Raw genomic sequence first — 115343 nt, 5'->3', positions numbered from 1 at the left:
GCTGACGGTTCAAGATGAAAGCTCCATGCTGCCAGCGTTAGCTTTACAAGTAGAACCGGGTATGAAAGTTCTCGATATGTGTGCGGCGCCTGGCGGTAAAACAACGCATATTGCCGAGCGTATGAAAGATGAGGGGGAAGTGCAAGCTCATGATCTTCATCCGCATAAATTACGTTTAATCGAGCAAAATGCTGAGCGGCTTGGCTTGACTTCCATCCACACGAATAGCGGGGACAGCAGAGAATTACTCTCAACCTATGAACCGCAATCATTTGATCGTGTACTGGTTGATGCGCCTTGCAGCGGTTTAGGAGTCATTCGAAGGAAACCAGAAATTAAATACAAAAAAACAGTGCAAGATATTGAAAATCTATCGGTTATTCAAAAAGATCTGCTCCAAGTTGCCAGCCAATTAGTGAAAAAAGGCGGTCGCTTGGTTTACAGCACCTGTACGATTGATAAAACAGAAAACCAGGCAATCGTCGAATGGTTTTTACGGGAGCAGCCGGATTTTGAACTTGTTCCTTTACACATCATCGATCAACCGACTGATAGCAGCTATTTACAGATCTTGCCGCATCAATACGAAAGTGACGGCTTCTTTGTGGCAGCTCTGCAAAGAAAGAACTGATCTGATGGAAAGGGAATGGGGGTTAGCTTATGGAATATGAGATTCGCTCAGATACTGGACGCAAGCGGACAGTAAATGAAGATGAGGCGGCTGTGTTCGTTCATCCTAAAAACAATACAGTGCTAGCCGTCATTGCAGATGGAATGGGGGGGCATAAAGGCGGCGACTTTGCCAGCTCTACTGCCGTACGAATGATTGGCGAGCAATTCATGTCGGCAAGTGACGATGTGGAGACGGAACAGGACTGGTATGATTTATTGTACGATACGGTCGTGGATATCAATCTGTTTTTATATACAAAAGCCCAGCAGGATGAAAGTTTTAAAGGTATGGGAACGACGCTTGACCTTGCGTTGATTTTAGGGGATCAATGCCTTGTTTTCCATGTAGGAGACAGCAGGATTTACCAAGTGACAGGCAAGGCTATACGGCAAATTACGAAGGATCATTCGTTCGTCAATATACTGATCGAAAGCGGAGAGATTACGGAACAGGAAGCAGAAGTGCATCCGCAGAGAAACTGGATTATGAAAGCGGTGGGCTCTGAAAAGTCGATTGTACCAGATTTGTATACCATTCCAGTGCCATCTCAATCGTACTTGTTGCTGTGCACAGATGGGTTAAGCAATAAAGTCGAAAAGGAACTGATGCTTGATATTATATTGCGTGACGTTTCATTGGCTGACAAAGTGGATACGTTCGTGGAGTTGGCAAATGAACGTGGCGGCGAAGATAATATTACGGCGATCTTACTGGAAATACCTGAAACCGAGGTGATTTCCACATGATCGGTAAACGGATTGGTAAACGATATGAAATTATCCGTGTGATCGGTGATGGAGGAATGTCAAGGGTTTATCTGGCACATGATATGATTCTTGATCGGGACGTGGCAATCAAAGTATTGCACTATGATTTTGCGAATGAAGAAGAATTGAAAAAGCGATTTCAAAGAGAAGCACTTTCAGCGACAAGTTTGACCCATCCTCATATCGTCAATATTTTTGATGTCGGCCAAGAAGATGAGCTTCATTACTTGGTAATGGAATACATACCAGGCCGGACGTTAAAAGAGTATATACACACACACGGAGCATTATCAGCTGACCATGCTGTATCCATTATGCAGCAACTGGTGTCAGCGATCTCTCATGCCCATCATAATGGCATCGTCCATCGTGACATTAAACCGCAAAATGTCCTGATGAATGGTGAAGACGACGTCAAGATTACGGACTTTGGTATCGCGATGGCGCTGAACTCCACAGCACATACGAAAACGAATTCAGTTATTGGTACCGTTCATTATTTATCTCCTGAGCAGGCGCGGGGAGGCATGGCTACAAAGCGCTCGGATATTTATTCGTTAGGGATCGTTTTTTATGAATTGTTGACAGGAAAGCTTCCTTTTTCTGCGGAGACGGCTGTTGCTATTGCGCTGAAGCATTTGCAGGAAGAGACGCCTTCTGTACGGGAGCAGCTTCCTGAAATTCCGCAAACTGTGGAGAATGTCATTTTGAAAGCGACCGCGAAGGATGCCAACTATCGATACGCCACAGCCGATGAAATGTACGATGACCTATTAACGGTCTTTTCACCGGAACGTGCGAATGACAAGAAATTTACATTGCCTTTTGATGATGATCGAACAGTAGCGATTCCAATCGTGAAAGACACTTCGAAATTCGATAATGTGGAAAATACCGTAAAACACACACCGCCAGCAGTGGAACCGGTTCCGCCGGATGAGAAGAAAAAGAAAAAGAAGAAATGGCCACTTATTGTGGGAGCAAGCCTTCTGGTCATTGCCTTACTTGCAGTGGTACTGACGATGTGGCTGAAACCTAAAGAAATTATCGTTCCTGAAGTAATAGGTGAGGAAGAACTAGCCGCAACGGAGCTGCTAGAAAAAGAAGGTTTTGTCATAGATGAACGATTGGAAGAAACGTCTGATGAATTCAACGCAGGTCAGGTCATCAAAACGATACCGGAAGCCGGCAAGAAGCGAAAAGAGGGAGACGGCGTTAAACTGTTTGTCAGTATAGGTAAAGATAAAATGAAACTGCTCAACTATGTCGGCCGCAGTTACGAAGCGACCGTGCAATTTCTAGAAAATTATGGGTTCGAGAAGATTACTCCAGTTGAAGAGTATTCTGACGAGCCCATAGGGACCATTATTGGACAGCAGCCAGAAGCCGATCAAGAAGTCGTTCCTGAAGATACGGAAATCATTTTTACGGTCAGTAAAGGAAAAGAGCTGCATTCGTTGAATGATTTAAGCGGTATGACAGAAAAACAATTAGAGAGCTACGCAAAAAGTGCAGTGCTTACTATTCATATTGTCAGCGGGGAATATTCGGAGACGGTTGAAAAAGGTCGTGTGATCTCTCAAAAACCTCCCAAAGGAACGAAGATGGATAAACATGAACGTGTCGATGTCGTCATGTCAAAAGGGGCTCCATCGAAACCCGTCAAACTGTTAGTGAAAACTATTACGATTCCATATGAAAATCCTGAAGATGAGGATGAATGGGAAGAGGGAGACGAACGAGAGCCTCAGAAAATTCAAATTTATATACAAGATCGCAAACATACAATGAACGATCCTGTAGAAGAATTTGAAATTACTGAAGATACTTCCCGTAAGATCACCATCGAGCTTGAGGAAGGTGAACGGGGCGGTTATAAAGTGTTGCGCAACCAGACCGTGATAGAAGAAGATAAATTTGACTATAAAGAGTTGAATTAAAGGAGGAGTTCGATGGCGGAAGGCCAAATTCGAAAAGCGATCAGCGGCTTCTATTATGTTGAACATAATGGTGAATTAATTCAGTGTAAGAGTCGGGGAGTTTTTCGGTTAAAAGGAATTAACCCACTTGTTGGCGATATGGTCACCTATACACCAGATGGTGAGAATGACGCGACCATCACAGATGTTCATCCAAGGAAAAGTGAACTTGTTAGACCACCCATAGCGAATGTGGACCAGGTACTACTAGTATTTTCCGTTGTAGAGCCAGATATGAGTCTTCGTTTGTTGGATCGTTTTCTCTCTGTTATTGAATCGCACCGTCTAGAACCAATTATTTATGTTTCCAAGGAAGATTTAGCGAACCAGCAGACAATAGCGGAAAATGAAGGGAATTTAGCCTATTATCGGCGTATTGGTTATACCGTATTGCGTAATGTGGGCAACGAAGAGCAGTTGATTGAAGTACTGCGCCCCTATTTAAATGGCAAAACAACCGTGCTTGCAGGTCAGTCAGGGGTTGGAAAATCGACGTTGCTCAATACGATTCTCCCCGAGTTGGAGTTGAAGACAGGAGTCATCTCAGACGCACTCGGGCGTGGTAAGCATACGACGCGCCACGTAGAACTGCTCGAAATTGCGGATGGATTAGTTGCGGATACACCTGGCTTTAGTTCATTGGGCTTCGAACATATTAAGAAAGAAGAATTACGAGATTGTTTTGTAGAGATATCGGAAGCCGGTGAAGGATGTAAATTTCGGGGCTGCCTTCATGTCAAGGAGCCTGGTTGCGCTGTGAAAGCACAAGTGGAAGAAGGAACGATCTCTGAAGCGCGTTACAAGAATTACTTACTGTTCTTACAAGAAATTATAGATCGAAAGCCGAGGTATTGATCATGGTAAAAATTGCGCCATCTATTTTAGCAGCTGATTTTTCAAAGCTGGGAGAAGAAGTAAAGGAAGTAGAAAAAGCGGGTGCGGAGCTCATTCATATCGATGTGATGGACGGTCACTTTGTACCAAATATTACAATGGGTCCTATAGTTGTCGAAGCGTTGCGCCCTTTAACAAAATTACCATTGGATGTTCATTTGATGATCGAGAATCCAGATGCGTATATCGAAAGTTTTGCTAAAGCAGGTGCAGATTATATTACGGTTCATGTAGAGGCTTGCCGTCACTTGCACAGAACATTGCAATTGATTAAATCAACAGGCGCTAAACCTGGCGTTGTGTTGAATCCGCATACGCCTGTTGATCAGATCATGCATGTTTTGGAAGATGTGGATATGGTATTGTTCATGACAGTCAATCCAGGGTTTGGCGGACAGTCATTTATTGAATCTGTCGTGCCAAAAGTAAAGCAACTGTCAGAAATTATTTCAGCACGCGGTCTTTCTATTGAAATTGAGATCGATGGCGGTATCAATGAAGAGACTATCAAGCCATGTGTGGAAGCTGGAGCAACCATTTTCGTTGCAGGCTCTGCAATCTACAATCAAAAAGATCGTGCAAAGGCATTGCAAGCAATAAAATCTGCTGGTGAGAGTGTGATGCAAAAATGAAATATGCCATTATTTGTGCGGCAGGTCCCATTGAGGAAGTCGTAGATTTGGCAGAATATGATCAGCAGGACACGGTCTATATTGGTGTGGACCGTGGTGCTCTTTATTTATTGGAAAAAGGAATTCAACCGCATGAAGCAGTGGGAGACTTTGACTCCGTGTCAAAAGAGCAATTCGAAAAAATCACTTCAGCGGTGGAAATCGTGCATCGTGTCAACGAAGAAAAAGATGAGACGGATACGGAATTGGCTGTACAGCGAGCCCTGACGTATGATCCGGATTATATCATATTGACTGGCGTGACGGGCGGCAGATTGGATCACCTGCAATCTGCTTTACATTTATTATATAGGGTGCAATCAGAGCATCGCAGAGTGAAATTTAAAATTCACAACACAACCAATGATATCCGTGTCATGTTGCCGGGTGTACGACGTGTAAAAAAAGATGAGCGTTACCCATACACTTCTTTTTTCTCGTTTGGGCCTGTGGTGACAGGATTGACGTTGACTGGGTTTAAATACGAAACAGTGAATGAACGGTTGGAAATCGGCACGACTCGATTCACCAGTAATGAAACGGTGGCGGATGTTTGTACTATCTCTTTCCGAGACGGCATATGCTTAATGGTAAGGAGTTCAGATTCCTGAAAGGAGTGGGGATTTGCGAGTATATACATTTACGCTACCGAAATTCGTTAGCAATATTGTCAGAAAGTGCGCAGTCGCGTTCCAGAAGGACGGCCGTGCGAAATCAACAGTTGCAACGAATAGTAAAGTCAGCAAGTCAAAGAGACGTAAAAAAGAAAAAACACAAGGCGCCTAATTTAGGTGCCTTGTGTTTTTTCTTTTTGCCGAAAGCAAAAAGCGCCAGGTAATCCCTCCAACGTCTGTCGAGGCTACCCGGCGCTTTCAGCATTTGATTATTATACTCGTTGTACTTTGCCTGATTTTAGAGCTCTTGCAGATACCCAAACACGTTTAGGTTTGCCGTCTACTAAGATTCTAACTTTTTGAAGGTTTGCTCCCCAAGTGCGTTTGCTTGAGTTCAGAGCGTGTGAACGAGAGTTTCCAGAACGTGCTTTACGTCCAGTGATAACACATTGTTTAGCCATTTTAGTACCTCCTCGTGAATTATTTAGCGATTCACGTTACAATTCGCATACCATAGTACTTTATCATAAGCGGGAGATCGATGCAACATTTTTTTAGGAGACCTTCAAGCTTTTTTCCTTTACACTATAATTCAGCGACAACAATGCTTTCTTTCTTGATAAATTACCGTATAATGTACGTATATGCGTGAAAAGAGTTGGGAGGAGAAGAGGATGTCAATCGAACTGAAAAATGAACATGGAACTATCGATATTACGAATGACGTAATTGCCCAAGTCGTCGGTGAGGCTGCGATCGAGTGTTACGGAATTGTGGGAATGGCTTCACAACACCAAATTCGTGACGGACTTACAGAAATTCTCCGAAAAGAAAACTTTGCTCGCGGGGTGATTGTACGTAACGAAGGGAATGCTTTTCATATCGATATGTATGTCATCATGAGCTATGGTACGAAAATTACTGAAGTGGCCTATCAAGTACAATCGAAAGTACAATATACAGTTAAGAAAGTGTTAGGTCTCACAGTAAGTTCAGTAAATATTTTTGTTCAAGGAGTTCGGGTAACGAACCTGTAGAAGGAGGCCTTTGAGTTAATGAGTTCAATAAATGGATTGCAATTTGCGAAGATGGTGGAAATGGGTGCACATCACCTTCACCAGAATGCGGATTATGTGGATTCTTTAAACGTATTCCCTGTACCAGACGGTGATACAGGGACGAATATGAATTTATCCATGACTTCAGGTGCGAAAGAAACAGGCTTGAACGCACAGGAACATATCGGCATGACTGCCCAAGCTTTCTCTAAAGGTCTGTTGATGGGTGCTCGCGGAAACTCAGGTGTGATTTTATCTCAACTATTCCGCGGATTCAGCAAACAGATTGAAAGCGAATCGGAAGTTAATGTAGAGCAATTTGCAGAAGCCCTTCAATACGGTGTTGAAACTGCCTATAAAGCAGTCATGAAGCCGGTAGAAGGAACAATTTTGACAGTAGCAAAAGATGCCGCGAATGCAGCAGTTTCTCATAAAGAACAAGCGGCAGATCTAACCGAATTAATGGAAATCATTGTCGAAGAAGCGAAGGCTTCTTTAAAAAGAACGCCTGATCTATTGCCAGTATTGAAGGAAGTAGGGGTAGTGGACAGTGGTGGACAAGGCCTTGTGTATGTGTATGAAGGCTTTTTGGCTTGTTTAAAAGGTGAAGACTTGCCTGCAAAGACCGTTGTCCATTCCATGGAAGACTTAGTCAAGACAGAACATCATCGCAGTGTGCAAAGTTTCATGAACACCGAAGATATTGAGTTTGGTTATTGTACGGAGTTTATGGTGAAATTGGATGCGGACAAGCTGCATGAGAAACCATTTGATGAAGATACTTTCCGCCAAGATCTGAGTGAGTTGGGTGATTCATTGCTTGTTATATCCGACGATGAAGTGGTGAAAGTACATATTCATACAGAAGAGCCGGGAGATGCTTTGTCTTATGGGCAGAAATACGGTTCATTGACAAAGATGAAAATAGAGAATATGCGCGAACAGCACAGTGATATTATGGAGCGTGACAGCATTCCGACAGCTACTCCTAAACAGCAACACAAGTATGCTATCGTCACAGTTTCGATGGGTTCAGGTATCGCTGAGCTTCTAAAGAGCATCGGTGCATCCGCTGTCATTGAAGGCGGACAGACGATGAATCCTTCTACTGAAGATATTATTAAAGCAATAGAAGAGATTGGTGCAGAAAAGGTATTGATCCTGCCGAATAATAAAAATATTATTATGGCAGCTGAGCAGGCAGCGGACGTTTTGTCTATTGAAGCAGCGGTCGTGCCTACTAAATCTGTACCTGAAGGATTGGCGGCAATTTTAGCATTCAATCCGGAAGCGACAGTTGAAAAGAATGCGCAGACTATGAAGGAAGCTGCTTCTTCTGTTAAGACAGGACAGGTCACATATGCGGTACGGGATACTTCTATTGACGGAGTGACGATTCAAAAAGATGATTTCATAGGAATTGCTCAAGGTAAAATCACAAGTTCAGCTCCTTCATTGGATGACGTGACAAAAAGCCTGGCAGCCTCATTGATTGATGAGGACGATGAAATCGTCACGATTATTTATGGAGAAGACGTTGCATCAGACGAAGCGGAAAAGATTGCTGCATATATCGAAGAGCAATTTGATTTCGTAGATGTGGAATTGTATGCAGGAAAACAACCGCTCTATCCGTATATTTTATCAGTTGAATAAAATGATGCGTTGCCCTTTTTTACAAGGGCAACGTTTTTATTTTCCAGCTTTTTCGTGGTAAACTAAAAAAGAAGAACATCCGTTTTCTAACCTGCGTAGAAAGGAGGAGTTTCGGGTGGAAAATATACTGCAAAATAGTGTCGGCACAGTGAAAGGTATCGGAAAGACCACTACTGAACAATTTCAAAAGCTGGGTATTGTGACGATTGAAGATTTACTGTACACATTTCCTTACAGGCATGAAGATTTCAGAATGACCGACTTGACGGAAACTCCGCATAACGAGCGGGTAACCGTTGAAGGACGAGTGGAGTCAGAACCCACCGTTTTTTATTCTGGAAAGAATCGTTCACGCCTTCAAATCCGTCTATTGGTTGGTCATCATTTAGTGAAGGCCATTTTTTTTAATCAACATTATTTAAAGGAACGTCTTTCGACTGGGATGAAAATCAATGTGACAGGTACTTGGGACAGAGGTCGCCAATCTATCACAGTTAACCGTTTGCATACAGGAGAGCAAATCGACTTTGAGCCGGTTTATAGCTTGAAAGGCGTCATGCATCAAAAAACATTCAGGCGATATATGCGAAATACTCTGGATGTTGCTGCAGGGGACCTTATCGAGACGTTGCCTGCTTCTATCATAGAAGAATACCGTCTTCCTACATTGGCGGAGGCGCTCGAAATGATTCATTTCCCGACAAAGCTGGAAGACGTCAAGCAAGCACGCAGAAGATTTGTTTATGAGGAATTATTGCTTTTTCAGTTGAAAATTGAAGGAATGAAGAAACTGCGAAAAGAGCAGGAACAAGGGCTTATTATCCAATATGACTTAGATTTACTGAAGAAATTCATCAAATCACTACCTTTTGAGTTAACCAACGCACAAAAAAGAGTCGTCAATGAGTTGTGTGCCGAATTAAAGGCACCGCTCCGTATGAATCGTTTGTTGCAAGGGGATGTTGGTTCAGGGAAGACAGCAGTAGCGGCTATCGCTTTATATGCAACGATTACAGCAGGTTTTCAAGGGGCGCTCATGGCCCCGACAGAGATTTTGGCTGAGCAGCATGCGGAGTTGCTGGCGGATTGGTTTGAACCGTTTGGCGTCACCGTGGCGTTTTTGGCCGGTTCTACAAAAGCGAAAGCTCGACGGGAATTGCTTGAGAAGTTAGAAGCAGGAGATATTGATTTGCTGATCGGCACACATGCTCTTATACAGCCTGAGGTTCAATTTTGTCGGCTGGGATTTGTCGTGACGGATGAACAGCACCGTTTTGGTGTAGAGCAACGGCGTGTATTGCGGGATAAAGGATTGAATCCTGATGTCTTGTTCATGACAGCGACTCCGATACCCCGGACACTTGCGATTACAGTCTTTGGTGAAATGGACGTCTCCATAATCGATGAATTGCCGGCAGGACGAAAAGAAATTGAGACACATTGGCTGAAAGAGGAGTCTTTGCTTCCGGTCTTGCAGAAGATGGAGAAGGAACTGCGGGCGGGTCGCCAGGCATATGTTATTTGCCCGCTTATTGAGGAATCCGATAAACTGGATGTCCAAAACGCGGTGGAAGTCCATGCTGAACTAAGCAATTATTTTGCTGGCCGTTACAATGTCGGCTTAATGCATGGCCGCTTACCTTCTGTTGAAAAAGATCAAGTAATGCGCTCTTTTAGTGAAGGAGAACTCAATATTTTAGTCTCTACCACTGTTGTAGAAGTCGGAGTAAATGTACCGAACGCGACGTTTATGCTGATCTATGATGCGACCAGATTTGGATTAGCGCAACTGCATCAGTTAAGAGGACGTGTTGGCCGTGGGTCTGATCAGTCGTATTGTGTCTTGCTTGCCAATCCTACATCGGAAGAAGGAAAAATGCGTATGCAGTCTATGACAGAGACAAATGATGGATTCGTTTTGGCGGAAAAGGATTTAGAACTGCGTGGCGCTGGTGACATTTTTGGGAAAAAGCAAAGCGGTATGCCGGAATTCAAAGTAGCCGATTTGGTCCATGATTTTAAAGCGCTGTCGACTGCTAGGCAAGATGCAGAACGGTTATTGAATTCGCCGGAGTTTTGGTGTGACGATGAGTTTGCAGCATTGCGAAACCAGCTTGAACAGTCCGGGGCGTTAACGGAAAAAAGAATTGATTAAGGGAATGTCAGGCGTGTTGATTGACTGATTTTTAACATTTTCCTGCAAATTGCATTATAAATGCAACAAAAATTAAAAGAATGCAGTCGGCGAGTTCTTTTGGCCAAGTTGTTGTGGCACGGGTGTATCCATGGGGATTTCCGTTCCAGACGGTACGCTTTCCGGGGGGTGTGGCTTTGAGCCTTCAGGAGTCGACCGTCTTACACTTCACTCCCTATTTTGTGTAGACTAGGCAATTCGACTTTCATTTGAAATTAGGAAAAACTAAATAATATCGCTTTTATTTTGGTCTTCTCCTTAAGAGTGAACACACTTTAACTCGCTACTTACAAGACAAAAGCCCTTGCGCTATCCAACAAGAAGTCGGGGATTTGCTCGGAGGACAAATCCCGAGGAATACACCTTTTCCCACACTATTTCGTTCTTTTTCCAAAACAGCAAACAAATTCGTTAACCTCTTGCAATCTGTTAAACCTCTTTATATACTTAGTATTAATACCAAGTGCTAATCTGAAGGGGTGTAGCAATTGAAAGTTCCTAAGAAGGAGAGGCAACACTTATTAAGGAGCTTGCTTGACGAAGATCCTTTTTTAACGGATGAAGATATCGCCGGGCATTTTTCGGTGAGTGTTCAAACAGTTCGGCTGGATCGTCTTGAGTGCGGCATTCCTGAACTAAGAGAACGTCTGAAGTCCGTTGCTTCGCAGCATATGAAGGAAACAGTGAAGTCTTTGCAGACCGAAGAAATATTCGGAGAAATCATAGACGTGGAATTGGATGATAAAGCGCTCTCAATCTTTGATGTCACGGACGACCATGTCTTTAAACGCAACGGGATTGCTAGAGGACATCATTTATTCGCCCAGGCCAATTCGCTCGCCGTAGCTGTTTTGGATGACGATTTGGCTTTGACTGTTCGTTCTTCTTTACATTTTGCGAAACCCGTAAAGGCAGGAGACCGAGTCGTAGCTCGGGCAGTTGTGCGCCAAGAGACATTAAAAAATAAGAGTACGGTTGTTGATGTCATTTCTACAGTGGAAAGTGAACCTGTTTTTTCTGGAGAGTTTTTGATGTACCGTACTACAAAAAAGGCAGGTAAGTGACATGATTATAGCAGTGGACGCAATGGGCGGAGATCATGCTCCTGGAGAGATTATTAAAGGAGTATTACAAAGCCTGCATGCATTTGATGATATTTCAATACATATATTCGGTGATGAAGAGAAAATGGCACCTTTCTTAGAGGAGCATCCCCGCTTACAAGTAGTTCATTGTTCAGAAGTGATTGAACCTGACGATGAACCGGTGCGTGCGATACGGAAGAAGAAGGACGCTTCGATGGTTCGCATGGCTCAAGCGGTGAAAGATGGAGAAGCGCAGGCATGTGTCTCTGCCGGAAACACAGGGGCGCTCATGTCGGCAGGGTTATTCATTGTCGGTCGATTGGAAGGAATCCAAAGGCCGGCACTTGCGCCAACATTGCCGACCCTTGACGGCAAAGGTTTCGTACTGTTGGATGTAGGAGCGAATTCTGATAGTAAACCTGCACATTTGGTTCAATTTGCAGTTATGGGCAGTGTGTATGCCGAAAGAGTACGTGGCATTGAAAAGCCGCGTGTTGGGTTATTAAATATCGGAACAGAACCAGGTAAAGGAAATGACTTGACGAAACATGCATTTGAAGAACTGCAAAATGCACCGATTCATTTTATCGGCAACGTAGAATCTCGGGATTTGCTGAATGGGGCAGCAGATGTTGTCGTGACGGATGGGTTTACGGGGAATATGGTTCTGAAGACGATTGAAGGCACGGCATCTAACGTGTTCTCTATGTTGAAGGAAGTATTCATGTCCTCTTTCAAGACAAAGCTTGCTGCAGGATTAGTAAAAGATGACATGAAAAGTCTTAAACAAAAAATGGATTATTCCGAGTATGGCGGGGCGGGTCTATTCGGCTTGAATCATCCTGTGATCAAAGCACATGGATCTTCAAACGCCAATGCATTATTCAATGCAGTACGCCAAGCACGCACGATGGTACAATATCGTGTATGTGAAACAATTAGAGAAACACTTGGGGAGGAAGAGGAATCTTGAGTAAACTGGCATTTGTTTTCCCGGGACAAGGCTCTCAAGCCGTGGGGATGGGTAAGGAATTTGCGGAGAAGGATGAGGCGTGTAAACAGTTCTTGCAACAGGCTGATGCTGCACTTGGCTTTGAGTTGAGTAAACTGATCCTCGAAGGACCAGCAGATGATCTGACGCTGACCTATAATGCACAACCTGCACTTTTGACAGTCGGTGCGATGATTGCAGCGAAATTAGAGAGAGCTGGCATCATACCTGATTATTCAGCAGGCCATAGCCTTGGAGAATACACGGCACTTGTCGAATCAAAAGTACTTTCATTTGAAGATGCGGTAGTAGCAGTGCATAAACGAGGAAAATTCATGAATGAAGCAGTTCCGGCTGGAGAAGGAACAATGGCGGCGATTCTAGGCATGGACCGGGATGTGTTGGAGTCGATCACTCGTAATATTACAGAATCAGGGGATCCCGTTCAGCCCGCTAATCTTAATTGCCCAGGTCAAATTGTTATATCCGGTGCGAAAAAAGGTGTAGACAAAGCATGTGTCGCACTAAAAGAAGCCGGTGCAAAACGTGCATTACCTTTAAATGTCAGCGGGCCATTCCATTCGGTATTGATGCAGCCGGCTGCGGATGAGTTGCAAAAAACATTAGCTGATATCTTGATGAAAGATGCAGAAATTCCTGTAGTTGCCAATGTTACAGCAGATGTTGTGACCGAGCAGGCAGAAATTAAGCGCTTATTGGTTGAGCAATTGTATTCACCAGTTCGCTGGGAAGAATCAGTAGAAAGACTTCTTGAACTTGGCGTAACTCGTTTCATTGAATGCGGACCAGGAAAAGTACTCAGTGGATTGATCCGAAAGATCGACCGGACAGCAACAGTGTATCCGGTGTATGATGAAGCGTCATTGCAAAAAGTACTAGAAGAAGCGAAAGGGTGGGTGTAATGGGAAGATTCGATGAGAAAACAGCGGTCGTCACAGGTGCTTCCAGAGGGATCGGACGCACTGTTGCGTTACGTTTGGCATCAGAAGGCGCTAAAGTTGTCGTGAATTATAGCGGCAGTCAAGAAAAAGCAGAAGCTGTTGTGGAAGAGATACGTTCAGCAGGAGGAGAAGCATTTGCATTCCAGGCGAATGTCTCCGATGCCGATCAAGTGAAAGAAATGATGGATGAAGCTATCAAGCAATTTGGTTCCATCGATTTCCTCGTCAATAATGCAGGCATTACGCGTGATAATTTATTGATGCGCATGAAAGAGGATGAGTGGGATGATGTACTGGCTATTAATTTGAAAGGTGTCTTCCTTTGTACGAAAGCTGTCACTCGGCAAATGATGCGTCAGCGTGCAGGAAGAATCGTCAATTTAGCTTCAGTCGTTGGTGTCGTTGGAAACGCTGGACAAGCAAACTATGTTGCTGCAAAAGCTGGTGTTATTGGCCTGACGAAAACAACGGCGAAAGAATTGGCAGCCCGCAATATTCTAGTAAATGCGGTAGCACCTGGATTTATTACAACGGATATGACAGACGAACTGGGCGAAGAGATGAAAGAACAGTTACTGTCGACTATTCCTTTAGGTAAGCTGGGCAGTGCTGAGGATGTTGCAGGCACAGTGGCGTTTTTGCTTTCCGATGAAGCGAAGTATATTACGGGCCAAACGATCAATGTCGATGGCGGCATGGTGATGTAAACGAATTAGTTCTTCGGATGCTTCAATCTATGGTTGCACTTTGAGGAGAGAAACCTCTATAATTCAATAGAAGTTATGAGGCGGACACTTGGCCTTTGAGAGGAGGTGACTATGTTGTCAACAGTACTTGAACGAGTAACAAAAGTAGTTGTCGACCGTCTAGGCGTCGATGAAAGCGAAGTAAAACCTGAAGCTTCTTTCCGGGAGGACTTAGGGGCTGATTCACTAGATGTAGTAGAGCTTGTTATGGAATTTGAAGATGAGTTTGAAACAGAAATTTCTGATGACGATGCAGAGAAAATTGCAACTGTCGGAGATGCAGTATCGTACATTAAAGAAAAAGTTGGCGAATGACCTTTTCGGTGAGACACTTTCGACCTTTCATCTGGGAGGTCGAAAGCGTCTCTTTTCTCATGCAAAAGCGTAAGACGCCGTTTAGCCCCGAGAGGCTGGCGTCTGAAACTAGATGATGCAAAAGCGGAGACGGCTGTTTAGCCCCGACAGGCGTTGGAAGACTGGCAATAAAGGCGCCTTTTGCCTTTACTGCCAGTCTGAAACGACCCGAGGGGCTAGCCGTTGCAGCTAGATGATACAAAAGCGGAGACGGCTAGCAGTTGCTGATTTTTATTACAAAAGGAACACAAAAAGTCAACACAGATTACAGATGAGAGGCAGAGTAGCTTATGAAAAATAAAAGACATTATAAAGAAGCATCATCCCATCCTTCATTGCCGCAAGCTGTTCGAGAGAAATTCAAAGCGCTTCAACAGCAATTAGGTGTACAATTCAAGGATGAAAATTTACTGTTTAACGCGTTTACGCACTCTTCTTACGTTAATGAACACCGCCGCAAAAAGTTTTCCGACAACGAGAGATTGGAGTTTTTAGGGGATGCCGTATTGGAACTGGGCGTCTCTAAATTTCTGTTTCGTACAGAACCGACAAAAAGTGAAGGTGAGCTGACGAAGCTGCGAGCCGCTATTGTATGTGAGCCATCACTCGTTAAGTTTTCCAATGAGCTCCATTTTGGTGACTATATTTTGCTTGGCAAAGGTGAAGAGCTGACAGGGGGAAGAATGCGTCCCGCGTTGCTGGCAGACGTATTTGAAGCATATATTGGCGCATTGTACTTGGATCAGGGCATGGAAGTGGTTGAAGAATTTCTAAAACGAATCGTTTTTCCGAAAATCAGTGTCGGAGCTTTTTCGCATGTGACAGATTATAAGAGTCGTTTGCAAGAATTGGTGCAGCAAAAGAATCATGGACCTCTTCAATATGAAGTGGTTGAGGAAAAAGGTCCTGCACATGCGAAAAAGTTTGTTACCGTAGTCAATCTTGATGACCAACAACTCGGTAAAGGAATTGGAAAGTCTAAAAAAGAAGCCGAACAGGAAGCTGCCCGTCGAGCGATCGAACAATTACAGTCGCAGATAGACGAAGGAGAGAACTGATCGTGTTTTTGAAGAAATTAGAGATTACAGGATTCAAGTCTTTTGCAGAGAAGATCCATATTGACTTTGTTCCTGGAGTCACAGCCATTGTCGGCCCAAACGGCAGTGGGAAAAGTAATATTATTGATGCCATTCGATGGGTGCTTGGCGAACAGTCAGTGAAATCTTTGCGTGGCAGTAAAATGGAGGACGTCATTTTTGCAGGAAGCGATTCTAGAAGAGGCGTCAATTTTGCGGAAGTCACGTTAATTTTAGATAATAGCCAAAATCTGTTTCCGCTCGACTATACAGAAATCAGTGTCACCCGCCGTGTTTTTCGTTCAGGAGAAAGTGCTTATTTGATCAACGGACAAGCCTGCCGACTAAAAGATATTACGTCCATGTTCATGGATTCAGGTTTGGGAAAAGAAGCATTTTCTATCATCTCTCAAGGCAGAGTCGATGAAATCCTGAATAGCCGTGCAGATGAACGCAGAAATGTCTTTGATGAAGCGGCAGGCGTATTGAAATATAAGACACGTAAGCTGCAAGCAGAACATAAACTTTTTGAGACCACAGATAACTTAGATCGAATCTTAGATATTCTGAAAGAAATCGATGATCGTCTTGGTCCTTTGGAAAAAGAAGCGACGGCTGCACGTCAAGCAGAGCATTTTCTGGCTGAACTTCGAGAGGCGGATGTTCGTTTATTAAACTATGATGCCTGGACACTTCGGCAACAAATTCTTGAAAAGTCAACAGCGATGAAAGCCGATGCAGATGAACAAATGAAATTGAATGGCCAATTGACTGAACGAGAGAAAGAGCTGGAACACGATAAGAAAAGCTTGCAGAAACTAGAGTCCACGCTTGAAAGTTTGCAAAACGAGTTAATAAATAAAACGTCTGAGGCGGAAAAATGGGAAGGCAGACGGTTGCTTTCCCTTGAAAAGAATCGGAATACAAAACAGCAACTCGATCGAATTCAGTCAGAGTTGCAATCAGCAGAAAAAAACAAACAGCTTACTGAAGAAAAATTACAGGCAATGCAATCAAAACAACAATTATTAAAAAAAGAGTTATCCCACGCGTCTAAGGATATCAATCAAGTGACTGGCATGCTGAATAGTTCGCTCAAGGAAACGGAACAACAGATCGACGATTTGAAGTCCGTTTATATTGAAAAACTGAATGAAGAAGCGACTTTACGCAATGAAGTGAAGCATGTGGAAGAGCGATTGCAAGGAGAAAAATCCTCAACTGAAAAAATCACTGTCCAAACTGCCCTACTCTCAGAACGCATGCAAGTATTAATCAAAGAACAACACGAAAAGAACCGGCAAAAAGAGAGTATTCAACAGCAGATTAATGAGACGGAACAGTCGGTTGAAAAATGTCTATTGCAGTTGAAAGAATCAGAAGAACTTCTAACTACGCAACAGCAGTTTTTGCAGCAAGCCGTGCGTAAACAGTCGGAAATGCAAGGAAGAATGCGGGCTCTTGAAAGTTTGGAAAAAGATCTTTCGGGATTTTATTCAGGTGTGAAAGAAGTGCTGCACGCGAAAAGTCAGCAACGTATTCAAGGAATTGAAGGGGCGGTAGTGGAGTTGATCTCGACTGAACCCGCTTACGCAAAGGCGATTGAAACAGCCCTTGGCGGTGCGATGCAGCATATCATTGCGGCAACGGAGCGCGATGCAAGGAAAGCGATCGGCTATTTGAAATCGAAAAACTTAGGTCGAGCGACATTCCTTCCGTTGGACATTATAAAACCGCGTGAGTTGCCGATGAACAGCAGACAGCTCTTAAGCCGTCAGCCAGGTTTTATCGGTACAGCATTTGAATTGACTCAGACAGCTGCGAAATATGAATCAATTGCCAAAAACCTATTGGGGCAAACGATTGTGGCGAATGACTTAAAAGAAGCAACGGCAATCGCCAAGGCCATTGGCTATCGATTTCGTATTGTCACGCTGGATGGGGATGTCGTCAACGCAGGAGGTTCTCTGACAGGCGGCGGTGCGAAAGGGCAGTCTACCTTGTTCTCACGGAAAGCGGAATTGGAAACAATCTCCGAACAGTTGCAACAAATGGATGAATCGATTCGGCAAGCAAATCATAAAATGTCGCGGACACGAGAGCAAGTTGGCGTGGGCCTACAGCGTCGTGATCAATTGCAGAAAACAATGGAAGAACTGCAACGGCAGAAAGCCATTGCGCATACTTCATTGCAGGAAACGGAGATGGAGATCCGTTCTGTCAAAATGGAGATATCGACCATTGAAATGGGCAGGAATGATACCGTATCTGCCGAAAAAGAATTAACGGGCAAAAAGGAAAGGCTCTCTGCACAGCATTCTGCAATCCAACATGAGCTGAATGAAATTACAGCCAAATTGGAAAGTTTAGAGCGTCTGGTAGAAAATCGCAGAGAAGAGCAAGAGGCATTACGACAGAAATTACATGAGCTGCAGCAAAAGAGCGCAGTCTTGAAAGAACAAAGTACCTATCAATCCAGTACGATTCAAGAAGCGCGTGATATGATGGTTGAGTTGGATCAGACGATCTTACGCCTGCGGGAAGAACAACGATATATCCAAGAGCGTCTAGTCGGTACGGAACTTTCACCTGAAGAAATTGAAGCAAATATGAAACAGTCGAACACCGCAAAATTGCAGTTGGAAGAAACGATTGAAGTGGAGAGAGCGAAGAGGCTTCAGCAAACAGAACTCGTCAATCAACATGAATCTCAGCTTAAGATGCTTCGACAGCAGGTTCATACGATCAATGACCGATTGAATATGGTGAAAATCCAGTTGTCGAGGCTCGAGACAAAGTATGAGACAGTGACGAATCGTTTGGATGAAGAATATGGTTTACTGCCAGATACTGCTTATTTAACAGATGAAACGGATATCCCGCAGCTTAGGACAGCAGTGGATTCCTATAAGCAGCAACTTGCGGATCTCGGTCCAGTCAATCCGAACGCGATTCAAGAGTTTGAAGAAGTTTCAGAACGTCATCAGTTTTTAAGTGCACAGCGTAATGATTTAGTCGAGGCAAGAAATACGTTGCAAGAAGCGATGTCTGAAATGGATCAAGAGATGAAGAGTCGCTTCCAGACAACGTTCGAAGCCATTCGAAGTCATTTCCATCGAGTGTTTCAAGATATGTTCGGCGGCGGTGAAGCGGATTTAATTCTGACGGATCCATCTAATTTGCTGACAACAGGAATCGATATTGTCGCACGTCCGCCAGGTAAGAAACTGCAAAATCTAAGTCTTCTTTCGGGCGGAGAGCGTGCATTAACCGTCATTTCACTGTTATTCTCCATTTTGGAAGTCCGCCCGGTACCATTTTGTATTTTGGATGAAGTGGAAGCCGCGCTGGATGAAGCGAACGTGGTGAGATATAGTAATTACTTGAAGAAGGTTTCAGAACAGACACAGTTTATCGTCATTACACATCGGAAAGGAACGATGGAAGGTGCGGATGTGCTGTATGGCGTCACTATGCAAGAATCTGGTGTATCCAAACTGTTATCTGTCAAACTTTCAGAAGTGGCAGAAGAAATCAGTAGCTAAGGAGTGGGGTTAATTGTCTTTTTTCAAGAAGCTGAAAGAAAAAATTACAGGTACCAATGAAGCCGTTACAGAGAAGTTTAAAGATGGTTTGACCAAAACACGCGATTCATTCACGTCGAAAGTCAATGACCTAGTCTCACGTTTCCGTGTGGTGGATGAGGAGTTCTTTGAAGAATTGGAAGAAGTGCTCTTGCAAGCAGACGTGGGCTTTGAAACAGTTATGGAATTGATTGATTTATTGAAGGATGAAGTGAAACGCAAAAATATAAAAGATACAACCGGCATGCAATCATTGATTTCTGAAAAGCTCGTGGAGATTTATAATGCGGGTGAAGAAATGTCTAATGAATTGAATATCGAAGAAGGCCGTTTAAATGTCATTTTAATGGTCGGTGTTAATGGTGTAGGGAAAACGACCACAATTGGTAAAATGGCAGCCCGTTTGCAAAAGGAAGGGAAAACCGTCATGCTCGCTGCAGGCGATACATTCCGTGCAGGCGCAATCGATCAGCTCGTTGTTTGGGGAGAACGGACAGGAGTTGAAGTCGTACGTCAGGCAGAAGGCTCCGACCCGGCTGCTGTTATATATGATGCAGTTAAATCTGCCAAAAAACGAAATGTTGATGTCTTAATTTGTGATACTGCAGGTCGTTTGCAAAACAAAGTGAACTTGATGAATGAGCTTGAAAAAGTGCATCGTGTCATTGGCCGCGAAATCGAAGGCGCGCCTCATGAAGTGTTGTTGGCACTCGATGCAACGACTGGACAAAATGCTTTAATTCAAGCTCAAACATTCAATGAAGCAACAAAAGTGACTGGCATCGTATTGACGAAACTTGATGGGACAGCGAAAGGCGGTATCGTCCTGGCAATCCGCAGCAAGCTGGATATTCCTGTGAAATTTGTTGGTCTTGGGGAAGGTATTGAAGACTTACAACCGTTCGATCCGGAAAAATATGTGTATGGTTTATTTGCAGATGGTCTGGAAATGGAAGATCGCGATGAAGAAGAGGCGGAAAACGAAGAAGACAAGTAAATATACTTGACAGACATGCGTGTGAACGCTAGTATGAAAAGGTGAGGAAAAGGGGTTGGCGTCATGCTTGAAAAAACGACAAGAGTGAACTTCCTCTTTGATTTTTATCAATCATTATTAACGGATAAACAGCGATCATATATGCAATTATATTATTTGGATGATCTTTCTCTCGGTGAAATCGCTGAACAATATGGCGTGTCGAGACAAGCGGTGTATGATAATGTGAGAAGAACGGAAGCTATGCTGGAAGATTATGAGGAAAAGCTCAATCTATTCGAGAAGCATGAGAGGCGTCTTGAAGTCGTTGAGCAATTACAGCAAATTATCCCGGCAGACGATTCCTCTTCCACCAAAGTTCTTGAGCTATTACATACCTTGAAAGATTTTGATTAGGGGGGATTGTCTATGGCATTTGAAGGTTTAGCCGAACGCCTGCAAGGAACGCTGAATAAGATTACAGGCAAAGGGAAAATCAATGAAGCTGATGTCAAAGAAATGATGCGTGAAGTACGTTTTGCATTGATTGAAGCGGACGTTAACTTGAAAGTCGTAAAAAGTTTTGTCAAAACGGTCAGCGAACGCGCAGTCGGTCAGGATGTCATGAAGAGCTTGACGCCTGGACAGCAAGTTGTAAAGATCGTTAAAGATGAATTGACGAACTTGATGGGTGGAGAACAAAATCCAATTCAGTTTGCCCGGAAATCACCAACGGTCATTATGATGGTCGGATTACAGGGTGCGGGTAAAACAACGACGACAGGGAAATTGGCAACCGTACTACGCAAGAAACACAATAAAAATCCATTGCTGGTTGCAGCGGATATCTATCGTCCAGCGGCGATCCAACAACTTGAAACGTTAGGAAAGCAAATTTCGGTTCCTGTGTTTTCTATGGGGACGGATCAGTCCCCTGTTGAAATTGCTCGCCGGGCGATGGAAGAAGCGGAAAAAGAGCATAATGATGTCGTCATCATCGATACAGCCGGCCGCTTACATGTGGATGAAGCGTTGATGCAAGAACTAAAAGACATTCGTGAATTGACGAAACCGGATGAAGTATTCTTAGTTGTCGATGCAATGACAGGTCAAGATGCGGTCAACGTAGCGAAAAGCTTCGACGAAATGATCGGCATCACGGGTGTCGTCCTAACAAAACTAGATGGCGATACACGAGGCGGGGCGGCTTTATCCATTCGTACCGTTACCGAAAAGCCGATCAAATTTGTCGGTATGGGCGAGAAAATGGATGCGCTCGAATCATTCCACCCAGAGCGTATGGCTTCAAGGATACTCGGCATGGGCGACGTCATGTCGTTAATCGAGAAAGCACAAGAAAATGTGGACGAAGAGAAGGCAAAAGAGCTGGAACAAAAACTTCGCACACAAAGCTTTACGCTGGATGATTTCCTTGATCAGCTACAGCAAGTGAAAAAAATGGGGCCGCTCGATGAAATTTTGAAAATGATGCCTGGTGCCAATAAAATCAAAGGGCTCGACAACGCAAAAGTAGATGAGGGCCAAATGGGGCGTGTGGAAGCCGTCATTTATTCGATGACGCTTGCTGAACGCGAAAGTCCGGATATCATCAATGCGAGCCGAAAGAAACGAATCGCAGTCGGATCCGGTACGTCGATTCAAGAAGTCAATCGCTTACTGAAGCAATTTGAAGAAATGAAGAAAATGGTCAAGCAGATGACCAATATGCAACAAAAGGGTAAAAAGAAGGGCAAAATGCCTGGTTTTGATTCGTTTTTCAAATAATATAACAGGTGTTAAGAAAAAACACTTTACAAACAAACGAAACCTTGATAATATACTATCTTGTGTGAAACTATTCGGAGGTGTAGATAAAATGGCAGTTAAAATTCGTCTAAAACGTATGGGAGCTAAGAAATCTCCTTTTTATCGTATTGTAGTAGCTGATGCACGTGCACCACGTGACGGCCGTCAAATCGAAACAGTGGGTACATACAATCCACTTACTAAGCCAGCAACAGTCAATATCAATGAAGAATTGGCTTTGAAATGGCTTCAAGATGGCGCAAAGCCATCTGATACTGTGCGTAACTTGTTCTCAGAACAAGGCATCATGGAAAAATTCCATAACGCTAAATACAGCAAGTAATTTGGAGGGGTGGACATGAAGCAGCTGATTGAAACAATTGTAAAGCCGTTAGTCGATTACCCGGATGACGTGAAGGTGGTAGCAGATGAACAGTCACAACGTGTTGTTTATCAGTTATCAGTGAATGCGGAGGATATGGGAAAAGTGATCGGAAAGCAAGGTCGTGTGGCAAAAGCGATCCGTACGATTGTTTATTCAGCAGCAGGCAGCCACCACGGCAAAAAAGTGTATTTAGATATTTTGGATTGATCCAAAAGGAAGGAGCCCCGGTTCCTTCCTTTTTTGCACGTATAAATGTGTTTCGTATAAAGAAAATTAGTGAAGAAGACTTTGGCTTGTGGTCTGGGGATTTGCGCTCTGGGTGGACGCTTTCCGTGGGGCGTGCGGTGAGCCTCCTCGTCGCTGCGCTCCTGCGGGGTCTCACCTGTCACGCTAATCCCACAGGAGTCGCCACCCGCCGCTTCAATCCCTACTTTGTGACGGATAGTATAATGGCTAATCCATTGTACTTTTTAAGTGACAGAGTGTTATTTCCTCGCAATAATGATCAACGTTCAAAGACAGATGATAACCAGCTTTGTTCGTGGGCTTTTTGCAGTTGAAATCACCTTAAAGCCTTTAAACTTAGTCAACGAAAGATGCCAGTTTTGCGACCTGAATATGAAATCTCTTCTCAGATTTTAAAACAACTACAGTGGTCTTGCTATTTGCTACCACACTCATAGTCAGGATTGGAGCGGAAGACGGGGGCGACTCCGGGAGGATCAGCGTGAGTCTTGAGACCCTGGACTGAGCGAAGCGAAGGAAGCGGCTCAAGCCACGCCCTCCGGAAAGCGCCTCCGTCTGAAGCGTAAATCCCGGAGTACTCGCTAACTGTCCTTTCAACCTATTCAATCTAGTTTATTTGATTTTATTCTTAAATATATTTTAACGGAGGCGAAATAATGGAATGGTTTAATGTAGGGAAGATTGTTAATACGCACGGTATCAAAGGCGAAGTTCGTGTCATGTCTACAACGGATTTCCCGGACGAGCGTTATGCTGTCGGGAGCGAACTTGCGATCTTCATGCCGAAGAGCAAGACACCGATTTATGTTAAGGTAGCAAGTCATCGCAAACACAAAAACTTCAACCTTCTAACATTTGAAGGCTACCCGACGATCAATGACGTGGAAAAACTGCGTGACGGCATCGTCAAAGTATCGGAGAAAGAACTGACCGAGCTGGAAGAGAATGAATTTTACTACCATGAAATCATCGGCTGCCGTGTCATCACTGAAACAGGGGAAGACATCGGAAAAGTCACTGAAATTATCGAGACGGGTGCCAATGACGTCTGGACAGTTACACCGACAGAAGGAAAACCACATTACATCCCCTATATAGAAGACGTTGTAAAAGACATCGACATTGAAGAACAGGTTATCACCATTGAATTGATGGAAGGTCTGCTCTCATGATGCAAATCGATGTACTGTCGCTGTTCCCTGAAATGTTCGAAGGCGTCCTTCATTCATCGATCATGAAAAAGGCGCAGGATCAACAAGCCGCATCTTTTCGCGTCACAGACTTTCGTGACTACTCAACGAATAAACATAGAAAAGTGGATGACTATCCGTATGGCGGTGGTGCAGGGATGGTATTGAAGCCGGAACCGCTGTTTGCCGCCGTCGAATCATTGACAAGCACCAGTGAAAGTAAGCCGCGTGTAATTTTGATGTGTCCTCAAGGAGAGCGCTTCACACAGAAGAAAGCGGAAGAACTCGCACAGGAGCAGCATTTGATTTTCATCTGCGGCCACTATGAAGGATATGATGAACGGATCCGTGAGCATTTGGTGACCGATGAACTTTCCCTTGGCGACTTCGTCTTGACCGGAGGAGAAGTGGCTTCAATGGCGATGATCGACAGCGTGGTTCGCTTATTACCTGATGTGCTCGGCAATGATCAATCGGCTGTCCACGACTCCTTCTCCACTGGCATGCTGGAACATCCACAGTATACACGCCCTGCCTCTTTCAACGGCCTCGACGTGCCGGCTGTACTGTTATCAGGGAATCATGCCGAAATCGATAAGTGGCGGGAAGAGCAAGCATTTCAGCGTACAGCAGAGCGGCGTCCGGAGTTGTTGGAAGAAGCCCCGCTGACCGAACATCAGCAAAAACTTTATCAGCAATGGAAACGAAAAATAGACTGAAATTGCTTGATTGAACAGAAAGCTTATGATATGATTTGTGAAGCGCTTTTTAAAAAAGTGCCTATTTACTGACGTTCCGCTGCAAATGTAAGGCGTGCAAGAACTTCAGAAAAGAAGGAGAGAAAATCATGCAAAAACTAATTGCAGACATTACAAAAGATCAGTTACGTACTGAACACCCTGATTTCCGTCCTGGAGATACACTACGTTTACACGTAAAGATCATTGAGGGTACTCGTGAGCGTATCCAGTTATTCGAAGGTGTTGTAATCAAACGCCGCGGTGGTGGAATCAGTGAAACATTCACTGTCCGTAAAATTTCAAACGGTGTTGGAGTGGAGCGTACATTCCCTGTACACACACCAAAACTTGCTAAGATCGAAGTAACTCGTCGCGGTAAAGTTCGTCGTGCTAAGTTGTACTACCTACGTAGTCTACGTGGTAAAGCAGCACGTATTAAAGAACTCCGCTAATCAGATAAGCGCAAAACGAAGGAGGCCTTGCATTTGGCCTCCTTTCTTTTTGCGCATAAAGTAATTAGGCGTTACAATAATAGCAGACAAGGGCAGGAGGCTAGATTGATGGAAGAGAAAAAAACGAAAAGTGAAGGGCTGGAATGGATCAAAGCACTCTTGATCGCATTTGGATTGGCTGCAATTATACGAGTCTTTTTATTCACACCGATCGTCGTCGACGGTATTTCCATGATGCCGACACTAGAGCATGGGGATCGAATGATCGTCAATAAAATCGGTTATACCATTGGAGAACCACACCGCTTTGATATCGTCGTATTTCATGCACCTGAACAAAAAGACTATATTAAGCGTGTAATTGGGTTACCAGGAGATACAGTGGAATACAAAGATGACGTTCTTTATATTAATGATAAACCTTATGAAGAACCGTATCTTGATAAATACAAAGCGGAAATTCAAGATGGCACGTTGACTGAAGATTTCACGCTGCAAGACATACCGCAAATCCAGGCGAGTGTTGTGCCGGAAGACCATGTGTTTGTTATGGGAGACAATCGTCGAAAAAGTAAAGATTCCAGACATATCGGTCCGGTTGCGATAGATGAAATCATTGGCAGCACTAGCGTAATATTTTGGCCGATCAAAGATTTCGGTTTTGTGAAATAAAGAAAGGAGACGATTCGAATGACTATTCAATGGTTTCCAGGCCATATGGCAAAAGCAAGACGGGAAGTATCTGAGAAGCTTAAACTCGTCGATATCGTATTTGAATTAATAGATGCAAGACTGCCGCTGTCTTCACGTAATCCGATGATCGACGAAGTGATTCAGCAAAAGCCGCGGCTGCTGATTTTAAATAAAATGGATTTAGCAGATGAAGTGCAGACGAAGCGCTGGATTGCTTATTTTGAAGAGCGTGGCTTTCGAACAGTGGCGATCAATTCATTTGAAGGCAAAGGTCTGCAAACTGTCACGAAGGCAGCAAAAGAAATCCTTCAGCCGAAATTTGACCGAATGAAGCAAAGAGGAATCCGTCCAGGTGCCATACGTGCGATGATTGTCGGTATACCAAACGTAGGGAAGTCGACACTGATCAATCGATTAGCTAAGAAAAACATTGCGAAAACAGGAAATAAACCAGGTGTGACGAAAGCGCAGCAATGGATTAAATATGGCAAAGAGCTGGAGTTATTAGATACTCCAGGTGTGCTTTGGCCAAAATTTGAAGACCCTGAAGTTGGTTTCAAGCTGGCATTGACAGGCGCGATCAAAGATTCTGTTCTGAACATGGAAGAACTGGCTGTCTATGGTCTTCGATTTTTATCGGAACATTATCCGGAACGACTGGAAGCACGTTATCAACTGACTACGATTGGCGAAGATATTTTAGCGATCTTCGATCAAATTGGAGAGCGGCGGAAAGTTTACAGCGCAGGTGCAGAAATTGATTACGATAAAGTGGCAGATTTAATTGTTCAAGATATACGTGATCAGCAAGTGGGTAAGCTAACGTTTGATTTTCCGGAAGAATCATAACAAATTAGAGCAACTGTTTGGGACGTCATTTCCCGGCAGTTGCTTTTTTATTCGAAAAATTGATTATTAAACCGATATAATACATAGATAAGAATTTTGTTATTTATGTTGAATTTAAGTTTTTACATGAGTTTGTTCAAAAATGGACACTGAGTTGATTGGAGTGGAAGGCGGTGAAGGGCAAAGATGTGCTCCCAACGCTTCGCTTATGCTCGCAAAAACCGTTCTACGTTACGGCTTTTCCTGCGGGAGATAGCGCGAATGGCGAGACCCCGCAGGAGCGAAGTGACGAGGAGGCTTGCCCGCGCCCCGCGGAAAGCGTCCGCCTGGAATGGAAATTAACAGGTTCTACGCTTTACTTTGAGTGTAAGTTATTTATTTCAGTTTATATGGATGGACAGGTGAAGAAATTGACAACGATTCAGCAAATAAAAAACCAATTGCAAGACTTAGAAGAACCGAATGAGTGGCTGGATGAACTTCGAACGGATGAACGAAAAGGTGTGCAGCTCGCGATTAAACAATGGAAAAAACGATATGAGAAAAGACAGCAATTGATCAACGACTTCTTACAGAAGAAAGCATTTGATGATGCATATAAAACGACAAGAATTTCACTTATTGCAGGAATTGATGAAGCTGGAAGGGGTCCATTAGCCGGACCGGTCGTCACGGCAGCTGTAATCCTGCCTGAAGAGAGTTCTGTTCTACTAGGTGTAGATGACTCGAAGAAAATTTCGAAAGTCGAGAGGCAGCGATTTGCACAGCTGATCAAAGAACAGGCGGTAGCATACTCAATTCACGTACAGTCGGCAACGGTTATTGATGAACTGAATATTTACCAAGCAACGAAGCAGTCAATGGAAGCAGCAGTCAATCAGCTATCTGTAAAACCGCACACGGTTATTGCGGATGCTATGAACTTGATGCTTGACTGTCCTGCGTATTCCATCGTTAAAGGTGACGAAAAGAGTCTGTCTATCGCAGCGGCTTCCATCTTGGCTAAAACGACGCGGGATGATCTAATGACGGAGTTACATGAACAGTTTCCTTGGTACGGCTTTGATGAGAATGCTGGCTATGGAACGGCAAAACACTTGCAAGGACTGGAAACGCATGGATTTACTGCGCAACATCGAAAATCATTCGAACCAATCAAAACGATGTGGAGGAATCGCCAATGAATATGAATCCATTATCCATTTCGTCCGTCAAAGTTGCTTCCGCAGATTCCCAACCGCTGACTTTAAGAGAAGGCCAGATGATCCATGGAAAAGTGCAACAATTATTTCCGGGGCAGATGGCGCAAGTCCAGGTAGGGAATCAGCAGTTGTACGCAAAATTGGAAGTGCCAATGCAAGCGGGCGATACGTATTATTTCAAAGTTAATGGGACAGAGCCGGAAATACAGTTGCAAGTGATCGCGGGACCTATGCGCGGATCGGAAGGTCTAACAGGGCAATTGGCACAACTGACGGAGTCGCTGAATTTACCGAAGACGGCAGAAATGAAAGAATTACTTGCTGCAGTTATCAAACAAAAGTTCCCGATGACGAAAGAAAATTTATTGGACGCTGCCAATTTACTCAAAAATGTGCCAGACGGGATGAAAGAGCAGGCACTCGCAACCCTTGGAAAAATGGCCAACATGCGTCTTCCTTTCACGCCTGCTGTATTTCAATCGCTGATGCAAGCGCAGACAGGCACGATCACTCAAAGTCTTACTTCACTACAAAGCGCGTTACAGACTGAACAGAATCTTGCACCCGCTATACGTGAACAAATACTTAATGCATTGCAGGCGTTAGCCAATCCTGCAAGCCAATCCGTCGGCAAAGAGTTACTCGGTCAGACGATAACACAATTATTGAATCCTCAAACGAGTAAAGGAGACCGTTTTGCTGCTCTGCAATTATTGAAAACGGCGGGCATCCTTCCTGCTCAGACGTCACTCGCCAATCTGCCGCAAGCAGTAGCCCAATTGATGACACAATCAAGTGACGCAAAGGCTCCAGCTCCGCAGCAACCGCAGATTGCAACAAATCAGGCTGCTGGAAGCCTTGTAGCGTCCGGCAAAGTAAACGGAAGTGTTCGGGTCCAGGTAGATGGTACAGCGCCGTCAACAAGCTCTAGCGCAGCCACACAAACCGACCAAAGAGTCAATATGGACAGCCAAGCGGCTACATTAAAAGCTGTGCAGGCATTACTCAGTAAGTTGAGCCAAACACCAGCGGCTGAGCAACAAACAGCAAAAACAATTATTCAAAATCTAGCTCAGCAAATCAACACAAATCCTATCCTTCCTGAATCAGCAAAAGTTGCTTTACAGACCGTCATCAATCAAATCTCGCAACAGCCGGTAATGAATGACAGTGTCAAAGCGGCTTTCATTGAACAATTCAGCCAAACGTTCTTGCAACAAGTCAGCGGGTTGTCGTCTGTTAATTCGGTTGCACCACGAGATGTACAGCAAGCTTTGATGGCACTCGTATCGATCCCACCTGATCAAGCGGATGAGACATTACGAATGCTTATCCAAAATGCGGAAAGATCCGGCAACACACAACTGAAACAACTGGTCCAAACAGCAGAAATGCAAGTGTCCCAAGCAATGAACGGCCCAGTTATGAAAGAAGCGATACAAAGTGTATTAAGTACGTTAGGTTTCAATTATGAAGCTTTACTGAACGGAAAAGAACCGAATTTAGCGAATCTGGCCAATACATTAAAACCCCAGCTACTGACTCTGCTGCAAGATCCCTCTCTGTCTCCGCCGTTGCGTGAGGCTGCAGAAACGATGGTTTTGCGGATGAATGGAACGATCATCCAGACAGCGGAGACGAGCGTCCAGCAACAGTTGATCATGCAAGTGCCGCTAGAATTATTCGGAAAAAAGATCGATGCCACACTGCAGTGGAATGGCCGCATGAAAGAGAATGGTCAGATTGATCCAGCTTTTGCGAGAATTTTATTTTATTTGGAATTAGAAGCTTTATCAACGACGTTAGTAGATATGCATGTACAGAATAAAGTGGTGAATCTCACTATTTTTAATGAGCAAGAGTCATTGCGTACGACCGGATTGACATTCCAAACCATGTTGAAAGACGGTTTGGAACAAGTGGGCTATAAACTTTCAGGTGTATCATTTAAACCATTTACTGAAACACCACAATCAGTGAAAAAACCAGTTGGCTCCTTGTATACTGATGAAGGAGGAGTGGATTATCGGATATGAAAGAAGAGCGCTATGTAAGGAAAGAAGCGGTTGCACTTTCTTATGACCCCGAAGTATCAGACGCGCCAAAGGTCATTGCAAAAGGAAAAGGGATGATTGCGGAAAATATTCTTGAAAAAGCTAAAGAGCACGATGTTCCGGTTCAGGAAGATCCCAGTTTGCTAGAATTACTCGGACAATTAAATGTCAATGAAACGATTCCGGAAGAACTTTATCAGGCGGTATCGGAAGTGTTTGCCTATATTTATCGTTTAGACCGCGAAAAAGGTAGTAGGAATAGTTGAAAAATAGAGACTTTCACTTCACAATAGTCATTCTTGGACAAAATGTGACGGTTTGTTTACAATAATAAAGTAATTGAACTTCAAGTAATTGCAAATCGAATGGAGGCAGTACTTATGAACATCCATGAATACCAAGGGAAGCAGCTATTGAGAGAGTACGGTGTTGCTGTTTCGAAGGGCCGTGTTGCATTTTCGCCAAAAGAAGCAATGACTGTAGCGAAAGAAATCGGAACTGAGCCTATTGTGGTAAAAGCACAAATCCATGCGGGTGGACGTGGGAAAGCTGGCGGAGTTAAAATCGTCAAAACTCCTGATGAAGTCCGTGCAGTAGCAGCCGAATTAATCGGAAAACAGCTTGTTACACACCAAACAGGTCCTGAAGGACAAGAAGTAAAACGACTTCTTGTCGAAGAAGGAATCGACATCGAAAAAGAATTTTATATCGGTCTAGTCGTGGACCGCGCAACAGATCGCGTTACGTTAATGGGATCTGCTGAAGGCGGCGTGGAAATTGAAGATGTGGCTGAGAAGAATCCTGAAAAAATCTTCTATGAAGTCATTGATCCGGTAGTAGGATTGGCTCCTTTCCAAGCACGTCGAATGGCGTTCAATATGGAAATTCCAAGCGGACTGATCAATAAAGCAGTCAGCCTATTTTTAGGTCTATATAAAGTATTCAGTGAAAAAGACGCATCAATTGTCGAAATTAATCCACTTGTCGTAACAAAAGATCAGCGAGTACTGGCTTTGGATGCTAAATTCAATTTTGACGATAACGCAACATTCCGCCATAAAGATATTGTCGAATTGCGTGACTTTGACGAAGAAGATCCAAAAGAAATCGAAGCATCTAAACTGGACTTAAGCTATATTTCTTTAGATGGGAATATCGGCTGTATGGTTAATGGTGCGGGTCTTGCAATGGCAACAATGGATACGATTCACTATTATGGCGGCGAACCCGCTAACTTCCTTGACGTTGGGGGCGGCGCGAAGAAAGAAAAAGTCGCTGGTGCGTTCAAAATCATTTTATCCGATCCGAACGTAAAAGGCATTTTCGTCAATATTTTCGGTGGAATCATGAAATGTGACGTCATCGCTGAAGGTGTTATTGAAGCAGCGAAAGAAGTAGAACTTCAAGTACCACTTGTTGTACGTCTAGAAGGAACGAATGTTGAACGCGGGAAAGCTTTGCTTGAAGAGTCCGGTATTAATATTGTAGCTGCGGATTCAATGGCTGAAGGCGCGAAAAAAATCGTTGAGTTGATAGGATAAGAAAGGCAGGTACAAAGCATGAGTATTTATGTAGATAAAGACACCAAAGTAATTGTACAAGGAATTACAGGTTCCACTGCCCTGTTCCATACGCAGCAAATGTTGGAATATGGTACAAAAATCGTCGGCGGCGTAACACCTGGAAAAGGCGGCCAAACAGTTGAAGGAGTACCGGTCTTCGATACAGTTGAAGAGGCTGTGAAAGCTACGGGCGCAACTGTTTCCATCATTTACGTACCTGCGCCGTATGCAGCAGACGCGATCATGGAAGCGGTCGATGCAGAAATGGCTATGACGATCTGTATTACAGAGCATATCCCAGTACTCGACATGATCAAAGTGAAGCGTTATATGGAAGGCAAAGAGACTCGTCTTATCGGTCCAAACTGCCCGGGTGTTATCACGGCAGATGAAACGAAGATCGGTATTATGCCAGGCTATATTCATACAAAAGGCCATGTAGGTGTAGTATCACGTTCTGGTACACTGACTTATGAAGCGGTACACCAATTGACACAAGAAGGAATCGGCCAAACAACTGCTGTTGGGATCGGCGGAGACCCTGTTAACGGTACGAATTTCATCGATGTACTGAAGGAATTCAATGAAGACCCTGAAACGTATGCAGTCGTTATGATCGGTGAAATCGGCGGAACAGCTGAAGAAGAAGCTGCTGCTTGGGTTAAAGAGCATATGACAAAGCCGGTTGTAGGATTCATCGGCGGTCAGACTGCACCTCCAGGAAAGCGTATGGGCCACGCAGGCGCCATTATTTCGGGCGGTAAAGGAACAGCTGCAGAAAAGATCAAAGCTTTAGAAGCAGCGGATATACAAGTGGCAGAAACGCCATCTGTCATCGGCGAAACGCTTATTAAAGTTCTAAAAGAAAAAGGTCTGTACGAAAAATGTAAAACGAAGTAAACTAGAGGGTGTAGCGATAATGCTGCACCCTTTTTTCGTGCTTTGCTTGTAGTGTCGATTAAAGGAGCTATCGATGCAATTTACTGAACAACAAAAACAATTAATAAACCTTCATTATATTCATCCCGTACCGTATAATAAATTTCAGTTATTAGTGCAGGAAAATTCGTTCTTAGACGGAATGGAAGCGTATTCAAGTGATTATTTGAAACAACTTCTAGGCCTTTCAGAAGAGAAAGCTGTACGATTTAAAGAACAATATATGGAAGTTTCCAAGCTTCCTCTTATCGATTTATTACAGCAAATCAATTGCACCCCCATCCCTTATTTCCATCCGGATTATCCCGAAGAATTAAAGCAGTTATGTGATCCACCGGCGGTATTGTATGTTAAGGGAAATCAATCTTTGCTAAAAAAACGGCTGCGTGTGGGAATTATTGGTTCCCGAAAAGCGACGGTGTATTCTAAGAAAGCGCTCGATTTCATTGTACCGCCTTTAGTTGATCAAAAGATACCGATCGTCTCAGGTTTGGCAGCGGGCGCGGACACTATGGCCCATCAAGCAGCTATGCATTTTGGCGGAGATACAATTGGCGTATTAGGTCATGGATTTTCGTATATGTACCCTAAGAAAAATGAACGAATTGCGCAGGAGATGGCTGAGAATCATCTATTAGTAACGGAATATCCACCGTATATCCCACCCGCTAAATGGACATTTCCAATGCGCAATCGAATTATTAGCGGGCTGTCGAGTGCCATCGTCATTACAGAATCTGTAGAGAGAAGTGGAACGATGATTACAGTGGAGCATGCGCTGGATCACGGAAAAGAAATTTTCGCAGTGCCGGGTGCTATCGATTCGCCTTTATCCGCCGGTCCGAATAAGTTGTTAGATGAAGGCGCCAAGCCATTATGGAGCGGCTTTCAGATTATCGATTTATTACAGTAATTTGCCAGTGTACCTGTTCGTAAAATGTTTAAAAGGTTGCATTATCCGAGAAACTGTTATACATTTTGCAACAGATATTCTTTTGATGAATAAATATAAAAAAATCTCTCTGAGGAGGGAAATGTATGGCAGATTACTTAGTAATTGTAGAATCACCTGCTAAAGCGAAAACCATTGAGCGCTACTTGGGGAAGAAATATAAAGTCAGTGCATCACTTGGACATTTACGTGATCTACCCCGCAGTCAAATGGGTGTAGATACCGAAAATAATTATGAACCGAAGTATATTACAATCCGAGGAAAAGGACCGATACTTCAAGAATTAAAAAAAGAAGCAAAAAAAGCGAAAAAAATCTTTCTCGCGGCTGACCCGGATCGCGAAGGGGAAGCAATTGCTTGGCATTTATCCCATCAACTTGGCGTGGATATCGAATCCGATTGCCGCGTTGTATTCAACGAAATAACGAAAGATGCGATTAAAGATTCATTTAAGCATCCGCGTCCGATCAATATGAATCTAGTCGACGCACAGCAAGCGCGACGTATTCTGGACAGACTAGTCGGTTACAACATCAGTCCGATCCTCTGGAAAAAAGTAAAAAAAGGATTATCGGCTGGACGCGTTCAATCTGTCGCATTGCGCTTGATCATCGACCGTGAAAATGAAATCAATGCGTTTGAGCCGGAAGAGTACTGGAGCATTACAGCTCAATTTACTAAAGGCAAAAAGACATTTGAAGCTGCATTCTACGGGGATGCGAATGAGAAAGTGAAGCTGACGAATCAAGAGCAAGTCGAAAAAATCGTCAATTCACTTCAAACGGACGAATTTGAAGTATCCAAAGTAGTGAAAAAAGAGCGGAAACGTAATCCAGCATTGCCGTTCACTACGTCATCCCTTCAGCAAGAAGCTGCGCGTAAACTAAACTTCCGTGCGAAGAAAACGATGATGCTCGCTCAGCAACTATATGAAGGAATTGCGATTGGAAAAGAAGGAACGGTTGGGTTAATCACCTACATGCGTACCGACTCTACAAGAATTTCCGATACGGCGAAAGATGAAGTGAAATCGTATATCCACACCATGTATGGAGAAGAGTTCATTTCTACCAACAGCCGGAAAACAAAAGCCAAAGCGAACACACAGGATGCGCACGAAGCAGTCCGTCCTACTTCCGCAATGCGGCCACCTGAAGCCATGAAAGCGTTTTTATCGAGAGATCAATTGCGTCTGTACAAACTGATTTGGGAACGATTCGTAGCAAGTCAGATGGCGCCTGCTATTTTGGATACAGTAACTGCTGATTTTCTGAATGGTGATATTCGTTTCCGTGCCTCAGGTTCTCAGGTGAAATTTCCTGGTTTCATGAAAGTGTATATTGAAGGCGATGACGATCAACAAGAGGAAAAGGAGAATATTCTTCCGCCGCTTGAAGAAGGGGAGCGTGTCAAATACGAAGAAGTGGATCCTAAACAGCACTTCACGCAGCCTCCGCCAAGATATTCCGAAGCACGCCTAGTGAAGACCTTGGAAGAATTGGGGATAGGCCGTCCTTCCACGTTCGCGCCGACATTGGATACGATCCAAAAACGTGGGTATGTCACATTGGATGCTAAACGTTTCATCCCGACAGAACTAGGCGGGATAGTTCATCAAGCTGTCAATCAATACTTCCCTGACATTATTGATATCGAATTTACAGCCCAGATGGAGCGCAGTCTTGACAATGTCGAAGAAGGCAGTGTCGAGTGGCGAAAAGTCATTGATGAGTTCTATCGTGATTTTGAGAAACACGTAGAAGTTGCAGATGCAGAGATGGAGAAAATCGAGATAAAAGATGAGCCTGCAGGAGAAGATTGCGAGAAATGCGGATCTCCGATGGTATTCAAAATGGGACGATACGGTAAATTCATGGCTTGCTCCAATTTCCCGGATTGCCGAAATACAAAAGCAATTATCAAGCCAATCGGTGTGACTTGCCCTAAGTGTAAGGAAGGCGAAGTGGTCGAACGTAAGAGCAAAACGAAGAGAATATTCTTCGGTTGTGATCAATATCCAGAATGTGATTATGTATCGTGGGATAAGCCGATTTCACGGCCTTGTCCGAAGTGTCAACATACATTGGTAGAAAAACGCCTGAAAAAGGGTGTTCAAATACAATGTACAGAATGTGATTATAAAGAACAGCCACAAAGTTAAATACGCAAGTGAGCAAAACGAGGAAGAGGGATTTGAAATGACGCAAACTGTAAATGTAATCGGTGCAGGCCTGGCTGGAAGTGAGGCTGCCTGGCAACTGGCCAATCGGGGAATCCAAGTAAAATTATTCGAGATGCGTCCGGTCAAGCAGACGCCGGCACACCATACAGATAAATTTGCGGAGCTAGTGTGCAGTAACTCCTTACGGGCGAATAATTTGACCAATGCAGTAGGTGTCATCAAAGAAGAGATGCGACAGATGAATTCATTGATCATTCAAGCGGCAGATCGCTGTGCAGTGCCTGCTGGCGGTGCACTTGCGGTAGACCGTCATGAGTTTGCCGGGAATGTAACGGAGCAGATTCGCAATCATCCGAATATAGAAGTCATTAACGAAGAAGTGACGAAATTACCTGAAGGAATTACAATCATCGCTTCTGGTCCATTGACATCGCCTGCGTTAGCTGAGGAAGTTCGTCAGTTGACGGGGGAAGATTATTTGTACTTCTATGATGCTGCAGCTCCTATTGTTGAAAGTGATTCCATTGATATGGAAAAAGTTTATTTGAAATCCCGCTACGATAAAGGGGAAGCGGCTTACTTGAATTGTCCAATGAATGCTGAAGAGTTTGATCGGTTCTATCAAGCGCTTATCACGGCAGAAGTGGCGCCGTTGAAAGATTTCGAAAAAGAGATGTATTTTGAAGGGTGTATGCCGATTGAAGTTATGGCGAAGCGTGGAGAGAAAACGATGCTTTTCGGTCCATTGAAACCGGTTGGACTGGAAGATCCGAAGACTGGCAAACGACCTAAAGCTGTCATTCAACTCCGGCAAGATAATGCGGCTGGCACATTATATAATATCGTGGGCTTCCAAACGCATCTGAAATGGGGAGCACAAAAAGAAGTGTTGCAGTTAATACCTGGTTTGGAAAATGTTGAAATCGTGCGGTATGGTGTAATGCATCGAAACACCTTCATCAACTCTCCAAAAGTGTTGAGCTGTACGTATCAATTAAAGTCGCAGCCGACAATTTTCTTCGCGGGTCAAATGACAGGTGTAGAAGGTTATGTCGAATCAGCTGGTTCCGGACTCATTGCAGGTATCAATGCCGCTCATTTAGCGAAAGGTGACAAGCCAATTCGTTTCCCAAGGGAAACAGCGCTAGGCAGTATGGCGCGGTATATTACAGAAGCTGATCCAAAAGGCTTCCAACCGATGAATATCAACTTCGGATTGTTTCCTGATTTGGGCGAACGTATCAAATCAAAAGCGGAACGTGCGGAAAAACATGCCAATCGTGCATTGGATGCATTACAGCAATTCAAAGAAACTACGACAATTTAACCCAAACCTTACCCATTCAGTGGGTAAGGTTTTTATATGCTTTAAATTGGGTGGGAAACTAAACCTTGGCAGAAACGTCTGTTAAGAGAGCTAACATAGTTTGACAATCGACTAATTTTGATAAGTATTTTGAACAATATGTGTCAAAACGGATGTTTAGGGGAATAATTGAGGATGAAGTAGTTTTCAAAGTTGCCGAAAAATCCTTGCTATTGTATAGTGTTTGATGGAGAACATTTGGATTAGATTTTAAATTCCAAACTATATACATTCAAGAATTTTTAGAATCTTTCGCAGCACTCTGGATAACTTACTAAAAGTGGCGAGGTGATCCAATGATTCCGGAAATAAAGGACTTGGCGGATGAATATGTATCTTATATTCGTTTGGAGAAAAACTATTCTTCGTACACCGTAGCAGAATACGAAAAAGATCTGCGAGAGTTTTTAGCATTCTTGCATGAAGAACATATCAATGTTTTAGATGATGTGGAATATCCAGTTGCGCGGCTTTATGTCACCCGTTTATATGATCGCTCTTTTGCGAGAACGACAATCTCCAGGAAAATTTCTTCGATTCGCTCTTTCTTCAAGTTTACCAATGCTCGATATGGTATTCAAGACCAGGCTTTCCGATTGCTGTTTCATCCGAAAAAAGAGGAGCGTCTTCCTGCTTTTTTTTATGAACAGGAGCTCGAAAAGCTTTTTGATGTGACGGTGGGAGAAGATTATCGCTCCTTGCGTGATCGTGCATTGTTAGAACTGCTGTATGCGACGGGTATTCGGGTCGGTGAACTCGTGACCATGGAAATGCAGGATGTAGATCATTATTTGGGAATCGTCAAAGTAATGGGGAAGGGACGAAAAGAACGATTCGTCCCCTATGGCAGTTTTGCTGACGATGCTTTGCAGCAATATATGGATAATAGCCGTCCGCAATTGATGAAGCAAAAGAAACACTCTATGCTTTTTGTCAATCTGCGAGGTGATCCATTAACTGATCGGGGGGTCCGTTATATATTAAATGATTTGATGGAACGAGCTTCTTTACATACGAAAATTACACCGCATATGATCCGTCATACATTTGCCACTCATTTACTTGGAGCGGGCGCGGATCTAAGGTCTGTACAGGAACTGCTCGGTCATCGTCATTTATCGTCCACACAAGTGTATACCCATATTACGAATGAACATTTACGCCAAACGTATTTACAAACGCACCCTCGTGCATAGGAGGAGAGACAATGGAATTTCATGCAACAACGATTTTTGCAATTCATCATGATGGCAAGTGTGCCATGTCAGGCGACGGGCAAGTAACAATGGGCAACGCGGTCGTCATGAAACATACAGCAAAGAAAGTGCGCAGATTATTCAATGGTCAAGTTCTTGCAGGCTTTGCTGGATCGGTGGCAGATGCTTTTACGCTGTTTGATCTGTTTGAAGCGAAACTCATGGAGTACGACGGTAATTTGCAAAGGGCATCTGTTGAACTTGCGAAAGAATGGCGGGGAGACCGGATTTTACGTAAGCTGGAAGCGATGTTACTCGTTATGGATAAAAAAACTCTTTTACTCGTCTCTGGTACAGGTGAAGTGATAGAACCGGATGACGGTATTCTGGCAATCGGCTCCGGCGGAAATTATGCGCTGGCGGCGGGAAGAGCTTTAAAGAAATATAGTACAGGTTTAACTGCCGAGGAAATTGCAAAAGCTTCATTAGAGACCGCTGCTGATATATGTGTCTACACGAATCATGAAATCATTGTGGAGGTGCTTTGATTGGTGATGAAACAAGAATTAACGCCAAAAGAGCTCACTGCTTATTTGAACCGTTTTATCGTCGGTCAGGAAAAAGCGAAGAAAGCAGTAGCTGTCGCAATGCGTAATCGCTATCGAAGAATGCAGTTAACAGAGGAAGAACAAGAAGAAGTCATCCCTAAAAACATCCTGATGATCGGTCCTACAGGTGTAGGGAAAACTGAGATTGCACGCCGAATCGCTAAATTAATTCATGCTCCATTTGTCAAAGTGGAAGCGACGAAGTTTACTGAAGTAGGTTATGTAGGGCGCGACGTGGAGTCCATGATTCGTGACTTGACAGAGGTCGGTGTTCGCATGGTCAAGGAGGATTTGCGTGAATCCGTCAAAGAACAAGCGCAGAAGCTTGCGGAAGAGCGCTTAGTGAAACTCCTTGTACCAGAAGCGAAAAAGAAAAATAGCGGACAAAATCCTTTCGAAATGTTCTTCGGTCAAAAAGGACAGCCGGAAGAAGAAAATCCGGAAGAACAAACAGAAATAAGACGTAAACGTTCCGAAATAGCTGAGCTGCTGAAAAATCGTCAAGTAGAGGAACAGATGGTAACTGTTGAGGTCACTGCACAGCAACCGTCGCTATTTGATGCGCTACAAGGTTCAGGGATGGAACAAATGGGTACAGGTATGCAAGACGCTCTTTCTTCTCTCATGCCGAAAAAATCAGTAAAACGCCGTATGAAAGTAAAAGATGCGCGGGTCGTATTAGAGGCGGAAGAAGCGGATAAGTTGATCGATCAAGACGAAGTGGCGCGTAAAGGGATCGAATTAACAGAGCAGGCAGGCATCATCTTCTTGGATGAAATGGATAAAATCGCGAGCAGCAACCAGAAATCTTCAGGCGAAGTGTCTCGAGAAGGTGTCCAGCGCGATATTTTACCTATCGTAGAAGGCTCGACAGTTACAACTAAGTATGGCGCGGTCAAGACAGACTACATTCTATTTATTGCAGCGGGTGCTTTTCATATGTCCAAACCATCGGATATTATCCCGGAATTGCAGGGGAGATTCCCGATTCGCGTAGAACTGGATAAATTGACAAAAGAGGATTTTGAGCGCATACTGCGAGAGCCTGATTTTTCGTTGTTACGACAATACGAGCGATTACTTGCAACCGAAGAAGTTGAAATTGAATTTACGGATAATGCAATCAGCAAACTTGCCGAGATTGCATTTGAAGTAAACAATGAAACAGAAAACATCGGTGCCAGAAGATTACACACGATTTTAGAAAAATTGTTGGAAGATCTGTCGTTCGAAGCAGCTGACATCGGTCCGGCTTCCATTAAGATCACACCTGCTTATGTAGATGAAAAGTTAGAAGGAATTGTTAAAAACAAAGATTTGTCACATTTTATACTTTAATGAAGGCTTAACTGTTTATTTAATGATTAAAAACCTTTAGAATATTCATTAAAGTCAACTGTAAATTTTGAGGAGGAACTTTAGAAATGAGTTTATTAGTAAAGACAAGAAAAATTAATGCAATGTTACAAGAAGGCGCCGGCGGTCCTGTCAACTTTAAAGAGATGGCAGAGGAATTAAGTGACGTCATCGATTGTAACGCGTTTATCGTAAGCCGTAGAGGGAAACTACTTGGCTTAGAGGTACACCATCAAATCGAAAACGATCGGATGAAAAAAATGTTTGAAGATCGTAAATTCCCTGAAGAGTATACAAATAATTTATTTGCTATCCAGGAGACATCTCCAAACCTTGATATTAACAATGAGCACACAGTCTTCCCTGTAGAGAACAAAGACTTGTTCAAAGATGGTTTGACAACGATTGTGCCGATTATCGGTGGCGGTGAGCGTTTAGGGACATTGATCCTAGCTAGATTGAAGGAAGGTTTCACTGAAGACGATCTTATCCTTGCAGAGTACGGCGCGACGGTGGTAGGAATGGAAATCTTGCGTGAAAAGTCTGAAGAGATCGAGCATGAAGCCCGCAGTAAAGCTGTTGTTCAAATGGCGATCAATTCACTTTCATACAGTGAACACGAAGCGATTGAGCATATTTTTAGAGAACTGGACGGCAACGAAGGTTTACTAGTTGCATCTAAAATTGCAGACCGTGTAGGAATTACTCGTTCCGTTATAGTCAATGCACTTCGTAAATTAGAGAGTGCCGGTGTTATTGAATCCCGCTCTTTAGGGATGAAAGGTACGTATATTAAAGTATTGAACGATAAGTTCTTGACGGAATTAGAAAAACATAATTCGTAAAAATAAAGCACTACTTCTCGTTAGGAGTAGTGCTTTTATATGTTCTTTGGCATGCGGAATGTTTTTTTCTTACTATTGCAAAAACATATGAATAATATTTCCTAGGATTTTATATCTATTTACAATTTGTCGTATTTAAGAGATATTTGTCATAAGGAAAAAGACTATGGTAAGTAAGACCGAGCTTCTTAGTAAAGCAAACTACGCTATAAGCGAACTAGTGTTTATAAAATTATGTATATGGGTAAGAGGAATAGAAGTAATGAATATTCAGTGACAAAGTTGTGTGTAATTGGAAAAAATTCAATTAAGAGCCATGAATTTTTTTGAAATATATTGGACAATATTCAGCAGAATCCGTTACAATAGACTAGTAGATTATTAGAAAATATCCTTTATATATATAGAAAATGGTAAGTAGTACACTTTTTGCGAAAAATGCTGTCGGATTAAGGTGAAATGGTACTACATGAAGAAAGGAAATAGAGCCTATGAATATTTACGGAGGCACCATTGCAATGCTTGAAAAAGGCCTGGATTATTCATCTGCCAAAAGCAAAGCTATCTCGCAGAATATTGCAAATGTCGACACGCCTAATTACAAGGCAAAATCTGTCAATTTTAAAGAAGTGTTTTCTAATGAAATTAGCAAGGGCATAGAAGCCTACAAAACGGATGTAAGACATATGGACTTCACTCGTTCTGCGGGAAGCAAAACATTTGATGTATCGAATCTCCGTTACCGACAAGATCACAACGGGGTGGATATGGACAAAGAACAGGCGGATTTAGCGGCGAATCAAATCTATAACTCAGCGTTAATTGAACGTTTAAGTGGGAAGTTCAACACATTACAAAGCGTTATTAAAGGAGGTCGCTGATTGTGAGTATATTCCACAGTTTGAATACATCTTCCTCAGCCCTCACTGCGCAACGCCTTAGGATGGATGTCATTTCGTCCAATATGGCAAATGTCGACTCCACACGTGCAAAACAAGTGAATGGTGAGTGGGAGCCGTACCGTCGAAAAACAGTGACTTTGCAACCGAAAGAAGGACAATTTGCTTCTTTCCTGCAAGCGGCAAAAGGGGTTCACTCCCACGGCGGCGCAGGCAATGGCGTAGCAGTAACACGAGTGAAAGAAGACCGTGAAACGCCTTTTAAGTTGGTTTTTGATCCATCACATCCTGATGCAAATGAAGAAGGCTATGTACAAATGCCGAATGTTGATCCGTTGCGTGAAATGATCGATTTGATGTCTGCGACGAGATCCTATGAAGCCAACGTAACCGTACTGAATGCAAATAAATCGATGCTAATGAAAGCGTTAGAGATCGGAAAATAAACAGCACAAGCTTTTAGAAAAGGAGTGAATATGGATGCCGATTCAATCAATCACTGGGGCTACATCCGCCATGTCTGTACAACAGCCTGAACTAAAGACACAGAAAACCCCTTTCGAGGCTCAGCAAAGTTTCTCCACTATGTTGAATGACGCAATTCAACAAGTAGATCAAGCGCAGCAAGCTTCTGATACAATGACGGTCAAGTTGATTAAAGGAGAAGATGTCGATTTGCACAACGTCATGATCACTGCTCAAAAAGCAAGCGTCGCACTGAATGCGACTGTCGAAATACGCAATAAAGTGGTAGAAGCCTACCAAGAAATTATTAGAATGCCTGTCTAACAGATAGTGAAACACTAGGCAGACTTAAAAATTTGCCTAGCTAGGCTGACCGGGGGATTAAAATGAAAGAAAGATTTACAAAGCTCAGAGCAGACCTCAAGGCGTTCTGGGAAAGCCGCTCGAAAAGTAAAAAAATCACATATATTGCTACAGCAGCCAGTGTTATTGCATTGGCCATTTTTTTAACGGTGTATTTGTCTAGGACCACCTATGTAACCCTCTATTCGGAAGTATCGCCGTCTGAGATAGGCCGTATCAAGGAAGTGTTAGATGGTCAGGGTGTCGCGTATCAAGTGGAGCCCGGCGGTACAGCTATATCAGTACCGGAAAAGCAGTTGGACAATCTGCGAGTTTCGTTAGCAGCGGAAGGATTTCCGGATTCCGGGCTGATCGATTACTCTTTTTTCTCAGAAAATGCGGGATTCGGTACGACAGACAATGAATTCAACATGATCAAACTTGCAGCGATGCAGACGGAACTAGCGAATTTAATAAAGGGTATAGAAGGTATCAAGGATGCAAAAGTCATGCTTACTTTACCGACAGAGGGTATTTTCGTAAATGACAGCACGCAAGAGGCCAGTGCTGCAATCATGCTGAAAACGAACCCTGGTCAAACTTTCTCAGAGCAACAGATCACCTCACTCTATAACTTGGTTTCTAAAAGCTTACCGAACTTATCTACTGACAATATTCTTATACAGAACCAGTATTTTGAGTACTTTGATCTAAATGACTCAGGAAATTCTTACGGACAGAGTGTAACTGATCAAATGGGCGTGAAAAAGACAATTGAACGAGATCTACAGAGACAAGTGCAAACGATGCTTGGCACAATGATGGGGCAAGACAAAGTGGTTGTTTCTGTTACAACAGATATCGATTTTAAAGTAGAAAAGCGTGAAGAAAACCTTGTAACACCTGTCGATGAAGAAAACATGGAAGGTATTGCGTTAAGTGTTCAACGGATTACAGAATCGTTTTCTGGAACGAATCCAGCTGTAGGCGGTACACCTGAAGCGGAAGATCCGACCGACAATCGAACTACCTATGTTGAAGGCGACATGGGGAACGGCGATTATGAGCGTTTAGAAGAGACGATCAATAATGAAGTGAACCGAATCAAAAAGGATATCGTGGAGAGTCCTTATAAAATCCGGGACATCGGCATACAAGTAATGATTGAGCCGCCGACAGCGGACGATCCTACTTCACTTTCCACTGAAGTGGAGCAAGATATTGAACGGATTCTAGAAACAATTGTACGTACTTCTTTAGATAAAGAAGCAGCTGGAGAATTGACGGATGAAATGCTGGCTGAAAAAATTGCATTGTCTGTTCAACCTCTTAAAGGTAAAAATATGGCGTTTGAAGAAACGAAGACAGCTATTCCTTGGTGGGTTTACGTAATTGGCGGTGTCTTGTTGCTAGCAATTATCGTCCTTGTTGTTCTGTTCTTGCGTAAGCGACGCAGAGATGCGGAAGAGGAAGAAGAACTGGCATTGGCGGAAGAAATGGAAGCAATCCAAGTGGATGATATTAACTTGGAACAAGAGACGGAAGCTACTGCACGTAGAAAACAGCTCGAAAAAATGGCGAAAGATAAACCAGAAGAATTTGCGAAGTTATTAAGAACGTGGATTGCTGAGGAGTAACGGAGGGGTAAAAATTGGTAAAGAAAGACAAAGGTATGTCAGGCAAACAAAAAGCTGCCCTATTGCTTATCTCTCTCGGACCTGAAGTCTCAGCGGCGGTTTATAAGCACTTAAATGAAGAAGAGATTGAGAGATTGACATTGGAAATATCAGGTGTCAAAAAAGTAGATTCCGCTGTAAAAGAGGAAATCATAGAAGAATTTCATAATATTGCCCTTGCGCAAGATTATATTTCGCAGGGCGGGATTGGATATGCGAAGACGGTACTTGAAAAAGCGCTCGGTAAAGATCATGCACAGGCGATCATTAACCGTCTGACCTCGTCGCTTCAAGTACGACCGTTTGATTTTGCTAGACGGGCAGAGCCTTCGCAAATCTTGAACTTCATTCAAAACGAACACCCGCAGACGATTGCGCTCATCCTGTCTTATCTAGAAGCGGAGCAAGCAGGATTGATCTTATCTTCATTGCCACAAGAAATGCAGGCGGATATAGCTAAACGTATTGCAACTATGGAGTCAACTTCCCCAGAAGTGATCAGTGAAATCGAAGCGGTGCTTGAACGTAAACTGTCATCTACTGTCACACAAGATTTCACGGAAACAGGCGGTGTCGATGCAGTAGTAGAAGTATTGAACGGTGTCGACCGGGCAACCGAGAAAACAATCCTCGATGCACTGGAGATTCAAGATCCGGAGTTGGCAGAAGAGATACGCAAAAGAATGTTTGTCTTCGAAGATATCATTACATTGGATAACCGCTCCATTCAGCGGGTTGTTCGTGAGTGTGAGAATGAAGACCTCATTTTATCTATGAAAGTATCAAGCGAAGAAGTAAAAGATATTCTATTCAAAAACATGTCACAACGGATGGCGGAATCCTTCCAGGAAGAAATGGAAGTTATGGGTCCGGTCAGACTGCGGGACGTGGAAGAGGCACAATCAAGAATAGTAGGTATTGTTCGCAGACTAGAGGATGCAGGCGAAATCATTATTGCACGCGGCGGAGGAGATGACATCATTGTCTAATCTATTTCGTTCAGAACGTACGGTAGTAAAACAAAATCAAGTGAAAGAAATCTCGATTCGCAGTTTGCAAAATGAACCGGTGCCTCAAGTTTCTTCTGAGGCACCGGTAAACAATGCAGCGATGTTCGCTGAGCGTAATCAGATGCTTCAAGAAATTCAGCAACGCAGCGATATTGCGAATGCTGATATTCAAAAGCGAATGGAAAGTGCAGCAGTAGATATCGAGTCGATGCGCTCTGCCTGGTCAAATGAAAAAGAGCAATTGCAGCAGCAGGCATATGACGAAGGGTTTCAGGCTGGCTTCGAAGATGGGCGCAATAAAGTGATATCAGATATGCAGGAAATGATCCAAGCCGCAAATGAAACAACGACATTGTCCTATCAGAACGCTACGCAATATTTGATTAACCAAGAACGAGTCATTTTGGATATTGCGCTTCGTTCAGCTGAACAAATTATCAACCAAACGATTGAAGAGGATGAAGAAACATATCTTTCAATTGTCCGGAAGGGTATAAAAGAAGCACAAGAAATGAAAGAAATTAAACTATTTGTTCCCACAGAACACTTTAAAATGGTGACCGATAATCGAGCAGAATTATCCTCCATCTTTCCGCCTGAAACGCCATTCTTGATTTTTGTCAATGAAGACTTTGACGCCACGGATTGCTTTATAGAAACCAATCACGGCCGCATAGTAGTAAGCGTCGATGAACAATTGAACGAACTGAAAGAACAGCTTGTTGAAATTATGGAAAGTGGTGCGTAATTTTGAGAAAAGCCGAAGATCTTATCCGAATTATTCCAAATATCAACACGATGAAAAAGTATGGCCGAGTTATTCGAGTAGTCGGGTTGATGATTGAATCGCAAGGGCCTGAATCTTCTATTGGTGATGTATGTCACATCCATTTAAATGTACCAGATACAGGGCGTTCGATTATTAAAGCGGAAGTAGTGGGATTCCGTGAAGAAGTCGTCATGCTCATGCCATATACGGACATCAGTAATATTTCAAGCGGCTGCCTAGTTGAAACGCTCGGTAAACCTCTTGAAGTAAAGGTTGGAATGAACTTGATAGGACAAGTTCTCGATTCCATGGGTAATCCGATTGATCACAGTGCATTGCCAAAAGGTTTAGCAACTGTGCGGACAGAAAACAGCCCCCCGAATGTCCTTACGCGTCCGACAATTAATGATAAACTTGCAGTCGGAGTTAAAGCTATTGATGGCATGCTGACAGTAGGAAACGGCCAGCGGGTCGGAATCTTCGCAGGGTCAGGTGTCGGGAAAAGTACATTGCTCGGAATGATTGCTCGCAATACTGAAGCGGATATAAACGTTATTGCACTAATCGGAGAACGTGGCCGGGAAGTGCGAGAGTTTATTGACCGTGACTTGGGACCTGAAGGGTTGAAGCGTACGATCGTTGTGGCGGCCACATCGGACCAACCTGCGCTCATGCGGATCAAAGGTGCTTTTACAGCTACTGCGATCGCGGAGTATTTCAGGGATAAAGGTATGAATGTGATGCTGATGATGGATTCGGTTACGCGGGTAGCAATGGCGCAGCGAGAAATTGGACTGGCTGTTGGTGAACCACCTGCAACGCGCGGCTATACACCTTCTGTTTTTGCTATTTTACCGAAACTTCTAGAACGTACAGGCACCAATGAACTAGGCGCAATTACTGCTTTCTATACAGTGCTTGTGGACGGTGACGACATGAACGAACCGATTGCAGATGCAGTCCGGGGGATTCTTGACGGCCATATCGTGCTTGACCGAACGCTTGCAAATAAGGGACAGTACCCTGCAATCAACGTCTTGAAAAGTGTCAGCCGTCTAATGAATCATATTGCAGACCCTGAACACGTCAAGGCAGCAGAACGATTGCGTGAACTCTATTACACTTACGATAAATCAGAAGACTTGATCAATATCGGAGCTTATAAAAAAGGGACATCCAAAGAAATAGATGAAGCAATTGAATATGAGCCGATTATCACGAACTTTTTGAAGCAAAGCTATAAAGATAATGTCCAGCTGGAAGATACAGTGAATGAGATAGTAGCTTTAGCTTCTGGAGGAGGCGGCAACATATGACTTCTTACCACTATCGTTTTGAAAAAGTGCTGACATTGCGCGAGCAAGAGCGGGATGAAACAGAAATGGCTTATAAAGAGGCCATTCAGCAATTTGAGGAAGTGGCGAGGGAGCTGTATGATCAGCTGAAGAAGAAAGAAGACACGCTTGAAGAACAGCAACAGCGGATGAGCACAGGTTTTTCTATCGATGATTTGCACCACTATTCACGTTTTATTAACACGTTGGATATGAAAATTGATTATATCCAACAGGAAGTGGTGAAATCACGTTCAAAAATGAACTGGTACGAGTCGCAGTTATTAGAAAAGAATATAGAAGTAAAGAAATTCGAAAAAATGAAAGAAAAAGGCAAACAACAATATGATGCAGAAATGGACCATGTGGAGGCAAATCGGATCGACGAACTGTCTACGATGAAATTTCGCTCGAAAGAAGACAGGTGGTAAAGTGGCTAAAGCTAAGAAGACAAAAGAAACGAAATCAGTAGAATTAAAAGAGAAAAAGTCTGCCGGTTTTTTTCAGATTTTATTGGCATGGATTATTATACCCCTTATGTTCACAACAGCTGTCGTATTAATCATCGCCAAAGTTGCTGATATCAATGTGTTCGATCAGGCAAAAGAATGGACATCTAAGATCCCTTTTTTAGAAGAAAAAGCGCCCGATGAAAAAGTCGAAGGTGATTTAATTTTAGAAGAACGCGTCATTTCATTGCAGGCAGAAATTCAAGAAAAAGAAGCACAGTTATTTGAAGTCCAAGATGAACTAACGAAAGTAAAGGATTCAAACGAAACGCTGGAAATAGAAAAAGAGAAATTGAATGAAGAAATCGAAAAAATGAAGCGCGCACAAAGCGAATCCAAAAGAGATTTCAAAGAAATTGTCACCACATATGAGCAAATGTCGGCAAAATCTGCTGCTCCTGTTATTACGAAAATGGGCGATGCGGAAGCTGTGCAGATTTTATCCAACTTAAAACCTGCGACTTTAGCAGCGATACTTGAAAAAATGGCACCGGAAGAAGCTGCGAAATATACTTCCATGCTCACAAAGTAGTATAATCATAGTGGAAGGAGGTGAGAGAGTGAATTTAGGACTATTAATGGGAGTCAGTTCTTCTAGTGTTCCAGCTAGTTCTCAAGTCTCTTCATCTGCAAATGCAAAGGGAGCGGGTTTTGGCAGTGTATTCCAAAGTTTAATGGGAGCATCTCAATCGTCGGATGTACAACAGTCAACCGGGAAAGATGTAGAAACGGCTCAATTGTTGGAAGGTATTTTGCAAGCAGAAACGTTAGAGGAGCTTGCGGGGATTCTTGAACAATTGGAGCAAGATGAACAGACATCCCTAGGTACAGCTTTACAATGGAGTAATGGCATAGAAGCGTCTTTAGCAGACTTGAAAAATATTCAGAAGTTTCCTAGTTTGCAACAATTGGCATCTATTATTAGCGGAAATCCTGATAAACTAATAGAAGAGATGACGAAGGCGCTGGAAGAAGCCGGGTTAGATGAAAAAGCAATCGATCAAATGCAGGCAACAGGTGATATTTGGTTTGTGATCGAGTCATTGCAAAATTTGTCGTCTGATCAATTGAATGAAGCGATGCAGCTGTTGCCTGAAAAAATAACAGTAGATATCGCAGCATTATTCAAAGCGATTGAACTTTCAGCCCCTTCAAAGGACCTGTTCGTTAGACAGGAAGAGTTAATTCATACAATCCAACCTTTACTGGCGCAATTTGCGAGTCATTTAGAAGATAAGGCGATACAGCCTGAAGTGAAACAAGCTATCCAATTACCTACTGCAGTCCAACATATGATCCGATTTGCGGCAGAACAACCTGCTACGGACACAAAACAACAGGAACAGCAAACAAAGAATGAAACACCCGCTGTGCAACCTGCATTGACCCAAACAGAAGGAAGACCTGTATTCCAGATGACGCAGACAGAAAAAGTGCCGGAAAGCCGCAGTGAAGCGTTGATGCGCGAGTTCCAAGCGATATTGAATCGGGCAAATTTCGGACAGACAGGAGGAACGAATCGTCTGATGGTCAAGCTTTATCCAGAACATCTGGGACAAGTGCGTATTGAGTTGCTTGAAATTAATGGCGTGATGACGGCAAGAATCTTAGCATCCACTGCGATGGCACGTGAAATGCTCGACAGTCAAATGCATCAGCTACGTCAAGCGTTCAATCAGCAAAACTTACAGGTAGAGCGTATCGATTTGTCACAAACAATACAAGAACCTTCTAAGAATGATCGGGAACAGGCGTTCAATAAACAAAACGAGCAACAGAAAGAACAGCTTACAGAACAAGATCAAAATCAGGATGAACAAGAACGGACTTTTGAAGAGTTCATGATTGAACTGGAGGTATAGACATTGCCCAACGAAATTAATTCACCAGAAGGATATAAACCGATTACAGATTCAATGTACCTGATCAATAAGCAGCGAGATGAACGAAAGACTGGCCCCGACACGATGGGGAAGGATGCCTTCATGAAAATCCTTATTGCACAGTTGACGAATCAAGATCCAACGAATCCGATGAAAGATAATGAATTCATTGCACAAATGGCCCAGTTTTCGTCACTCGAACAAACGATGAACATGGCAAAAGCATTTGAAAAGTTTGCAGAAGCGCAGAACCAAAGTCAATTAATTCAATACAACAGCTTTATCGGCAAAGACGTTAAATGGCATGAAGTGACAGATAAGAAGGATGAAGACGGCAAGCCGATCATCAATGAAGGAACCGGAAATATTCAATCCATCAAATATGTTAATGGTTCGATTGTGTTTACATTGGAAGATGGAAAAGAATTAACTCCAGGTAATATTTCTGAAGTATTATCATCTGGTGCAGGCGGAGGTTCCGATAGTCAACCGAACAATCTTGTGCAGGCAAGTATGCTTATTGGCAAGACAGTCGGTTATATGGATGGCGACGAAGAACGTACAGGGAAGGTAGTTTCTGTTACGAATAAAGATGGCAAGTTGCATTATATTTTGGAAGGCGACATTAAGATTGAAGGAAACCAATTCACTTCGATCAGTGAATAAGACAAGAATGGAGCGATGTCATGAATAAGATTGATTTCCATCGCATTCCATCACAGCCACTCATACACCAAGGGAAAAGCCAACAGACAGCCAAGCCTAATCATTCATTTATTGAACATTTGCAGAAAGCGACGCAACCGGAGAAGTTGAAGATCAGCAAACACGCAAACGACCGCCTACAAGAACGAGGCATTCAAATGACTGATGCAGAATGGACACGCATCTCAGAGAAAGTGGACGAGGCGAAGAGGAAGGGAATACGTGAATCACTTGTGTTGACCGACCAGGCTGCACTCATCGTCAGTGCAAAAAATTCAACCGTCATCACCGCGATGGACCGCATGGAAGCAAAAGACCAATTATTTACGAATATCGATGGCACGATACTACTCAGCTAAACTTGGCAGGACCTTACGAGGATGCCAACGCATCGCCGACTGAATGACGCGGTGCACTTTAAAATCGAGAGGGGAAACTACATTATGTTACGGTCAATGTACTCAGGAATATCAGGATTGAAAAACTTTCAGACGAAATTAGACGTGATTGGTAATAATATTGCGAATGTGAATACGTATGGATTTAAGAAGGGGCGTACTGTATTTAAAGACTTGTATTCACAGACTGTGTCTGGTGCTACCGCTCCAGGGGGACCACGTGGTGGTGTGAATCCTAAGCAAGTAGGTTTGGGTTCTCAATTGGCTACCATTGATACAATCCACACTCCTGGATCTACACAGTTTACTGGTAATACACTAGACCTTGCGATAGAAGGAGATGGTTTTTTTGTGGTTGGTGAGGCTGGAGGTGCTGGAGGTGCCAATAGCCTATACACAAGGGCCGGCATTTTTTACATGGATAAAGCAGGAGACTTGGTAGATGGAGATGGTAGATATTTGTTGGATAGTGCGAATGCCAAGATAAATATACCTGAAGGATCTAAATCAATTTCAATCGGGCAAAATGGTGAAGTGAAATATGTGGACTCTGCGGGCGCTCTACAAGGCACTCAGAAAATACAGCTTGCTAAATTCAGTAACCCAGGAGGACTTCAAAAAGTTGGAGGAAACCTCTACCAAGATAGCCCGAATGCCGGTAAACAGACAGGTACTGACCCTCTTCAAGGCGGTCGCGGCTCCATAGTATCCGGCTCCCTAGAAATGTCTAACGTCGACCTATCAGAAGAATTCACAGAAATGATCGTAGCACAACGTGGATTCCAAGCCAACACCCGGATCATCACAACATCAGACGAAATCCTGCAAGAACTCGTAAACTTGAAACGATAAACCTAGCATAGAATAAAAAAGGAGGGTCGGGCCGGCCTTGGCCTGGCCCCTTACATATGATTAAAGTAACGCGGTTGAATCGAACGACATTCACATTAAATGCTTTGTACATAGAGAAGGTCGAGTCGTTTCCAGACACGACGATCACATTGACGACAGGGTCAAAGTATATTGTCCTTGATACGGTTGAGGAAGTGAACAGCCGGATCATTGAATTTTATCAAGCGGTCCAGTTGCTGTCGAATCCGCATATCCGGGGTGAAGAAGATGAAGAATAAATTATTGACGATCTCATTGATTATTTTAGTAAGTATCACACTTATTGGCGTGGTGGCAGTTGTTCTAATTTTGAATTTTAATAAAGGCGATGAAACTGCAGAGAAGGGTCCGAACATCGATGAAATTCTTGAGTCCTCTGTCGATATCGAGGAAATCACGACGAATTTATCAGGTCGCAATTTCATTCGCGTGTCACTCAAGATTCAGACAGACAGCAAGAAAGCGGCAGAAGAGCTGACAAAACGAGACTTCCAAGTGAAAAACCTAGTAATTCAAGAGCTTTCCGAGATGACAGCGAAAGATTTTGAAGGAAAAGCAGGAAAGCAGCAGTTCGAGGATTCTATTAAAGCCCAACTGAATGAATTGATGCAAGATGGTAAAATAGAGAAAGTGTATATTGTCTCTTACATTATTCAATGACGAAAGTTATGATCTGTAAGAGGTGCTTACGCAAGAGGAGGTGGGCTTATGTCGGGAGATGTACTGTCCCAAAATGAAATAGATGCGCTGTTGTCTGCTTTATCGACGGGTGAAATGTCAGCGGAAGAAATGAAAAAAGAAGAAGAAACCCGAAAAGTACGCGTGTATGACTTTAAACGGGCACTGCGTTTCTCGAAGGATCAGATTCGCAGTTTGACACGAATCCATGAAAACTTTGCTAGATTGCTGACGACCTATTTTTCTGCTCAGCTGCGCACATATGTCCAGATCAATGTTGTGTCGGTCGATCAGATTCCATTTGAAGAATTTATCAGTTCGATTCCGAATATGACATTGATCAATATATTCGATGTCTCGCCTCTAGAAGGCAATATTTTGATGGAAGTGAATCCGAATGTTGCGTACTCCATGCTTGAACGCTTAATGGGTGGATTTGGCTCTAGTTCTGGAAAAGTAGATAATATGACGGAGATTGAAACAAAGATTTTAACGAACTTATTTGAACGTTCATTTGATAGTTTACGAGAGGCTTGGTCGGGACTGATTGAAATCGATCCATATCTTGCGGAGATGGAAGTCAATCCGCAGTTTTTGCAAATGATTTCTCCAAATGAAACGGTCGTTGTCATTTCATTTAATATCGTTATAGGCGAATCGAGCGGTATGATTAATATGTGTATTCCGCATATTGCACTTGAACCTATCATTCCAAACTTATCTGTCAGTTATTGGATGCAGACGAATAAAAAAGAGCCAACTCCAGAACAGAGTATACTTCTGGAGAGGCGCATTAAAAAAGCGACATTACCGGTAGTTGCTGATTTAGGAAAAGGAGAAATTTCTATAGAAGATTTCCTTTACCTGCAAATGGGAGATGTCATTTCATTGGATACGAAAATTGAAGATCCGCTCGTCATTCGGGTAGGAGAAACACCGAAATTTACCGCACAGCCAGGGAAATTGAGAAACCGGATGGCTGTTCAAATACTGGATACTTTGAAGACGGGAGGGGATGAGGATGATGAGTGATAACATTCTTTCACAGGAAGAAATTGAAGCGTTATTGCGCGGTGAAACGCTGGAGCCGGCTGAAGAACCAGCATCGGAATCAGCAGACATCCAAATCGGCGATTACTTAACAGATATGGAGCAAGACGCCCTTGGAGAAGTCGGGAACATTTCATTCGGTAGTTCAGCGACTGCTTTGTCCGCGTTACTCGGACAGAAAGTAGACATTACAACACCGAAGATTTCATTGATTAATCGCGATGAGTTGGACAAAGAGTTTGTCCACCCGTATGTCGCAATAAAAGTCGAATACACCGAAGGTTTGAGTGGTGTCAATTTACTTGTTATTAAGCAAAGCGATGCAGCAATTATAGCTGATTTGATGCTCGGCGGGGACGGTACTTCCCCGAATGAAGAGTTGAGCGATATCCATTTAAGTGCTGTACAGGAAGCCATGAATCAAATGATGGGTTCTTCTGCTACATCCATGTCGACCATATTTAATAAAAAGGTGGATATCTCACCGCCTACCATTGATTTGATGAACATTCAACTAGATCAAGGAACAGAACATATTCCACCGCATAATTTGCTGATCCGTGTGTCATTTAATTTGAAGGTGGGCGAATTGATCGACTCGGATATTATGCAATTATTCCCGCTGGAATTTGGGAAGAAACTTGTCTCATCTCTAATGGGAGAAGAGGAGGCTGCGACGGTTACGGAAGAACCGCCGGCCCCAACACAGCCTGTAGCTCAAGAAACGCCAGCGCAACAAGAGGTTCAGCAACCTGCACCGCAGCCTGAACCAATGTATCAAGCACCACCGCAGCAACAGGTTCAACAAGCACCAAGACCGACACAGCCGCAAGTACAAGTGCAGCAGGCAGAATTTGCAAGCTTCCAAGCACCTGGCTTAAGTAAAGATGAAGCAAATAATTTAAATATGCTGCTTGATATACCACTTCAAGTAACTGTGGAATTGGGCAGAACAAAGCGTTCTGTACAAGAAATATTGGAAATGTCCAGCGGTTCAATTATCGAACTGGATAAATTGGCTGGGGAACCAGTAGACATCTTAGTCAATAATCGCTTTATTGCAAAAGGCGAAGTAGTGGTCATCGATGAAAACTTCGGAGTCCGCATTACGGATATACTGAGCCAAATGGACCGCTTGAATAACTTACGATAGTAGATATCTGGAGGGAATAGGAATGGGAAAACGAATTTTAGTAGTAGACGATGCGGCATTTATGCGCATGATGATTAAAGATATTTTGACGAAAAACGATTATGAAGTAGTAGGTGAAGCGGCAGATGGTGCACAAGCCGTGGAGAAGTACAACGAATTAAAACCGGATCTCGTGACAATGGATATTACGATGCCAGAAATGGACGGTATTGCGGCGCTTAAAGCGATTAAAGGTACGGATCCTTCTGCAACAATCATTATGTGTTCTGCTATGGGTCAGCAAGCAATGGTAATTGATGCAATCCAAGCGGGAGCAAAAGATTTCATCGTTAAGCCTTTCCAGGCAGACCGTGTTATTGAAGCGATCGACAAAGCGTTGAGCTAAGTCGCCTTATGATAGCAAAAATAGTTACCAAATGGCTTATTGTGTTGCTTGTCTGTCTTGTTTTCATGCCCCAAGCATATGCGGAAACAGATCCTGACGCAAAAATCTCCGATTGCATCGGAAAAGGAAAAGATTGTAGCTCTGATACTCCCCTTTTGGACAATCCAGACAGTAATAAAATTTCCGATCCGGAGACTACAATGGATCCGCCGAAGGGTTTAACTGCTTGGGATTATATCCGAACGTTTCTCGCCTTCATTTTCGTCATAGGTTTACTTGTATGGTTGCTGCGTTTTCTAAATAAACGCAACCGGAACTTCGATCAAACTCGCTTGATGACGAATTTGGGCGGTGTGTCGCTTGGGCAGCATAAATCAATCCAATTAGTAAAAATGGGTAATCATTATTTCGTTGTAGGCGTAGGAGAAGATGTCCAACTTCTTAAGGAAATTGAAGACCCAGATGAAATTGCCGACTTGCTGGCACGCTATGATCAAGAGGGCAGTGAAGTACAAAAAGGGTTAATCTCACAGGTTTATCAAAGATTTTTTGCGAAATCAAAATCTGGGGACCCGGTAGGAGAAGCCTCCGATTTCAGTCAGTTGTTTTCATCCAAAATGGAAGAGATCAAAGCGGATCGCAAGCAGCAGTTGGATCGAATGAAGGGGAAAGGGAGCGACCGGGATGACTGATTTTCTAAATTCATTTTCAAGCAGTGATCCGGCCAATGTCTCCACTTCAATTAAAATGCTTCTGCTGCTGACAGTCCTGTCACTGGCACCCGCCATTTTAATTTTGATGACTTCATTTGCACGGATCATTATTGTGTTGTCTTTTGTTCGTACAGCACTTGCGACTCAGCAGATGCCGCCTAACCAAGTGCTGGTGGGACTTGCGTTATTTTTAACTTTCTTCATTATGGCACCTGTCTTATCGCAAGTGAATGAAGAAGCCTTGACGCCATTATTCGATGAGGAAATTTCATTAGACGAGGCGTACGAACGCGCCAGTGGGCCATTCAAGGAATTCATGAGTCAACATACAAGACAAAAAGACTTGGAATTATTCATGAGTTACAACCAAATGGAACGGCCAGAAACAATCGAAGAGATTCCATTAACGATGATGGTGCCTGCTTTCGCATTGAGTGAAATCAAAACCGCATTTCAAATGGGCTTCATGATTTTTATCCCGTTTCTCGTAATTGATATGATTGTCGCCAGTGTCCTCATGTCGATGGGAATGATGATGCTTCCGCCTGTCATGATCTCATTGCCGTTTAAAATATTGCTGTTTGTCTTAGTGGACGGTTGGTATCTCATTATCCAGTCATTGCTACAAAGCTTTTAGGGAGGGTTTTAGTTGACGAGTGAATTTGTGATTTCCATTGCAGAACGGTCAGTATGGGTTATTCTTCTCGCTGCTGGACCTCTTTTGATCGTAGCGTTATTGACTGGGTTAGCCGTCAGTATTTTTCAGGCAACTACACAGATTCAAGAACAGACATTGGCATTCGTGCCTAAAATCATAGCAGTCATGGTTGCTATTGTATTTTTCGGCCCTTGGATGCTTTCTTACGTTACCAATTACGCGAGTGAAATCTTTTCCAATCTCTCTAGGTATATCGGGTGATTAAATGAATGAACTCATCCCATCACTGCCTGCATTTTTACTTATACTAACGCGTGTCACTTCTTTTTTCGTTACGCTGCCGCTTTTTTCATATCGATCGATTCCAACGACTCAGCGCTTGATCTTTGCTGCGGTTCTCGCTTGGATGATGTCCTATACTGTGGAAATGCCGGTTATGGAAATTGACGGACAATACATATTGCTTGTAATAAAAGAAGCGGTAATTGGCCTGTCGATTGGTATAGCTGCCTTTATTATTATGGCTGCCATTCAAGTGGCAGGCGGGTTCATCGACTTTCAAATGGGTTTTGCCATCGCCAACGTCATCGATCCGCAAACTGGTGCTCAATCTCCTTTGCTCGGCCAGTTTTTCAATTCATTGGCGATGTTGCTGTTACTTGCGGTCAACGGCCATCATATGCTGCTGGACGGTATCTTCTACAGTTACGAGTTTGTCCCGGTCAATGAGTTGTGGCCGCCGTTTGGCAGCGAGGGAATGGCGGAATTCATGGTTCTGACATTTGCTAAAGCTTTTGCCATTGCGTTTCAGATGGCGATTCCTGTTGTCGCTACTTTGTTTTTAGTAGATTTGGCTCTTGGAATTACGGCAAGGGCAGTTCCGCAACTGAATATATTTGTTGTCGGATTCCCTATCAAGATCGGTGTCAGTTTTCTCGCAATCGTGACGATGTCGGGTGTGCTGATTACCTTAATGAAAAAACTGTTCGAAGTGATGATCCTGACAATGAGAGATTTGATGGTACTGCTGGGAGGTGGCTAAATTGTTACTAAGGCTGGATTTACAATTTTTCGCCGGCGAGAAAACTGAAAAGGCCACTCCGAAAAAACGGGAAGATTCTCGAAAAAAAGGGCAAGTACTGAAAAGTCAGGACGTCACAAGTTCGATTGTTTTACTCTCTGTGTTCCTGTTCATGTTTTTTGCGGCAGGATTCATGAGAGATAATTTCTTTGTTTTTTTTCGTGAATCTTTTACGCATTTTATACCTATACATACGTTGAACGAAGATCAAGTCATGCTAGTCTATATGGATATCGTCAAACAGATGGCGATTATATTATTGCCTATTATGGTGATAGCTGTAGTTGCAAGTGTTGCAGCCAATCTACTGCAATTTGGCTTGTTATTTACTGGTGAACCATTAAAATTTGATCTAAAAAAGATTGATCCAATTAAAGGATTGAAGCGTATATTTTCAATCCGCGCCATTGTAGAATTATTGAAATCAGTATTAAAAATTTCGTTTATTGGTACGGTTACTACATTAGTTATTTGGATGAACTTCGGACAAGTGCTTGACTTGGCTTTCCGAACCCCTCATATGACACTGCTGACAATCGCTAAATTAGTGGGGATGATGGGAATTATCGCTTCACTCGTTTTGCTTTTTATTTCGATATTGGATTTTTTATATCAGAAATTTGACTATGAAAAAAACCTAAGAATGTCCAAACAGGATATTAAGGATGAACATAAAAATATGGATGGGGATCCGCTCATTAAGTCCCGGATTAAGCAACGTCAGCGAGAAATGGCGATGCGGCGTATGATGCAGGAGATACCGGAAGCGGATGTCGTCATCACGAATCCTACTCACTTTGCCATTGCATTAAAGTATGATGATGAGAAAATGGATTCGCCCATTGTTGTGGCGAAAGGTGCAGATTTTATTGCACAAAAAATTAAGATGATCGCCAAAGAGCATGAAATTGTCATGGTTGAAAATCGGCCGCTTGCACGTTCCATGTATGATCAAGTAGAAGTTGGCGATCGCATTCCGGAAGAGTTTTTCAAGGCGGTTGCTGAAATTTTAGCGTACGTTTATCGCATTCAGCGAAAAATATAAGTGAAATAAGAAAGTAGGGATGGCATGCAATTTAAAGATATCGGAGTACTTGCGGCGGTTATTATGATTGTTGCGATGCTCGTCATCCCGTTACCACCTTGGTTATTAAGTTTTTTGATTATCATCAATATCACATTAGGATTATTGGTCCTATTGACTGCAATGAATATGCAGGAAGCGTTACAGTTTTCCATTTTTCCGTCGTTGTTATTGTTATTAACATTGTTCCGACTTGGTCTCAACGTATCTACAACGCGTGCGATTCTTTCTGAAGGTGACGCAGGTGGCGTAGTCGACACGTTCGGTACGTTTGTTACAGGCGGCAATATTGTCGTAGGTCTTGTGGTCTTTGTGATTTTGATTATTATTCAATTTATTGTCATAACGAAAGGTTCTGAACGTGTTTCGGAAGTTGCTGCTCGGTTTACGTTAGACGCGATGCCGGGTAAACAAATGAGTATTGACGCGGATTTGAATGCAGGCATGATTTCAGACACTGAAGCGCGTGCGAGACGTGAAAAAGTTAGTAATGAAGCCGATTTTTATGGTGCGATGGACGGTGCTACGAAATTTGTTAAAGGGGATGCAATTGCTGGGATCATCATCGTTTTAATCAACTTGCTGGTTGGGATGATCATCGGTGTCGTGCAAATGGATTTACCTTTTGCGGAAGCGGCAACTCAATTCTCTCGGTTGACCGTCGGGGACGGGATTGTCTCACAAATTCCGGCTCTCCTCATTTCGACGGCAACAGGTATAGTTGTGACGCGTGCTGCCTCTGAAGGGAATCTAGGAACAGATATTACCAACCAACTTCTAGGACAGCCTAAACTGCTTTATGTAGCAGCAGTAACCGTTCTGTTACTTGGTTTGGCGACACCCATTAATGATATTTTAACGATACCAATTTCTCTTGCGCTAGCGGCAGGTGCCTTTATGATGACTCGTAAATCAGAAGAAGATCCAAACGAGCTGCTGGAGATGGAAGAAGAAGTGGAAACAGAAGGTCTGAAGCGGCCGGAAAACGTAGTGGATTTGCTGAATGTTGATCCAATCGAGTTTGAATTCGGCTACGGTTTAATTCCACTCGTCGATGCTACACAAGGCGGGGATTTGTTGGACCGAGTTGTGATGATCAGAAGACAGTTGGCTATTGAATTAGGGCTGGTTATTCCAGTCGTGCGTATTCGTGACAATATCCAGTTGCAACCAAATGAATATCGAATCAAAATTAAAGGTAATGAAATGGCCAGAGGCGAGTTGTTGCTGGATCATTATTTAGCTATGAGTCCTGGTGGTGAAGATCTGATTGAAGGAATCGATACTGTGGAACCTTCATTTGGTCTTCCTGCGAAATGGATCACAGAAGAAGCGAAAGAAGAAGCTGAGATCATGGGCTATACAGTTGTGGATCCGCCGAGTGTGGTATCTACCCATTTGACCGAAGTGATTCGTGCCAATGCTGCCGACTTGCTTGGACGTCAAGAGACGAAACAACTGGTCGATCATGTGCATGAAACTTATCCTATTTTAGTCGATGAATTGACACCAACACCGTTATCGATTGGAGAAATCCAAAAAGTACTGGCAAAGTTGTTAAGCGAACAAGTATCTGTGCGTAATTTGCCGATTATATTCGAGACGCTTGCTGATTATTCCAAATATACCTCTGACGTAGATGTATTAACTGAATACGTCAGACAATCGCTCGCTAGGCAAATCACCAATCAGTACGTGGTCGGCAGCGAGGCATTAAAAGTATTGACGGTTTCCGGTAAAGTGGAAAAGCTTATTGCAGATAGTATCCAGCAGACAGAACAAGGGAATTTCCTGTCAATCGATCCTGCGCAATCTCAAGCTATTTTAGAACGGATTGCTCAGGAAATAGAGCGAGTCGCTTTGCTCGATCAAGCACCGGTAATTCTATGTTCTCCAGCCATTCGGATGTATTTACGTCAAATTACGGAGCGGTATTTCCCGCAAATACCTGTACTGTCTTATAATGAACTCGAAGCGTCTGTGGAAGTCCAAAGCGTAGGAGTGGTGGATATTTGATGAAGATGAAAAAGTATACAGCCCCTACGATGGTAGAGGCGATGAAAAAAGTACGTGGAGATTTTGGGGATGACGCAGTCATCCTCAGCTCAAATGTTGTAAAGACAAAAGGCTTCCTTGGTTTATTTCAAAAACGCTCAGTGGAAGTAGTGGCGGGTTTTGATCAAACAATAGAAAAACACCCAATTGAGCTGCCTGCACGTCCTGTCGTTCAATCAACAGTTCAGACGAATACGACAGAACAGCTACAAAAAGAAATGCAGGAAATGAAGAACTTGATCAAGGGAATGCAACAAAGCGACCGGACATTGGAAAAGTTTCCAGATGAATTGGTGCCACTATTAATGAAGTTGCAATCACAAGGACTTGCACATGAATACATTGTGGAAGCCGGTGATTTGTTATATGAACGAATGAAAAAAGAGAAAAAAGATTTCACCAATAGCGAACAACTTCAAATAATGAAAGAATGGTTTTCCGCCAAACTGAAAGATGTACCGTTCGGCGGAATTTCTTATACCAAAAAATATATCAATGTGTTAGGACCAACCGGCGTCGGGAAAACAACAACGATCGCAAAAATTGCAGCTCGCGCATTACTTGAGGAAAAAAAGAAGATTGCTTTTATCACGACAGATACATATCGTATCGCGGCGATTGAACAATTACGAACGTATGCTAATCTACTGCAAGCGCCTGTAGAAATTGCTTACAATGAAACAGATTTTCGTGCTGCGATTGAAAAGTTGCAAGACCGCGATTTGATATTCATTGATACGGCAGGTCGTAATTATAAGGAAGCAAAGTTTGTAGAAGATTTGCAGAGCCTCGTAGACTTTTCATTGGATATGGAGACATATCTTGTCCTTTCCACTACATCAAAAGAACAAGATATGGATATCATCATTGACCGATTCAAAAAATTCCCGATTGAAAAATTCATTTTTACAAAAACGGATGAAACAAGTTCTGTTGGATCAATGATCAATTTGATGCTGAAGCACAAAATTGGTACGGCATATTATACAGACGGTCAAGAAGTACCTGAGGATATAATAGAGGCAAACGTGGAAAAGTTATTTTCTCTTTTGTTAGCAGGTGATCAAGATGCATGATCAAGCAGAAGCATTGCGGTTGAAAATGTTAAAAGCCCAAGGCAAAGCAGCTCGATCTGTAGCAATTATTAGTGGGAAAGGCGGCGTAGGGAAATCCAACTTTACCGCCAATTTTTCCTATTCACTTGCACAAAAAGGGAAGAAAGTATTGATAATTGACATGGATATTGGCATGGGCAATATTCATATTTTATTTGGTGCCACACCCAATCACAGTTTGAAGGATTATTTGACAGGCTCTAAAGGGTTGTACGATGTTATTACTCCTCTTGAAGACGGATTGGCTTTTATTGCAGGTGGATCAGGTTTAGAAACGGTGATGGAGTGGTCTGAATCCATGTTCGATCGTTTGATTGATGCGTTTTCCATTCTGCAGTCTGACTATGATGTGATTTTATTTGATATGGGTGCAGGCGCTACAAAAAGTTCACTGGATTTAATTTTGGCGGTAGACGAAATCATTTTAATTTCGACTCCTGAACCGACATCGATCACGGATGCCTATTCAATGATGAAGTTCATTTGCCTGCAAGAAGCCGATAAAACTTTTCATATTGTCAGTAATCGGGTATTGAGAGAAGAAGATGGACGTGATTCCGTGGCTCGGTTGCAGCTGGCCATGCGTAAGTTCTTATCTGCGGAGACAAATATTTTAGGATTTTTACCGGACGATATGAATGTACGTAATGCAGTCGTAGCCCAAACCCCCTTTGTGAAGTTGTATCCGAATGCACAAATTACCAAACGGATGAAAGCTATAACTGAGTCATTTCTACTTGGCAATCAATCTAGTAATTCTATTGAGTCTTCAGGATTCCTTGGCAAATTAAAGAACATTTTTCGGAAAGGGCGTGTCTGATGTGCTTACTGGCAAGAAAAAACGAGTACTTGTCGTAGATGATTCAGCTTTTATGCGGAAATTGATATCAGATATGTTGAACCGACATCCGATGATGGAAGTCATTGGGATAGCCAGGAATGGACAAGATGCCATAGAGAAAGTGAAGGAACTGAAACCGGATGTTGTGACGATGGATATTGAAATGCCTGTGATGAATGGCTTACAGGCACTGAAGGAAATGATGGATCATCATCCAGTACCTGTTGTCATTTTATCGAGTACAACGAAACACAACACCGAAAATGCTGTACTCGCTATTGAGTATGGTGCGGTGGATGTCATTGCCAAACCGGGCGGCGCTATTTCTTTGAATCTTCACGAAATCGAGAGAGAAATAGTAGAAAAAGTTTTTGCTGCCTCTAATGTCCGAATCACATCGTTGACTAGGAAAATAACACCGAAGAAAACTCGCTATACACTACCAGCAGAAAAGAAGGAAGCCCCAGTCAGAATGAATAGTGTCACAGAAATGCCTGCTAATTTAGCAAGTTTTTCTAAAAATAAAGCCCAAACTACCAAAACGTTTGTTATAATAGGCACATCGACAGGGGGGCCTCGAGCCTTACAAGAAGTGATTACACGCCTACCTGCGGATTTTCCTGCACCTATTTTAATTGTTCAGCATATGCCGCCGGGATTCACAAAGTCGCTAGCTGAACGCTTAAATGGATTGAGTGAAATCACTGTGAAAGAAGCTGAAAATGGAGAGTTACTATATAACGGAACAGCATATGTCGCTCCAGGCGGGCTGCATTTAAAGTTTGAAAAAACAGTTGCAGGTTATAGAGTCTTGCTGGACGGCAATGAAGCTCCGCGTTCTGGACATCGCCCAGCAGTCAATGTTTTATTGGAATCAGCCGCCAAGCATCCGGAATTAGAGTATGTTACGGCTATTATGACCGGAATGGGTTTTGATGGGAAAGAAGGCATGGAGTTATTACGCTCTTCGTGCAAGACGGTGACGATAGCGGAATCCAGGAATACCTCAGTAGTTTATGGGATGCCAAAAGCCATAATAGATGCAGGATTGAGCGATGAGATAAAAGATGTTCAACAGATCGCAGAGGCAATAATGGGAAATTTGAAGTGACTAGGGGGCTTTACATTGGATACGAATCAGTATTTGGATATGTTCATCGAAGAAAGTAAAGAACACTTGCAAGCATGTAACGAACAATTGCTTGCTTTAGAAAACAACCCGGACGATCTAGGAATTGTCAATGAAATTTTCAGAGCAGCCCATACATTGAAAGGTATGTCCGCAACTATGGGCTACGAAGATATAGCAGACTTGACACATAAGATGGAAAACGTCTTGGATGCCATCCGTAATTCCAAAATTAGCGTAACAACTGAAATATTGGATGTCGTATTTGAAGCTGCCGATGATTTAGAACTGATGGTGCTCGATATCGAGGCAGGCGGTAATGGGAAAAAAGACGTAAGTGTCTTAGTGGATACTCTAAATCGAATTGAGGCGGGAGAACCGCTTGACTTAGAAGAAAATGCATCAATTGCTGCCACTACGGAAGAGAGTGCAACCGCAGTCGTTACGTCGTCAGGAATTCACTACGATGACTTTGAATTGACGGTGATCTCGCAATCATCGGAACAAGGTTTTAATGCCTACGAAATAACTGTTGAGTTACGTGAGGATTGTCTGCTGAAAGTAGCCCGGGTGTTCATGACATTTGAGATCTTAGAAAAATTCGGCGAAGTAATCAAAACCGTTCCGACTGTAGAGAAGCTTGAAAACGAAGAGTTCGATCAAAACTTTACAATTGTCTTATTGACTCATGAAGATGCGGACGACTTGAAAGCTAAAATTATGAAGGTTTCAGAAATCGAAGAAGTTCGTATTAAGCATATTACAGATGAATATATCAAGAAATATAAACAAATCGAATTTGAACAGCATGATGAGCAACCGCAAGAAAAACCAAATATCGCAGACACCCTTCCTGCGGCAACAGAGAAAGCAAAAGCTGCGCCAAAGGAAGCTACTCAAGTCAAGAAGACGAATCACGCCTCTTCAAATAAGACTATCCGAGTAAACATCGATCGTTTAGACATCTTAATGAACTTATTTGAAGAACTCGTCATTGATCGGGGGCGCCTTCAATCGATTGCAAGTGAGTTGCATAACCCCGAATTGAATGAATCAGTGGAAAGAATGACGAGAGTTTCAGGCGACCTACAAAATATTATATTAAATATGCGGATGGTTCCTGTGGAGACAGTTTTCAATCGGTTCCCTAAAATGGTTCGTACGTTGGCACGTGATTTAAACAAGAAAATAAATTTAGAAATCATCGGTGCAGAAACTGAACTCGATCGGACAGTTATCGATGAAATCGGCGATCCGCTCGTCCACTTAATTCGAAATGCGCTAGATCATGGCATTGAGAGTCCTGAGGAGCGTATTGCGAAAGGTAAGCCGGAAGAAGGCACTGTTACGCTGAGGGCTTATCATTCAGGGAACCATGTATTTATTGAACTGGAAGATGATGGTGCCGGAGTGAATCGTGAGCGCGTATTAGGCAAAGCGATCGAGCGAGGAATTGTAAGTGAAGAAATCGCGCCTACTTTATCCGACCGACAAGTAGCAGAACTGATTCTGGCATCTGGTTTCTCAACTGCTGCAGCGATTACAGACGTCTCGGGACGCGGAGTTGGTTTGGATGTTGTGAAAAGCACAATCGAGTCACTTGGCGGCCATATTTCGATTGATTCCAAAGAAGGTAAAGGCTCGTTATTCCAAGTTCAATTACCGCTAACACTATCAATCATTTCCGTAATGCTAGTGGAATTAGATCAAGAGATATATGCAATCCCTCTCTCTTCAATCATTGAAACGGCAATCGTTCAAAAATCAGATATTTTGAACGCTCACAATCAGCCAGTCATTGATTTCAGAGGAACTATCGTGCCATTGGTGGATTTAAAAGAGATTTTTGAAATGGAAAATCGTCGCGAAGAGGAAGATTTCCAATCCATCGTAATTGTGCGCAAAGGAGAAAGTCTAGCAGGCTTGGTCGTAGATTCATTTATCGGGCAACAAGAAATTGTTTTGAAATCGCTTGGAAACTACTTGCAGAGTGTTTTTGCAATATCAGGCGCCACCATACTCGGAAACGGCCAAGTGGCATTAATTGTCGACTGTAATGCACTGATTAAATAAATCGAGGTGACTAGAAGCATGGCAAAAGCTGTTGAAGTAAGTGATATGAAAGTAATTGTCTTCCAACTGATGAATAAGGAATATGCGATTGGTTTGGATGTGGTGGAATCAATTGAGAAATCTTTATCCATTACACGGGTACCTAGAATGCCTTCATATGTTAAAGGTGTGTTGAATTTGCGAGGTGTCGTGACGCCAGTAGTAGATTTACGTGAACGCTTTGATATGGAACCAAAAGAATTTGATGAATCAAGCTGCATTATTATCGTTTCACATGCTGATTCGGAAGTTGGTTTAATCGTGGACGACGCCAATGATGTCATGGACGTACCTACAAGCGTGATTGGACCTCAGCCGGAAGTAGTCGGTTCTGTAGAATCAGAATTCATTTCTGGGGTGGCTAAAGTGGATAAACGTCTGCTCGTCATGTTGAATTTAGAAAAAGTGCTTCAACCGATCAAAAAGGCGAATGCAGATGAACTCTGACAATGAAATTACTGAAATGCATCTCGATGTGTTAAAAGAAATCGGCAACATAGGGGCAGCTCATGCAGCGACATCTTTGTCTCAGCTGCTAGGGCATAAGATTGATATGCGGGTCCCAAATGTAGAGTTGGTTTCCTTTGATGAAATGTTCGAACTTGCAGGAGGCACTGAAAAGATTGTTGCTGGGATTTTCTTGCGAATTGAAGGAGATTTGACTGGCAGTATGTTCTTCGTGTTGACGATTGAATCCGCTACAGAGTTTATTCGTAAATTGATCGGCGATCCAACATTTGTGTTTTCCCAAGTAGAAGATTTAGGTTTAGGTGCTTCTGCATTGCAAGAATTAGGTAATATTCTTTCAGGTTCTTATTTATCTGCACTTTCCGATTTCACCTCTTTGAATATTTATCCAACCGTACCTTCTTTAAGTGTGGATATGGTAGGTGCGATCGTCAGTTTTGGGCTGATTGAAGTATCTCAGTACAGCGATGAAGTCATTGTCATCGAAACTGAAATTTTGCAAGAAGGGGAACAAGGTATTTCGAGTTTAGCGGGACATTTTTTCTTATTACCAGACCCACCCTCGTATCGCACGATTTTCAGTTCTTTAGGTGTTTTGTAAATGCTGAATACAAAAACAGTAGTACGTGTCGGGATTGCGGATATGAATATAGCCAAAACACCCCAGACAATCCGTACGTCCGGTCTGGGCTCGTGTGTAGGCGTAGTGTTATACGATAAAACAAAGCAAATTGCAGGCATGGTCCACGTCATGTTGCCTGATAGCCAATTAGGAAAATCCACAAAAATAAACGCCGCTAAATTTGCGGATACCGGGATTTACGCCATGATGGAAATGTTAAAAGCCAAAGGAGTTCGGCCATTTAGTCTGAAGGCGAAAATTGCTGGCGGCGCACAAATGTTCCAATTTGGTTCCAATGACACGATCAGAATCGGTCCAAGGAATGTAGAAGCGGTAAAAGCAGAATTGAAAAGACTTTCCATTCCTATTGTGTCAGAAGATACCGGGGGATCGAGCGGACGAACGATTGAATTTGATCCGGAGACTTGTATTCTCCATATACGTACCGTTAACGCGGGTACGCAGGAAATCTAAGCGTTCAATGTAAAACAGAGGCGGCTATTTCATTAGTCGCCTTTCTTTATGGAGATTTGCTATACTACTAGATAAGAGATAAAAGTAGACAGACGGTAGCTGACAGGAAAGGCGTGAATTCGATGACAAAGCAAGAAACGACTGAACGGCATCAGTGGAAGTTATGGCTCGAAGACCGTGATCCTGATGCAGGTGACGCACTAGTCCAACTATACACACCATTAGTGAACTATCACGTTCAACGAATTAGTGCGGGGTTGCCGAAAAATGTCTCGCGAGATGAAATTAAATCTCTAGGCTATCAAGGCCTGTTTGATGCTTTAACAAAATTTGACCCGACCCGAGATTTGAAATTCGATACGTATGCATCCTTTCGTATCCGAGGAACAATTATAGATGGCTTGCGTAAAGAAGACTGGCTATCGCGTTCTTCCAGAGAAAAGTCGAAAAAGTTGGATGAGGAGATCAGCAAACTCGAACAATCTTATTTACGGTCCGTGACGCCTGAAGAAGTCGCAGATCATCTTGGCGTGACAGCGGATGAAGTTTACCAGACTGTTCATGAACAGTATTTTGCTAACGTTTTGTCGATTGATGAAAAGATGAACGATGACGACGAGCAGAATGACCAAACGTTTGTCTTACGGGATGATCACATAAAAACACCAGAACAGTTAGCTGTCAAAGAAGAATTAATTAGTGATCTGATGATAAAAATTAAAGAGTTGAATGAAAATGAACAGCTTGTTTTAAGTTTATTTTATCAAGAAGATATGACACTAACGGAAATAGGTGAAATTTTAAGTTTATCAACTTCTAGAATTTCTCAGATTCATTCGAAAGCTTTGTTTAAATTGCGTTCATTGTTGGCAGCTGAGATTACGGATGGAGGGATTTTATGAGCTTGAAAAGTATCGAATTGCAAATTGCCATACCTAAAACGTTTGAAGCAGGTAAAATTGCTGAGCAAAAACAGCAACAATCACAAATTGCACAGCAACATGCCAATACGTCGATGGAAAAACAAGTGATTAAAAACCAAGAAACTGTCCTTGAATCCGATCCATATGCCAAGCTGGATGCTGACGACTCCCAACCTGATGAGCAATCTGAACAGCAGAAGAGAGAAAAACAGGAGAAAGCGGAACAGCGAGTTAAACATCCTTTTAAGGGCTCGTTTTTCGATTATAATGGGTGACATATCATGGGAATCGTAGTAGCTATTTTATTTATTTTACAAATCATTAGTTTTATGATTATGACCTTACTGTATATGAAAGTCTCCAAATTCAATAACTTGGAGAAAAAACAGCAAAAACTTATGCACGAGATGGATCAGTCTATCATGGCTTATTTGGCAGAAATCAAAGAAGAAAATGATCGGTTGATTGAACAGTTGAATAAAAGACCGGTGAATAAACCGTCATCTAAGGTTGCTTTTCCACAGACTCATTCACAGAACGAAGAAACTGCTGCTGAACCAGAAAAAGTTCAGCAAAAATCACATCCAGTCCCTGTTCAATTCGCATTGCGTTCGTATCAGAAGAATGCTGCCACGACAGATTCTTTAGAAATGGCTCCATTAAGTGATCGGGACAAGGCGAAACAGCTTCTTGCAGAAGGTAAGTCGGTACAGGAAATTGCAAAGGAGCTTGGAAAAGGTCAGACTGAGATCGAATTATTATTGAAATTTGGCTAAAACAATTGGCTTCTGTTGCAAAAGGTTTATATCTGTGTTATTTTAGTAGATGGTATTACTACACACGTGTGCGGAAGAAAGAGTTGGTGCCATTATGGTCGCTTTTTCGCAGGAAGTACACGGAGGACAAAAACCAATAGGAGGAATTACCATGTCAGTAATCTCAATGAAGCAATTACTAGAAGCAGGTGTTCATTTCGGACACCAAACACGCCGCTGGAACCCGAAAATGAAGAAATACATTTTTGTGGAGCGTAACGGCATTTACATCATCGATCTACAAAAGACGGTGAAAAAATTAGAGGAAGCTTACAACTTCATGCGCCAAGTCGGTGCTGATGGAGGAAAAGTCCTTTTCGTAGGTACGAAGAAACAAGCACAAGAAGCGATCAAAGAAGAAGCAGAACGTGCAGGAATGTACTACATCAACCAACGTTGGTTGGGTGGAACATTAACAAACTTTGGTACAATTCAAAAGCGTGTAGCACGCATGAAAGCTATTGAGAAAATGGAAGAAGACGGCACATTCGACGTACTTCCTAAGAAAGAAGTTTCTCAATTAAATAAAGAACATGATCGTCTGGTGAAATTCCTAGGCGGTATCCGTGATATGAAAGGATTGCCAGATGTAATTTTCATCGTGGATCCACGTAAAGAGCGTATCGCGGTAGCTGAAGCAATCAAATTGAATATTCCACTCGTTGGAATCGTAGATACTAACTGTGATCCGGACGAAATCGACTATGTCATCCCGGCGAACGACGATGCAATCCGCGCAGTACGTTTACTTACAAGCAAAATGGCAGATGCTTTGATTGAATCCCGTCAAGGTGAAGACGATGAAGCGACTGCTGAAACAGCGAACGAAACAGAAACTGTAGCTGCAGACTAATGTAAATGATGAGACGATAAGCGGCGTACCCCTTATCGTCTTTTTTTAAAGTAATATTTGTAAATGAATTTTATTAGGAGGAATTCTCAAATGGCAACAATTACAGCCCAAATGGTTAAAGAACTTCGTGAAAAAACAGGCGCAGGTATGATGGACTGCAAAAAAGCACTAAGTGAAGTTAATGGCGATATGGAAGCAGCTATCGATTTCTTGCGTGAAAAAGGTCTTTCAAGCGCAGCGAAGAAAGCAGATCGTATTGCTGCTGAAGGTGTAGCGAATATTTTAGTTCAAGGTAACGAAGCAGTAATCCTTGAAGTGAACGCTGAAACAGATTTCGTAGCGAAAAACGAAGGATTCCAACAATTAGTTAAAGAACTTTCTGAATTCTTGCTTGCAACTAAGCCGGCAACAGTTGAAGAAGCGAATGAAGCTAAAATGGACAGCGGTTTGACGGTATCTCAACATATCTCTAATGCAGTAGCTAAAATCGGAGAGAAAATCACTCTTCGTCGTTTTGAAATTCGTACAAAAACAGATGCAGATGCATTCGGACCTTACTTGCATATGGGCGGACGCATTGCGGTTCTAACTGTTCTTGAAGGATCAACAGATTCGGACGCAGCGAAAGATGTAGCGATGCACATTGCAGCGATGAATCCTAAATACATTTCACGCGATCAAGTGTCTGAAGAAGAAGTAGAGCATGAGCGTAAAGTATTGACTGAACAAGCGTTGAATGAAGGTAAGCCTGAAAACATCGTAGCGAAAATGGTTGAAGGCCGCCTTGGAAAATACTTCGAGGAAATTTGTGTGCTAGACCAAGCTTTCGTTAAGAACTCTGATCAGAAAGTCCGCGATTTCGTTAAATCAACAGGCGGAACATTAGTCGAGTTTATTCGTTATGAAGTGGGCGAAGGTATTGAGAAGCGTGAAGATAACTTTGCTGACGAAGTAATGAGCCAAGTTAAAGGAAACTAAGTCTAAAACCAATCGTACAGAGGGGCACATCCATTATGTGTTCCTCTTTTTTGAGAATAGGGAATTGCAGGAGGGTCTAAATGAGTAATCCAAGATATAAACGGATCGTGTTAAAGTTAAGTGGAGAAGCATTAGCAGGAGAACAAGGGTATGGTTTGTCTCCGGAAGTTGTAAAATCAGTTGCCAGTCAGGTAAAAGAAGTCGTGGGACTAGGCGTAGAAGTTGCTGTAGTTGTGGGCGGAGGTAACATATGGAGAGGTAAAGTCGGAAGTGAGATGGGTATGGACCGTACGACTGCCGACTATATGGGGATGCTGGCTACGGTAATGAACTCTCTAGCATTGCAAGATGCTCTTGAAAAGCTTGGACCTGAAACGCGCGTAATGTCCTCCATTGACATGAGACAAGTGGCAGAACCTTACATACGCCGAAAAGCTATCCGTCATTTGGAGAAAAACCGTGTTGTTATTTTTGCTGCCGGAACAGGAAATCCGTATTTTTCTACTGATACGACAGCCGCTTTACGTGCTGCAGAAATTGAAGCAGATGTTATTTTAATGGCGAAAAATAATGTAGATGGTGTGTACTCAGCAGATCCAATGAAAGATGCTAATGCGACAAAATATTTAGAGCTATCCTACTTAGAAGTGATCAGTCAAGGTCTGGAAGTTATGGACTCAACAGCTTCAACCTTATGTATGGACAATGATATACCGCTCGTAGTATTCTCAATTATGGAAAATGGTAACATTAAAAAAGCCGTGCTTGGAGAAGACATTGGTACGGTGGTCAGGAGGAATAAATAATGACAAAAGAAATTATGAATCAAACGAGTGAACGTATGGAAAAAGCACATAGTGCGTATACAAGACAATTGGCATCGATCCGAGCTGGAAGAGCCAATGCTAGTTTATTGGACAGAATTTCTGTCATCTATTATGGTGCACCGACGCCTCTAAACCAAATGGCTGGGATTTCAGTACCTGAACCACGCCTTATTGTTGTTCAGCCATACGATAAAACGACGATTGGTGAAATTGAAAAAGCAATTATGAAATCTGATATCGGTATCACACCATCAAACGATGGATCAGTGATTCGTTTAGCTGTTCCCGCGTTAACAGAAGAGCGCCGTAAAGAGCTTGTGAAAGAAGTTAAGCGTGAAGCAGAAGACGCAAAAGTAGCTATTCGTAATGTCCGTCGTGATAGTAATGAAGAACTGAAGAAGATTGAAAAAGACGGAGAAATCACAGAAGATGAGTTACGTCGTTACAATGATCAAGTACAGAAAATGACGGATGACTTCATCGAGAAAATCGATCAGACTGCAAAAGATAAAGAAAACGAGATTTTAGAAATTTAAGTATAGAACTTTCTATAAGGAGGAGCGTCCTACTTTTAGGACGCTCTTTTCTGTCTTTTGCATGCTATTTACTATGCAATTTGGTAGGATAGGCTGTAGGAGTATCCGAAAAGAGCCAAGTGGAGGAACGCTATGCTTAGAAAACTAATGCGAAAAAAAACGGCAAACATTCAGTTATTGGATGAACGAATCGACGCCGTAAAAAAAAGACAGATTCCTCTCCATGTCGCAATCATCATGGATGGAAATGGAAGATGGGCGAAGCAAAGGAAAATGCCACGAATTGCTGGTCATCATGAAGGGATGAAAACTGTCCGTCAAATTACCAATTTCGCAAATGAACTGGGTGTTAAAACTCTGACTCTCTATGCATTTTCTACCGAAAATTGGAAACGACCTAAAATTGAAATCGACTTCTTGATGAATCTTCCCGGCGAATTCCTTAATACATATTTACCTGAGTTAATGGAAAAAGGAATAAAGGTAGAAATGATCGGAAATATGGATGCACTTCCTGGACATACTAGAAAAGCCATCACAAAAGCGATCGAAATAACGAAGGATAATAAAGGACTTATATTGAATTTTGCCATGAATTACGGTAGTAGATTAGAATTGGTTCATGTTATGAAGCAGCTTGCACAAGAAGTAACAGACGGCACATTACAAACGGATGATATAGATGAAAATCTAATCAACTCCAGATTAATGACAGCTCACTTACCTGAACCGGATTTATTAATCCGCACGAGCGGAGAAGTTCGTCTGTCCAATTTCATGTTATGGCAACTTGCATATGCAGAATTTATCTTTACTGATGTGCTGTGGCCAGATTTTAATGAAGAAAGTTTGTTACAAGCGATTGAAGAGTTCCAACATCGAGATCGTCGATTTGGAAGCTTGGAAGGAGATCAGAAGGGATGAAACAAAGAATCATAACTGCAATCGTAGCACTTGCATTTTTTGTCCCAGTCGTCGTAATGGGAGGATTGCCTTTTATTATTGCGATCTATGCAATTTCTACGATTGGTTTATATGAGTTACTTCGCATGCGGAATATGTCCATTTTCTCGGTTCGTGGCTTTCTAGCATGGTTGCTATTACTCGTCATCTTATTGCCTTCCAAATGGACTGAACAAGTGGAAGGCTATCTTCGTTTAGAGAAGTTGGAAATGGTATACGTATTGGTATTATTGCTGTTGGTCTACACGGTGCTAGTGAAAAACCGTTCAACTTTTGAAGACGTCGCATTTTCTGCAATGAGTGCTTTATATGTAGGGATTGGTTTTTATTATTTAATCGAAACGCGTTTATTTGGTTTGGAGTACATCGGTTATGCGTTGTTGATCATCTGGTCGACTGATTCCGGCGCATATTTTGTCGGGCGCAAACTTGGTAAACGTAAACTGTGGCCGGAAATCTCTCCGAACAAAACGATTGAAGGATTTATCGGCGGAATTATATGTGCGGTTCTCTTAACACTTATCTACAATCTATTTTATCCTATCGCAAATTCCTACGTGACGTTCATTCTAATTACCGTTGTGGCATCTATTGTAGGTCAGATTGGGGACTTGGTAGAATCGGCATTGAAACGATATTATGATGTGAAGGATTCAGGTACTCTATTACCTGGACATGGCGGAATTATGGATCGATTTGACAGTTTGCTGTTCGTCTTGCCATTACTTCATTTTGTTCAGTTCGTAGGTTAATGGAAAGGAAGTTAGAGAAATATGAAGAAAATCAATTTGCTCGGGGCGACTGGTTCGATCGGTACCCAAACACTCGATATTATTGGAGCCAATCCAGAGTTGTTCACATTGGTTTCAATGTCTGCAGGAAAGAACATGGACAAAGTGAGAGAAATTATTGCACAGTTCAAACCAAAGTTGGTATCGGTGTTAGAGCAAACAGATGCAGAGCGTTTACAAGCTGAATTTCCCGATGTAAAGATCGTTTTCGGTGAAGACGGTTTAATCGAGGCAGCAGTAGGTTTTGAAGCGGATGTATTGCTGAACTCTGTAATTGGCAGTGTTGGGCTTAAACCCACACTCGCTGCAATTGAAGCAGGTATGACAATCGCGATTGCCAATAAAGAAACATTGGTTGCTGCAGGGGATCTGGTCGTACAGGCAGCTAAACGCCATAATGTACCTTTGGTGCCTGTAGATAGTGAACACTCTGCATTATTTCAAGCATTGAATGGAGAAAATCCAAAACGTATTACTAAATTGATACTAACCGCTTCTGGCGGCAGTTTCCGAGACTCTACTAGAGATCAACTTCAAAATGTGACGGTTGAGCAAGCTTTGGCACATCCTAACTGGTCGATGGGGAATAAATTGACGATTGATTCCGCAACAATGATGAATAAAGGATTAGAAGTGATCGAAGCGCATCACCTATTTGCAATGCCGTATGATCAGATCGAGTGTTTACTGCATAAGGAAAGCATTATCCACTCGATGGTGGAGTTTGAAGATACGAGTGTCATGGCCCAACTCGGCTCACCAGATATGCGTGTGCCGATTCAATATGCATTGACCTATCCGGACCGTATTCCGATGGCGAATGCAAAGCGTCTTCGATTAGATGAAATCGGTAAACTTCATTTTGAAAAAATGGATTATGAGAGATTTAAGGCCCTTGCTTTTGCATATGATGCAGGTAGGGAGGGGGGCACTATGCCGACAGCGATGAATGCGGCAAACGAAGTGGCTGTTCAGTTGTTCATGGAGGGACATATCTCCTTCATGCAAATCGAAGACATCATTGAACAAATGATGGAACAACATGAGACGATAAAAGAGCCGAATTTAGAAGAGATTTTGGAGACAGATCGCATTACTCGAAAAAAAGTGTATGGTATAGTAAAGTAACGAGATTAATTTTAGGCTGTGATGGCCGATGAAGGTGGTTACTGAATGGAAACCGTTATTGCGTTCATTGTAATATTCGGGACACTTGTAGCATTTCATGAGTTTGGACATTTTCTCTTCGCTAAAAGAGCAGGGATCATGGTACGTGAATTCGCTATAGGGATGGGGCCTAAAATATTAGCGATTCGAAAAGGGGAAACACAATATACCATTCGCTTGCTTCCGCTTGGTGGATATGTGCGGATGGCAGGAGAAGACTTTGATACAGTCGAATTGCAGCCAGGCTTTCGAGTTGGCTTGTTGCTAAATGCACAAGACGAAATAGAAAAGATTTATTTAAATCGCAATGTGTCCAATCCGAATATTTTGAATCTGGAAGTAGAAAAATCAGATTTGGATAAAGAGTTATATATTGAGGGATACGATGAAGATGGAAAATTAGTACGTCTAAAAATTGCTAGAACTGCTATGATTATAGAAAAAGGACAAGAAACATTAATTGCTCCTTATGATCGGCAATTTGAATCCAAGTCACTTGGCAGCAGAGCGATGGCTATTTTCGCAGGACCGCTTTTCAACTTCATTTTAGCGTTCTTTATCTTTCTGGCACTTGGTTTACTGAATGGTGTGCCGACCAATGAACCGATTATTTCTGAAGTGAAACCTGATACGCCAGCACAAATGGCAGGTTTAAAAAAGGATGATCTAATAACAGGTGTCGATGGGAAATCAATAGACTCATGGACAGAGTTTTCTGAAGCAATTCAGGAAAGCCCTGGTGTTCCTATGGCTTTGGAAGTGGAAAGGGCCGGAGAAACAGTTTCGTTAGAAGTAATTCCGGAGACAATTGAAGATGCAGGACGTGAATTCGGTCAAATAGGTGTGATTTACTCTAGTCCTTTAGAAAAAGGTATCATTAAATCTGTGGTGTTCGGAGCAGAACAGACTTATACATGGACTGTGAAAATATTTGAGTTGTTAGGCATGCTCGTAACAGGTCAATTTACAATTGATGCATTGTCAGGACCAGTCGGCATTTATAAAGCGACTGAAGAAGTAGCACAGTATGGTATTTTCAATTTAATGAATTGGGGAGCTGTATTAAGTATCAATTTAGGGATTATGAATTTACTCCCGCTGCCAGCTCTTGATGGTGGAAGATTATTGTTCTTCTTATTCGAAGGATTACGTGGAAAACCGATCGACAAACAAAAAGAAGGCATGGTGCATTTTGTCGGTATTATGTTGCTGATGGTCTTGATGCTTGTTGTGACATGGAATGACATTCAACGATTTTTCTTCTAAAAAAGGTGGAAGCATATCATGAAACAATCGAAAACATTTATACCAACGATGCGAGAGACCCCGGCAGATGCAGATATTCGTTCCCATCAATTGCTCCTGCGGGCAGGATACATCCGACAGAATGGGAGCGGTATCTACACATATTTAACGCTTGCTCAAAGAGTCTTTCGCAAAATCGAAAAGATCATACGTCAAGAAATGGAAGCGATCGAAGGTGTTGAAATTTCCATGCCCGCGTTGCAACGAGCGGAATTATGGAAAGAAACCGAACGCTTAGATTCATTTGGAGATGAATTATTTCGAGTTCGAGATCGACATGATAAAGAATTTGTTCTCAGCCCCACAGATGAAGAAGTAATCATTTCTTTGTTGCGTGATGAAGTAAGATCCTACAAAAAATTGCCTTTGACACTATTTCAAATTCAAACGAAATTCCGCGATGAGGATAAGCCGAGTTATGGCTTGCTTCGTAACCGGGAGTTTATTATGAAAGATGCTTATTCATTCCATGCTACACAAGAAAGCTTGAATGAAAAGTATTTAGAGGTAATGCAGGCGTACACGAATATATTGACGCGCCTAGGTATGCATTTCAGAATGGTTATCTCGGATGGCGGTGAAGGAGCGCATGAATTTATTGCCTTGGCTGAAATCGGTGAGGACAAGATTGCCTATAGTGATAGTTCGACATACGCTGCCAATATTGCTATGGCAGAGGTCAATGTAGAATATGAGACATCAGAGGAAAAACTGAAAGAAACAACTAAGATTGCAACGCCGAACCAACGGACAATTGAAGAATTAATTGAGTTTCTTGCTATCGATCCTGAGTTAATTCTGAAATCGTTAGTTTATAAAATTGACGAAGAACTTTCGGTCGTTGTGTGTCGTGGTGATCATAGTATTAATGAACATAAATTAAAAAAAGCACTGAATGTAGAAAAGGTAGAGTTGGCATCTGAACAAGAAATCGAGGAATTGCTTGGCTGTCATGCGGGTTCAATCGGGCCGGTAAAACTTCCGGTGGGTGTCAAGGTGTTTGCGGACCATGCTGTAGCATCTGTTGTTAATGGAATAGCAGGTGCCAATGAAGATGATTATCATCTCATTAATGTTAATCCGGAGCGCGACTTTGCTATCGATGATTATTTAGATATCCGTTATATCCAAGAAGGAGAAGCATCTCCAGATGGTATGGGCTCCATTAAATTTGCAGAAGGTATAGGGATTGGCCACATATGTAAACTGGGCACTTCTTATAGTGAGCAAATGAAAGGGAACTTCTTAAATGAGCATGGAAGAGCTAAACCTTTCATCATGGGAAGTTACGAGCTAGGGATATCTCGTTTAATCGCAGCCATTGCTGAACAGTTCAATGATGAATACGGTTTGAAATGGCCAAAACATCTAGCTCCATTTGATATCCATCTGGTAACAGTCAATGTCAAAGATGAAGTTCAAAAACAACTGGCGGATGAATTGTATGCGGTATTGGAATCCTATCGATATGATGTGCTGTACGATGACCGTGCCGAAAGAGCAGGCGTGAAATTCGCAGACTCTGACTTGATTGGTTTGCCGGTACGAATTACAATTGGTAAAAGAGCCGCTGAAGGAATTGTAGAAGTGACATTCCGTCAGAGCGGGGAGTCTATAGATTGGCAAAAAGAAGAAGTCTTAGAAAAGTTGCAATCCTTCTTCAGTGCAGATTAAAAAGGAAGGGGAGTCCGTTAACGGAACTTCCCTTCTTTTCGCGATAGATTGGAGGAATTTATATTGGATGCTGGAAAGAAGTTTTTAACTTTGTTGCAGCAGTCAGGCTTAACGGATGATCAATTAATGCGTTATTTTCAAAATGGAGAACTGAACCGTGTGACGGTACATAAGAAGTCGAGAGTGTGGAAGTTCAATATCACACTGGATGAAGTGTTACCTCTTGATGTTTTCCGTTTAATGCAACAGCGTGTTCACGAAGCATTTGCATCAATAGCAAATGTCCATCTACAAATAGAAAGCCGTAAAACATCCGCGGATGAGCAGTTGATCAAAGCCTACTGGCCGCTTGTAGTGGAAGAATTGGCTGATATTTCACCGCCCCTTCGTCAATGCTTAGTGGAGCAACTGCCGACGTTACACGGTGAAAAATTATTGATTAATTGTCAGAGTGATTTGGAATGCCAAACATTGAAAAATAAATATGTAGCACCTTTAGCGAATCTTTATCAACAATTCGGGTTTCCTCAATTGACAGTTGATGTGACTATTGAAGAAAATCAAAATGCTAAAGAAGAGCTTCAGCAATTTCTTTCTCAAAAACAACAAGAGGAAGAAGAACTGTCAAAGAAAGCATTTGAACAGTTACAGCAACGTGAAACGATGAAGAGCGAACAAGGAGATTCCGACCGTCCGTTAATACTGGGTACTCCAATTAAGCAGGGCGAGGCGATTGTACCCATTCATGAAATTCAAGATGAAGAACGCAGGCTGATCATTGAAGGGTTTGTATTTGACGCTGAGATTAGAGAACTTCGGAGTGGCCGCTCGCTATTGACGCTAAAAGTAACAGATTATACCGACTCAATTTTAGTGAAGATGTTTTCGCGTGACAATGAAGATGCGGAATTAATGAAATCCTTTAAAAAGGGAATGTGGGTACGCGCAAGAGGAAGTATTCAAAATGATACATTCGTTAGAGATTTGATCATGATGGCGCAAGATTTAGCTGTTATATCTTCGATTGAGCGAAAAGACAAAGCCCCTGAGGGACAAAAACGCGTGGAATTGCATGCCCATACATCGATGAGTCAAATGGATGCTGTCGTGTCAGCTCAAGCCCTAGTCGCGCAAGCCGCCAAATGGGGGCACACCGCGGTTGCAATTACGGATCATGCGAATGTTCAGTCCTTTCCCGAAGCTTACAATGCAGGGAAAAAGCATGGAATTAAAGTGTTATTCGGGTTAGAAGCCAATCTTGTAGACGATGGTGTACCGATTGTTTACGAAGAACAACATAGACTGTTAGAGACGGATACGTATGTAGTATTTGACGTGGAAACCACTGGCTTATCTGCAGTGTATGATACGATTATCGAGCTTGCCGCAGTCCGTGTACGGGGCGGAGAGATTATTGATCGTTTTGAACGTTTTGCTAATCCCCATCATCCCTTGTCGTCGGTTACAACAAACTTGACAGGTATCACGGATGATATGGTCAAAGATGCGCCTGAAGTATCCGAAGTTATGGCGGATTTTATTGAGTTCATCGGCGATGCTGTGCTAATTGCCCACAACGCTTCATTTGATATGGGCTTTTTCTACGCTTCTTGTAAACGGGCGAAAATTGAAACGCCCGCATATCCAGTGATCGATACATTGGAGCTTTCACGTTTTCTTTACCCGGAATTGCGTAATCACCGTTTGAACACACTCGCTAAAAAGTTCGATATCGAATTGACGCAGCATCACCGGGCGATTTACGATACAGAAGCTACTGCGTATCTTTTCTTAAGGTTATTAGCAGACGCGCAGGAAAAAGGAATTGAATGGTTGGATGACCTGAATAAAAACATTGGTGAAGGCGATGCCTATAAACGTTCACGCCCATCTCACTGTACGTTGATCGCAACTGATAATGAAGGGTTGAAAAACTTATTCAAGTTGGTTTCCATTTCACATATGGATTTCTTCTATCGTGTCCCGCGTATCCCGCGTTCTTTATTAGTGAAGCACCGCAACGGGCTATTAGTAGGATCAGGATGCGACAAAGGCGAAGTATTTGAAGGGTTAATGCAAAAACCGATGGAAGAAGTCGAAGAAATTGCAAGTTTTTATGATTACTTAGAAATCCATCCGAAACCTGTCTACTCGCATTTACTGGAACTAGATTTGATTCGTGACGAATGGAACTTAGAAGATATTATGCGTAAAATGCTTAAGCTCGGTAAAAAGACCGGCTTACCGGTTTGTGCCACTGGCAATGTTCATTACTTGGATGAGACGGATGCTACGTATCGTAAAGTCTTGGTTCGCTCGCAAGGAGGCGCCAATCCGATGAACCGTCATTCACTCCCGGCTGTTCATTTCAGGACAACAGATGAAATGCTTAAGGAATTTGAATTTCTAGGTGAAGAAGCGGCGAAAGAGATTGTCGTAGAGAACCCGCTGAAGATTGTCGAGCGTGTCGGTGATGTTAAACCGATAAAAGATGATTTATATACACCTACGATAGAAGGCGCTGACGATGAAGTCCGTGAGTTGACTTACTCAATGGCTCGACGTATTTACGGAGACACGCTGCCGGAAATTATCGAGGCGCGTATTGAAAAAGAATTGACCTCTATCATTGATAATGGGTTTGCGGTTATTTATTTAATTTCGCATAAACTTGTGAAAAAGTCGTTGGATGATGGCTATTTGGTCGGTTCACGTGGATCGGTAGGTTCTTCATTCGTCGCGACCATGATGGAAATTACAGAAGTAAATCCGATGCCGCCTCATTACGTCTGTCCTTCGTGCAAAACAAACGAGTTTTTCGATGATGGTTCTGTAGGGTCGGGTTATGACTTGCCGGATAAAGAATGCGAAAAATGTGGAACGATGTTTAAAAAAGACGGACAAGATATCCCGTTCGAAACGTTCCTTGGATTTGCCGGGGATAAAGTTCCGGATATTGACTTGAACTTCAGCGGCGAGTACCAAGCGCACGCACACAACTATACAAAAGAATTATTCGGCGAAGATTATGTTTACCGAGCAGGAACGATCGGGACGGTTGCTGAAAAGACGGCCTACGGGTATGTTCGCGGTTATATGAACGATAACGATCTGCAGATGCGCGGCGCGGAAATCGACCGGTTGGTGCAAGGCTGTTCTGGCGTAAAACGAAACACAGGACAGCACCCCGGTGGAATTATTGTTGTTCCGGATACAATGGACATTTTTGATTTTACGCCCATTCAGTTTCCGGCAGATGATATACAATCCAGTTGGCGCACGACGCACTTTGACTTTCATTCGATCGATAATAACTTATTGAAACTGGATATTCTCGGACATGATGACCCGACGATGATTAAAATGCTGGAGGATTTATCCGGTATTGATGCTAAAACGATTGCGCCAGATGATCCTGGTGTCATGGCATTGTTCAGCGGAACGTCTTCACTCGGCGTAACGGAAGAGCAAATCGATTGTAAGACGGGAACGCTTGGCGTGCCCGAGTTCGGAACGCGCTTTGTTCGACAAATGCTTGAAGAGACCAAACCGTCAACTTTCTCTGAGTTGATTCAGATATCAGGTTTATCCCACGGTACGGATGTATGGCTAGGAAACGCTCAGGAATTGATTCAGAATAAAACTTGTCAGCTTTCCGAAGTAATCGGTTGTCGGGATGATATTATGGTCTACTTGATTTATCAAGGACTGGAACCTTCGCTTGCCTTTAAGATTATGGAGTCGGTGCGTAAAGGAAAAGGGCTGACGCCTGAATTCGAAGCGGAGATGAAAGCGAATAAAGTACCTGGCTGGTATATCAGTTCGTGCAAGAAGATTAAATATATGTTCCCGAAGGCGCACGCAGCTGCATATGTATTGATGGCACTCCGTATTGCGTATTTTAAAGTGCACCATCCAATTATGTATTATGCTACCTATTTCACTGTGCGAGCAACGGACTTTGATTTGATGACGATGTCAAAAGGCTCTGCTTCAATCCGTGCAAAGATTAAAGAAATAAACGATAAAGGTCTGGATGCCCCACCAAAAGAAAAGAACTTGGTGACCGTCCTGGAAATTGCGCTGGAGATGGTGGAACGTGGATTTACATTTGCAAAACCAGATTTATATAAATCGGATGCGACGCAATTCATCATTGAAGACAACCAATTGATTCCGCCTTTTAACGCGATTCCTTCCTTGGGAACGAACGTAGCGAAGACGATCGTGGAAGCACGCAAAGATGGAGAGTTTTTATCCAAGGAAGATTTTCAGAAGAGAGGCCGAGTTTCCAAAACAATTGTCGAGTACTTAGATAATTTTGGCTGCTTGGAAGGAATGCCAGAAGCGAATCAATTATCGTTGTTCTAACGCTTGTAAATGGCTACATCATTTGCATTGTAAATAGCGTTGTGATACGATTGAGACAACTTTTGCTATACGTCTTACGGAAAAGAGTGGGGCTTCCCGCTCTTTTCTGTTGTTTATCTGAATTCAGCAGTGGAAATGCAAGTGTTTTTTTGTTCAATGGGTTTTCAAACTCCGGCTGAATCCAGATAAAGCCTCCGGCGGGTGTCATCAAAGGCGGAGATGGCTGTTTAGCCCCGACAGGCGTTGGAAGGCTAGCAATAAAGGCGCCTTTTGCCTTTACTGCTAGTCTGAAACGTCCCGAGGGTCTAGCCGTTGCAGCTGGATGTCATCAAAGGCGGAGACGGCTGTTTAGCCCCGACAGGCGTTGGAAGGCTAGCAATAAAGGCGCCTTTTGCCTTTACTGCTAGTCTGAAACGTCCCGAGGGTCTAGCCGTTGCAGCTGGATGTCACGGATTTTGTAAGGAGTTAATTGTGCAAGCACAATTCAAAGTCCGGACACAATCACGCCGAGGCGTGATTGATTTTAATTTCGGGAGGGATACATTTGAGTAAAATTACAGAGGAAGTCGAACAGTTGACAAGTCCGATTGTAGAAGAATTGGGCCTTGAACTAGTAGACGTTGAGTTCGTAAAAGAGGGTCGAGATTGGTTTTTACGTGTTTATATTGATACGCCAGAAGGAAATATTGACATCGATCAATGTGCGGCGGTCAGTGAAAAATTGAGCGAGGAACTAGATCGCGTAGACCCGATAACACAGAATTACTTCCTTGAAGTGTCTTCTCCCGGAGCGGAAAGACCATTGAAAAAAGATGAAGATTTTGAAAAAGCAGTCGGCCAATATGTATTCATCAAAACTTATGAACCCATAGATGGTATGAAAGAATTCGAAGGGTATTTACTTGGATACGGGCCAGACTTCGCAAAAGTGGAAATACGAATCAAAACACGAAAAGTCTTAGTAGAAATTGATAAAACCAAAATTGCACTAGCCCGTCTGGCAATTGACTTTTAACTTAAAAGTGGAAGACGCCGTTTAGCCCCGTTAAGAATCGGAACTAAGATTTTTCAAAGAGTTCCATCACTATAAAGTGGCGGGATGATAATAGAATGTAGGAGTGATGAACATGAGTAGTGATCTACTCGAAGCACTGACAGCTCTTGAACAGCAAAAAGGTATTTCAAGAGATGTGTTGGTGGATGCGATTGAAGCGGCGCTTGTAACAGCGTATAAGCGGAATTTTAATCAGGCACAAAATGTCCGTGTTGATTTGAATTTAGATAAAGGTACGATGAAAGTCTATTCACGAAAAGATGTTGTAGAAGATGTGGAAGATGAACGTCTGCAAATTTCATTGGAAGATGCACAAGTCATCAATCCCGTATATGAAATCGGAGACATTGTAGAAGAAGAAGTCACTCCGCGCGACTTCGGACGGATTGCTGCACAAACAGCGAAGCAAGTCGTCACCCAACGTGTGCGTGAAGCAGAACGCGGCTTGATATACGAAGAGTATATCGATCGAGAAGAAGACATCGTGAACGGAATTGTAGAGCGAATGGATGCCAAGAACCTATTTGTTGGTTTAGGTAAAGTAGAAGCAGTCCTGCCTTCTAGCGAGCAAATCCAGACAGAAACGTATGCACCGCACGATCGGATTAAAGTATATATTACAAAAGTTGAGAGAACAGCAAGAGGACCTCAAGTATTTGTATCCAGAACACATCCCGGCTTGCTGCGTCGTTTATTTGAATTGGAAGTACCAGAGATTTATGATGGAACTGTAGAGATCAAATCCATTGCTAGAGAAGCTGGCGACCGTTCTAAAATTTCGGTGTACACGACAAATGAAGAAGTGGATCCAGTCGGTTCTTGTGTAGGTACTAGAGGTGCTCGGGTACAATCTATTTCCAATGAATTGAATGGCGAAAAAGTCGACATTGTTGAATGGTCTGAAGACCCTGTAGTGTTTGTAGCGAATGCATTAAGCCCATCAAAAGTACTCGATGTTCAAGTAGATGAGGAAGAGCGTTCCACAACTGTTGTTGTTCCGGATTATCAATTATCTTTAGCCATCGGTAAAAGAGGTCAAAACGCAAGATTGGCCGCAAAATTGACTGGCTGGAAAATTGATATTAAGAGTGAAACAGATGCAAGAGAGTTGGGGGTCTATCCTCGCACTGAAGAAGAATTGAACGCATACAGTGTAGAGGAGCCAGACGGGGACACTGAAGATACAGGTGACTATCTGGAAGCATATGAGTATGAAGAAGAAACACCTGTCGAAGAGACAGAAGACTATGATTTATACGCAGATGTAGATACCAAAGAAGATTGATTGGAAAGGATTGCATGCTCATGTCGAACAATCGGAAAATCCCTTTGCGTAAATGTGCAGCTACAGGTGAAATGCTACCTAAAAAAGAAATGATCCGGATTGTCCGTACGAAAGAAGGAGAAGTTTCCGTTGATCTGACCGGAAAAAAGTCAGGCCGTGGTACATACGTATCCAAAACGGAAGATGCGGTAGAAAAAGCACGAAAACACCACTCAATTGAACATCAATTGGGTGCGAAAGTTCCTGAGCAAGTGTACGATGACCTCTTACATGCCATTCGGCGAGAGGCGATCAAATGACAGATCCAACGAAGATCTATCAGCTGCTCGGTATGGCAGCCCGAGCACGGAAAATTGTGACGGGTGAAGACTTAGTCGTACGGGAAGTCCGTTCGGGACATGCAGAACTTGTCATCCTGTCAAAAGATGCATCTGCTAATACAATGAAGAAACTAACGAATAAATGTAATACTTACAACGTTGAGAAGCATGATTTCGGGAGTCGTGAAGACCTTGGGCATGCGATTGGTAAAGAAGCGCGAGTGGTCTTGGCGCTAACGGATAAAGGATTCGCCAAAAAATTATCCGAGCTCCTCAACGAATATAACCGGGGGTGGGCTAATGACGAAAATACGAGTACATGAATATGCCAAAAAGGTAAATAAATCGAGTAAAGATATTATTAATGAATTAGGGAATATGAAAGTGGAAGTCACCAATCATATGTCCGTAATTGATCCAGAAACAGTTACGAAGCTGGACAAGAAGTTCTCTGGCAACTCCAGAAACACGACTGGAACGACAAATAAGACAAACAACAACCAAAAATCCGACCGTCCGGCACAACGTCCTGCTGGAAATCGTCAAGGTGGAAATAACGCAGGTAAAAGTGCACCACAGCAATCGAATTCAGGACAGACAGCAGCTAAAGGCGGTGCGAACCGTACACAACAGCCTGCGAACCGTTCGAATCAAAATTCGAATCAAAGCAACAACACAGGAGCGAAACGCCCGGCAGGAGCTGGTAACCGAACACAAGGCGGTCAGCAAGCAGGCACAAACCAACAGCCAAAACAAGGTCAAGGTGCGAATCAAGCACGTTCAGGCGGCGGAGCTCGCGGTCGTGGAGGAAGACCACCTGCACGTGGAATTAACCAAGGACGCCGCAGATATCGTCCGGCAGTTCCAGCTCAAAAGATTGAGAAGCCACTACCAGAGAAAATCACTTTCTATGAGTCGCTATCAGTTGGCGAATTAGCTCAAAAACTGGGCAAGGAACCTTCTGAAATCATTAAAAAACTATTCATGCTTGGTGTCATGGCGACAATTAACCAAGAGCTTGATAAAGATGCAATCGAGTTAATCTGTGCTGAATACGGCGTAGAAGTGGAAGAAGAAATCAGAATTGATGTTACGGATTTGGAGATTTACTTTGAAGATCCGGATGAAGAAGAACAGCAGCCGGTCAATTTAGAAGAAAGACCTCCAGTTGTTACAATCATGGGTCACGTTGACCATGGTAAAACGACTTTGCTTGACTCCATTCGCGATACGAAAGTTACGCAAGGTGAAGCAGGCGGGATTACCCAGCATATCGGGGCTTATCAAATCAAAGAAAAAGGTAAGAAAATCACTTTCTTGGATACACCAGGCCACGAAGCATTCACTACAATGAGAGCACGCGGAGCTAAAATCACTGACTTGACGATTTTGGTTGTAGCAGCAGACGATGGCGTCATGCCTCAGACGATTGAAGCAATCAATCATGCAAAAGCAGCCGAAGTACCGATCATCGTTGCAGTTAATAAGATGGATAAACCAACAGCAAATCCGGATCGTGTGATGCAGGAATTGACTGAACACGGTTTAGTATCTGAAGACTGGGGCGGCGACACGATCTTTGTTCCGATTTCTGCCTTGAAAGGCGAAGGGATCGACCAGCTTCTGGAAATGGTGCTGTTAGTTGCTGAAGTCGGAGAATTAAAGGCAGACTCTTCGATCAGAGCAAGAGGTACTGTAATTGAGGCACAGCTCGACAAAGGTAAAGGATCAGCTGCAACACTGCTTGTACAAAATGGTACATTGCATGTTGGAGACCCTATAGTAGTCGGGAACACGTACGGTCGTGTACGTGCTATGGTCAGTGACCTGGGACGCCGAGTGAAGGAAGCGGGTCCATCTACACCTGTAGAAATCACTGGTTTAAGCGACGTACCGCAAGCTGGCGACCGTTTTGTCGTCTTTAAGGACGAAAAGACCGCACGTCAAATTGGTGAAGCACGGGCAGGGGAAGCTCTTCAAGAGCAGCGCGTAGAAAAAACACGTGTAACCCTCGACAATTTGTTTGATCAAATGAAGCAAGGCGAAATGAAAGAATTGAACTTGATCGTTAAAGCAGACGTTCAAGGTGCTGTAGAAGCAATGGCGGCATCCCTGATGAAAATTGAAGTGGAAGGCGTTAACGTTAAGATCATCCATACGGGAGCAGGAGCAATCAATGAATCCGACATTTCATTGGCAGCTGCTTCAAATGCGATTGTGATTGGATTTAATGTACGTCCAGATACCAATGCGAAACGTGCTGCTGAAGCAGAAGGTGTCGATATCCGTCTGCACCGCGTCATTTATAAAGTGATTGAAGAAATCGAATCTGCTATGAAAGGATTACTTGATCCTGAGTATGAAGAGAAAGTAATCGGTCAGGCTGAAGTTCGTGAGACATTTAAAGTGTCTAAAATTGGTACGATTGCGGGATGCTATGTGATAGATGGTAAGATTACTCGAGAATCCGGAGTACGGGTGCTGCGTGACAATATTGTCATCTTTGAAGGAGAGCTTGATACGTTGAAGCGATTCAAAGATGATGCAAAAGAAGTAGCAAAAGGTTATGAATGTGGTATCACGATTAAAAAATTCAATGATATCAAAGAAGGAGATATTATTGAAGCGTATGTAATGGAAGAGATTAAGCGAGTATGATTGTATACGCGGAATGTTCGTTTTTCATACCGACAGCCGCTTCTTTGAAAGAGAAACGTGCCGTTTTAAACCGGATGAGAGATCGGGTGAAAAACTCCTATAATGTCTCGGTAGCGGAAATTGATCACCAGGATTTATGGCAAAGAACTACTTTCGCATTAGTGGCGGTGGCATCTTCTAATGATGCTGCTGAACGCGAAGTGAGAAGAGCGATCCGTCTGTTCGAATCCAATCCAGATTGGGAAATGACCGCGTGTACAGTCGATTATCTATGAGATGATCAAATAGTTAATAATGGATAGAGGTGAATTTCCATGTCAGTGCGTGCAAATCGAATAGCCGAACAAATGAAGAAAGAACTGGGCGATATCATCGGCCAAAAATTAAAAGATCCGCGGATCGGATTTGTTACTGTTACCGGTATAGATGTGACAGGAGACCTACAGCAGGCGAAAGTATTTATCTCTGTTCTAGGTACAGCTAAGGAACGCGAAGACACGTTAATTGGCCTCTCAAAAGCAAAAGGGTTTATCCGTACGGAAATCGGTCAGCGAATTCGTTTACGTAAAACACCAGAAATCGAATTTGAGATGGATGAATCGGTTGCGTATGGTAATCATATTGAGAGCTTAATCCGTCAAGTAAATGATGAGAACGAGCAGTAAAAATGAGGAGGAAGTTCATTGTCGCTTTGGCGTAATGACTTCCTCTCTTCTTACATATATCACTAATTTTGAATGGACTTATAGAAAAGAGGAGTAAGATGAACGGCATTCTTCCTTTATGGAAAGAGAAGGGGATGACCTCCCATGACTGTGTCTTTAAATTGCGAAAGATTTTACGCACAAAAAAAGTTGGTCATACAGGAACGCTGGATCCTGAAGTAGAAGGAGTTCTTCCGATCTGTATTGGCAAGGCTACGAAAGTCGCTTCATATGTGACCGATGCAGGAAAAGAATATATCGCGAAAGTGTCGATCGGTCGCTCCACTGAGACGGAAGACGCCCAAGGCGATACAGTAACTAGTGACGACACATATAAAGAATTTAGCAGATCACAGATCCTGGAGGCGCTGGAAAAGCTGACAGGAGAAATTATTCAAATCCCACCCATGTATTCTGCAGTTAAAGTAAATGGGAAGCGATTGTATGAATATGCGAGGAAAGGCCAGGAAGTTGAAAGACCAGCTCGTAAAGTACTGATTGAGCAAATTGAGCTCTTAAATGAAGGAGATACTTTTTGTGGTGAAGAAGTTACTTTTTCTATTCGAGTACGTTGTGGGAAAGGTACATATATTCGAACTCTGGCAGTTCAAATTGGCGAGCAACTCGGTTTCCCTGCACATATGGAATCATTGGTTCGTACTGTGTCCGGTAACTTTCAACAAGCACAGTGTAAAACATTATCCGAAGTGGCTGAGTTGATGGAAGAAGGCAATATTGATTCAATCTTACGTCCAATTGAAGAGGTCTTGACCGATTTCCCTAGAGTGGAGATTGCTCCGGATTTATTGGAGAAGATCCAAAATGGACAAGTACTGCCGGCAGATCCATTGCTGATAACCTATCCGTCAATTAGTATGACGCATGAAGGCCGTGTGTTGGCTATCTATCAAAACCATCCAACGAAGCCAGGGTTGATGAAACCTGAAAAAATGCTACTGCCTAATGAGTAAGGAGAGATAGAAATGGAAATCTACAGATTACGATATCCTGATCAACTGAACATCCAATTGCATCATGCCTATTCCATGGCTATTGGGTTTTTTGATGGCGTACATAAAGGGCATCAGGAAGTTATCGATTCCGCAAAGAAAAAGGCGGATGAGTTAGGAATACAAACAGCTGTCATGACATTTGATCCTCATCCGTCACAACTTTTTTCAGGTAGAAATGTAGGCTACATTACGCCGTTAGAGGAAAAGGTTCGGCTCCTGGAAGCGCTTCAAGTCGATACTCTTTTCATCGTTAGTTTTGATTGGGATTTAGCCAGCTTATCCCCACAGCAGTTTATCGATATTTTTGTTAAAGGATTAGGTGTCAAGCACGTGACCGCTGGATTTGACTTTACTTTTGGTATGAAAGGTTCCGGTACGATGAAAGAGATGCATGACCTTTCTGAAGGTTTGTACGGTACGACGACGATTCAAAAAGTCACATATGATCATGATGGCAAAGTATCCTCCACTAAAGTGCGTCAACTGCTGTCAGAAGGTGATGTCGAGGAAGCTGCGCTGTTACTCGGACGACCTTTCCGTACGTTTGGTGAAGTTGTACATGGAGAGAAACGCGGTCGTCAGTTAGGTTTTCCGACCGCCAATATTCAAACAGATGAGGAGAATATCGTGCCTGCCAACGGTGTCTACGCAGTATATTGTTTGGTAGACGGGAAGTGGCATCCAGGCGTTTGCAATCTGGGTGTCAAACCGACTTTTCATAACCCGGAACACCGCGTGGCCACAGCAGAAGTTCATCTCCTAAATGCGAACATGGATCTCTACGGTAAGCAGGTGGCGATTGAATGGCTGCATCGGATTCGGGCAGAGCGGAAATTTGAGTCGCTTGAGGCGTTAAAAGAACAAATCGGCAAAGACAAACAAACCGCCATGGACTTGTTAAATGGCTAGAGTTGAATGTTGCAACTGACAGAATGGCGTGATATGATAAAGTAGTGTTAATGACACAAACCGCTTCTTGGCAATGCGAATCACCAACGATTGCTCGGGAGATGGGGATACTTTTAATTAGGAGGTGAAAAGGATGGCTATTACACAAGAGCGAAAAGCTGAATTGATCAACGAATTCAAGACTCATGAAAATGATACTGGATCTGCTGATGTTCAGATTGCTATCCTTACTGAAGAGATCAATAACTTGAACAACCACTTGCGTACGCACAAGAAAGACCACCACTCACGTCGCGGTCTTTACAAAATGGTTGGTACACGTCGTCGTCTTTTGAGATATTTACGTGAAACTAACGTTCAACGTTACCGTGATCTTATTGCAAAACTTGGCTTACGCCGTTAATAAGACTAAAAAGCGGGCATTGCCCGCTTTTTTCTATGGAATTAAGATGAAAACTTTCGCATAAATGTATCTGGTTTGATACACTACTACTAATTACATACAACTATGATGTACCAAGTTTCACATTAGAGAGGAGTTCTACAATGTCAGAACAGAAAAATGTTTATACACTCGATTGGGCAGGACGTCCGCTGACAATCGAAGCAGGACAACTTGCAAAGCAAGCAAACGGCGCTGTATTGGTTCGTTACGGCGACACAACAGTATTATCTACAGTAACCGCTTCTAAGAAACCAAAACCTCTGGATTTTTTCCCACTTACAGTCAACTATGAAGAACGTTTATATGCAGTCGGTAAAATTCCTGGTGGATTCATCAAGCGTGAAGGCCGACCGTCAGAAAAAGCGGTATTGACAAGCCGGTTAATTGACCGTCCGATCCGCCCGTTATTTCCAGATGGCTTCCGTAATGATGTACAAGTAATTTCACTTGTTATGTCAGTTGATCAAAACTGTTCATCTGAAATTGCTGCTATGATCGGCTCTTCTTTAGCACTGTCTATTTCAGATATTCCGTTTGATGGACCAATCGCAGGTGTGCAAGTTGGACGCATTGATGGAGAGTTTATCGTCAATCCAACACCTGAGCAACTGGAAACATCAGAGATCGATTTAGTCGTAGCCGGTACTAAAGATGCCATTAACATGGTAGAAGCAGGAGCGAAAGAAGTTTCTGAAGAGATCATGCTTGAAGCGATCATGTTCGGTCATGATGAAATCAAGAAATTGATTGCGTTCCAAGAAAAAATTGCTCAAGAAATTGGCAAGGAAAAGTTTGAAATTGAACTATTCGAACTAGACCCAGAAATCAGTGCAGAAGTGAAAAACTTCTGTGAAAACGACTTGATTTCAGCGATTCAAACTGAAGAAAAGCACGCTCGTGAAGAAGCAATCAATGAAGTAAAGACTGCTGTGCTTGATCGTTATATCGCGAATGAAGCTGATGAAGATACGATGAAACAAGTGAAGGCTGTTTTGGAGCAAATGGTGAAAGATGAAGTTCGTCGATTGATTACGGTGGATAAGGTGCGTCCAGACGGCCGTGCGTTGGATGAAATTCGTCCATTGTCATCAGAAACAGGTCTGTTGCAACGTGCTCACGGTTCATCCCTGTTTACACGTGGACAAACACAAGTGTTGAGTGTCTGTACATTGGGTGCGCTCGGCGAAGTTCAAATCATTGATGGATTAGGCTTAGACGAATCTAAGCGCTTCATGCATCATTATAATTTCCCGAACTTCAGTGTCGGTGAAACAGGACCGATCCGAGGACCGGGACGCCGTGAAATCGGACATGGGGCATTGGGTGAACGTGCATTGCTGCCAGTCCTTCCGAATGAAGATGAATTCCCGTACACAATGCGCCTTGTAGCGGAAGTATTAGAATCAAACGGTTCTTCTTCACAAGCATCGATCTGTGCGTCTACAATGGCTATGATGGATGCTGGTGTTCCAATCAAGTCTCCTGTAGCAGGTATTGCAATGGGATTGATCAAAAAAGAAGAAGATTACTCTATTCTAACGGATATTCAAGGAATGGAAGACCATTTAGGCGATATGGACTTTAAAGTAGCTGGTACCGAAAAAGGAATCACAGCCCTTCAAATGGATATCAAAATTGACGGACTTTCTCGTCAAATTCTTGAAGAGTCACTCGCACAAGCCAAAATTGGCCGTATTAAAATCCTTGAACATATGATGACTACAATTTCTACAACACGTGAGGAACTGTCTGAATACGCTCCGAAAATTGTTGTAATTCATATTAATCCAGATAAGATCCGTGATGTCATTGGACCTGGAGGAAAAGTTATCAATAAAATCATTGAGGAAACTCAAGTTAAAATTGATACAGAACAAGATGGTACGATTTACATCGCATCACCGAATTCTGAAATGAATGCGAAAGCTAAGAAGATGATCGAAGACATCGTTCGAGAAGCGAAAGCTGGTGAATACTACTTAGCAAAAGTGAAACGCATTGAAAAGTTTGGTGCGTTCTTGGAAATCTTCCCTGGCAAAGATGGATTGCTTCATATTTCTGAAATTCAAGAAGGCCGCACAAAAGCGGTTGAAGATGAATTGAAACTTGGTGACGAACTATTTGTCAAGGTCATTGAAATTGATAAGCAGGGTCGAGTGAACCTTTCCAGAAAAGTAGTGATCCAAGAAGAAAAAGAAGCACAAGAAAAAGCAAACAAAGAGTAATGTAAAAGCGAACGAGCCTCTTCCTGCACAAGTTGCGGCGAAGGAGGCTTTTTGTACTTTTAGAAGGAGTGAAGTCGATGATTCAAAAATATATTTGTTCAAATGGTGTACGGATCGTTCATGAAAAGATGCCCTATGTAAAGTCAGTAGCTGTAGGATTATGGGTGCATGCAGGATCTGCAGATGAAACAGCAGAACAAGAGGGAATTGCTCATTTTATTGAGCATATGTTGTTTAAGGGAACAGAAAGCCGAAATGCCAGGATGATTGCTGAACAATTCGATCAAATTGGCGGAGATCTTAATGCGTTTACATCGAAAGAAATGACGTGTTACTACACAACCGTTTTAAGTCATCACGCGTCATACGCGTTGACGATTTTATCGGATATGTTTTTCCACTCAGTATTTGATGAAGAAGAAATGGAGAAAGAAAAATCCGTTATTCTAGATGAAATCTCTTCAGTAGAAGATATGCCGGATGAAGACGTCGATGAAAGACTTTGGGCTGCGATGTTCCCAGATGATTCAATCGGTAAACCAGTAGGTGGACGAAGCGAGACGATCAAGCGTTTCACCAAGGAAATGGTAGACGAATTTATGGCGCGAAATTATGGGCCCGATAAGTTGGTCATCTCCATCGCGGGTAATTATGATGTTCGGCTTATTAAGCTAATCGAAGCGCATTTTGGTACGTATCAGAGTAAAAATTCAACAATTGGACCAAATGAAATGCATTTGCCAAATTTCGCAGCAAAACAGACGATCAAAACAAAAGATATTGAACAAGCCCATATTGCCTTTGGTTACCCATCTCTTCCAGCAACGCATGACCGAATTTATGAATTAAGTTTGTTCGACAGTATACTTGGCGGGACAATGTCTTCAAGACTATTCCAAGAAGTACGGGAAAATCGGGGATTGGCCTACTCTGTCTATACGTATTACTCCGCATATGAGAATGCAGGCGGCTTTGTCATATATTGCGGAACCTCCCCTGAGAATTTTCAAGAGACGTATCAAACGATCGAACAGGTCATCGCGGAACTATTGCATGATGGCTTGACGGATAAAGAATTGCGCAATGCAAAAGAACAGCTAAAAGGCAGTTTTGTTCTAGGACTGGAAAACTCAGAGTCCCGCATGTACCGAAATGGCCGCAATGAATTAGTAATTGGCATGCATCAAACAATTGAACAAGTTGTGGAGCGTATTGAGTTAGTGGAAAAAAGAAGTGTTTATCGTCTCGGCCAGCAAGTTTTGACGAGTGCTCGCTCCACATCAATTGTTGCCCCTGAAAAAAACATTCTCCAATTTAAAAACCTGCTCAATTAAGTAGTCGACTTCTCTCTTTCTATACATATGATGATAGAAGATCATAAGAGAGGGTGGATTGTTATGTTGTTATCAGAGCTGGCACAAAAAGAGCTGATTCAAGTGGAGGAAGGTATGCGCTATGGATTTCTTGCGGATACCGATCTCCTTTTCAATCACAAAACGGGTGAGATCATTGGATTTGAAATCCGGAAAAAGCTTGGAAAAAATCTGTTCCGTCAAAAAGATCATGACATTGTCGAATATATTCCATGGCATGAAATTGTGCTCGTAGGAGAGGATCGAATTTTATTCGGCAAAACACATGAACTGGACAGGAAGGATGTGTCTGAAGATGACTAAATGGCTTGTAGTGGGGAAGGATCAGCGGCTGAAGATGGCCAATGATATATTGCTTGAACAAAATTATAGCAGCCGATATGTTGCTGCGGATGCATTCAATGAAGAACTGAAACAGGTGTTGACTGAATGGCAGCCAGATCAAATAATACTTCCGTTATTACCGATGAAAGATCCCATTCCTCCTGAATTACTTGGACCATCAATGAAAGTATTTACTGGCCAGGCTTCACAAGAGTGGCTGAATCAGTTAGATGAAAAAAAAGTACGACACGCAAATTATTTGCACTATGAACCGTTTATTTGGCAAAATGCCCGATTGACAGCGGAGGCTTTTGTCCAAGTGTTTTATGAACAAACGAAGCGGCAAATTGCAGGGAAGCATTTTTATGTAGCTGGCTTTGGCAGAGTAGGAAAGGCTGTGGCACAAGTCTTACGGAACTTACAAGCTACCGTAACCATTGCCGCCAGATCTGATGAACAGCTGGCGGAAGCGGCCATTGCGGGTTATGAACCTTTACGATTAACAGAACGTACAGTATTCTCGAACGGTTACTTAGTAAACACCATACCCTCACAATGGCTTGACCCCGAAAAAAGCGGTGAAACACGTATTTTTGACCTTGCTTCTGCTCCAGGCTGCCTAAAGCCCTCTTATTCTTCTGAATACTATACGATACACCTCAAATTGCCCGGAATTCATTTTCCAGTGGACGCAGCAGCTGCTCTGGTTGAGGCGATTTTGAGAATGGACATAGAAGAAAGGGGAGTTACATGCTTGAAGGAAAACGAATCGGATTAGGAATTACGGCTTCACATTGCACTTATGACCAATTGCTTCCGATGATTAGCTCTCTGCAAAAAGAGGGAGCGACAGTAGTACCGATTATTACGCATTCCGTACTCCATGCAGCCACGCGTTTTGGTACTGGAGAAGAATGGATTAAGCGAATTGAAGAGGCGACAGGTGAAAAAGTTGTGTCTAGTATTGTTGAAGCCGAGCCATTCGGCCCAACAAATCCGCTAGACTGCATGGTTATTTCACCGCTTACTGGTAATTCCATGAGCAGATTTGCAAATGCATCTACAGATTCACCTGTATTGATGGCAGCAAAAGCTACACTGCGCAATGAAAAACCAGTTGTGCTTGGCGTATCAACAAATGACGCCTTAGGGTTGAACGGCATGAATTTAATGAAGTTATTAAATATGAAAAATGTTTATTTTATACCATTCGGACAGGATGACTGTATAAAAAAACCGAACTCATTAATCGCTGATTTCTCTTTACTGCCAGAAACGACAGCGTCCGCTATACAAGGCAAACAATTGCAACCTTTATTAATCCTTCATAAAGATGCATAAAAATAGATTTTTAAATATCGCAAAATATGTTATAATTCGTTCAATAACAATTAACGAGTTCGGAGCAATCTAGATGGCTCCAAATAATTACTTGTTAATCATTGAAAGGAAGAGAGAAATGAAGAATGTAAATGTTGCAATTGTCGGAGCCACCGGGGCGGTAGGAACAAAAATACTTGAAAAATTGGTGGAAAGAAACTTCCCAGCCAAATCCATCAAGTTACTTGCATCTAAACGTTCTGCAGGCAACGAAATCAAAGCTGGCGGCAACACGTACATTGTACAGGAAACAACACCTGAAGCTTTTGAAGGTATCGACATTGCATTCTTTAGTGCGGGTGGAAGTATCTCTGAAATGTTTGCCCATGAAGCAGTGAAAAGAGGCGCGGTCGTTATTGACAACACAAGTGCCTTCCGTATGGATAAAAACACACCGCTTGTCGTACCAGAAGTAAATCCAAAAGAATTAACAAAGCATTCCGGAATAATTGCCAACCCAAACTGCTCTACAATTCAAATGGTGGCGGCGTTGAAACCAATAAAGGATCAATACGGCTTGAATCGAATAATCGTATCAACCTACCAAGCAGTTTCTGGTGCAGGCGTGGAAGCGATTGATGAGTTGTCTGAACAAAGCAAGCAATTCTCTGACCGTAGTGAAATCCAAGCGGAAGTATTGCCTTCTGCTTCTGCAAAACGTCATTATCCCATCGCATTTAATGCAATCCCACAAATCGATTCGTTTGATGAATCTGGATATACTCTTGAAGAATTAAAAATGATCAATGAAACAAAGAAAATATTTAATGATTATGAAATGTCGGTAGCGGCGACTTGTGTGAGACTGCCTGTCGTATCCGGTCATTCAGAATCTGTATATATTGAAATCGATCAGGACAATGTCACGACAAGCGAAATCCAAGCTCTCTTGGAAAAGGCTCCTGGAATCGTTCTACAAGATGATCCGACTGCACAGCTCTATCCTATGCCGCTATACGCAGAGGGCAGGGACGAAGTGTTTGTCGGGAGAATTCGCAAAGATTTAAATCATCCAAAGGGCTTTCACTTGTGGGTTGTGTCGGATAACTTGTTAAAAGGCGCTGCATTGAACTCTGTGCAGATTGCCGAAGAATTGATCAACTGATTTGTCGTGTGTTATGAATGAATAAGAAAAGGGATGATCAACGTGGAACTAGGAAATATAGGTACAGCAATGGTTACTCCTTTTTCTCCAGATGGTACCATCAATTATGAAAACACCGGAAAATTACTTGAACATCTAATCGCAAATGGGACAGATTCTATAATTGTCAGTGGTACGACAGGCGAATCGCCCACACTCACAGTTACGGAGAAAAGAGAATTATTGGATTTTGTCGTGAAAGTTGTGAATAAACGGGTGCCTGTAATTGCAGGAACAGGTACAAACAATACAGCGGAATCGATTGAATTGACGAAGGCTGCTGAGTTATCTGGTGCTGACGGCATCATGCTGGTGACTCCTTATTATAATAAACCGGATCAAAAAGGTATGTATGCGCATTTTTCAGCTATAGCAAAAGAAACATTTTTACCTATTTTACTCTACAATATTCCGAGCAGATCGATCGTCAATCTGCTGCCGGAAACGGTCATTGCGTTATCAGAAATTGCTAACATTAAGGCCATTAAAGAAGCGAGTGGAAGTCTTGAACAAATGGCTGCGATCATTGAAGGAACAGATGATGATTTCCAAGTGTACAGCGGGGACGACAGTATGACGCTGCCACTTCTCGCGATCGGCGGAAGAGGAATTGTCTCTGTTTCGGCTCATGTAGTAGGAAATGAAATGCAAAAGATGATCAAAGCATTTCAAAACGGACAGACGAAAGAAGCTGCAAAGCTACACCGTGCTCTATTGCCTGTATTCAGCGCCTTGTTTTCTTCACCGAATCCAATCCCTGTTAAATATGCACTTGAAAGGTTGGGTATCCCAATAGGCGGCGTACGTTTACCACTCATAGCAATGGACGCAAGTCAATCTGAGCTGATCGATTTGGCACTTGAAAATTTCAGTAAAACACAATCTGTTGCGGAATAAAGTAAAGCCGGATGATGAATCCGGCTTTTTTTGTTTGTACTAGAAGCCCACTATCTCGTATAATGGATTTTAGTCGTTGTGGACGGGAATATATTATAAGATGAGTTAAAGTTTTCATATCAATACTAGACAGCTCGCTAAGAGCAAAAGAAAACTTAGTTGATTGGAATGGAACGCGGTAAAATACAAAGAAGTGCTCACAATGCTTCGCTTATGCCAGTAATAGTGGCTCTCTGCTACAACTTATTCTCATTGATTAGCGTTAGAGAACCGTACAGGGAGCGAAGTAAATGAGGAGTGGTCCGCCTTCAACGGATATCAACGGAGCATATCTGTACGTTGTATGTAGATTTTATCTCATTATTTATAGATCATTAGGAGGAAACAATGTGACCAAAATACAAAATGAATTAATTAGAGTAATCCCGCTGGGCGGGGTAGGAGAAGTTGGTAAATCCATGTACGTCGTTGAAATTGACGACGAACTATTTATAATGGATTCAGGGCTGATGTTCCCTGAAAACGAAATGCTCGGTATCGACATCGTTATTCCGGATATGACCTACTTAGAAGAAAATAAAGATCGAGTTAAAGGAATCTTCTTGACTCACGGTCATGAAGATGCGATTGGTTCCATTGCGTACTTGTTACAAAAAGTACAAGCGCCTGTCTATGGAACAAAATTAACGTTAGCTCTCGCAAAAGAGCATTTGAAAAAGATGCCGGCACCTTCAAATGTGCGATTCTTTGAAGTGACCAATCGAAGCCGAATGAATTTCAAGCGTACACATGTAACATTCTTTTATACGACGCACAGCATTCCCGACTCATTAGGGATCGTCTTCCACACGAGTGAAGGAGCAATTGTCAATACGGGTGAATTTAAGTTCGATCAGGCAGCAAAGGGCAAATACCGTCCTGATATTGCGAAAATGGCGACGCTAGGTGAAGAAGGTGTCTTCATTTTAATGTCGGATTCGACGGAAGCAGAACGTCCTGGTTATACGACATCTGAATCTGTTATCGAAAAAAGACTATCCAAAACGTTCCATGAAGCGGAAGGGCGAATTTTGGTGGCATTATATGCATCGAATTTCATCCGGATTCAACAAGTTCTGGACCAAGCTGCTGCAAAGGATAAAAAGGTCGCTGTCATCGGCAAGAGCTTGGAAAGTTATTTTGAAGTGGGCTTGCGTCTAGGATATTTGCAAGTAAAAGAAGACATCGTCGTTCCTGTAAAAGATTTGGATCGTTATGACGACCAAGATATCGTGCTCATCATAACAGGTAACCAGGGCGAGCCTCTTGAAGCGTTGGAGAAAATCGTCCGTAAGCATCACAAAGAAATTAATATTAAAGAGACAGATACAGTATTGATCACATTTACTCCGTCACCTGTCATGGAAATTTCCATGTACCAGATGATGAATGAATTGGCGAAGGCAGGCGCAACAGTTTTAACTTCAACTAGAAATGTTCATGTTTCGGGTCATGGTTCGCAGGAAGACTTGAAGATGATGCTAAATTTGATGCGTCCTAAATACTTTATTCCGATTCAAGGAGAATACCGTATGCTCATTGCGCATTCAAAATTAGCGCAAGAGGTAGGTTTGCCGAAAAACCGAATCTTTATCGCGGACAAAGGCGATATTGTCGAATTTAAAAACGATAAACTGCGAATGAGCGGAAGAGTGCAGGCGGGCAATGTCCTTATCGATGGCATCGGTGTAGGCGACGTAGGGAATATCGTGTTGCGAGATCGTAAACTGTTATCTCAAGATGGGATTTTCACTGTCGTCGTGACGTTGAACAGAAAACAAAAACGTATCGCTGCAGGACCTGAAGTCGTTTCGCGGGGCTTTGTCTATGTCCGTGAGTCGGAAGAGTTGTTTGAAGAAGCGACGAAGTTAATTCGCAAGATTGTGGAGAAATACGTTAGTAAGGAAACATTCGAATGGACAAACATTAAACAAGAGATTCGTGAGACGTTAAGTTCTTATTTATATCAACAAACGAAAAGACGTCCAATGATTATTCCAATCATTATGGAATACTGATCGATTGTTTCCGGATTTTTTGAGTTCGCTCGAAAAGCTTCCTTAAAAATCTACAGGATTTCCATGCCGCACAGGCTGGAAATCTTTTTTTCAGAAAGGGGGTAAGCTTATGGCGAAAAAGAAAGGGAAGAAAAAGACCACAGCCAAGAAAAAACAGCAGCAAAAGCAGCAAAGTTCAACGCAGCCGCTCTGGTTCGAAATTCTGGGTGTGGTATTGATTGGCATCGCCATCATCATGATATTTGAATATGGCGTTATCGGCAGAGGATTAGCAGCATTTGCCCGATTTTTATTAGGTAATTGGCATGCCGCCCTGCCATTCTTAATCATCATGCAGGCACTAATATTTATGATAAAAAGGCAAGTGGGGGGATATAAACATCGAATCGTGTTAGGCTGTTTGTTCATTTTAAGCAGCATGCTGTTATTCAGTCATATCCACCTTTTTCAAACGCTCTATGAAAGTAAGGTACTGATGTCCAATTCGGCCTTGAAAGAGACGTGGAAAGTCCTGGTGACAAGCGGTGGAATCTTCAATCAATCAGGAACGCTTGGTGGCGGTATGATCGGAGCTGTACTATTTGCGATGTTCCATTCGTTAGTGGACTCTGCAGGTGCGACAGTGGCGGGAATTCTTTTATTGCTGATCGGGATAATTCTGTTAACAGGAAAAGCACTGATTCCTTACTTAGTCGAGCAAACTCCTTTATTGATGGAGAAAATGAAAGAAAAGTGGACAGCACGAGAGAAAAAAGTCGTTCCGTCACCCGAAGAAAACAGAAAAGAATTGTCACGAAGAAACCGTAAGCAAAAGCCCAAAGCCGAAACTGTGGAACTTGCTGACGAAATGATACACAGTGAAGAGCTGGACGAACAACCAATCATTTCAACCTTCACTTCGAAAATCGAACAGGCACCTGTACCAGAGAGAGTGGAAACAAAAGCGGCGGACGCAAAAGCTTCAGCCTCAGCAGCGAATGAACAACCGGAAGGAACTGCTGATTATCCGGTGATGGGCGGAGAACAGGAAAATGAATCATATATTCTTCCGTCCACCAGTCTGCTTGAACCTCCCGTTGCGAGTGATCAGTCAGGTGACTATGACCTGATTCAAGCAAATGCTAAAAAGTTAGAAAAGACCTTTCTCAGTTTTGGTGTGAAAGCACGTGTAACACAAGTCCATTTAGGTCCCGCTGTGACAAAATATGAAATTTTGCCGGACTCCGGTGTGAAAGTAAGCCGTATTGTCAGTTTAGCTGATGATATTGCATTAGCTTTAGCGGCTAATGGAATTCGTATTGAAGCACCGATCCCCGGAAAATCAGCCGTAGGGATTGAAGTGCCGAATAATGCGGTCGCAATGGTCAGTTTGCGGGAAGTGTTGGAATCTAAAGAAAACAATCGTGCTCAGTCCAAATTACTTGTCGGTCTAGGCCGGGATGTAACCGGACAAGCGATGATGACGGAACTGAATAAAATGCCACATGTACTTATTGCCGGTGCGACAGGAAGCGGGAAAAGTGTCTGCGTCAATGGAATTATCATGAGCATTATCATGCGTGCAAAACCGCATGAAGTGAAAATGATGATGATTGACCCGAAAATGGTGGAGCTCAATGTCTTTAATGGCATCCCTCATTTATTGGCACCGGTTGTCACGGATCCCCGGAAAGCAGCACAGGCATTGCAGAGGGTGGTCTCTGAGATGGAGAGACGATATGAGTTGTTCTCTCACACAGGTACCAGGAATATTGAAGGATACAATAACCATATTGAACAATGGAATGAAGACCATGATGAAAAACATCCACGCATGCCGTATATCGTAGTCATTGTAGATGAGTTGGCGGACTTGATGATGGTCGCTTCCAATGAAGTGGAAGATGCCATCACACGCTTGGCGCAAATGGCTAGAGCAGCGGGTATTCATTTGATCATTGCCACGCAAAGGCCGAGTGTGGATGTTATTACAGGAATAATTAAAGCAAACATTCCTTCAAGAATTGCATTTGCCGTTTCGTCTGCAATTGATTCACGTACTATTTTGGATGGCAGCGGAGCAGAAAAGTTGTTAGGGCGAGGCGATATGTTATTTCTTCCGGCGGGTGCATCCAAACCGACCCGTGTGCAAGGCGCTTTTGTATCGGACGAAGAAGTCGAAGCAGTTGTGGACTTCATTATCGAACAGCAAAAAGCGCAATATCAAGAAGAAATGATCCCTACGGAAGTGGAAATTGTTCCACCGCATGAAGAAACAGATGATTTATATGATGAAGCGGTCCAGATGGTTGTAGAGATGCAAACAGCTTCTGTTTCAATGATCCAGCGCCGTTTCCGGGTAGGCTATGCGCGTGCTGCTCGTATAGTGGATCAAATGGAAGCGCGAGGAGTAGTAGGACCGCCTGAAGGCAGTAAGCCAAGACAAGTCATGATTGGAAAATCAGATCTAGAATCTTGACGTAAAATTGTTGAAATCGACTGAAATATAGAATTTTATTCGTAAGCTTAACTAGATATTTCCTTCTTCTTAAGAAGATGATATAGTTAGGACAGAACGTAATCAGATGTCTGACGTCTGGGGAGGTGGCTAAATGTTCGTGAAGAAAGATCCGCGACATTTATATGTTCAGGTCATCGAGCGATTAAAAAAAGATATAGAATCTGGGCTATTTCAAGAACATGAACGGCTTCCCTCAGAAGCGAAATTATCAGAGTTACTGGGGGTTAGCCGTGCGACACTGCGCGAAGCGCTAAGGGTACTGGAAGAAGAGAAAGTGATCTTCAGAAAGCATGGAGTCGGCACATTCGTCACTTCACAGCCTATGGTGTTGTCAGGAATTGAGCAGCTTTCAAGTATAACGACGATGATCCACAATGCGAATATGGAGCCTGGCACCATTGTTCAAAATTTGTCTATCATCCCATTGACTGAAGAGTTAACTGAACGTTTTAAAACAAATGATAAAAAGATTGTCCAAATCAAACGAATTCGAACAGCAGATGGTGAACCTGTTGTATATTGTGTGGATCACGTGCTGTTGGAATGTTTGCCGGACGGTTTAGAAAGTCAGCTCGACGCATCATTATTCGATACAATTGAGCGGTCCGGAATGACCCGGATTGGACAGGCTGTAGCTGAAATAGAGCCGATTAGCTATCATCCGGAAGCGTTTAAAGCGCTATCTTGTGATACCTCTCAATCCCTTTTATCGCTTTCCCAAGAGCATTTCAGCGAGGAAGGGAAAATGGTTCTTTATTCTGAGAACTATTTTCGTGCAGATAAATTCAAGTTCCATGTAGTGCGAAGAAGGGTATAAGACGTATAACGTCCTGATTTCATACCAAAATTATCAAAGGGGAGGTCATTATTGATGAAGAAAAGAAAATTTGGTTTGGCCATGTCTTTGGTTTTAGCCGCAGGTACGATGTTGGCAGCATGCGGTTCAAACGATAAGGACAATAATGACGCAGGGGAAAAACCTGCAGCCGGAAATGATACCGAAAAGAGTGAATTCTCGATTGCCATGGTTACAGACGTTGGCGGGGTAGATGATAAATCGTTTAACCAGTCAGCTTGGAAAGGCGTCAAAGAATTTGGGGAAGAACAAGGTTGGGCAAAGGGAACTGGCGGATTTGATTATCTTCAGTCTACAGACCCAGCGGATTACACAACTAATTTGAACAACTTGGCTCGTCGTGACTTTAATTTAATATTTGGTGTAGGTTTCTTGATGGAGGATGCAATCGCTGACATTGCAGCACAGCAAAAGGATACTGAATTTGCTATTATCGATGGTGAAGTAGACGCTCCAAACGTCACAAGCATTCTTTTTAAGGAACAAGAGGGCGGATACCTTGCTGGAGTTGCGGCTGCATTGATGACAAAATCAGATAAAATTGGATTTATCGGCGGTATGGATATTCCAGTAATTGAGCGCTTTGAAGCTGGTTTCTTGGCTGGAGTTGCAGCAGTAAAACCAGAGATCAAAGTAGATACTAAATACACTGGGGCATTTGATAAAGCAGAACTTGGTAAAGCAGAAGCTAGCCGTATGTATTCTTCCGGCGTTGATATCATTTTCCACGCTGCCGGCGGTACAGGTAACGGTGTATTCTCTGAAGCGAAAGAACGTAAACAAGCAGATAAAGATGCATATGTTTGGGTAATTGGAGTGGACTCCGATCAGTATGACGAAGGTAAAGTTGGCGATGATAACATCACTTTAACTTCAATGCTGAAACGTGTTGATGTCGCAGTTAAAGATATTGCTCAACAATCTATGGATGGTAAATTCCCTGGTGGCGAAACGAAAGTTTACGGTCTCCATGACAACGGTGTGTCACTTGCTGATTCACGCGGTGCCATTCCACAAGATGTGCTAGATCAGATTGATGAATATGCACAAAAGATTGCTGATGGCGAAGTAGAAGTACCTGAGTTCGTAGAAAAGAAGAAATAATCTTCTGAATAAGATAGAGGCCGGTTTATTGTCCGGCCTTTATTTGATTAAAGTTTGTGAAATAAAGGCTCCTTGATTATTGTACTGGAGCTTTTATTTTATTAATTTTATATTGAATTGAATTTGCATACAGTTTGGCGAAAAGACGACTTGTACGAATAGTAGTGGTAACGCTTACAGATTCATTGTTCTGCAATCGCCTTATACGTGAAGTTAAATCTTAGGAAGAAGCTAATGAACATTCTGCTTTGTGCTCTTGAACTCTATTACTGGCAAGGAAGTGATTGGATTGGATTATGTAATTGAAATGCTGGATGTCTCGAAAAAATTCGGAAACTTCTATGCTAATGACCGCATTACACTGCAACTTGAAAAAGGTGAGATCCATGCACTCTTAGGAGAGAATGGAGCTGGTAAATCCACGTTAATGAATGTGTTGTTCGGTTTGTATCAGCCAGACGGTGGTGAAATTCGTGTAAGAGGAGAAAAAGTAGCGATTACCGATCCGAACGTGGCCAATGATCTTGGGATTGGAATGGTTCACCAGCATTTTATGCTCGTTGAAAACTTAACGGTCACAGAAAACATTATTTTGGGAAGCGAACCGACTAAATCCGGTATGCTCAATATTAAAGATTCCGCTAAAAAGGTAGCGGAGATTTCAAAGGCATATGGGCTGGATGTAGATCCTCATGCGAAAATAGAAGATATATCGGTTGGTATGCAACAACGGGTGGAGATCTTAAAAACTCTTTATCGGGGAGCGGATATTTTAATTTTTGATGAGCCGACAGCTTCACTGACTCCTCAGGAAATTGAAGAGCTTCTCAATATTATGCGCAAGCTCGTTGCGGAAGGTAAATCCATCATTATAATCACTCATAAATTGCAGGAAATCATGAGTGTCTCAAACAAAGTAACCGTCATTCGTAAAGGAAAAGGAATTGGGACTGTCATTACAGCAGAAACGAATCCGGAAGAATTGGCGACGCTGATGGTCGGTCGGCAAGTGACTTTCAAGACTGAAAAAGGACCTTCTAATCCAACAGAAGAAGTATTGAAAGTGGAGGACTTGGTTGTCAATGATTATCGCGGGGTTGCCAAGCTAAAAGGGCTCAACCTCTCCGTACGCCGAGGTGAAATTGTCGGTATTGCCGGGATTGATGGCAATGGACAGTCTGAATTAATCGAAGCTATTACAGGGTTAACGAAAGTGAAGAGTGGTAAAGTCTTGATTAATTCTGTAGATGTTACGAACAAAAAACCAAGAAAAATTACAGAAACAGGAATTGGTCATATTCCGCAGGATCGTCATAAACATGGCCTGATACTGGATTTCTCAGTCGGTTATAATGCCGCATTACAATCCTATTATCATGAGCCATTTTCAAAAAAAGGAATAATGAATTATAAAGAAGTGAATGAAAAGGCTAAAAGTCTAATTGAAGAATTTGACGTAAGAACTCAAGGCGTAGACGAATTGGCAAGAGCGTTGTCCGGTGGAAACCAGCAGAAATTGATCATTGGTCGTGAAATTTTGCGTAACCCAGACTTACTGATCGCTGCTCTGCCTACAAGAGGCTTGGATGTCGGAGCCATTGAGTTTATTCACAGACGTCTGATTGAACAGCGTGACAGTGGTAAAGCTGTTCTTCTCATAACCTTCGAGCTTGATGAAGTAATGAATGTGTCAGATCGAATTTCTGTCATCTACGATGGAACAATTGTGGGCACTGTGACACCGCAAGAAACAAATGAACAGGCGTTAGGCTTAATGATGGCGGGCCATTCGAAAGATGCGGTATCGAAAGAACAGATAGCTGCTCGGAAAGATGGTGATGAACATCATGTCGAATAAAATGATAAATATATTGGTTCCAGTGATATCTATTATTTTAGGACTGTTAGTTGGCGCTGTTGTGATGCTCATCAGTGATTACAACCCAGTTACAGGCTATATAGCATTGTGGAATGGGATCTTCGGGGATTCTTATGTAATCGGTGAAACGATCCGTCAGATCAGTCCTTATATTCTTGCCGGATTGGCAGTCGCTTTCGCATTCCGGACAGGTCTTTTTAATATCGGAGTAGAAGGACAGTTGATTGTCGGCTGGTTTGCGGCTGCCTATGTCGGAATGGCGTTTGAACTACCTAAAATCATTCACTTACCGCTTGCGTTATTAGCGGCTGCAGTTGCAGGAGCGTTATGGGGGCTGATCCCGGGTATTTTAAAAGCAACTTTGAAAGTGCATGAAGTTATTGTGACGATCATGATGAACTATATAGCGCTGCATGTAGTCAATGCATTGATAAAAACCATTTCCGGCGGCGGGTTCAAAACGGAAAGGATCCATGAAACAGCATCACTGCGATCTGAATTTTTGTCCAACCTGACCGATTACTCTACATTGCATTATGGAATTTTTGTGGCCTTAGCGATGGTTGTCGTCATGTGGTTTGTTTTAGAGAAGACAAAGTCTGGATATGAATTGAAGTCAGTTGGGTTTAACGAAAATGCCTCTCAATACGCGGGGATGAATGTTAACAAAAACATCATTTTAGCGATGGTTATTTCAGGTGCATTTGCCGGTTTAGGCGGTGCGATGGAAGCACTTGGAACATTCGGTAACATGTCCTCTATGGGTGGCTTTACGGGCATCGGTTTTGACGGAATTGCCGTAGCGCTTTTAGGTGCGAATACGCCGCTTGGAGTTATTTTCGGAGCTACATTGTTTGGTTCATTGAAATACGGAGCAAACAACATGCCGAATGCTGCAGGGATTCCAGTAGAAATTGTTTCGATCATCATAGCACTAGTTATTTTCTTTGTTGCCTGCGGGTATATTATCCGTATCGGATTAATTCGTTTACGTAATAAGAAGGAGGCGAAGTAAGATGTTAGATGTGTTATATTTCATCGTACCTATAACGATTGCTTCTGCCGCCCCTCTTATATTTACAGCAATTGGCGGTGTGTTTTCTGAACGTTCTGGTGTAATTAACATCGGATTGGAAGGTCTTATGGTTATGGGCGCGTTCATCGGGATTCTATTTAACTTATTTTTTGCAGAGTCTTTAGGTGCTTGGACCCCATGGATCGCCTTGCTGGTAGCCATGCTGGTATCCGCTTTATTTGCTACATTACATGCTGTAGCGTCTATTTCATTCCGTGCAGATCAAGTAGTATCAGGTGTAGCGATTAACATGCTTGGTCTCGCAATTGCCTTATTTTCTGTTAAAATGATTTTCGGTAAAGGACAGACGGATTTCATTCAGGAGAAAATTCCGAGATTTAACATTCCGTATTTGCAAGATATCCCAATCATCGGACCGATGTTTTTTAAGCTGGTATATGGTTCTTCGATCATAGCGATTGCTGTAGCATTTATTGCTTGGTTCGTTATTTACAAAACACCATTCGGCTTGCGTTTGCGTTCTGTAGGTGAGCACCCTATGGCAGCAGATACGATGGGAATCAAGGTGACGAAAATTCGCTATATTGCAGTGATTATTTCGGGTGGACTTGCGGGAATCGGCGGTGCAGTCTATTCACAGACTATCACAAATGATTTCGGGCATGCTACGATAAATGGACAAGGCTTCATGGCGCTTGCCGCAATGATTTTTGGTAAATGGCATCCGCTTGGTGCTATGGGAGCCGCTTTATTCTTTGGTTTTGCACAAGCATTGGCAATCAGTTCGTCGAGTATTAAGATTTTAGCTGATATACCAGCTGTTTATTTCCATATATTCCCTTACGTCTTGACGATCTTGGCGCTTGCTGGATTTCTTGGGAAATCTAGCGCACCGAAATCGCTTGGTAATCCGTACATTAAAGGTAATCGATAATAGTTACGAAAAGCTATCTGGGGAAGTCACTCTTCAGATAGCTTTTCTAGGTTTGTCGAGGCTGGACGGCGCATTCAGCACTTGGTTCATCCGGCTTCGAGCGCCAGCCTCTCGGGGTCGTTTCAGAACTGCCAAAAAGGCAAGGAGCGCCTTTCTGTCATTTCTTCCAACGCCTGTCGAGGCTAACCGGCGCTCTCAGCACTTGGGGTTGCGTTTTATTTTCTATTTCAAAAGCTAAAATGTATAGTGAGGATAGGAATTCATATAATAAGGTAAACGAGAGGTGTTTGTATGTTCAATAAAATAAAGTTACAAGACGGCGTTAATTTGTATATACGAAAAACTGAACAATTTAAAACAGTGAATGTCACGATTAAATGGAAGGCTCCGTTAGAACAGAGTGCTGCTTCGGAGCGAACGGTGCTTGCGAACGTATTGGAAGAATCCAACCGAAAGTATCCTACTCAAATTGCGATGCGTAAAGCGTTAGATGAGCTATACGGTACTGTGTTGTATACAGACGTTTCCAAAAGAAGCTCTCAGCACATCGTTTCTTTGTTTGCTGAATGTGTGAACGATGAGTTTTTTGCAGGTGAAGACGTTCTTAAACAGCTTTTCGAACTTATCCGTGCGGTCGTTTTCGAGCCAAAAGCTTCAGAAAATGCATTTGATCAAACGGTTGTAGAAAGAGAAAAGCGTACAGTACGTGATCGAATCCGTTCAGTTTACGATGACAAGACAAGATATGCTCAAAAGCGTATGCTGGAAATCATGAGACCGGATCAACCGGCTTCTATCTCCGCCTACGGTACAGAAGAAGCTGTTTCTGCTATCACCAATAAAAGTCTTCATCAAGCGTATGAAGACATGATTCAGCATGACTTGATCGATATTTATGTAGTCGGAGACGTGGATGAGCAAGATATTGTCACGAAAATTAAAGAATCCTTGCCGTTCAAGGCTCGTAAGGTGAATGAACGGCTTGAAGAAAAGCATGCAAATACTTCTGAAGACGTAAAAACCGTCAGAGAACGTCAGGATATGAAACAAGGTAAGCTGCATTTAGGCTTTAGTACGCCAGTGACATTCCGTCATCCGGATTACAATAAAATGCAAGTGATGAACGGAATTTTTGGCGGCTTTGCGCATAGTAAATTATTTATGAATGTACGTGAAAAAGAAAGTATGGCGTATTACGCAAATAGTGCGTATGCTTCCCAATATGGTATTGTCTACGTGACAGCAGGAATTGATGCAGAACTTGAAGAAAAAGCAGTTCAATTAATTGTTGAGCAGTTAAAGGTGATGCAGCAAGGTGATATAACAGAGTTGGAATTGAACCAAACGGTTGCATTGCTAGAGAATAGTATTCGCAGCTCCAATGATTCTGCACGCAGTCAAATTGAAATATATGACCAATATAAAGAGTTAGACGAGAATTTCACTGCAGATGAACTGATCAGCAAATGGCATTCCGTTACATTGGAAGACGTGAAGGAAATGGCGAACACGATCCAGTTAGAAGTGGTCTATCTGTTGTCAGGCAAGGAGGATGATTCCAAATGAAAGAAGTAGTATTTGATGAATTACAAGAAAAAATTTATACAGAAACATTAGAAAATGGTTTGAAAGTGGTCATTCTACCGAAACGGGGTTATTCTAAAACATTTGTGACGTTCACAACAAAATACGGTTCAATTGATAGAACGTTCAAACCGCATGGCAAAAACGAATTCATAACAGTGCCTGACGGGATTGCACATTTTCTTGAGCATAAAATGTTTGAAAAAGAAGATGGCGATGTGTTCCAGAAGTTTGGTCTAAATGGAGCATCTGCAAATGCTTACACGACCTTTGGAAGGACTGCATATTTATTTTCAGCAACGAATAAAATCAAGGAAAATACTGAAGTGCTTTTAGATTTTGTCCAAGAACCTTATTTCACTAAGGAGACCGTGGATAAAGAGAAGGGGATTATTGCCCAGGAAATTACGATGTATGACGATCAACCGGATTGGCGTTTATACTTCGGTACAATAGAAAATCTCTATAAAGAGCATCCAGTGAAAATTGATATTGCAGGAACAGTAGAATCGATTCAAGATATTACGGCAGAGCATTTATATACGTGCTATGAAACCTTCTACCATCCGTCCAACATGTTGCTATTCATTGTAGGGGCAGTTGATCCTGAAGAAATGATGGCCTTCGTTAAAGATAACCAATCTAAGAAATCCTTTGATCAGCCTGAGCCGATCGAACGCCAATTTCCAACTGAAACAAAAGGAGCGGATATTCCGAAACGCACGCTTACGATGGATGTATCAAAGCCAAAGCTCAATGTAGGCATGAAATGTACGTCTACAGACCAGCAGGGTCAAGAGATGCTTGAGTCTGAGCTATCTGCCAATTTAGTGTTGGACAGTTTATTTGGGCGTACTTCTCCGTTTTATGAAAAGGCATATGAAGAAGGTTTGATTGATGAATCATTCTCTTATGAGTTTTCCATGGAAGAGGGCTATGGATTTGCAATGGTCGGATCAGATACGGAGGAGCCTGAACGATTAGAGAAGTTAATTCGTCAAACGATTCAAGATTCGAAAGAATACTGGCCTGTCAAAGAGGAAGATTTAGAGAGAATGCGTAAAAAGAAAATCGGACAGTTTATGCGTTCACTGAATTCTATAGAATTTATTGCTAATCAATATACTCGCTATGAGTTTAACGAAATGAATTTATTCGATGTAGTGCCGACGTTGGAAAAGCTCTCTATGGATAAATTGAAGCAAGCCTTTTCTATGTTTTCGGATGACAGCAGCTATACAGTATTTGAAGTAAAGCCAGCAGACAACAAATGAACGAAGCGCGTTTTGCACTCGTCTTAGGGGCATCAGGTGGGATAGGGGAAGCGGTTTGCCGACAGTTGGCGGCCGCTGGTTGGTCTCTTTACTTACATTATAATTCCAATAAGCAACAACTGGCTTTATTGTTGAAGGATTTGCAAAAGGACTATCCTAACCTAGAGTTTCTCAGTGTGCAGGCTGATTTTAGATCAGAGCAGGCGGCTGCTGAGCTAGCCTCGAAAATACAAGGATTACAAGCAATTGTCGTGGCAAATGGGCAAGCGGTCGTTAAGTTATTGTCCGATACGACGGATGTGGAAATGGCTGAGTTATGGAGGGTGCATATGCAAAATCCCGCTCGGCTCGTTTCCTTATTATCTGCTAAGTTGCGTAAACATACGGTCTCTTATGTGCTGTTTATTGGGTCGATCTGGGGCAGCGCAGGTGCTGCGGGAGAAGTGATGTATTCAGCGGTCAAAGGTGCACAACATGCTTTTGTTAAAGCGTACGCCAAAGAAGCCGCTTATTCAGGTGTCCGGGTTAACGCCATCGCACCTGGCTGGATCGATACACGGATGAATCAGGAATTTTCATCAGAAGAACGGCAAATGGTCTTGGAACAAATTCCCTTGCTGTCGGTTGGTACTCCGCAAGAAATAGCGAATATGGTCGAATTCTTGCTCAGTGGAAAAGCCGATTATATGACGGGAGAAATCGTTCAGATCAACGGTGGCTGGTATATGTGATCTCGAGAGAGAAGGACGGTTCGTGAAGTCCTTTTCTTTTTTTCTTTTCTTCACTCCGGCTATCCGTTATTATAGAACTAAGTGCAGACTTATGCGTCCTATATAAAGAAGTCAAACGAGGAGAGTGTCGAATGGGAGAATGGTATGTCGAATATGAGATTCAAGTCAATCGGCCCGGCTTGCTTGGAGATATTGCTTCCCTGCTCGGCATGTTGCGAGTGGATATTGTTACCATCAATGGAGTAGATGGCAGATATCGCGGTATGCTTGTACAAACGGATCACGACCAGCAAATTAAACGCTTTGAATTAATTGCTTCCACTATGGATACGATTGTAATCCATAAAATCAGGGAACCTAAATTGAGAGATGTGTTGGCTGTGCGTCACGGACATTATATCCAGCGCGGCACGGATGATCGGAAAACGTTTCGGTTCATTCGAAGTGAACTTGGGATTTTAGTGGACTTTTTAGCCGAAATTTTTAAGCAAGAAGGTCACAAGCTAATCGGTGTACGCGGGATGCCACGTGTAGGTAAAACGGAATCAGTGGTTGCGGCTAGTGTGTGTGCGAATAAAAAGTGGGTGTTTTTATCTTCCACTATGATCAAACAAACCGTGAGAACGAGTATGATGGGCGAAGAATTTTCAAGCGATAATATCTTTATCCTGGATGGAATTGTGACTCGAAAATCATCGGATGAACGTCATATGCAATTAGTGCGTGAAATGATGAGTTTACCTACGATAAAAGTGGTAGAACATCCAGATATGTTCGTGAAGCAATCCGAGTACACAATTGATGACTTTGATATCATTATTGAATTGCGGTCTAGTGTAGATCAAGAAATTACATATGAGATTCTGGAGAAAAACGACCAGATGTCTGATCGCGGTTCAATGGGCGGATTTAATATGTTCAACTAAAGTAAAATGACTTGACGAATTAGGTAGGTGTTAAAATTGACCGGATTAGGTGCTCGCTTGAAAGAAGCGAGAGTAGCGAAAGGGTATACGTTGGATGATTTACAGGGAATCACAAAAATCCAAAAACGTTATCTTTCGGGAATTGAAAGTGAAGATTATAGTATGATGCCCGGTACATTCTATATCCGTGCTTTTATCAAACAATATGCGGAAGCAGTTGATTTGGATGCGGATGAAATGCTGGCTCTCTATAAAGAGGAGTCAGGCGATACTCCAGAAGAAGAGCAAGAAAATATTGCGCCGCCGACACTTCAGCGCAGCGGCGGACTAAAGAGTAACAGCAAGTTAAAAGAAATCATGCCTAAAGTGATTGTAGCTTTGTTCATTGTGATGATTATCGTCATTGTGTACATTTTATTTAGAGAAAAAGCTGCAGAAACACCATTAGAAAAAGATACACCAACGCAAAATGTTCCACTGATCAAAGAAACACCAGGGCAGCCAGATACTGAGAAACCGGTTGACGAAGATAAGAATGCTTCTGAGGAAACACCAGAGGAGCCGGAAGAGCCGATAGAAGAAACAGAACAGCAGCTGGAATTGGAGTCCAGCGCCGGAGAAACTTCCACTTTTACGTTATCTAATTCTGATGAGTTGAAGTTGGTCATTAAAACAACGGGCGATTCTTGGATTTCCGTTACCGATCAGTCCGGTACAGAAAGAATGCCAGCGCCTGGAGGTAGAATTATGACTGCCGGCGAAACCATTGAAATTGATGCAACTGAAGCGGTAAGTGTGCGAATCCGGGTAGGACGGACAAATTCTACAGAACTGATCGTGAATGATCAAGTGCTCGAATATCCGAATGAACGTCTTACTCAAAATATTATTATTAAAAAACCGTAGCAAAATAGTCATCCCTTGAGATGACTATTTTGTTATTCACAAGAAATTATGACGCTACAGCTGGAAAGGTGGAATTTTTATGAATTTGCCTAATAAAATCACGTTATCAAGAGTATTGATGATACCGATTTTTATCGTTTTCATGGCAGTTGATTTTGGGTGGGGAATTATTAAAATCGGCGGAGTAGAACTACCGATTGAACATTTAGTGGGCGCGATTATTTTTATTATAGCCTCAACGACAGATTGGCTTGACGGTTATTTAGCAAGAAAAAATAACTTAGTAACCAATATGGGGAAGTTTTTAGATCCGCTTGCGGACAAGTTACTCGTTTCCGCAGCATTTATTTTGTTGGTTGAGATGGGAACAGCACCTGCATGGGTTGTAATTATCATTATAAGCAGGGAGTTTGCAGTGACCGGTCTTCGATTAATCTTGGCTGGCGGTGGCGAAGTTGTAGCTGCGAATCAGTTAGGGAAAATAAAGACGGTTACACAGATCTTGGCTATTTCATTTCTACTATTACACAATATATTCTTTGAAGCGATCGGCGTTCCATTCGGTACAATTATGCTGTATATCGCGCTGCTATTTACCATTTGGTCTGGCGTAGATTATTTTATTAAGAATCGTAAAGTGTTAGTGGAGTCAATGTGAGGAGTGGAGTGTATTCATGAAAGCTGAAATCATTGCAGTAGGTTCAGAGCTTTTATTAGGACAAATTACGAATACCAATGCAAAGTTCATCTCTGCTAGATTGGCTGAAGCGGGTATCGATGTATATTATCATACCGTCGTAGGGGATAATCCAGAACGTCTGGCTCAATCCATAAGACTTGCACAACAACGAGCAGATATCCTCATTTTCAGCGGTGGGCTGGGACCAACGAAAGATGATTTAACAAAAGAAACGATTGCTCGTGAACTGGGGCGAGAACTGGTTTCTGATGAAGAAGCACTGGAGACGATTAAGCAGTATTTCAAACAAGTCGGAAAAACGATGACTGAAAATAATAAGAAGCAAGCTCTTGTTCTAGCTGGCGCGACAGTTTTGCCGAATCGTCATGGCATGGCACCGGGAATGGGAATTGAAAAAGATGGCAAGCAATATGTTTTATTGCCTGGTCCTCCTCATGAGTTGGAGCCGATGTTTGAGAATGAAGCCATACCTTATTTATTAGGTGTCTATGGCAAACAAGATATCATCTTTTCTAAAGT

At 42.7% G+C, this 115343-nt stretch carries 115 protein-coding genes (2 of these 115 cut by a window edge); 114 read left to right on the top strand and 1 reads right to left on the bottom strand.

What is annotated here, in order from left to right; translation table 11 throughout:
• The 7 genes in view from rsmB to spoVM are tightly spaced (at most 29 nt apart) and all read left to right on the top strand, a layout consistent with a single transcriptional unit that may run on beyond the window.
• Nucleotides 1-631, top strand: the 3' end of a protein-coding gene (gene rsmB / locus B5D59_RS09785; RefSeq protein WP_078817783.1) for a 16S rRNA (cytosine(967)-C(5))-methyltransferase RsmB. Its footprint begins 710 nt before the window's first position; 631 of the gene's 1341 nt are visible here — the last part of the coding sequence; its start codon lies beyond the left edge, outside the window; it ends in the stop codon at nucleotides 629-631.
• Between the two features lie 29 nt (nucleotides 632-660).
• On the top strand, nucleotides 661-1419 hold the full coding sequence (locus tag B5D59_RS09780; protein ID WP_078817782.1) for a Stp1/IreP family PP2C-type Ser/Thr phosphatase: 759 nt from the start codon (nucleotides 661-663) through the stop codon (nucleotides 1417-1419).
• Nucleotides 1416-3380: a Stk1 family PASTA domain-containing Ser/Thr kinase gene (gene pknB / locus B5D59_RS09775; protein ID WP_078817781.1), complete on the top strand. Its 1965-nt coding sequence runs from the start codon at nucleotides 1416-1418 to the stop codon at nucleotides 3378-3380. Before B5D59_RS09780 ends, pknB begins: the two co-directional genes overlap by 4 nt.
• A gap of 12 nt (nucleotides 3381-3392) precedes the next feature.
• Nucleotides 3393-4274 carry a ribosome small subunit-dependent GTPase A gene (gene rsgA / locus B5D59_RS09770; RefSeq protein WP_078817780.1) on the top strand — a complete coding sequence of 294 codons (882 nt, stop codon included), beginning with the start codon at nucleotides 3393-3395 and terminating at the stop codon, nucleotides 4272-4274.
• 2 nt (nucleotides 4275-4276) lie between these two features.
• Nucleotides 4277-4945: a ribulose-phosphate 3-epimerase gene (gene rpe / locus B5D59_RS09765; protein ID WP_078817779.1), complete on the top strand. Its 669-nt coding sequence runs from the start codon at nucleotides 4277-4279 to the stop codon at nucleotides 4943-4945.
• Nucleotides 4942-5595 (top strand): thiamine diphosphokinase, encoded by a 654-nt coding sequence (locus B5D59_RS09760; protein ID WP_078817778.1) that lies wholly within the window; start codon nucleotides 4942-4944, stop codon nucleotides 5593-5595. The genes rpe and B5D59_RS09760 overlap by 4 nt, the downstream gene beginning before the upstream one ends.
• Before the next feature lie 13 nt (nucleotides 5596-5608).
• On the top strand, nucleotides 5609-5770 hold the full coding sequence (gene spoVM / locus B5D59_RS18030) for a stage V sporulation protein SpoVM (protein WP_139365993.1): 162 nt from the start codon (nucleotides 5609-5611) through the stop codon (nucleotides 5768-5770).
• A 100-nt stretch (nucleotides 5771-5870) separates the two neighbouring features.
• Here the strand turns inward: spoVM and rpmB are convergent, their stop codons facing one another.
• Nucleotides 5871-6059, bottom strand: a complete 189-nt coding sequence (rpmB, locus tag B5D59_RS09755; RefSeq protein ID WP_078817777.1) for a 50S ribosomal protein L28 — start codon at nucleotides 6057-6059, stop codon at nucleotides 5871-5873.
• Between the two features lie 213 nt (nucleotides 6060-6272).
• Between rpmB and B5D59_RS09750 the strand changes: the two genes are divergently transcribed.
• The 107 genes from B5D59_RS09750 to B5D59_RS09215 form a co-directional block, all read left to right on the top strand.
• Entirely contained in the window at nucleotides 6273-6635 is a 363-nt protein-coding gene (locus B5D59_RS09750) for an Asp23/Gls24 family envelope stress response protein (RefSeq protein WP_078817776.1), read from the top strand.
• A gap of 18 nt (nucleotides 6636-6653) precedes the next feature.
• Nucleotides 6654-8312, top strand: coding sequence for a DAK2 domain-containing protein (locus B5D59_RS09745; RefSeq protein WP_078817775.1), 1659 nt, complete (start codon nucleotides 6654-6656; stop codon nucleotides 8310-8312).
• Nucleotides 8313-8403: 91 nt separating this feature from the next.
• The gene (recG, locus tag B5D59_RS09740) at nucleotides 8404-10467 is read left to right on the top strand and encodes an ATP-dependent DNA helicase RecG (protein WP_078817774.1); all 2064 of its coding nucleotides are present in this window, start codon (nucleotides 8404-8406) and stop codon (nucleotides 10465-10467) included.
• Between the two features lie 527 nt (nucleotides 10468-10994).
• Nucleotides 10995-11570 (top strand): transcription factor FapR, encoded by a 576-nt coding sequence (fapR, locus tag B5D59_RS09735; RefSeq protein ID WP_009765546.1) that lies wholly within the window; start codon nucleotides 10995-10997, stop codon nucleotides 11568-11570.
• A gap of 1 nt (nucleotide 11571) precedes the next feature.
• Nucleotides 11572-12564, top strand: coding sequence for a phosphate acyltransferase PlsX (plsX, locus tag B5D59_RS09730; protein ID WP_078817773.1), 993 nt, complete (start codon nucleotides 11572-11574; stop codon nucleotides 12562-12564).
• Entirely contained in the window at nucleotides 12561-13505 is a 945-nt protein-coding gene (fabD, locus tag B5D59_RS09725) for an ACP S-malonyltransferase (protein ID WP_078817772.1), read from the top strand. Before plsX ends, fabD begins: the two co-directional genes overlap by 4 nt.
• A complete protein-coding gene (gene fabG, locus B5D59_RS09720; protein ID WP_078817771.1) occupies nucleotides 13505-14251 on the top strand; it encodes a 3-oxoacyl-[acyl-carrier-protein] reductase in 747 nt (248 codons plus the stop codon). Before fabD ends, fabG begins: the two co-directional genes overlap by 1 nt.
• A 114-nt stretch (nucleotides 14252-14365) precedes the next feature.
• Entirely contained in the window at nucleotides 14366-14605 is a 240-nt protein-coding gene (locus B5D59_RS09715) for an acyl carrier protein (RefSeq protein WP_040758847.1), read from the top strand.
• Nucleotides 14606-14934: 329 nt separating this feature from the next.
• Nucleotides 14935-15702 carry a ribonuclease III gene (rnc, locus tag B5D59_RS09710; protein WP_009765541.1) on the top strand — a complete coding sequence of 256 codons (768 nt, stop codon included), beginning with the start codon at nucleotides 14935-14937 and terminating at the stop codon, nucleotides 15700-15702.
• Nucleotides 15703-15704: 2 nt separating this feature from the next.
• A complete protein-coding gene (smc, locus tag B5D59_RS09705; RefSeq protein WP_176132547.1) occupies nucleotides 15705-19265 on the top strand; it encodes a chromosome segregation protein SMC in 3561 nt (1186 codons plus the stop codon).
• A 13-nt stretch (nucleotides 19266-19278) separates the two neighbouring features.
• Nucleotides 19279-20301: a signal recognition particle-docking protein FtsY gene (ftsY, locus tag B5D59_RS09700; protein WP_078817769.1), complete on the top strand. Its 1023-nt coding sequence runs from the start codon at nucleotides 19279-19281 to the stop codon at nucleotides 20299-20301.
• Between the two features lie 63 nt (nucleotides 20302-20364).
• On the top strand, nucleotides 20365-20697 hold the full coding sequence (locus B5D59_RS09695) for a putative DNA-binding protein (RefSeq protein WP_078817768.1): 333 nt from the start codon (nucleotides 20365-20367) through the stop codon (nucleotides 20695-20697).
• A gap of 12 nt (nucleotides 20698-20709) precedes the next feature.
• Nucleotides 20710-22065 (top strand): signal recognition particle protein, encoded by a 1356-nt coding sequence (gene ffh / locus B5D59_RS09690; protein ID WP_078817767.1) that lies wholly within the window; start codon nucleotides 20710-20712, stop codon nucleotides 22063-22065.
• A 91-nt stretch (nucleotides 22066-22156) separates the two neighbouring features.
• Entirely contained in the window at nucleotides 22157-22429 is a 273-nt protein-coding gene (rpsP, locus tag B5D59_RS09685) for a 30S ribosomal protein S16 (RefSeq protein ID WP_040758254.1), read from the top strand.
• A 15-nt stretch (nucleotides 22430-22444) separates the two neighbouring features.
• The gene (locus B5D59_RS09680; protein ID WP_009765535.1) at nucleotides 22445-22678 is read left to right on the top strand and encodes a KH domain-containing protein; all 234 of its coding nucleotides are present in this window, start codon (nucleotides 22445-22447) and stop codon (nucleotides 22676-22678) included.
• A gap of 695 nt (nucleotides 22679-23373) precedes the next feature.
• Nucleotides 23374-23889: a ribosome maturation factor RimM gene (gene rimM / locus B5D59_RS09675; RefSeq protein ID WP_078817766.1), complete on the top strand. Its 516-nt coding sequence runs from the start codon at nucleotides 23374-23376 to the stop codon at nucleotides 23887-23889.
• Entirely contained in the window at nucleotides 23889-24626 is a 738-nt protein-coding gene (gene trmD / locus B5D59_RS09670; protein WP_078817866.1) for a tRNA (guanosine(37)-N1)-methyltransferase TrmD, read from the top strand. The genes rimM and trmD overlap by 1 nt, the downstream gene beginning before the upstream one ends.
• Before the next feature lie 128 nt (nucleotides 24627-24754).
• Entirely contained in the window at nucleotides 24755-25099 is a 345-nt protein-coding gene (gene rplS, locus B5D59_RS09665; protein ID WP_040758253.1) for a 50S ribosomal protein L19, read from the top strand.
• A gap of 105 nt (nucleotides 25100-25204) precedes the next feature.
• A complete protein-coding gene (lepB, locus tag B5D59_RS09660; RefSeq protein ID WP_425441341.1) occupies nucleotides 25205-25771 on the top strand; it encodes a signal peptidase I in 567 nt (188 codons plus the stop codon).
• Nucleotides 25772-25789: 18 nt separating this feature from the next.
• Complete coding sequence (gene ylqF, locus B5D59_RS09655; RefSeq protein WP_078817764.1) at nucleotides 25790-26641, top strand: ribosome biogenesis GTPase YlqF; 852 nt, start codon at nucleotides 25790-25792, stop codon at nucleotides 26639-26641.
• A 173-nt stretch (nucleotides 26642-26814) separates the two neighbouring features.
• Entirely contained in the window at nucleotides 26815-27825 is a 1011-nt protein-coding gene (locus B5D59_RS09650) for a ribonuclease HII (protein ID WP_342746527.1), read from the top strand.
• Complete coding sequence (locus B5D59_RS09645; RefSeq protein WP_078817763.1) at nucleotides 27822-29879, top strand: hypothetical protein; 2058 nt, start codon at nucleotides 27822-27824, stop codon at nucleotides 29877-29879. Before B5D59_RS09650 ends, B5D59_RS09645 begins: the two co-directional genes overlap by 4 nt.
• Nucleotides 29876-30163 carry an EscU/YscU/HrcU family type III secretion system export apparatus switch protein gene (locus B5D59_RS09640; protein ID WP_078817762.1) on the top strand — a complete coding sequence of 96 codons (288 nt, stop codon included), beginning with the start codon at nucleotides 29876-29878 and terminating at the stop codon, nucleotides 30161-30163. The genes B5D59_RS09645 and B5D59_RS09640 overlap by 4 nt, the downstream gene beginning before the upstream one ends.
• Nucleotides 30164-30277: 114 nt before the next feature.
• Nucleotides 30278-31438 (top strand): ADP-forming succinate--CoA ligase subunit beta, encoded by a 1161-nt coding sequence (gene sucC / locus B5D59_RS09635; RefSeq protein ID WP_078817761.1) that lies wholly within the window; start codon nucleotides 30278-30280, stop codon nucleotides 31436-31438.
• A gap of 18 nt (nucleotides 31439-31456) precedes the next feature.
• Nucleotides 31457-32359 (top strand): succinate--CoA ligase subunit alpha, encoded by a 903-nt coding sequence (gene sucD, locus B5D59_RS09630; protein WP_078817760.1) that lies wholly within the window; start codon nucleotides 31457-31459, stop codon nucleotides 32357-32359.
• 73 nt (nucleotides 32360-32432) lie between these two features.
• Nucleotides 32433-33311 carry a DNA-processing protein DprA gene (gene dprA / locus B5D59_RS09625; RefSeq protein ID WP_078817759.1) on the top strand — a complete coding sequence of 293 codons (879 nt, stop codon included), beginning with the start codon at nucleotides 32433-32435 and terminating at the stop codon, nucleotides 33309-33311.
• Nucleotides 33312-33436: 125 nt separating this feature from the next.
• Nucleotides 33437-35512 (top strand): type I DNA topoisomerase, encoded by a 2076-nt coding sequence (gene topA, locus B5D59_RS09620; RefSeq protein ID WP_078817758.1) that lies wholly within the window; start codon nucleotides 33437-33439, stop codon nucleotides 35510-35512.
• Between the two features lie 37 nt (nucleotides 35513-35549).
• On the top strand, nucleotides 35550-36860 hold the full coding sequence (trmFO, locus tag B5D59_RS09615) for an FADH(2)-oxidizing methylenetetrahydrofolate--tRNA-(uracil(54)-C(5))-methyltransferase TrmFO (RefSeq protein ID WP_040758249.1): 1311 nt from the start codon (nucleotides 35550-35552) through the stop codon (nucleotides 36858-36860).
• A 335-nt stretch (nucleotides 36861-37195) separates the two neighbouring features.
• Nucleotides 37196-38095 (top strand): tyrosine recombinase XerC, encoded by a 900-nt coding sequence (gene xerC, locus B5D59_RS09610; protein ID WP_078817757.1) that lies wholly within the window; start codon nucleotides 37196-37198, stop codon nucleotides 38093-38095.
• A gap of 11 nt (nucleotides 38096-38106) precedes the next feature.
• The gene (gene hslV, locus B5D59_RS09605; protein WP_078817756.1) at nucleotides 38107-38643 is read left to right on the top strand and encodes an ATP-dependent protease subunit HslV; all 537 of its coding nucleotides are present in this window, start codon (nucleotides 38107-38109) and stop codon (nucleotides 38641-38643) included.
• Nucleotides 38644-38649: 6 nt separating this feature from the next.
• Nucleotides 38650-40041 carry an ATP-dependent protease ATPase subunit HslU gene (gene hslU / locus B5D59_RS09600; RefSeq protein ID WP_078817864.1) on the top strand — a complete coding sequence of 464 codons (1392 nt, stop codon included), beginning with the start codon at nucleotides 38650-38652 and terminating at the stop codon, nucleotides 40039-40041.
• Nucleotides 40042-40127: 86 nt separating this feature from the next.
• A complete protein-coding gene (gene codY / locus B5D59_RS09595) occupies nucleotides 40128-40904 on the top strand; it encodes a GTP-sensing pleiotropic transcriptional regulator CodY (protein ID WP_078817755.1) in 777 nt (258 codons plus the stop codon).
• A 491-nt stretch (nucleotides 40905-41395) separates the two neighbouring features.
• Nucleotides 41396-41785 (top strand): flagellar basal body rod protein FlgB, encoded by a 390-nt coding sequence (gene flgB, locus B5D59_RS09590; protein WP_078817754.1) that lies wholly within the window; start codon nucleotides 41396-41398, stop codon nucleotides 41783-41785.
• A gap of 2 nt (nucleotides 41786-41787) precedes the next feature.
• A complete protein-coding gene (gene flgC, locus B5D59_RS09585) occupies nucleotides 41788-42249 on the top strand; it encodes a flagellar basal body rod protein FlgC (RefSeq protein ID WP_009765515.1) in 462 nt (153 codons plus the stop codon).
• A gap of 34 nt (nucleotides 42250-42283) precedes the next feature.
• Entirely contained in the window at nucleotides 42284-42592 is a 309-nt protein-coding gene (gene fliE / locus B5D59_RS09580; protein ID WP_078817753.1) for a flagellar hook-basal body complex protein FliE, read from the top strand.
• Nucleotides 42593-42654: 62 nt separating this feature from the next.
• A complete protein-coding gene (gene fliF / locus B5D59_RS09575; protein ID WP_078817752.1) occupies nucleotides 42655-44247 on the top strand; it encodes a flagellar basal-body MS-ring/collar protein FliF in 1593 nt (530 codons plus the stop codon).
• Between the two features lie 14 nt (nucleotides 44248-44261).
• Nucleotides 44262-45275, top strand: a complete 1014-nt coding sequence (gene fliG / locus B5D59_RS09570; RefSeq protein ID WP_078817751.1) for a flagellar motor switch protein FliG — start codon at nucleotides 44262-44264, stop codon at nucleotides 45273-45275.
• Nucleotides 45268-46044: a flagellar assembly protein FliH gene (gene fliH, locus B5D59_RS09565; RefSeq protein WP_050804633.1), complete on the top strand. Its 777-nt coding sequence runs from the start codon at nucleotides 45268-45270 to the stop codon at nucleotides 46042-46044. Before fliG ends, fliH begins: the two co-directional genes overlap by 8 nt.
• 2 nt (nucleotides 46045-46046) lie before the next feature.
• Entirely contained in the window at nucleotides 46047-47381 is a 1335-nt protein-coding gene (gene fliI / locus B5D59_RS09560; RefSeq protein ID WP_009765510.1) for a flagellar protein export ATPase FliI, read from the top strand.
• Nucleotides 47378-47830: a flagellar export protein FliJ gene (gene fliJ, locus B5D59_RS09555; protein ID WP_009765509.1), complete on the top strand. Its 453-nt coding sequence runs from the start codon at nucleotides 47378-47380 to the stop codon at nucleotides 47828-47830. The genes fliI and fliJ overlap by 4 nt, the downstream gene beginning before the upstream one ends.
• Nucleotide 47831: 1 nt before the next feature.
• Nucleotides 47832-48440 carry a MotE family protein gene (locus tag B5D59_RS09550; RefSeq protein WP_078817749.1) on the top strand — a complete coding sequence of 203 codons (609 nt, stop codon included), beginning with the start codon at nucleotides 47832-47834 and terminating at the stop codon, nucleotides 48438-48440.
• A gap of 28 nt (nucleotides 48441-48468) precedes the next feature.
• Complete coding sequence (locus B5D59_RS09545) at nucleotides 48469-49770, top strand: flagellar hook-length control protein FliK (RefSeq protein ID WP_050804632.1); 1302 nt, start codon at nucleotides 48469-48471, stop codon at nucleotides 49768-49770.
• A 3-nt stretch (nucleotides 49771-49773) separates the two neighbouring features.
• Nucleotides 49774-50457, top strand: coding sequence for a flagellar hook assembly protein FlgD (gene flgD / locus B5D59_RS09540; protein ID WP_078817748.1), 684 nt, complete (start codon nucleotides 49774-49776; stop codon nucleotides 50455-50457).
• A gap of 20 nt (nucleotides 50458-50477) precedes the next feature.
• On the top strand, nucleotides 50478-50855 hold the full coding sequence (locus B5D59_RS09535; protein WP_009765505.1) for a TIGR02530 family flagellar biosynthesis protein: 378 nt from the start codon (nucleotides 50478-50480) through the stop codon (nucleotides 50853-50855).
• A gap of 84 nt (nucleotides 50856-50939) precedes the next feature.
• Nucleotides 50940-51746, top strand: coding sequence for a flagellar basal body rod protein FlgG (gene flgG, locus B5D59_RS09530; protein ID WP_078817747.1), 807 nt, complete (start codon nucleotides 50940-50942; stop codon nucleotides 51744-51746).
• Between the two features lie 56 nt (nucleotides 51747-51802).
• Nucleotides 51803-52024 (top strand): flagellar FlbD family protein, encoded by a 222-nt coding sequence (locus B5D59_RS09525; RefSeq protein WP_009497399.1) that lies wholly within the window; start codon nucleotides 51803-51805, stop codon nucleotides 52022-52024.
• Nucleotides 52014-52445 carry a flagellar basal body-associated protein FliL gene (gene fliL, locus B5D59_RS09520; protein ID WP_009497390.1) on the top strand — a complete coding sequence of 144 codons (432 nt, stop codon included), beginning with the start codon at nucleotides 52014-52016 and terminating at the stop codon, nucleotides 52443-52445. The genes B5D59_RS09525 and fliL overlap by 11 nt, the downstream gene beginning before the upstream one ends.
• A gap of 48 nt (nucleotides 52446-52493) precedes the next feature.
• Nucleotides 52494-53495, top strand: a complete 1002-nt coding sequence (fliM, locus tag B5D59_RS09515; protein WP_078817746.1) for a flagellar motor switch protein FliM — start codon at nucleotides 52494-52496, stop codon at nucleotides 53493-53495.
• Nucleotides 53488-54666 carry a flagellar motor switch phosphatase FliY gene (gene fliY, locus B5D59_RS09510; RefSeq protein WP_078817863.1) on the top strand — a complete coding sequence of 393 codons (1179 nt, stop codon included), beginning with the start codon at nucleotides 53488-53490 and terminating at the stop codon, nucleotides 54664-54666. Before fliM ends, fliY begins: the two co-directional genes overlap by 8 nt.
• 22 nt (nucleotides 54667-54688) lie before the next feature.
• Nucleotides 54689-55051 carry a response regulator gene (locus B5D59_RS09505; protein WP_078817745.1) on the top strand — a complete coding sequence of 121 codons (363 nt, stop codon included), beginning with the start codon at nucleotides 54689-54691 and terminating at the stop codon, nucleotides 55049-55051.
• A gap of 8 nt (nucleotides 55052-55059) precedes the next feature.
• Nucleotides 55060-55743 carry a flagellar biosynthetic protein FliO gene (locus B5D59_RS09500; RefSeq protein ID WP_078817744.1) on the top strand — a complete coding sequence of 228 codons (684 nt, stop codon included), beginning with the start codon at nucleotides 55060-55062 and terminating at the stop codon, nucleotides 55741-55743.
• The gene (gene fliP / locus B5D59_RS09495; RefSeq protein ID WP_078817743.1) at nucleotides 55736-56401 is read left to right on the top strand and encodes a flagellar type III secretion system pore protein FliP; all 666 of its coding nucleotides are present in this window, start codon (nucleotides 55736-55738) and stop codon (nucleotides 56399-56401) included. Before B5D59_RS09500 ends, fliP begins: the two co-directional genes overlap by 8 nt.
• A gap of 12 nt (nucleotides 56402-56413) precedes the next feature.
• Complete coding sequence (gene fliQ, locus B5D59_RS09490; protein WP_009497384.1) at nucleotides 56414-56683, top strand: flagellar biosynthesis protein FliQ; 270 nt, start codon at nucleotides 56414-56416, stop codon at nucleotides 56681-56683.
• A 4-nt stretch (nucleotides 56684-56687) separates the two neighbouring features.
• Nucleotides 56688-57464 (top strand): flagellar biosynthetic protein FliR, encoded by a 777-nt coding sequence (gene fliR / locus B5D59_RS09485; protein ID WP_078817742.1) that lies wholly within the window; start codon nucleotides 56688-56690, stop codon nucleotides 57462-57464.
• Nucleotides 57457-58548 carry a flagellar biosynthesis protein FlhB gene (gene flhB, locus B5D59_RS09480; protein ID WP_009497382.1) on the top strand — a complete coding sequence of 364 codons (1092 nt, stop codon included), beginning with the start codon at nucleotides 57457-57459 and terminating at the stop codon, nucleotides 58546-58548. The genes fliR and flhB overlap by 8 nt, the downstream gene beginning before the upstream one ends.
• A 24-nt stretch (nucleotides 58549-58572) precedes the next feature.
• On the top strand, nucleotides 58573-60603 hold the full coding sequence (gene flhA / locus B5D59_RS09475) for a flagellar biosynthesis protein FlhA (RefSeq protein ID WP_078817741.1): 2031 nt from the start codon (nucleotides 58573-58575) through the stop codon (nucleotides 60601-60603).
• Entirely contained in the window at nucleotides 60603-61718 is a 1116-nt protein-coding gene (flhF, locus tag B5D59_RS09470) for a flagellar biosynthesis GTPase FlhF (RefSeq protein ID WP_009497380.1), read from the top strand. Before flhA ends, flhF begins: the two co-directional genes overlap by 1 nt.
• Nucleotides 61711-62577 (top strand): MinD/ParA family protein, encoded by an 867-nt coding sequence (locus B5D59_RS09465; protein ID WP_078817740.1) that lies wholly within the window; start codon nucleotides 61711-61713, stop codon nucleotides 62575-62577. The genes flhF and B5D59_RS09465 overlap by 8 nt, the downstream gene beginning before the upstream one ends.
• Nucleotides 62570-63709, top strand: a complete 1140-nt coding sequence (locus tag B5D59_RS09460; protein ID WP_078817739.1) for a protein-glutamate methylesterase/protein-glutamine glutaminase — start codon at nucleotides 62570-62572, stop codon at nucleotides 63707-63709. The genes B5D59_RS09465 and B5D59_RS09460 overlap by 8 nt, the downstream gene beginning before the upstream one ends.
• 15 nt (nucleotides 63710-63724) lie before the next feature.
• Complete coding sequence (locus B5D59_RS09455; protein ID WP_078817738.1) at nucleotides 63725-65800, top strand: chemotaxis protein CheA; 2076 nt, start codon at nucleotides 63725-63727, stop codon at nucleotides 65798-65800.
• Nucleotides 65801-65818: 18 nt separating this feature from the next.
• Nucleotides 65819-66286 (top strand): chemotaxis protein CheW, encoded by a 468-nt coding sequence (locus B5D59_RS09450; protein WP_009497376.1) that lies wholly within the window; start codon nucleotides 65819-65821, stop codon nucleotides 66284-66286.
• Complete coding sequence (locus B5D59_RS09445) at nucleotides 66276-66908, top strand: chemotaxis protein CheC (protein ID WP_009497375.1); 633 nt, start codon at nucleotides 66276-66278, stop codon at nucleotides 66906-66908. Before B5D59_RS09450 ends, B5D59_RS09445 begins: the two co-directional genes overlap by 11 nt.
• Nucleotides 66909-67403: a chemotaxis protein CheD gene (locus B5D59_RS09440; protein ID WP_009497374.1), complete on the top strand. Its 495-nt coding sequence runs from the start codon at nucleotides 66909-66911 to the stop codon at nucleotides 67401-67403.
• Nucleotides 67404-67525: 122 nt separating this feature from the next.
• Nucleotides 67526-68305, top strand: coding sequence for a FliA/WhiG family RNA polymerase sigma factor (locus B5D59_RS09435; RefSeq protein ID WP_078817737.1), 780 nt, complete (start codon nucleotides 67526-67528; stop codon nucleotides 68303-68305).
• Complete coding sequence (locus tag B5D59_RS18465; protein ID WP_009497372.1) at nucleotides 68302-68601, top strand: hypothetical protein; 300 nt, start codon at nucleotides 68302-68304, stop codon at nucleotides 68599-68601. The genes B5D59_RS09435 and B5D59_RS18465 overlap by 4 nt, the downstream gene beginning before the upstream one ends.
• 6 nt (nucleotides 68602-68607) lie before the next feature.
• Nucleotides 68608-69102, top strand: coding sequence for a helix-turn-helix domain-containing protein (locus tag B5D59_RS09425; protein WP_009497371.1), 495 nt, complete (start codon nucleotides 68608-68610; stop codon nucleotides 69100-69102).
• A gap of 151 nt (nucleotides 69103-69253) precedes the next feature.
• On the top strand, nucleotides 69254-69994 hold the full coding sequence (gene rpsB / locus B5D59_RS09420; protein WP_040758243.1) for a 30S ribosomal protein S2: 741 nt from the start codon (nucleotides 69254-69256) through the stop codon (nucleotides 69992-69994).
• 90 nt (nucleotides 69995-70084) lie between these two features.
• A complete protein-coding gene (gene tsf, locus B5D59_RS09415; protein ID WP_040758242.1) occupies nucleotides 70085-70972 on the top strand; it encodes a translation elongation factor Ts in 888 nt (295 codons plus the stop codon).
• Between the two features lie 80 nt (nucleotides 70973-71052).
• Nucleotides 71053-71778: a UMP kinase gene (gene pyrH, locus B5D59_RS09410; RefSeq protein ID WP_009497368.1), complete on the top strand. Its 726-nt coding sequence runs from the start codon at nucleotides 71053-71055 to the stop codon at nucleotides 71776-71778.
• Nucleotides 71778-72335 carry a ribosome recycling factor gene (gene frr, locus B5D59_RS09405; protein ID WP_009497367.1) on the top strand — a complete coding sequence of 186 codons (558 nt, stop codon included), beginning with the start codon at nucleotides 71778-71780 and terminating at the stop codon, nucleotides 72333-72335. Before pyrH ends, frr begins: the two co-directional genes overlap by 1 nt.
• A 132-nt stretch (nucleotides 72336-72467) precedes the next feature.
• Nucleotides 72468-73259 (top strand): undecaprenyl pyrophosphate synthase, encoded by a 792-nt coding sequence (locus B5D59_RS09400; protein ID WP_078817736.1) that lies wholly within the window; start codon nucleotides 72468-72470, stop codon nucleotides 73257-73259.
• Nucleotides 73256-74050 carry a phosphatidate cytidylyltransferase gene (locus B5D59_RS09395; protein WP_009497365.1) on the top strand — a complete coding sequence of 265 codons (795 nt, stop codon included), beginning with the start codon at nucleotides 73256-73258 and terminating at the stop codon, nucleotides 74048-74050. The genes B5D59_RS09400 and B5D59_RS09395 overlap by 4 nt, the downstream gene beginning before the upstream one ends.
• A 21-nt stretch (nucleotides 74051-74071) precedes the next feature.
• The gene (dxr, locus tag B5D59_RS09390; RefSeq protein WP_009497364.1) at nucleotides 74072-75217 is read left to right on the top strand and encodes a 1-deoxy-D-xylulose-5-phosphate reductoisomerase; all 1146 of its coding nucleotides are present in this window, start codon (nucleotides 74072-74074) and stop codon (nucleotides 75215-75217) included.
• Nucleotides 75218-75262: 45 nt separating this feature from the next.
• A complete protein-coding gene (rseP, locus tag B5D59_RS09385; RefSeq protein WP_009497363.1) occupies nucleotides 75263-76522 on the top strand; it encodes an RIP metalloprotease RseP in 1260 nt (419 codons plus the stop codon).
• An 18-nt stretch (nucleotides 76523-76540) separates the two neighbouring features.
• A complete protein-coding gene (locus tag B5D59_RS09380; RefSeq protein WP_009497362.1) occupies nucleotides 76541-78235 on the top strand; it encodes a proline--tRNA ligase in 1695 nt (564 codons plus the stop codon).
• 60 nt (nucleotides 78236-78295) lie between these two features.
• Nucleotides 78296-82606, top strand: coding sequence for a PolC-type DNA polymerase III (locus B5D59_RS09375; RefSeq protein WP_425441342.1), 4311 nt, complete (start codon nucleotides 78296-78298; stop codon nucleotides 82604-82606).
• Between the two features lie 544 nt (nucleotides 82607-83150).
• Nucleotides 83151-83621 carry a ribosome maturation factor RimP gene (gene rimP, locus B5D59_RS09365; protein WP_009497359.1) on the top strand — a complete coding sequence of 157 codons (471 nt, stop codon included), beginning with the start codon at nucleotides 83151-83153 and terminating at the stop codon, nucleotides 83619-83621.
• A 112-nt stretch (nucleotides 83622-83733) separates the two neighbouring features.
• Nucleotides 83734-84945 (top strand): transcription termination factor NusA, encoded by a 1212-nt coding sequence (nusA, locus tag B5D59_RS09360; RefSeq protein WP_040758240.1) that lies wholly within the window; start codon nucleotides 83734-83736, stop codon nucleotides 84943-84945.
• A gap of 20 nt (nucleotides 84946-84965) precedes the next feature.
• Nucleotides 84966-85244, top strand: a complete 279-nt coding sequence (gene rnpM / locus B5D59_RS09355) for an RNase P modulator RnpM (RefSeq protein ID WP_040758238.1) — start codon at nucleotides 84966-84968, stop codon at nucleotides 85242-85244.
• On the top strand, nucleotides 85241-85588 hold the full coding sequence (locus B5D59_RS09350) for a YlxQ family RNA-binding protein (protein WP_009497356.1): 348 nt from the start codon (nucleotides 85241-85243) through the stop codon (nucleotides 85586-85588). The genes rnpM and B5D59_RS09350 overlap by 4 nt, the downstream gene beginning before the upstream one ends.
• Entirely contained in the window at nucleotides 85566-87923 is a 2358-nt protein-coding gene (gene infB, locus B5D59_RS09345; RefSeq protein WP_009497355.1) for a translation initiation factor IF-2, read from the top strand. Before B5D59_RS09350 ends, infB begins: the two co-directional genes overlap by 23 nt.
• Nucleotides 87920-88198 carry a DUF503 domain-containing protein gene (locus B5D59_RS09340; protein ID WP_009497354.1) on the top strand — a complete coding sequence of 93 codons (279 nt, stop codon included), beginning with the start codon at nucleotides 87920-87922 and terminating at the stop codon, nucleotides 88196-88198. The genes infB and B5D59_RS09340 overlap by 4 nt, the downstream gene beginning before the upstream one ends.
• 39 nt (nucleotides 88199-88237) lie before the next feature.
• A complete protein-coding gene (gene rbfA, locus B5D59_RS09335; protein ID WP_009497353.1) occupies nucleotides 88238-88588 on the top strand; it encodes a 30S ribosome-binding factor RbfA in 351 nt (116 codons plus the stop codon).
• Between the two features lie 98 nt (nucleotides 88589-88686).
• Entirely contained in the window at nucleotides 88687-89598 is a 912-nt protein-coding gene (gene truB, locus B5D59_RS09330; RefSeq protein WP_078817733.1) for a tRNA pseudouridine(55) synthase TruB, read from the top strand.
• Between the two features lie 12 nt (nucleotides 89599-89610).
• Nucleotides 89611-90549, top strand: a complete 939-nt coding sequence (gene ribF / locus B5D59_RS09325; RefSeq protein WP_078817732.1) for a riboflavin biosynthesis protein RibF — start codon at nucleotides 89611-89613, stop codon at nucleotides 90547-90549.
• Between the two features lie 133 nt (nucleotides 90550-90682).
• Entirely contained in the window at nucleotides 90683-90952 is a 270-nt protein-coding gene (gene rpsO, locus B5D59_RS09320) for a 30S ribosomal protein S15 (protein WP_009497350.1), read from the top strand.
• Nucleotides 90953-91095: 143 nt separating this feature from the next.
• Nucleotides 91096-93219, top strand: coding sequence for a polyribonucleotide nucleotidyltransferase (gene pnp / locus B5D59_RS09315; RefSeq protein ID WP_009497349.1), 2124 nt, complete (start codon nucleotides 91096-91098; stop codon nucleotides 93217-93219).
• 77 nt (nucleotides 93220-93296) lie between these two features.
• Nucleotides 93297-94553: a M16 family metallopeptidase gene (locus B5D59_RS09310; protein ID WP_078817731.1), complete on the top strand. Its 1257-nt coding sequence runs from the start codon at nucleotides 93297-93299 to the stop codon at nucleotides 94551-94553.
• A 63-nt stretch (nucleotides 94554-94616) separates the two neighbouring features.
• On the top strand, nucleotides 94617-94895 hold the full coding sequence (locus B5D59_RS09305) for a YlmC/YmxH family sporulation protein (protein WP_040758235.1): 279 nt from the start codon (nucleotides 94617-94619) through the stop codon (nucleotides 94893-94895).
• Nucleotides 94888-95694, top strand: a complete 807-nt coding sequence (locus B5D59_RS09300) for a dipicolinate synthase (protein WP_009497346.1) — start codon at nucleotides 94888-94890, stop codon at nucleotides 95692-95694. The genes B5D59_RS09305 and B5D59_RS09300 overlap by 8 nt, the downstream gene beginning before the upstream one ends.
• Nucleotides 95667-96257, top strand: coding sequence for a dipicolinate synthase subunit B (locus B5D59_RS09295; RefSeq protein ID WP_009497345.1), 591 nt, complete (start codon nucleotides 95667-95669; stop codon nucleotides 96255-96257). Before B5D59_RS09300 ends, B5D59_RS09295 begins: the two co-directional genes overlap by 28 nt.
• Before the next feature lie 118 nt (nucleotides 96258-96375).
• Complete coding sequence (locus B5D59_RS09290; protein ID WP_040758233.1) at nucleotides 96376-97401, top strand: aspartate-semialdehyde dehydrogenase; 1026 nt, start codon at nucleotides 96376-96378, stop codon at nucleotides 97399-97401.
• Nucleotides 97402-97443: 42 nt separating this feature from the next.
• Nucleotides 97444-98337 (top strand): 4-hydroxy-tetrahydrodipicolinate synthase, encoded by an 894-nt coding sequence (dapA, locus tag B5D59_RS09285; protein WP_245799494.1) that lies wholly within the window; start codon nucleotides 97444-97446, stop codon nucleotides 98335-98337.
• Nucleotides 98338-98726: 389 nt separating this feature from the next.
• Nucleotides 98727-100394 carry a ribonuclease J gene (locus B5D59_RS09280; protein WP_040758229.1) on the top strand — a complete coding sequence of 556 codons (1668 nt, stop codon included), beginning with the start codon at nucleotides 98727-98729 and terminating at the stop codon, nucleotides 100392-100394.
• Nucleotides 100395-100503: 109 nt separating this feature from the next.
• On the top strand, nucleotides 100504-102852 hold the full coding sequence (locus B5D59_RS09275) for a DNA translocase FtsK (protein ID WP_078817729.1): 2349 nt from the start codon (nucleotides 100504-100506) through the stop codon (nucleotides 102850-102852).
• A gap of 133 nt (nucleotides 102853-102985) precedes the next feature.
• A complete protein-coding gene (locus B5D59_RS09270; protein WP_009497337.1) occupies nucleotides 102986-103711 on the top strand; it encodes a GntR family transcriptional regulator in 726 nt (241 codons plus the stop codon).
• A gap of 54 nt (nucleotides 103712-103765) precedes the next feature.
• Entirely contained in the window at nucleotides 103766-104854 is a 1089-nt protein-coding gene (locus B5D59_RS09265; protein WP_009497335.1) for a BMP family lipoprotein, read from the top strand.
• Nucleotides 104855-105143: 289 nt separating this feature from the next.
• On the top strand, nucleotides 105144-106712 hold the full coding sequence (locus B5D59_RS09260; protein WP_078817728.1) for an ABC transporter ATP-binding protein: 1569 nt from the start codon (nucleotides 105144-105146) through the stop codon (nucleotides 106710-106712).
• Complete coding sequence (locus B5D59_RS09255) at nucleotides 106702-107748, top strand: ABC transporter permease (protein ID WP_040758225.1); 1047 nt, start codon at nucleotides 106702-106704, stop codon at nucleotides 107746-107748. The genes B5D59_RS09260 and B5D59_RS09255 overlap by 11 nt, the downstream gene beginning before the upstream one ends.
• 1 nt (nucleotide 107749) lies before the next feature.
• The gene (locus B5D59_RS09250) at nucleotides 107750-108703 is read left to right on the top strand and encodes an ABC transporter permease (protein ID WP_009497329.1); all 954 of its coding nucleotides are present in this window, start codon (nucleotides 107750-107752) and stop codon (nucleotides 108701-108703) included.
• Nucleotides 108704-108994: 291 nt separating this feature from the next.
• Nucleotides 108995-110269: an EF-P 5-aminopentanol modification-associated protein YfmF gene (gene yfmF, locus B5D59_RS09245; protein WP_078817727.1), complete on the top strand. Its 1275-nt coding sequence runs from the start codon at nucleotides 108995-108997 to the stop codon at nucleotides 110267-110269.
• Nucleotides 110266-111561: an EF-P 5-aminopentanol modification-associated protein YfmH gene (gene yfmH / locus B5D59_RS09240; protein ID WP_078817726.1), complete on the top strand. Its 1296-nt coding sequence runs from the start codon at nucleotides 110266-110268 to the stop codon at nucleotides 111559-111561. The genes yfmF and yfmH overlap by 4 nt, the downstream gene beginning before the upstream one ends.
• Nucleotides 111558-112292: an elongation factor P 5-aminopentanone reductase gene (ymfI, locus tag B5D59_RS09235; RefSeq protein ID WP_009497321.1), complete on the top strand. Its 735-nt coding sequence runs from the start codon at nucleotides 111558-111560 to the stop codon at nucleotides 112290-112292. Before yfmH ends, ymfI begins: the two co-directional genes overlap by 4 nt.
• Nucleotides 112293-112423: 131 nt before the next feature.
• Nucleotides 112424-113218 carry a DUF3388 domain-containing protein gene (locus tag B5D59_RS09230; RefSeq protein WP_009497318.1) on the top strand — a complete coding sequence of 265 codons (795 nt, stop codon included), beginning with the start codon at nucleotides 112424-112426 and terminating at the stop codon, nucleotides 113216-113218.
• A 36-nt stretch (nucleotides 113219-113254) separates the two neighbouring features.
• Complete coding sequence (locus B5D59_RS09225; protein WP_176132546.1) at nucleotides 113255-114124, top strand: helix-turn-helix domain-containing protein; 870 nt, start codon at nucleotides 113255-113257, stop codon at nucleotides 114122-114124.
• A gap of 79 nt (nucleotides 114125-114203) precedes the next feature.
• Complete coding sequence (pgsA, locus tag B5D59_RS09220; RefSeq protein ID WP_009497314.1) at nucleotides 114204-114782, top strand: CDP-diacylglycerol--glycerol-3-phosphate 3-phosphatidyltransferase; 579 nt, start codon at nucleotides 114204-114206, stop codon at nucleotides 114780-114782.
• Nucleotides 114783-114798: 16 nt separating this feature from the next.
• On the top strand, nucleotides 114799-115343 hold the 5' end (the start) of the coding sequence (locus B5D59_RS09215; protein ID WP_009497312.1) for a competence/damage-inducible protein A. It continues 712 nt past the right edge of the window; the window shows 545 of its 1257 coding nt (coding positions 1-545); its start codon is at nucleotides 114799-114801; the stop codon falls past the right edge of the window.

It is taken from the genome of Sporosarcina newyorkensis, assembly GCF_900167515.1.
In the GTDB taxonomy this organism is placed as follows: domain Bacteria; phylum Bacillota; class Bacilli; order Bacillales_A; family Planococcaceae; genus Sporosarcina; species Sporosarcina newyorkensis.
The sequence above is the reverse complement of the archived record's forward strand: the minus strand, read 5'-3'. Positions and strand labels throughout refer to the sequence as shown.

Coding starts and splice junctions, on each gene's coding strand:
- B5D59_RS09780 (WP_078817782.1), top strand. CDS start 661: ATGGAATATGAGATTCGCTCAGATACTGGACGCAAGCGGACAGTAAAT.
- pknB (WP_078817781.1), top strand. CDS start 1,416: ATGATCGGTAAACGGATTGGTAAACGATATGAAATTATCCGTGTGATC.
- rsgA (WP_078817780.1), top strand. CDS start 3,393: ATGGCGGAAGGCCAAATTCGAAAAGCGATCAGCGGCTTCTATTATGTT.
- rpe (WP_078817779.1), top strand. CDS start 4,277: ATGGTAAAAATTGCGCCATCTATTTTAGCAGCTGATTTTTCAAAGCTG.
- B5D59_RS09760 (WP_078817778.1), top strand. CDS start 4,942: ATGAAATATGCCATTATTTGTGCGGCAGGTCCCATTGAGGAAGTCGTA.
- rpmB (WP_078817777.1), bottom strand. CDS start 6,059: ATGGCTAAACAATGTGTTATCACTGGACGTAAAGCACGTTCTGGAAAC.
- B5D59_RS09750 (WP_078817776.1), top strand. CDS start 6,273: ATGTCAATCGAACTGAAAAATGAACATGGAACTATCGATATTACGAAT.
- B5D59_RS09745 (WP_078817775.1), top strand. CDS start 6,654: ATGAGTTCAATAAATGGATTGCAATTTGCGAAGATGGTGGAAATGGGT.
- plsX (WP_078817773.1), top strand. CDS start 11,572: ATGATTATAGCAGTGGACGCAATGGGCGGAGATCATGCTCCTGGAGAG.
- fabG (WP_078817771.1), top strand. CDS start 13,505: ATGGGAAGATTCGATGAGAAAACAGCGGTCGTCACAGGTGCTTCCAGA.
- rnc (WP_009765541.1), top strand. CDS start 14,935: ATGAAAAATAAAAGACATTATAAAGAAGCATCATCCCATCCTTCATTG.
- B5D59_RS09695 (WP_078817768.1), top strand. CDS start 20,365: ATGCTTGAAAAAACGACAAGAGTGAACTTCCTCTTTGATTTTTATCAA.
- ffh (WP_078817767.1), top strand. CDS start 20,710: ATGGCATTTGAAGGTTTAGCCGAACGCCTGCAAGGAACGCTGAATAAG.
- rpsP (WP_040758254.1), top strand. CDS start 22,157: ATGGCAGTTAAAATTCGTCTAAAACGTATGGGAGCTAAGAAATCTCCT.
- B5D59_RS09680 (WP_009765535.1), top strand. CDS start 22,445: ATGAAGCAGCTGATTGAAACAATTGTAAAGCCGTTAGTCGATTACCCG.
- rimM (WP_078817766.1), top strand. CDS start 23,374: ATGGAATGGTTTAATGTAGGGAAGATTGTTAATACGCACGGTATCAAA.
- trmD (WP_078817866.1), top strand. CDS start 23,889: ATGCAAATCGATGTACTGTCGCTGTTCCCTGAAATGTTCGAAGGCGTC.
- rplS (WP_040758253.1), top strand. CDS start 24,755: ATGCAAAAACTAATTGCAGACATTACAAAAGATCAGTTACGTACTGAA.
- ylqF (WP_078817764.1), top strand. CDS start 25,790: ATGACTATTCAATGGTTTCCAGGCCATATGGCAAAAGCAAGACGGGAA.
- B5D59_RS09645 (WP_078817763.1), top strand. CDS start 27,822: ATGAATATGAATCCATTATCCATTTCGTCCGTCAAAGTTGCTTCCGCA.
- B5D59_RS09640 (WP_078817762.1), top strand. CDS start 29,876: ATGAAAGAAGAGCGCTATGTAAGGAAAGAAGCGGTTGCACTTTCTTAT.
- sucC (WP_078817761.1), top strand. CDS start 30,278: ATGAACATCCATGAATACCAAGGGAAGCAGCTATTGAGAGAGTACGGT.
- sucD (WP_078817760.1), top strand. CDS start 31,457: ATGAGTATTTATGTAGATAAAGACACCAAAGTAATTGTACAAGGAATT.
- dprA (WP_078817759.1), top strand. CDS start 32,433: ATGCAATTTACTGAACAACAAAAACAATTAATAAACCTTCATTATATT.
- topA (WP_078817758.1), top strand. CDS start 33,437: ATGGCAGATTACTTAGTAATTGTAGAATCACCTGCTAAAGCGAAAACC.
- trmFO (WP_040758249.1), top strand. CDS start 35,550: ATGACGCAAACTGTAAATGTAATCGGTGCAGGCCTGGCTGGAAGTGAG.
- xerC (WP_078817757.1), top strand. CDS start 37,196: ATGATTCCGGAAATAAAGGACTTGGCGGATGAATATGTATCTTATATT.
- hslV (WP_078817756.1), top strand. CDS start 38,107: ATGGAATTTCATGCAACAACGATTTTTGCAATTCATCATGATGGCAAG.
- hslU (WP_078817864.1), top strand. CDS start 38,650: ATGAAACAAGAATTAACGCCAAAAGAGCTCACTGCTTATTTGAACCGT.
- codY (WP_078817755.1), top strand. CDS start 40,128: ATGAGTTTATTAGTAAAGACAAGAAAAATTAATGCAATGTTACAAGAA.
- flgB (WP_078817754.1), top strand. CDS start 41,396: ATGAATATTTACGGAGGCACCATTGCAATGCTTGAAAAAGGCCTGGAT.
- fliE (WP_078817753.1), top strand. CDS start 42,284: ATGCCGATTCAATCAATCACTGGGGCTACATCCGCCATGTCTGTACAA.
- fliF (WP_078817752.1), top strand. CDS start 42,655: ATGAAAGAAAGATTTACAAAGCTCAGAGCAGACCTCAAGGCGTTCTGG.
- fliJ (WP_009765509.1), top strand. CDS start 47,378: ATGACTTCTTACCACTATCGTTTTGAAAAAGTGCTGACATTGCGCGAG.
- B5D59_RS09535 (WP_009765505.1), top strand. CDS start 50,478: ATGAATAAGATTGATTTCCATCGCATTCCATCACAGCCACTCATACAC.
- flgG (WP_078817747.1), top strand. CDS start 50,940: ATGTTACGGTCAATGTACTCAGGAATATCAGGATTGAAAAACTTTCAG.
- B5D59_RS09525 (WP_009497399.1), top strand. CDS start 51,803: ATGATTAAAGTAACGCGGTTGAATCGAACGACATTCACATTAAATGCT.
- fliL (WP_009497390.1), top strand. CDS start 52,014: ATGAAGAATAAATTATTGACGATCTCATTGATTATTTTAGTAAGTATC.
- fliM (WP_078817746.1), top strand. CDS start 52,494: ATGTCGGGAGATGTACTGTCCCAAAATGAAATAGATGCGCTGTTGTCT.
- fliY (WP_078817863.1), top strand. CDS start 53,488: ATGAGTGATAACATTCTTTCACAGGAAGAAATTGAAGCGTTATTGCGC.
- B5D59_RS09505 (WP_078817745.1), top strand. CDS start 54,689: ATGGGAAAACGAATTTTAGTAGTAGACGATGCGGCATTTATGCGCATG.
- B5D59_RS09500 (WP_078817744.1), top strand. CDS start 55,060: ATGATAGCAAAAATAGTTACCAAATGGCTTATTGTGTTGCTTGTCTGT.
- fliP (WP_078817743.1), top strand. CDS start 55,736: ATGACTGATTTTCTAAATTCATTTTCAAGCAGTGATCCGGCCAATGTC.
- fliR (WP_078817742.1), top strand. CDS start 56,688: ATGAATGAACTCATCCCATCACTGCCTGCATTTTTACTTATACTAACG.
- flhA (WP_078817741.1), top strand. CDS start 58,573: ATGCAATTTAAAGATATCGGAGTACTTGCGGCGGTTATTATGATTGTT.
- flhF (WP_009497380.1), top strand. CDS start 60,603: ATGAAGATGAAAAAGTATACAGCCCCTACGATGGTAGAGGCGATGAAA.
- B5D59_RS09465 (WP_078817740.1), top strand. CDS start 61,711: ATGCATGATCAAGCAGAAGCATTGCGGTTGAAAATGTTAAAAGCCCAA.
- B5D59_RS09450 (WP_009497376.1), top strand. CDS start 65,819: ATGGCAAAAGCTGTTGAAGTAAGTGATATGAAAGTAATTGTCTTCCAA.
- B5D59_RS09445 (WP_009497375.1), top strand. CDS start 66,276: ATGAACTCTGACAATGAAATTACTGAAATGCATCTCGATGTGTTAAAA.
- B5D59_RS09440 (WP_009497374.1), top strand. CDS start 66,909: ATGCTGAATACAAAAACAGTAGTACGTGTCGGGATTGCGGATATGAAT.
- B5D59_RS09435 (WP_078817737.1), top strand. CDS start 67,526: ATGACAAAGCAAGAAACGACTGAACGGCATCAGTGGAAGTTATGGCTC.
- B5D59_RS18465 (WP_009497372.1), top strand. CDS start 68,302: ATGAGCTTGAAAAGTATCGAATTGCAAATTGCCATACCTAAAACGTTT.
- B5D59_RS09425 (WP_009497371.1), top strand. CDS start 68,608: ATGGGAATCGTAGTAGCTATTTTATTTATTTTACAAATCATTAGTTTT.
- rpsB (WP_040758243.1), top strand. CDS start 69,254: ATGTCAGTAATCTCAATGAAGCAATTACTAGAAGCAGGTGTTCATTTC.
- tsf (WP_040758242.1), top strand. CDS start 70,085: ATGGCAACAATTACAGCCCAAATGGTTAAAGAACTTCGTGAAAAAACA.
- pyrH (WP_009497368.1), top strand. CDS start 71,053: ATGAGTAATCCAAGATATAAACGGATCGTGTTAAAGTTAAGTGGAGAA.
- frr (WP_009497367.1), top strand. CDS start 71,778: ATGACAAAAGAAATTATGAATCAAACGAGTGAACGTATGGAAAAAGCA.
- B5D59_RS09400 (WP_078817736.1), top strand. CDS start 72,468: ATGCTTAGAAAACTAATGCGAAAAAAAACGGCAAACATTCAGTTATTG.
- B5D59_RS09395 (WP_009497365.1), top strand. CDS start 73,256: ATGAAACAAAGAATCATAACTGCAATCGTAGCACTTGCATTTTTTGTC.
- dxr (WP_009497364.1), top strand. CDS start 74,072: ATGAAGAAAATCAATTTGCTCGGGGCGACTGGTTCGATCGGTACCCAA.
- rseP (WP_009497363.1), top strand. CDS start 75,263: ATGGAAACCGTTATTGCGTTCATTGTAATATTCGGGACACTTGTAGCA.
- B5D59_RS09380 (WP_009497362.1), top strand. CDS start 76,541: ATGAAACAATCGAAAACATTTATACCAACGATGCGAGAGACCCCGGCA.
- nusA (WP_040758240.1), top strand. CDS start 83,734: ATGAGTAGTGATCTACTCGAAGCACTGACAGCTCTTGAACAGCAAAAA.
- rnpM (WP_040758238.1), top strand. CDS start 84,966: ATGTCGAACAATCGGAAAATCCCTTTGCGTAAATGTGCAGCTACAGGT.
- B5D59_RS09350 (WP_009497356.1), top strand. CDS start 85,241: ATGACAGATCCAACGAAGATCTATCAGCTGCTCGGTATGGCAGCCCGA.
- infB (WP_009497355.1), top strand. CDS start 85,566: ATGACGAAAATACGAGTACATGAATATGCCAAAAAGGTAAATAAATCG.
- B5D59_RS09340 (WP_009497354.1), top strand. CDS start 87,920: ATGATTGTATACGCGGAATGTTCGTTTTTCATACCGACAGCCGCTTCT.
- rbfA (WP_009497353.1), top strand. CDS start 88,238: ATGTCAGTGCGTGCAAATCGAATAGCCGAACAAATGAAGAAAGAACTG.
- truB (WP_078817733.1), top strand. CDS start 88,687: ATGAACGGCATTCTTCCTTTATGGAAAGAGAAGGGGATGACCTCCCAT.
- ribF (WP_078817732.1), top strand. CDS start 89,611: ATGGAAATCTACAGATTACGATATCCTGATCAACTGAACATCCAATTG.
- rpsO (WP_009497350.1), top strand. CDS start 90,683: ATGGCTATTACACAAGAGCGAAAAGCTGAATTGATCAACGAATTCAAG.
- pnp (WP_009497349.1), top strand. CDS start 91,096: ATGTCAGAACAGAAAAATGTTTATACACTCGATTGGGCAGGACGTCCG.
- B5D59_RS09310 (WP_078817731.1), top strand. CDS start 93,297: ATGATTCAAAAATATATTTGTTCAAATGGTGTACGGATCGTTCATGAA.
- B5D59_RS09305 (WP_040758235.1), top strand. CDS start 94,617: ATGTTGTTATCAGAGCTGGCACAAAAAGAGCTGATTCAAGTGGAGGAA.
- B5D59_RS09300 (WP_009497346.1), top strand. CDS start 94,888: ATGACTAAATGGCTTGTAGTGGGGAAGGATCAGCGGCTGAAGATGGCC.
- B5D59_RS09295 (WP_009497345.1), top strand. CDS start 95,667: ATGCTTGAAGGAAAACGAATCGGATTAGGAATTACGGCTTCACATTGC.
- B5D59_RS09290 (WP_040758233.1), top strand. CDS start 96,376: ATGAAGAATGTAAATGTTGCAATTGTCGGAGCCACCGGGGCGGTAGGA.
- B5D59_RS09275 (WP_078817729.1), top strand. CDS start 100,504: ATGGCGAAAAAGAAAGGGAAGAAAAAGACCACAGCCAAGAAAAAACAG.
- B5D59_RS09270 (WP_009497337.1), top strand. CDS start 102,986: ATGTTCGTGAAGAAAGATCCGCGACATTTATATGTTCAGGTCATCGAG.
- B5D59_RS09265 (WP_009497335.1), top strand. CDS start 103,766: ATGAAGAAAAGAAAATTTGGTTTGGCCATGTCTTTGGTTTTAGCCGCA.
- B5D59_RS09255 (WP_040758225.1), top strand. CDS start 106,702: ATGTCGAATAAAATGATAAATATATTGGTTCCAGTGATATCTATTATT.
- B5D59_RS09250 (WP_009497329.1), top strand. CDS start 107,750: ATGTTAGATGTGTTATATTTCATCGTACCTATAACGATTGCTTCTGCC.
- yfmF (WP_078817727.1), top strand. CDS start 108,995: ATGTTCAATAAAATAAAGTTACAAGACGGCGTTAATTTGTATATACGA.
- yfmH (WP_078817726.1), top strand. CDS start 110,266: ATGAAAGAAGTAGTATTTGATGAATTACAAGAAAAAATTTATACAGAA.
- ymfI (WP_009497321.1), top strand. CDS start 111,558: ATGAACGAAGCGCGTTTTGCACTCGTCTTAGGGGCATCAGGTGGGATA.
- B5D59_RS09230 (WP_009497318.1), top strand. CDS start 112,424: ATGGGAGAATGGTATGTCGAATATGAGATTCAAGTCAATCGGCCCGGC.
- pgsA (WP_009497314.1), top strand. CDS start 114,204: ATGAATTTGCCTAATAAAATCACGTTATCAAGAGTATTGATGATACCG.